Raw genomic sequence first — 115343 nt, forward strand, 5'->3', positions numbered from 1 at the left:
ACTTTCAGACGGTTTACATTCACCAGAACAGCGATATTCCATGAAAGCGGACTTGCTAATATGGGAACATAAGGCTGCTGTACTTTGAGGCGTGCTAAGGAAACACTTGCATCAGGGAACAGGCCAATATCCTGCTTAGGAGCATCGCCTTCATCAGTTAAACTATAGTTGCCGGAAGCACTAAAAATTGTAACCGGCGCGCTTTGAGAAATGGCTTCCGGAAGGTGATGCTCACCTTCTGTTGCGTAGCCTGGCACCGAGACAGCCCATATCAGCATCACCCAAAACAAAGGTAATCCAACGTAATGCTTTAACGTGTCTGGTACTGTCATCAACTGCAAAATAACTCCGTTTATGGCAAAATGGCAAATACTTTTCCTGAGAAAGTACAGTATCCAGCATTCAGAATATTAGCACGTTATGTATAAATAACCTGCTCCAGAGCTACTAAAGGCGCATTAAGCCCAATTAAGCAATACTTATATCGCTGAAAAAAACACTCCCATTTTTTCACCTGTTTTTTTGCAGGGATTAACACTCAATATGAGTTATACTTCTGCAGTCAAAAACACTGATTAAACGGAACAGCAACACAACCACTATAACTATTTAAAGAATTAGTAAAACCCATTGAACCTCTAAGCAATTCCTATAGTTAGACTTGTACACTTAACAGCACCTAAATAACTAAGAATCAATTTGTTTACATTACCGACCCAGTCGGCGCTTAGGTTATTATGCAATATACTTTGGAAACAAACCCACAAACAGAACAACAATTTAAGGGCAGGGGGCTGCCCAATGTGAATGAGCGCTATTTACAGCTGGAACTGGTGCCAGCTTTAAAGCTGAACTATAATGCTGTAACAAAGCTGTTTGAAGCAATATGGCAGCGCCCCGTAAGTAATCAGGAATACCGCCAGCTGGTACGCTATACCGGGCTATGTATTGCCATTTTACGCGCTGAGTATATTCTGTTTGATTTCACAAAATTAGGAGTACCGTCGGCGGAGGTTCAGAAGAGTACGACCGAATTTTTAAAGCAGGCATTGCAGAACATCACATTCAAACGCAGTGCGCAGGTGCTGGCAACTAATAACTCGCAGTTGCATGTGCATAATTATATAACACAGGACAACACAGAGCTTTTGCCAGATGTACAGGTTTTCGGGAGTTATACCGAAGCGAAGACCTGGCTTACAGAAACTATAGCTGCAGATTGCACAAGTAACGACATTCAGATACCGCTCCACAGCAGCCTGAAAGCGCTTCGTAAAATTGCGGCAGCAACTCCCGAATTAGCGGTTGCGGTAAAAACGCCGGAGCCTGCAAAGGAGATCAGATGCAGCACAGATTTCATGGAAGTTACAGTTAACCCGCAGCAAAGCCTGATCTGCCTCCGCTGGACCCGAAAAGTGCAAAGCAGGGAGCTTCGTTATGGGGTTTTGAAAGCCTGCCGCGCCCTGATAGAGCATGAGGCAAAATTAGGGCTCGTAAACAACCAGCGAATGGGTATACTCACGCTACAGGACCAGACATGGCTGGCTCAAAAGTTTGCAGAGCTTTTATCGCGCAGCAAATTGCAATACCTGGCAGTAGTTAGCTCACCGGATGTGATGCAGCAGCTTGCCAGCGAGACTGTAAATGAGCGTATCCGACGGTCTTATGATTCCCATGTGTCAGAATACTTCCTGTCAGAAACTGAAGCACTTGACTGGTTGACTATTTCATCTTCCCAAAACTAAAAACGATGACCGTACAACCGACCAGCAACTTGCTTAAGCTACAGCTTATACCTGTTTTCGAGAGCAGCTACATCCGGATTGAACTGGAAGCCGCCTTAAAGTTTATTCGCGTACTCTGGCTTCGCCACCCGAGCAGCGACGAGTTCAGGGAAGGCTTTAGCAAAGCTGCCGACCTGACTATTGCGCATCATTGCCATTACTGGTTAAGTGATTCGCGTGCCATCCATTACCTGCAACTTGCCGACCAGAACTGGCTGATACGACTGGTAACGCAGCTTCTGCCGCAGGTTAAACTCCGCAGATTTGCCCGGCTTAATACACTGGAAAGCCTGGCCATGATGGATGTTCCGCGCACATTGAATGAGCTCGAAAAATTACCTGACTGGCAACAACATACTTTAACGAAGGTCTTTACAGAAGAAGACGATGCCCTGGCGTGGCTTTTTAATGCATACAATTAACAGCCTGCCACAGCTAACTATAACTATAAAGCCACCTCATATCTGAGGTGGCTTTATAGTTTTGAAGAAGGCCTGATTAGTTTGCAACTGCTTTCCGAACAGGTATGGTGGTAGTTTTTAAGTCCAGTACTCTATCCACAAGTGGCGTAAAAATGCCAACCAGCGCAAAGGCCAGCAGCAGGTACAGGTACCAGGCATAAGGCAATACCTCTGTAAATGCTACAGCACCTCCGGTATAACTCAACATAATGAGCATCTGTGCTCCATAAGGAAGCAGCCCCTGCACAAAGCAGGCAGAAATATCGATCAGGGCAGCAGTTTTGCGGTTATCGATCTGGTATTTCTGGCTGATTTCCCTGGCAACCGGCCCCGCTACAACTATAGAAACCGTGTTGTTGGCAATTGCGCTGTTAATGCCTGCTACCAGCGCCCCTACACCAACCTGCGAAGATTTATAGCCCCGGATGAGCGAATTAGCCTTATTAAGCAAAAACTGAATACCGCCGGCACGCTTCACCATTTCGGCAAGTCCGCCGGTCAGCATCGAGAGCAGGAAGATCTCGGTCATGCCGGTAAAGCCTTCGTAAATATTTTTGCTGAAAAGCAGCAGATCCAGCGTTCCATCCATCATGCCTACGGCACCTGATGCCAGTATACCCAGCACCAGTACGACAAAAACATTTATGCCATACATCGCCAGTCCCAGCACCAGCAGGTAAGGTGCTATTTTCAGGAAATTGATGTCCTGTGTTGCGGGCAGTACATCCTGTGTTGGCGTGTTTTGCCATCCGGCTAATAAAAGCAGGCCAATCGTAACTATAGCTGCTGGACCGGCAATAAAGATGTTTACCCGGAACTTGTCTTTCATGCTGCACTCCTGTGTTTGGGTAGCGGCAATGGTTGTATCTGATATAAAGGAAAGGTTATCGCCGAACATGGCACCTCCCAGCAGCGCCCCCAGCAATATAGGAAGCGATGAGCCACTTTGGTCGGCCAGCCCTACCACAATTGGCCCCAGCGCCACAATACAGCCCACCGAGGTACCTGTTGCAGTGGAAAGAAAAGAAGCCAGCAGGAAGACACCAACCGCCAGGTATTGCACTGGTATGTAAGCCAAACCTAAATTTACCGTAGCATCTACACCGCCAATGGCTTTGGCAACCATCGCAAAAGCGCCGGCCAGCAGATAGATCACACACATGGTTACGATCTGCGAGTCGCCACAACCCCGGATAAAGGCATCTACTTTGGCGTTAACGCTTCCTTTTAATAGTACAAATGCGGCCACAATACCGCACATTACCGCAACCGGCGATGGCAGAGCATAAAAATCGTTCAGCAGTATGCCTGCACCCAGAAATGTGAATACAAATACAAAGAAAGGCACCAGCGCTAAACCGCCGGTATTTTTAATCTGATCCATAAAATAATAAAAGTGAAAACCGGGCTAAGCCCAATGAAGTGTGTTACACCAGCTGGGTGTAAGGGTTAAAACTGAATAAAGCCGGGAGTTAGCAACAACAGCAACAACACATACAGGCAACGGGCATTGCCTTAAAACTATAAAACAGGTGTAAAACCGGGGAAGTGTGTTGTAAGCTCATGTGTACTAATTTATAGGTCCCAAAAAATGGGCAGGTGTTAGCACCGTATCAACTATAGTTGCGGGTTGCTAGAAGTTCTCAGAGCCTGCTCTCTCCCTTCTTCTTTATAAATTCTGATAAAGATGCTGCAAAGGTAAGGCCACAACAACTATAACTGCAAGCTTTTGTACAAAAAAGCCGTATAAACCATCCTAAAACGATAGTTGATGGAGCAGATTCCGAACCTCTACATTGGCACGTCGGGCTGGAGTTACCGCTGGCCCGAAGTGTTGTACCCACCCGAACTGAAGTCTGCGGACCGGCTGGCTTTTTATGCCAATGAGTTTAACGCGACCGAGATAAACAATAGTTTTTACCACTTTACCATGCCCAAAACGATAGAAAAGTGGCTGAGCACAACTCCTTCCTATTTTAAGTTTGCGCCAAAACTGCACCAGGAAATTACCCATAACCGCAAGTTTGAGGACATTGAAGCGCCCCTGGATAAATTTATGGCCAGCTATAGTTTGATGGGTGAGCGCCTGGGGCCGGTATTGGTACAGATAGCCGGCAGCTTCAGGTTTAACAGGCCCGTGGCTGAAGATTTTTATAGAACACTTCGCGCAAAGTACCCCAAGCAGACTTTTGCGCTGGAAGCCCGCCACACTTCCTGGTTTACCGACGAGTCGCTGGACCTGCTGCGCGATTACGAGATCACAACCGTGATGGCCAGTGCCGGCAAGCGTTTTCCGGGCATAGAGGTTACCACTACCAACACCGCCTACCTGCGCCTGCACGGCGACGAGAGAATGTATAGTTCTGCCTACTCCGATGAGAAACTGGAGCGTTACGCTTACATGGTGAAAGACTGGCTGGAAGATGACATGGAAGTATGGGTGTTCTTTAACAACACCATTCTGGGCAATGCTGTGCTGGATGCCCGCAAACTGAAAGACCTGATCCGAAACCTGTAGTTATTTTATAGTTGCGCGGGAGTAACCTTACGCCTTACGTACTATCTAAAGAATGTAAAACTTTAGTTCAGCAGCAACTATAGTTTACTCTGGTTACCAATTTGGAATTCAGCATTATGCATACACCTAAAGGAAAAATAGTAGCCATTGGCGGCAACGAGAACAAAGGGGACCAAACAGCCCCTGAAGCGTTGGAATCCACTGTTCAGGGAGCCTTCAACAACGGCATTCTAAAGCGTATCCATGATGAGCTGCATGGCATTGGCACCCGCATAGAGGTTGTTACCACCGCCACGCAATTCCCTGAAAAAGCTGGTCAGGTTTATACAGAAGCTTTTATGCGACTAGGCTGCGACAATGTAGGGGTCCTTCCAATCCAAAGCTCCTGTGATACCGGCCGGCTTGATTATCTGGACCGGCTCAGTGCTGCAGATGCAGTCATGTTTTCGGGGGGAGACCAGCAAAGAATCATGCAGGTATTTGAGCAAACAGAGGAGTTGCAGATCCTGAAAAAAAGGTACCTGCACGAAGACAAGTTCCTGATCTCAGGCACGAGCGCCGGCGCGATGGCACTGTCCGGCATTATGATCAATGGCTCCCTGGAAGGACATCCTCTGGTGAAAGGCACGGTCTCGCTCACGAGTGGCCTGGGCCTGCTGGAGCACATTATCATCGACACCCATTTTGTGAACCGCCGCCGTATTCCACGACTCATCGAGGCAATTGCAGCCAACCCGACTCATATCGGCATCGGGCTTGGCGAGGATACAGGCGTACTGATCACACACAACAACTACATCGAAACCATAGGTTCGGGGCTTGTCATCGTGATAGATGGCCGCAAAATACTACAGAACAACTATAACACTGTACAGGAAGGGGAATTACTCTGTGTAGAGAACCTGGTACTGCATGTTTTGCCCAAAGGCAGGGCTTACCACATCACAAACGGCGAATTCCTGAACCTGCCGCTGACCTAAGCATGCTGCCCTTTACGCATCGCAGGTATAAACTATAGTTTACAGCTTTCCAGGTTAGATACAGCCTGTTCTTTATTTTATAGTGCTATTGCTCAAACAGCTGATTTTTCTAAAAATTCGCTTATCTTGAACAGCATTATCCAACCTTATTTATGTCTGCTAAAACTGAATTCGCAATGCCTCAGGAGTTAGAGAAGCGTAATGATTCCCGTGCCATTTACATAATTGGTGCGCTGTTCTTTATTTTCGGCTCCGTTACATGGCTCAACTCGGTACTTATCCCCTACCTTAAAATTGCCTGTGAACTCACCATTTTTGAGTCGTACTTTGTAACCTTCGCGTTCTACATCTCCTATTTCGTGATGGCCATTCCATCGGCTTGGGTGCTGAAGGCGATCGGTTTTAAGAAAGGCATGGCTGCCGGGCTTGCCGTCATGGCACTTGGTGCCCTGGTGTTTATACCGGCTGCCACAGAGCGTACCTATAGTTACTTTTTGCTGGGCCTGTTTGTGCAGGGCACCGGACTGGCCTTACTACAAACGGCCTCAAACCCATACATCACCATTCTTGGCCCTGCCGAAAGTGCTGCCAAGCGTATCAGCGTAATGGGCATCTGCAACAAGGTTGGCGGTATTATTGCTCCAATTGTGCTCGGTTTCTTCATTTTCTCGGATGCAAGCGAGCTGGACGCGCTGGTAGCACAACTAAACTCCATGAGCGTCGAGCAGAAAGCTGCTGAATTGAATGCTCTGGCTCACCGCGTGATAAACCCATACATTTTTATGGCCGTGGCCCTGGGTATATTGGCAGTACTGGTACTTTGGTCCAGCTTGCCGGAAATAGATACCGACCATGAAGATGAAACCGTGGCGCTGGCTAATACCGGTAAAACAAGTGTGCTGCAATTCCCGCACCTGCTGCTGGGCGTACTGGCACTGTTCCTGTATGTAGGCGTAGAAGTTATTGCTGTGGACACAATCATCAGCTATGGTATGGAGAATGGCTTTTCGCTGACAGATGCCAAGTTCTTTTCTTCGTTTACTCTGGGCGCTATGCTGGTAGGCTATGTAATCGGTATCATCACGATCCCTAAATACCTGAAGCAGGATGTTGCGCTCAAGATCTCGGCTATACTTGGCGTGCTGTTTTCGTTGGGTGCTATCTTAACAAGCGGCTATACTTCGGTATTATTTATTGCACTTCTTGGCCTGGCAAACTCCCTGATGTGGCCTGCCATCTGGCCGCTGGCTATAGTTGGGTTGGGCCGTTTTACAAAAATCGGTTCGTCGTTGCTGATTATGGGTATTGCCGGTGGCGCCATTCTGCCGCTGGTATATGGTAAGTTTGCCGAATCAACCGACACCCAACATGCCTACTGGATGATGGTGCCATGTTACCTGTTTATCTGGTATTATGCCACCAAAGGCCATAAGGTCGGACGAAAGATATAAATTGTTAACTATAGAAAAGCCCCGGCAGAAAGTTTTGCCGGGGCTTTTTGTTAGCGCCAAAACTATAGTTAGCCCTTAAACTATAAACTATGAACATCAACATCCCTGGCCTCCGTAACTCCGGACCCAATCACTGGCAAAGCCTTTGGGAAGCAGCCTATCCTGAAAAGTTTTACCGCATCAACCAAAGCAACTGGGAACAACCCGACTGCGAGCAATGGACTGCCCGCCTAGAGCAGGAACTACAAAAGTTTGACCTGCATGAGGTGATGCTGATCGGGCATAGTGTGGGCTGTGCCACCATCGTTAACTGGTATCATCGGTTTGGTAAAACTATTAAAGGATCTTTGCTGGTAGCCCCAAGCGATGTAGACAACCAGGATTACCCCAAATATATTACCGGTTTCAGTCCGTTGCCGCTGCAAAAGCTGCCTTTCCCAACTATAGTTGTTGCCAGCACCAACGACCATGTGGTAAACTATAGCCGCGCTAAATATTTTGCTGATTGCTGGGGAAGTGATTTGGTCACGCTAAAAAACGCTGGTCACATTGAACCGAAGTCCGGGTACGGGCTCTGGGACCAGGGACTGGAACTGATAGCACAACTGCGCAAACAAACTATAGTTCTGTAACTATAGTAGCTGCAATTGCTCGCCTTTAAAGTGCTTTATGGGCTTAAACGAATTAGTGATGGTATAGATGGGGGTTTCCTGGTAGCGCGATGCAATTACGATCTCTGTACCGTTGGCATTCAGGTCGAAGAGTTGCTTGAGCATTCCCGGGTTGTTGTTGTCTTTGGATAGGTGCGAAAGCAGCACATGGCTCATGTATGCCGGCTTGTGCTCGGTAAACAGGTTAAGCGCCTGCTCGTTTGAGAGGTGCCCGTGTTTGCTGCGGATACGTTGCTTCAGGTAATACGGGTAGCGGCCGCTGTCCAGCAGGCCATCGTCGTAGTTCGCTTCCAGAAAAGCGGCATGGCACTGGCCAAAGTGTTTGATCACATGCTCACACGGCTCCCCAATATCTGTAAATACACCAATGTTTATGCCTTCGTAGCTCACCATAAAACTATGCGGGTCCGAGGCATCGTGCCACTTCGGGAAGGCTGTTATAGTCAGGTTACCTACCTGCACCGGCTCGTAAGCGGTAAATGAGATCGCTGTAATCGGTTCATGGCTCAGGCGGCCATAGTGCTGTGTATCCGGGGTAATGTAAACCGGAATGCTATACTTCTTCGCAATCATGGCTACACCCCGGATATGGTCAGAGTGCTCATGCGAAATAAAAATAGCCTTTACCTTGCGCATCGAAAGGCCCAGGCGCATCATGCGTTTCTCGGTTTCGCGGCACGAAATACCGGCATCCACCAGCACAGCTTCGCGCTCGTTACCGATGTAATAACAGTTGCCGTTACTCCCCGAATTTAAAGATGTGATCTGCAGTTGCATGTGGCTGCAAAGAAACGCTAAATTATACTTCTGACCAAAACAGGTATAATAGTAACCATGCTCACCCCGGCATAATTCCATCTGCAACTATAGTTACGGCCTAATAGTTGGCAATCAGTTACTTTAATTTATAGTTTGGCTTTTGTTACGCCGCATTACGCTGGGTGGTGATCGTTACAGCTTAGCTTTTAATGTTGGGAAAGTATACCCGGAAGGTGGCTCCTTTGCCAACCTCACTGTCCAGTTCTATATGGCCGCCGGCGTTTTCTACGATCCGCTTCACAATGTACAAACCAACACCCGAACCCTCCACGTGGTCGTGCAGGCGCTTAAACATCGAGAAGATTTTAATCTTATCGGCGGGGTTAAGCCCAAGCCCGTTATCGGCAACGGTTAACACTACAAAGTCAGGTTCTACCTTTGTACTTACCCGGATGTGCAGTTCCCTTTCAGAGGAGCTGTATTTTAAAGCATTGCTGATCAGGTTGTACACAATGCTGCGCATATTTTTTGCTGAAAACTCAATCTCGGCTTCCGGCGAGAGCGAGGTTTCTATTTCAGCATTTTTCTCAGCAATAAGCGGTTCAAAGTCCAGCAGGGTGTCGCTTATGATCTCGTTCAGGTTAACATCTCCTACATCCGTGCTATCTTCACGCTGTATTTTGGCAACTTCTGTAAGGTCTGAGATGGCTTTTTTAAATCTGTCAACAGAGTTCTGGATCAGCCTGAGTACTTTTTGAATGTCAGTAGAAGCAGCTGTTTCATCCGGCAGATATTCTTCAAGGGCGCGCACCAGGCCTTCGATATTGGAAATAGGCGCCTTCAGGTCATGCGAGGCAGAGTAAACAAAATTATCGAGGTCTGCGTTAGTGGCCAGCAGTTCCCGGTTCATCGTTTCCAGTTTACGGCGCGATTGCACCTGCTCGTTTACGCCAATAGCCACCGCAATAATACCGGTCACGTTGCCTTCCTCATCGCGCATGGGCTGGTACACAAAATTGATAAAAACCTCCTCCAGTGTGCCGTTACGGTCGAGCATAACAGCCAGCTCATTAGCTACAAATGGTACACCGGTATTGAACACGCCATCCAGCAGTTCCCTTATCCCCTGGCCTTCCACCTCAGGCAGCGCTTCCAGCACCGGCCTGCCAATCACGTCTTCATATCGCTTTCCCCATATCTCACAAATGCCAGGGTTTGCCAGATCTACAATATAGTTAGGGCCACGCAGAATAGTGATTCCCACTGGCGCCTGCTGAAATATTTCGTTCAGGTAGGCCTGCCGTCTTTCAGTCTCGTGGCGGGCATTTACACTTGCAAAAGAAATGGCGATCTGCCGCATCAGCAGCACATGAAAATCCTTGTAGCTGGTATCGTAGCTGAGCTTCGGGCTGATGCCCGCCATGATCATGCCTACTACCTGGCTCGTTCCGGTAAGGGTAACGGGCAGCAGCGCGACTTTGAGCTCTTCCTGTTCTTCTGTCAGAATAGCTTTATCAGACACCAGTAAACTATAGTTTACAACTACAGGTTGCCGCGTGTCTAATACTTCCCTGAAAAGGCCCGACTCTTCCGGTACGTCAAGGTTTATGATTTTCTGCAACTGTTCCCCGCTCTGCATAATGCCCGACTGGCCCAGCAAGCGTACTTCGTTATTAGGGACATCCATCAGGTAAATGGCACAAACCGGTACATCGCTGGTATTTTCGCTCATGATGGAGCAGGCCTGCTCGCCGCCTTCCTCCAGGGTATGCACCATGGTGAGGGTCTCGGTAACATCTTTCAGGGTTTTGAGACGGCGCTGGTTTTTTACAGTAGCTGATACTTCTTTGCATGAGCATAAAATACCGGCTATATTTCCGTCATCATCAAAAGCAGGGCTATAGGAAAAGGTCCAGTAGGTTTCTTCTATAAAGCCTTTGCGGTCGAGGTAAATAGGCAGGTCTTCTGCATAAAAGTTTTCCCCGGTCAAATAAATATTTTCCGCTATCACACCCACCTGATGCCAGATCTCGCTCCACATGTCGCGTGCGCTGCTGCCCAAGGCTCTGGGGTGTTTGTTGCCCAATGCCGGCAGGTAGGCATCGTTATGAAACATATAAAACGAATCCGTCCACCACAGAAACATTGGGAAAGCTGAATTGAGTATAGTCCGGATGTATATTCTCAGGCTGTGCGACCACTGATCAGGATTGCCAAGGGGATGGTCGTTCCAGTCATAGTCCCGCATGTGGCTGCCCATTTCGCCACCGCCATTAAATATTTCCTGGTTAAAGCTGGTAGTAGTGGGTTTCTCTGATGATGGCATTTAAACGGCATTAAGTACAAGAGCTATAGCACGCGCGGCGCATAACTCCCATTAGCAAAAGTAGTACGCTATAAGGCTTTTAAAGTTAGCACATTATAACTCTCGCAGAGCTAACATCTAAATTATCAAATATTTAAAATTATATATATTAAAAACTATAACCATTAAGCCTCTTATGCTACCTGTTGCCCGGCGTCCTGCTTATAGTTTGCTCCAATGCGTGGCAGGCCCAGCGTTTCGCTGGTCCAGCCGCGCACGCGCTGCAGCAGCTCCGCATCTTTGGACAGAGACTGCCCGTAGGATGGGATCATTTTCTTCAGCTTCTGCTGCCACTCCTCGGAGGCCACCTGTGCCGGGAAGCAGCGTTGTATGAGCTTCAGCATAATCGAAACAGCGGTAGAAGCCCCCGGCGATGCTCCCAGCAACGCAGCCAGCGAGCCATCTGCAGCACTCACCATTTCGGTACCAAATTCCAGCACGCCGCCACCTTTAGGTCCTTTTTTTATTACCTGCACACGCTGCCCGGCAATTTCAAGTTTCCAGTCGTCGGGGCTGGCGTTCGGGTAGTATTCTCGCAAGGCATGCAACCTGTCTTCCGGCGACTGCCGCACCTGGTTAATAAGGTACTCTGTGAGCGAGATATTCCTGATGCCTGCAGAGATCATGGGGCGCAGGTTGTCTGGCCGGATAGAACGTGCCAGGTCCAGGTAAGAGCCTTTTTTCAGGAATTTGGTAGAGAAGCCGGCATAAGGCCCAAAGAGCAGTTCTTTTTTGCCATTTATAAAGCGGCTGTCGAGGTGCGGCACCGACATGGGCGGCGAACCAACCGAGGCTTTACCGTATACTTTGGCTTTGTGCTTTTCAATGATTTCCGGATTGGTGCATCTGAGCCATTGCCCGCTTACCGGGAAACCGCCAAAACCTTCGGCCTCCGGTATATCCGATTTCAGCAGCAGTGGCAGAGAGCCGCCTCCTGCCCCGATAAACACGAACTTAGAAAACACCTTGCGCTTATCACCTGTTCTGAGATCCTTTACAGTCAGGCGCCAGTAGCCGGTGCTGGTTCTGCGTATTTTGCGAACCTCGTGCCCGAAATACTGTTTTATGCCGTTTGTTTCCAGGCGATGCAGCATGCGACGCGTCAGGGCGCCAAAGTTTACGTCCGTCCCGATCTCCATGCGGGTAGCAGCTACTTTATCTGTGTTAGTACGCCCTTCCATTACCAGCGGCATCCATTCTTTTAATTGCAGTGGGTTCTCGCTGTATTGCATGCCTTTAAACAGGTTGCATTGGGTCAGCGCCTCATATCTTCTCCTGAGGAACTGCACATTGGCATCGCCCCACACAAAGCTGATATGCGGAATGCTGTTAATGAAGAAATCAGGGAGTTTGACCTGGTTTTTCTCGATCAGGTAAGACCAGAACTGTTTGGACACCTCAAACGACTCTGCAATTTTTACGGCTTTGGAAATATCTATCGTTCCGTCGGGGCGCTCGGGCGTATAGTTCAGCTCGCAGAAGGCAGAATGGCCCGTGCCGGCGTTGTTCCAGGCATCAGAGCTTTCGGCGGCAGCCACATCCAGGCGTTCGTAAAGTTCCATTTTCAGGTCGGGTTGCAGCTCGTGCAGTAGCATCCCCAGTGTCGCACTCATAACTCCTGCCCCTATCAGGATTACATCGGGGTTATCGTCGGTATTTATATTATTCAAATCCATAGTTTATCCGGGTTGGTTAAAGCTACCTTTTTATAGCAGCGTGTACACTGCATACGGATATACCAACATTTTAATTACATTTAAGAACGCTTACCTTTCAGGCTTTCTATAATTATAGTTGGAACAGGCGACGTAGCGGGAATACTGCAAACTGCTATAGTTTGCACTTTTGCAGCAGGCTTTAGATCAATTGCAGTGTGAGCAAAATGGCGCTTTTGTTATGCCCTAAACCTGTTTTTAAGGAACTATATCGGTTAAATTTGGATTATGTAGTTCGTAAACTTACTCTTAATCAAACAGGTACGTGCAGGTTACAGGTGTGATGCAGATGCAAAACAACTATAGCTTTACAATAAACAGGCCTGTTTAGGGGTTAGGCTTAAGTAATGTTTAACACTAAATCAGCTGCGAATTAATTGCGCAGTATTGCACTTTATTTTATGTTTACTCCGGTATAGCATCCGGATCTAAATCAATCTTACCATGAAATCGACCTTTTTATCTCTTGTTTTCGTGATGATGCTCACGGCTGTGCAGGCGCAAACTGCCGCACCACAGCAAACAGCGCCATCCAAAAACACCCTGGCCAACCAGTACAACGCCCTGAAAAACAAGGCAAACTCTTATAATGAAAGCGGCCAGCAGTACAAGGTAGTTAATGTCAGAACGCTCGACTCTTTTTATAAAAGCGTGAACGACAGCCTGCAGGTAATAAGCAAAAAACTGGCTGATGCCCGCCGTGGTGCCGATCAGGAACTGATAGATGCCCGTGCAAACGTAGCAGCACAGGAAAAGCAGCTGAAAGCCCTTACCGAAGAAACTGCCCGCAAAGAGCAGGAAGTTCAGAAAAGCCAGCACCTGATCAACAACATCTCGTTTTTCGGGATAGACATGCAGAAGCAGTTTTATGTAATCCTGAACTCGGTGATTATAGTTGCCCTGCTGATTGTATTGGCCGTTGTAATGATGCAATACAAGAGCAGCAAGCGCACAGCCGTAGAAAAAGTGAAAGCTTTTGACGAGATAGATAGCGAATTTAACGAATATAAAAAGGCTGCCCGCGAGCGCGAACTGAAACTGAAGCGCGAAATGCAGACCGAAATGAACCGCGCCGAAGAACTGAAACTTGAAGTGGCAGCACTGCAGCGCAAACAGCATGCTTAAGCCATAGCACAACTATAAAGAGAGCCGCCGGAGCAAATTCCGGCGGCTTTTTTGTTTCCGGCAACTATAGCTCACTTAATCCATCCACCAACTATAAACTATAGGTAATCATCCAAAACCTGCCTTAACCTATAGTTGCGCTACTTTATTTCTAAGATTTAAACCCTTTCACTGCTGCTTTAGTACAACTATAGAAACTTTTTCAAGCTTTTATATGTATATACATTAAATGTTTGTACATTTGTGTAACGAAATTAATTAACTCACTTAATAAAAAACTAAAACAATAAACTATGGCTACTACAAAATGGATTATTGACCCGGCCCACAGCGAAATTCAGTTTAAAGTGAAACACCTGATGATCACGACTGTAACGGGTTATTTTAAGTCGTTTAACTTGGAAGTGGAAACAGAAGACGAAGACTTTACAAAAGCATCGCGCATCGAGTTTACCGCTGATATTGATTCTATCAACACAAACAACGACCAGCGCGATACGCACCTGAAGTCTGATGATTTCTTTAATGCCGAGCAGTTTAAGCAGCTGCGCTTTATAGGCAAGTCTTTTGAAGGTTCCGGCGACAACTATAAACTGCACGGCGATCTTACAATAAGAGACATAACCAAGCCCGTTACGCTTGATGTGGAGTATGGCGGCATTGTAGTAGACCCTTATGGCCAGACCAAAGCCGGCTTTACGGTAGATGGTAAAGTAAATCGCAAAGAATTTAACCTTACCTGGGATGCTGTAACTGAAGCTGGTCAGGTTGTAGTTAGCAACGAAATTAAACTGCATTGCGAGATTCAGCTCGTGAAGCAGGCCTAAAACTTTTTTCCTGTTTACTTAAATGAGCCGCTACGGGTGTTACCTGTAGCGGTTTGTTTTTTTATATCCAGACCAAGATAAAAGCTACCCAGAGATTCACCTGACTTGCTGTAACCAACTTCTTTTGTAGCGTACCTAACTATAAGACAGCTATAGTTGTGCCGATTAAGTATAAAACTATAGTTTAGCAGGACAACTATAGCAACATGGCAATCCCTCTCTCCGACCACTACTACACGCAACGGGCCCTGTACCAGCTCCGCGACTGGCAAAACCAGATGCAACGCGAGCCTACCTTCTTCAACAGCCTAGCCCGCAAAGCGCAGCACAAAATAAACAGTTACATCCCCGACAAAATACACAATGCCATTACCACAGCAATAAAGCAAATGACGCGTGGCACCCTGTTCGGGGCCGGCCTGATTACCAAAGCCCCGGCAGATGCCCAGAACCTGCAGCTACAGGAAAACCTGGTGCAGGCACGCATTGAGTTTTACAAGCGCGCAGCTGCTGCCGAGGGAGGTATAACTGGAGCCGGCGGCATACTGCTGGGTCTGGCCGATTTTCCGTTGCTGTTCGGGATTAAAATGAAGCTGCTTTTCGAGATCGCTGCCCTGTATGGCTTCGATGCTTCGGATTACAAAGAGCGCGTGTACCTGCTGCACATCTTTCAGTTGGCTTTTAGCAGCCACGAGCACCGCCGCGATGTGTACCTGCAAATGGTTGACTGGGAAACCCAAAAACTACACCTCCCCGACGACATAAACCAGTTTAACTGGCGCAGCTTTCAGCAGGAATACCGCGACTACATTGACCTGGCAAAAATGGCACAGCTTGTACCCATCATCGGCGCGCCTGTCGGGGCCATCGTAAACTATAGGCTGCTAACCAAACTGGGCCAAACCGCCATGAACGCCTACCGCATGCGCTGGAAAGAGCTGGACAAACTATAGTTTGTGCTATTAAATAATTGCTTTATCTTGTTAAGTAAACTATGGCTATGAGCTTTCGCAACTATAGCTATAGTGCAGATAAGTGTATGTTGTCGTATATCCAGTAGTTAGCGGCAACCATTTTTTACAGTACTTAATTTACTCGAATAGAAAAACAAGAATTAGCATTTAACTCCATCATGATATTTTTACAAGTAGTATCAAATACCGCACCCTCAGTAAGTAATTGGACAATTTTGGCTGCACTTGCTGCAGTTTTATCTGCCATATCAGCATTTAGAAGTAGTCGTTTTGCAAAAAGAGCATTAGCCATCTCAGGACAAACCTATCAGGACAGACAAGCAAATTTTACATTGTATTTAATAGACAGTTATAGATAGTCCTCAAAGGACGATAAAAGGAGAAAATTTTTATTATTTCATATTACAATCTTAAATAAGTCGGACAGTAAAAGTTCTTTCAAAGCTGACCTTGAAGTTGAATACATAAGAACAGACCATTCTGTAGCCAGGGCAATTATGGCTCATGATGAATGTTTGCAAAACTTAATCTCTAACAAATCACTCACTATTTTCGCGAACGATATTAGAATTGATGAAAAGGGTATGCAATCTAAATGGTTAATCTTTGAGCAACCGACGACAGTATTTAAAGAGTTTCGCATAGAAAAATATTCAATAAAGATTACAGATACTTATGGAAACACTCAAGCCGTTGATTCTTTTATCCTTAAAGAGCTTGTAAATGTTTAATAAAATAAAACGGGTTGATTATCCAATTTTTCAAGTGGTTGCTGACGGAGGAATGTCAGTCCCATTAATTGGGGAAGGACGATTTATTCCGTCTGTTATGATTGACATTGAAGATAATGTTGAAGTTGCAGAATTACTCAAGTTGCATAATCATACTCCACCAGGCGATACTGAACTACAATGGTCACTTCCTTACACAATGTTTGGTAAGCCAAAATCGGTTTTACTAAATATTATTTTTCTAAAACCGATGAAAATGGTGTTTGGTATTGAGTTCTTAATGCCTAATAGACATGTCGTCGTTGATGGTATTATCCACTCACGAGCCTTTACTTTACAGGTAGGAAAAAGGGGTGACAAAGTATCAACTATATTCAGGGATGAATCCAAGCAGAAAACTCATGGCTGTGTTCTAATTGAAGTTCCAAATATGGATTTTGATGCTAATTGGAATAAAATACTTTTTGACCTGTTAAAACATAAGTATAAAAAAAATGGAGTTCCAAAAGGTAAAACATCAGCACTTGCAAAAGAACAAATCAAAAAAATGAGAGAGATATGGAATATACGTAATCCATTAGATTAATTGAAAATTATAATTCCTTCGAGAGTAATATGGCAGCCGCTAACACTGTATATACAAAACCCTTGCTGCGCTACGGGCTTTGCATATACTAACCGTTGGCGGTAAACTTAAGTAAGAATTCAAGGACATAACATGCAAATATTTGTTGAAACGGAACGGCTTCTATTAAGAGAGTTACTACCTTCTGATGATAGAGGCATGTTTGAACTTGACTCTGCTTTTGAAGTGCACAGATATCTGGGAAACAAGCCTATCAAGCGAATTGAAGAATCAAGAAATGCAATTGAGTTTATAAGACAACAGTACCTAGAAAACGGGATAGGGCGTTGGGCTGTTATTGAAAAAGAAACAAATTGTTTCGTAGGTTGGGCAGGACTGAAGTATGTAAAGGAAACTACCAATTGCCATACTAACTTCTATGATTTAGGCTATAGATTTATTAAAAGGTTCTGGGGAAACGGTTATGCAACAGAAGCCGCTGAAGCTTCAATAGACTTCGGCTTTGAGCAACTGAAGTTAAAGGACATTTACGCTATGGTAGATGTGAATAATGGCGCTTCAAGAAGGGTTTTAGAGAAAGTGGGATTAACATTCATCGAGACGTTCGACTTGAATGGTAACGCCCACAATTGGTTCAGAATTTCAAGAGCATAAAAATAAGTAGAAAGCCTGCCGCTAACCTTGCACAGGCTCCATACTCGGCTTCGCCTCGCTCACAGCCTGTACTAACCGTTGTACGTAAAGTTAGTAACAAGCCTAGAAAACGCTAAAAATGGTAACAAGACATAGTTCATTTCCGCTTTGCCTCATGGCATTCCTTGTTTTTGCTTCTGTTGGATTGGCACAGAACAGAGACACATTAGTTGGAGCAGAGTATGTGAATAAATCGCTTTACAAGGACCGGCAGGTGCTTGAAGATGTTTACGGGAAACCCAACCCGGGCCTGCAAAAATCGCTTATGCAGGTAAAGGGCAATCTCTACCGGCACACCAACGATACCATTCCATCGCTACACAGCGGCCTTGTATTGATCACGAAGGCAGGAGCTATTGTGATTGACCCCGCTTTAACACCCGCCGCCATTTGGCTGAATGATGAAATTAAAAAGCGTTTCAAAGTAAAGGTAAAATATGTCATTCTGACCCATGCGCACTACGACCATGCAGGAGGTTCTCAGATTTTTCAGCAGGACGGGGCAAAGGTCATCATCCAAAAAAACGGGTTAGAACCCATTATTGGCGAAAAACTTCCCATAGCGGTGCCCGATATTGTGTATGAAAAACAACTGACCATAAAGCTCGGTGGCGAAACGGTGGTCCTTCATCACATTGCACCCAGCCATTCCAACAGCATGTCGGTCGTGTCGTTCCCTGCTTACAAAGCCCTTCAGTTGACCGATGTCGGGCAATCCAACACCATGCCCTATAATGATTTTCTGGACTTTTATTATGATGGCTGGATAGAAACACTCGACTGGGTTTTAAAACAGGATGTGGATTATATCGACATCGGCCACTATACACCCGCTACATTGGAGACAATTAAAAACGAAAGAGACTACATGGTTGACCTTCACCAGCAGGTATTAAATCTGGTACGCCAGGGCCAAGGCTGGGATCAGCTATACCGGAATGTAAAGTTCTCAGATAAGGTAAAAAGCTGGTACGGCTTCGCTACCATGAGTAAACTGAACATTTTGGGTATGCACAGATGGGTAACCAATCACAGGCGAGGCGTTTGGTGATCCTTATATTTTCGTTTGCTAAGGAGCCTTACCGATCAACTCGAACGCACAACAATGCATTGGCAATATGACGGGGCGGCAGATATACAGCCAGCCGCTCAATGAATACGGCCACATCGCCAATGCTTCAACGCTATCCTATTCCAATTTGAAAATCCACAATTCTCAATAACTGCTTCCTAAAGCCATTAAAACATGGAAAACGAAATAATAAACTTTATCACTGGTTATATCTCCCTTACTGCAGAGGAAGTAAATATTATCAAGGAACAGAACCTGATAAAGTCTTATAAAAAGGGAACAGTTTTGTTATCGGAAGGCGAATTTGCCACAGAATGTTACTTCGTATTAAAAGGCTGCATCAGAAGTTATTACCTCATTGACGGGGAAGAAAAAACAACCGAATTCTATACCGAAAATCAATCGATCAGGCCGGTAAGTTACATCACAAACCAACCCTCTGAATATTATTTAGCCTGCCTGGAAGATTGTGTCGTGGCGATTGGATCAACGGAAAGGAATAAAAGACTGATCGAAAAACTGCCAAGGCTCGAATCAATGATCATGCAAATGAACGGTGATTTACTCGTACAGAACCAGGTTTCCTTCGACAACTTTAAACACCTGAGTCCTGAAATGCGCTACCTGAAGCTCCTGGAAACAAGAGCCGATTTATTTGACAGGGTGCCTTTATACCATTTAGCCACTTACCTGGGCATTACTGCCGTCTCGTTAAGCAGAATGCGAAAGAGAATTTCAAAAAGTAGTACAGACTAAGCCACTTTTCTACCGTTATTATCTTAAGTTAATTTATTCGGAAAAAGCGACCTGTAATATTGCCTTAAAATTAACGCAAGTACATAAGGCATGAAATCATCAGGCACAAAAAAAGACGCAGTTATTACCGGGGTCTTCTTCATAGTAGCAACTGTGGCTGCTATAGTTGGACTCAGGTTATATGATCCCGTTTTAAACAACGCCAACTACCTGACTCTTGGCGTTAGCTTTTCAAATCAAATCATTACAGGAGCCATCTCTGAATTAATACTTGCTTGTACGGCAGCAGGAACAGGCGTAATGCTTTACCCCTACCTGAGAAAGTATAATGAAAGCCTTGGATTGGGTTATCTGAGTTTCAGACTGCTCGAAGTGGTATTTATTCTGGTGGGTATAGTTAGCGTGCTTGCCCTATTATCGCTTAGCCAAATGTATACCAGCACCCCTGCACCTGACACTGCCACCTATGCAGCTATGGGCGGAGTTTTAAAAGCTATTCATGGCTGGACTTTTATGCTTGGTCCAAACTTTATGCTCGGCATTAACACGTTCATATACAGTTATGTATTCTTTAAAACGGACCTTGTGCCTCGCAAGCTGGCAGCTATTGGAATGGTCAGTGCAATTTGTATATTTATAGCAGCCATTTTAGAGTTGTTTGGAGTTATTCCTCAGATATCCGCCTGGGGCGTGTTATTGGCAATGCCGGTCTTCGCTTTCGAAATGGTATTAGCTTTCTGGCTTATCCGGGTGGGGTTCAATCCTGAAAGCTTACCCAAAAAAGAACAGAAGGTACTATAGCGACCTGAGCGATTAAAAAGGACAAAAATATTACGGCTCGCGGTAGACTTTAATGGAAAATACTTTACTATAAGTAGGTTAAGTAAGCAGCTCAAACGCCCAACTCAAATTAAGCTTCAGGCATGCTTTGCTCAATTCCTGTATGAAGCATTTCAGCAAAACAACAGATGAAACAAAATCTATTTGAAGGGCTGTTTCTTGATTCCTTCGATACTTTTAAGGTCTTTCATAATCTAACTGCGCAGGAAACAGGACGTAATTTGCCTGCTGTTCCTAAAACCATCTGGCAGATCTTGAATCACCTCATTGTTTGGCAGGAGTTTCAGCTTAATCTGTTACAAAGCCCTGAATGTGAAGTTGAGTTAAACGAGCAAATGACATGGAACGCAGAGGAGTTTTGTGAAAGCCAGGATAGGCTGAACAAAACTATAGCAAAGTTCTATCACCAGCTTGATTGCATGAAGGAGGAAATTTCAAAGTTCGACCTGACAGACCCCAACTTACAGTGCAAACTCAAGGTAGTTCAGGACGCGTCTGTTCACTTATCCTTCCATATTGGTGAAATAGTTCTGATGAGGCGCATGACAGGTCATTATCCATTACTGCATCAAATGAAGGCCTTCCTGAATTAGGCGACAAACACGCAGCCCCTGCTGTATGTGATAAACTATAGGCTGCAAAACAAGCTGCCCTGAACCGTTATGAACGTCTGCCGCACGAGCTGGAAAGAGCTGGACGAACTATAGTTTGTGCTATTGAATAATTGCTTTATCTTGTTAGGTAAACTATAGCAATGGGGTTTAGAAACTACAGCTAAAGTGCAGATAAGCGTATGTTGTGGTTTATACAATAGTTGGCGTGCATTGTATTCATGAATAAACAAAAAGAGATAGAAGAACTGTTTTCAATGTTTCACGACTTCGAGATAAAGAGTGAGCAAAGACAGGGAAGCTTTGACCTTGGAGTTTGTGATTCCTTGGGGGCAGGTATGGACTCCTGCCGTAGTGGAATACCAAATAAAAGTTGAGCTGTCGGGGTGTAGGAGTTTACTGTGTGAATACTATCTGTTCAAGGACGATAAAGCCAACAAATTGAAGCCTGTTGCACTTCGAGAAACAGAGAAAAGAATAACAAGCGCCCCTCTGACAATGGAGAAACTGGGGCTTGAAGTTCAAAGCTATACCTTTACCCAACCAGATGTTTATGTGCTTCATTGCAACAGTTCAAGAGAAATTGCTGGTGGAGAATTGACTTTGACAGCAACGGATTACCGCATCTTCAATAATAACGGAGAAGTTCTGTCACTTGACCAACTGAGGCAATGGGCTACTGAGTGGTGGGACAGGATTCAGGAAATGTGGGACGAGCAGAAAAAGTAAAACAACGAAACGCCAACAAAGCACATGTGTAAAGCTGCGGCTACGCCTTGCTCACCTCATGTACGAGCCGTTGTAATTCATTTAAAGTATGAAAGAAGAGTTTGAAGAGTACCTTGCAAAAGTATATCCATCTTCTAAAGTTGGTTCTCCGTTTTCATTGGGTGGTGACATCCACATTAGGTTTGAATTAGGCGGAGAGCTTGAAAATGGAACCAAAGTAAGGGTTGAACAGGCAATTGGTAGAGCAGAGAAAATATTTCAAAGCACCTTTCCAGATTCTGAAAAGCAGGTATACCTTATCTTCTATGACTATGCAGGTGTTTCTCCCTTTACTAAGGATAAAGGCTACATATATACTCTGATTGAAAAAGAACAACTTCAGGAATTTTACAATGAACCTGCCCGAATCAATGTAGGTGACTTAACACAAGAAGAATGGGTAGCAGGTAGAATAGTTGTTGGAAAGGTTAAGCTAACTGACATAAGTATAAAAGACATACTTCAAGGCATTGCTAATCTGGAAATGGGTTTTGAGCCTGTCATACCGCAGCAAGTCTATTTTTTTGATGTGCATTCCAGCAAAGGGTTCTACATGTATGACGACAGGGGGTGCTTTGTATTTAGTAACGATTCAGAAAAAATCAGGAGTATCTATGAAGAGCTAAATGAATGGATTGTGGATTACCACAGACCTGAAATAGACGCTTTCTTCAAATAAGAAAAAACGTATTAACACCAGCTATAGTGCATTTAAAAGCACCATAGCCCAACCGTTGTGAAATATAAAAATTATGAAAAAAAGTCTACTTGCAACGCTTCTGATTACAGTGACAGTAGGAGCCTCCTACAGCCAATCGAAGAGAAACAAGAGCCACTTTTCCTTGATAATTGGTAGCTGCTTTAAATCTGATACTGTAGACATAAACATAAATGGGCATGAGCTTGTAAGAGACGTAGTCATTGATTCAAACTTTTCTACTGGTGTAACACAGTTAGCCATTTACCAAGATGAAGATGGTCTTTGGGTACTAAATGAAAATGAGAAAATAAACCTTGGCAGCCTGGACGTGAATAAAACCCTTGCTCTTAACATTAAAATAAATGGAGTGGCAACGTCTAAAAGTATAGATTTAAGAAAGGGATGGATTCTAATGCTCGACAACTGCTATACTGAATCTAAATCAGGTAAACCAGAAAGATCTGTAACTATACAGCAACATAAGAAAACAGTAGTGCTTGAATAAATTAACCAAACAGAGATATTGAAAATCAAAACCCATCATATCAACAATTCAAAAGTTGCCGAAGTGATTTCGGAGGCCACCGAGCTAAATAACACTGAAGATGGGCTAAATCTGTTAGGTGATTTATATTATCAGGACTTCGATAAAATTATCATTCACGAAAAGAACATCACACCAGATTTCTTTGATTTGAAAAACGGGATGGCTGGAGAGATACTACAAAAGTTTTCTAACTATCGTGTCCGGTTGGCTATTGTGGGCGATTTTAAGAAGTATACCGGCAAAAGTATGACAGACTTTATGTACGAAAGCAACAAAGGCAAACAGGTCAATTTTGTGAATTCTGTTACAGAAGGGCTGGATAAACTCTGCTATTAATTGTATTATAGTGGTCCTGTTAGGTTAAATAAGATCTATGCCTGAAACCTCTACCCAACACACTGAATTCAGACTGGCCAAGGGCTGGGCTATTGCTACCTACATTATTTCGCCGGCCCTTATTGCCTTGTTTTTGTGGCTGCTTATAGAGCCCTTCGTTTCAGGAGATGGTACTTACGCCGAGAACAGTAAATACCACTGGTGGCTAGCTATAGCTTATGTAGCCGGCATCCTGCTCTTTGTCTATGCCCTCGCCGATTGCCGAAAAAGTAAAGCGGTCTTGACGGATGAAAAGTTGTTCACACAATCGCTGTTCTCATATCGCGAACTATACCTGGATGAGATAAAAGGCTTCAGGAGAATCGAGAACTATATCCTTGTAGAGCCACTTGATGCAACAAAAAAGAAACTACAGATCAGCACCTACTATGGCCGTGTAAACGACCTGGTTTACTGGCTCTCAGATTATTATCCGGACCTGGATGTGCAGGAACTGGAGGATGAATACCAGACAATTCTGGAGGATGAGAACCTTGGCCGCGATGTTGATGAGCGTGAAGAGAAACTGGCACGTGCCCGGAAATCAGCCAAATACCTGAACTGGGCTGGTGGTTTAGCTATTGCGTGGGCCTGGTTTTACCCGGAGCCATACCAGTTTGCCATGCTGGCCTGCATTACAATTCCTATAGTTGGAATGCTGGCTTCCAGAATGTCGGACGGTTTAATCCGGTTTAACGATAACAATAACAGCGCTTACCCCAATGTGGTGTGGGCCACCCTTATGCCAACGCTTGGCCTGATGATAAGAGCAATGGTAGATTTTGATATCTATGACTATACCAACGTCTGGATTGCGTCTGGGGTGATTGCACTTGCAGGTCTGGCCGTTTTAATGCTCGGAAACCCGGTTTTCAGATACAAAACACTAACAGACTACCTGACCATTTTACTGCTGGCTATAGTTATGTTTGTGTATGGTTTTGGCAGTTCCGTTTTCATGAACTGCTACTACGACACCTCAGAACCGGAAACCTATAGTACCACCATAACAGATAAGCGTAAGAGCACCGGCAAAACCACAACCTATTATCTTGAGTTGGCCCCGCAACAGGGTTACTATAAAATAGAAGAAGTATCTGTCAGCAAAGAAATGTATCAGGAGTTTGAGAGCGGCGACCAGGTAACAGTGTATGTGCACGAAGGTTGGCTGGATATTCCTTGGTATTATGTGTCTGAATAGTTTAGCAGCCAAACCATAAAACTCCTGCGCATTGTAGGCTATAGTTTGCTTAAAGTCTGGCAACAGCTATAGTTTAAGATTTCGTTAATCAACTCAAAAATCTGGTCTTATAATTCTATTTTGTAGGGCGATGTAGTATCTTTGTAGCACAAACACAAGCAGATAACCCTTCATGTAATAACTAATTTCTTTCGGTCTTAAAAGTTGGTGCCCCTTACCAGGCGTGCCATTAGTTTTCACTTTTAAAGAAAGAAGTTATGCTTATCCTGCAAAACGTTTCCTATTTACATCCTGATAAAGATTTATTGTTCGATAACATAAATCTTACCTTAAACCGATACCAGAAAGCCGCCCTGATCGGCCACAATGGTGTTGGCAAATCTACGCTGTTACAGTTGGCTGCAGGGGTGCTCTCCCCTTCCGGTGGCCTTATCAAAACCGATTCGCCGCCTTATTATATTCCGCAACTATACGGGCAGTATAACCAGCTGACTATAGCGCAGGCACTTCGCATAGATGCCAGGCTACAGGCGCTGCAGGCAATACTGGACGGCAATGTTACCGAAGAAAACCTGACCACTCTGAACGACGACTGGGCCATAGAAGAGCGTTGCCGGGAAGCACTGCAATACTGGCAACTGAGCGACCTGGACCTGAACCAGAAAATAGAATGCCTGAGCGGTGGTCAGAAAACAAAGGTATTTCTGGCTGCCATTGCCATACACAAACCGGAACTGGTATTGCTCGACGAGCCCAGCAACCACCTGGATGTAGCCGGCCGCGAACTGCTGTATAATTTTATTAGTGCAAGCAACAGCACCATATTGGTAGTCAGCCACGACAGAAAGTTGCTGAACCTGCCCGATACCGTTTTTGAACTGAGAAGCAGCGGCATAACCGTATATGGGGGCAACTATAGTTTTTACCAGGAGCAGAAACAGCTACAGGACAACGCCCTTGTCGATGATGTAAAGAGCAAAGAAAAGGCATTACGTAAAGCCAGGGAAGTAGAGCGTGCCTCGCTGGAAAGGCAGCAGAAATTGGATGCCCGCGGCAAAAAGAAGCAGGAAAAGGCTGGCATGCCCACTATTATGCTGAATACGCTGAAAAACAATGCCGAGAAAAGCACCTCCCGGTTAAAGGGCATCCATGCCGAAAAAGTAGGAACTATAGCACAGGAACTGCACGAACTGCGCAAAGAGCTTCCCGACCTGGGTAAAATGAGGCTCGGATTCGAAGCGTCGGACCTGCACAAAGGGAAAGTGCTGGTAACAGCTACCAACGTACACTATAGTTACAGTGGCCGGCAACTATGGCAGCAACCGCTCAGTTTCCAGATTACAAGCGGTGAGCGTATTGCCCTGAAAGGCCTCAACGGTTCTGGCAAAACCACCCTGATAAAACTTATAACCGGAGCTCTTGAACCCGCCACGGGCACGTTACAACGGGCCGATAGCAAAGCTATTTACATAGACCAGGATTATTCGCTGATAGATAACCGGCTGAGTATTTACGAACAGGCGCAAAACTTTAACATAACCGCCCTGCAGGAACATGAAGTAAAGATCCGCCTGAACAGGTTTCTATTTACAAAAGAAGATTGGGAAAAGCCCTGCTGTACGCTGAGCGGTGGCGAAAAAATGCGCCTGATGCTCTGCTGCCTCACCATTGCCAGCCACGCACCCGATCTGATGATCCTCGACGAGCCAACTAACAACCTCGACATCCAGAACATGGAAATACTGACCTCCGCCATCAATAACTATAGCGGAACCTTGTTAGTAGTGTCTCATGACCAGTATTTTTTAGAACAAATTAATATACAACGTACAATAGAACTATAGTTCTTGTTATACAACATGCCCGCAAGCAAACTACAAAACCTGGTACACAGCTACTTACAAGCTAGTTATAGTTTATAGCCGAAAGATATCAAAAATTTGGTTCTGTAAATTATGAACTAAAGAAACTATAGTATACCTTTGCACTGTTATCAATCTGAAACTGATAATTACTATGAAATTGAGCGATAAACAACTGGAGCTGATAGAACAGATTGGAATCTACCATGAGAACAATGGTTTCCAGCCTGCCGTTGCGCGTGTGATGGGGTTGCTGCTGGTATCGGATAAACCCGAACTTACATTTGAAGAAATTACCGAGTCCCTGAACATAAGCAAAAGCGCCACAAGCAATGCGCTCAACATGCTGCTAAACACAGGCCACATTGAATATACTACCTTCCCGGGCGACAGAAAACGCTACTTCAGAATAAGAACTTCGAATTGGCGTGACATGATCATGAAAAGAATGGACGATCTGGGTGTGCTTAATGCATTGCTTAAGCGTGTGCTGGAAGTAAGAAAACGTGAAAATTCAGAATATGATCAGAAGCTGTTAAGTTTCACTAGCTTCCTGGATTATATGAAAGTACAATTCCCTATCCTGATTGAGCAGTGGGAGAAAGAAAATCAGAAACAGAAGGCATAATTTTTTTGTCTTTCCAGTTCATAAATTTCAGAACCAACTACAAATACCAAAACTAAAAGAACTATAAACGTGAATATCAAACACTTATTAGTAGGATTAGCGCTCTTCAGCATGACACCTACCTTCGCACAGAGCCAAACGGGCGCGAAGGAGCTGAACCTGCAACAGGCTGTAAACTATGCCCTGGAGAATAACGAGTCCATTAAAAAGGCATCATACGACGAGCTCGGCTCCAAATACCAGATAAACGAAGTTCGCAGCACCGGTCTGCCACAGGTAGAAGTAAAAGGCTCGGCTGTGAGAACGATTGAGAAATCAATGATTGCGTTGCCTGCCGATTTTAACCCGGAAGGTACCGGCCCGCTTATCAAACCAATGGGTACTGACAACACCGTGCAGGCCGGTTTATCGGTTACGCAGCTGTTGTTCAGCAAATCGTACTTTGTGGGGCTTAAGGCCGCTAAAAGTGCTGAAGACCTGTACCGTATCCGCAAGGAAATGGCCACCGAAGATGTGATCTACAACGTGGGTAGCGCTTATTACCAGGTGTTGCAGACAAAAGAGCAGTTCAACAGCATTAATGCCAACCTGGACATGCTTACCAAACTGGAGCAGATCCTGACGCTGCAATACAAGAACGACCTGGTGAAGAAGGTAGATGTGAACCGCATCAAGGTAAACAAGATCAACCTCGAAAACCAGAAAGAAAACCTGCAGGCCGCTTATGTGCAGCAGCTGAATGTGCTGAAGTTTTTTATGGGCATGCCGCTGGAAGAGCAGATCGCATTAACTGGCTCAGCGGATGATGTGTTGCTGGATGAGCAGCCAACTATGGCCGGTTTAAACGAAGCACCAACAGAGCGTGCTCAGTTTAAGATCCTGAACAAGCAGAAAGAGCTGAAGGCACTGGAAATCGAGAACATCAGAGCGGGTTACTACCCTACGCTGGCGGCTTTCGGTAACTATAACTACCAGTCGCAATACGATGGCAGCATGATCGGCAACAGCGAAGCCATGTGGTTCCCTAACTCACAGGTAGGTCTGCAGCTGAACATCCCGATCTTCGATGGTTTGCGCAAGAAGAGCCAGGTGCAACAGCGCGAAATAGAGCTAAAGAAAATGGACCTGGACATACAGCAATACAACAAGAACACACAGGTTGAGCTTAGCAACGCCCTGAGCCAGTTAGGCAACAGCCAGAACAACATAGCTGCCCAGGAACGCAACGTGAAGCTGGCCCAGGAAGTGTACGATACCACCAACCAACTATATAAGGAAGCCCTGGCACCACTAAGCGACCTGCTGAATGCAGAAACCGCTCTGCGCGAAGCCCAGACAAACCTGAACAACGAAAGACTTAAATACCAGATAGCCCAGTTAAGCTACCTGAAAGCTAAAGGAAACCTCGAATCACTATCTAAATAAGACATACACCAAATACTAAAATGAAGAAGGTAATTTATATCGTACTTGTGCTGGTTGTTTTGGCCGCTGTTGGTTTTAAACTGATGAGCAACAAAGAACAGATGGCCGCAAACGCAGCAGTTGCAAACATTAAAAGCGAAGCCATTCCGGTTGCAGTAACACAAGTAGAAACAGCCAAGCTTGATAAATCTTTTACCGCTCAAGGTAACTTTGCTCCTATCCAGAGCCTGACCCTTTTATCAGAAACCAGTGGTCAGATAAAGAGCGTGCTGAAACGCAAAGGCGACAAAGTAAGAGCAGGCGACCTGCTGGTGCAGGTTGAGAGTAACACCATGGCTGCTGACCTGGCTACTGCCCAGACAAACGCCGAGAAAGCAAAGCGTGACCTGGAGCGCTTCGAGAACCTGGCTGCCGGTGATGCCATCACACAGCGTCAGCTGGAAGATGCCCGCCTGGCTGCAAAATCTACACAGGCGCAGTTGGTTGCTGCACGTCAGCGCTTAACTAAAACCAGAATCACAGCTCCTATCAGCGGAGAAATAAACGAGATATATGTTGAAGTTGGCTCGTTCCTGAACCAGGGCACGAAACTATACGACATCGTGAATGTGGACAAGCTGAAACTGAAAGTAAAGGCTTCTGAAAGCGAAGTGCTCCTGATCAACAAAGGTGACAAAGTAACTGTGAAAGCTGATGCCGGTGCCGGACAGGAATACGAAGGTGTGGTAACAGCCATTGCTGCCCAGGCCGACCCTACTCTGAAATTTGATGTGGAAGTGGAAGTTAAAAACGCAGCAAACAACAACCTGAGAGCCGGTATGTACGGCACTGCTTACTTTGAAGTAGCTGACCAGCGCGATGCCATGCTATTACCACGCGAGGCTATAGTTGGTAGTATCCAGAACCCAAGTGTATTTGTGGTGAAGGATGGTGTTGCCAGCAGCCGCAAGGTAAAAGTTGGTGTGGTTACACAAGATAAAGTAGAGATACTGGATGGTGTTCAGCCAGGCGAGCAAGTAGTGCGCAGCGGCCAGATCAACCTGCGTGAAGGCATTAAAGTAACGTTGCTGAAATAAGCAAACTATAGCGCAAGCGTCTTCGCTCGTGCTAAACTATAGCCTGGTCCTTTGGCCCGGAGAAATAGTAAAAGCAAAAACTTCTTTCTTTAGATTATCTAGAAATGAACATAACCAAAATATCAATACAGCGATCGACCCTGGTGGTGGTGGTGTTTACCGTCCTCACGCTTCTTGGGGTTGCCAGCTACCAATCGCTGAACTACGAGCTACTGCCGAAGTTCAACCCACCGGTACTCACCATTATGACCATGTACCCGGGTGCTTCGCCAAATGAGGTGGAGAACTCTGTTACCAAAGAGATTGAGGAAGCCCTTTCGGCGCTAGAGAACGTGAAGACCATGAGAAGTACCTCCCTGGAGAGCTTCTCGATGATCGTGATCGAACTGAACCAGGGTACCAACGTGGACCTTGCCCTGCAGGATGCCCAGCGTAAGATCAACACCATTCTGGCTAACCTGCCGGATGATGCAGATGCGCCAACCCTGAACAAATTCGACCTCGACGACCTGCCTATCATTAAGATGGGTGCTACGGCCAACATGTCGCCGACAGAGTTCTATGACCTGATCGACAAGAAGATCAAGCCGGAGCTGTCACGCATACCAGGTATGGCTGCCATCAAAATTCTGGGTGGCCAGGAACGTGAGATCAAAGTAAACATCGACGCTAACAAACTGGAGGCTTACAACCTCTCCATTCTACAGATCCAGCAAAAAATTCGCAACTCCAACCTCGACTTCCCTACTGGTAAGATCAAGCAGGAAAGCGGACAGACACAGATTCGTCTGGCTGGTAAATTCCAGTCTCTGGACCAGCTGCGCAACCTGATTGTGCGCGAAGATGCTAACGGTATTGTGCGCCTGGCTGACGTAGCCGAAGTACAGGATACACAGAAAGACATTGAAGTACTGACCCGCGTAAACGGAAGCCCTTCAGTGGGTATCACTATCCAGAAGCAATCGGATGCCAACGCGGTGGAAGTAAGCCGTCTGACAAAAGAAGCCCTGGCTCAGTTGGAGCAGGACTACGCCAATGTTGGTCTGCACTTCAACATCGCCAACGACTCTTCTGACTTTACATTGGAAGCGGCCGACTCGGTGATCCATGACCTGATGATCGCGGTAATCCTGGTGGCGGTAGTGATGTTATTGTTCCTGCACTCGTTCCGAAATGCGGTGATCGTAATGATCTCTATCCCGGCATCCCTGGTGGCCACCTTTATCTTCATGTACCTGTTCGGTTATTCGCTTAACCTGATGTCGCTGCTGGCACTTTCGCTTGTAGTAGGTATTCTGGTGGACGACGCCATTGTGGTAATTGAAAACATTCACCGTCACATGGAGATGGGTAAAAAGCCGGCACAGGCAGCCTACGATGGTATCCGCGAGATCATGGCGACAGTTACGTCTATCACATTAGTAATTTCGGTAGTGTTTATCCCGATTGCACTTTCCAGCGGTCTGGTTTCAGATATCCTCCGTCAGTTTGCCGTAGTAGTAGCCGTGTCAACTATGATCTCCTTGTTCGTAGCCTTTACACTTATCCCACTACTGGCCAGCCGCTTCTCAAGACTGGAGCACTTATCAGACAAGAACATATTCGGACGCTTTATCCTGGCCTTCGAGCGTTTACTTGATCGCATCATCGATGGCTTTACCGCAGCGCTGAAGTGGGCTTTCAATCACAAGTTCATCACACTGGGGATAACTATACTGATGCTGTTTGCTTCGTTTGCACTAGTGCCAATGGGTTTTATTGGATCAGACTTTATACCTGCCGGCGACCGTGGTGAGGTAAGCTTACAGCTGGAACTTCCAAAGAATGCTACTGTGGAGCAAACCAACTTTGCAACACGCCAGGTAGAGCAATACCTGGAGTCATTCCCGGAGGTAAAGAAAGTGTTTACTACCGTGGGTACTACTTCTTCGGCACAACAGGGTCAGAATACGGCCTACAAAGCTGATGTGTCTGTAACGCTGGTAGATGTGAAAGAGCGTAGCTTCAGCACCGACCAGTTCAGCCGCCAGGCCAAAGCCGACATTGAAGGCAAATTGCCTAACGTGGAAGTAACACCGGTTCCGGTAGGTCTTGTTGGTAACTCACAGGCTCCGATCCAGATCATTATCTCCGGTTCGAACTTGGATAGCGTGATGGCCTTCTCTCAGAAAGTAATGGCCATTACGGAAAGTGTGGATGGTACTGCTGACGTGGAAATGTCTGTGGAAGGTGGTAACCCGGAAATTGAAGTGGTAGTGGACCGCGATAAAATGGCAAACGTAGGCCTGTCGCTGGAGAACGTAGGTGCAAGCATGCAGTTGGCCTTCAGTGGTAACTCCGATGTTACTTTCCGCTCAGGCACCGAAGACTACGACATCAACATTCGCCTGGATGAGTTTGACCGCCGTAGCGTGACTGACATCGCCAACCTGTCATTTGTGAATAACCAGGGACAGCTGGTGCGTTTGGGTCAGTTTGCTGACATCCGCCAGTCTACGGGTCCGTCGCAGCTGGAGCGTTACAACCGTGTAACATCTGTAAACGTGAACTCGCAGGTAATCGGTAGACCAACCGGTACAGTGGGTGCTGACATTCAGGCGAAGATGGCGGAAGTAAAAATGCCTGCTGGCGTAAGCTTAGAGTATGGTGGTAACCTGAAAAACCAGAGCGAAGGTTTCGGTACGCTGGGTATCGCCTTGCTAGCCTCTATCATCTTCGTTTACCTGATCATGGTGGCCCTGTACGACTCTTATGTGTATCCGCTGGTGGTACTGTTCTCTATCCCGCTTGCGATCATCGGTGCCTTGCTTGCCCTGGCACTGGCAGCGCAGTCGCTGAGTATCTTCTCTATCCTGGGTATCATTATGATGATCGGTCTGGTTGCGAAGAATGCGATTATGGTAGTGGACTTTACGAACAAGCTGAAAGACGAAGGCGTGGAAGTGAAAGAAGCCTTGACAGAAGCAGTAAGAATCCGTTTCCGTCCGATCCTGATGACGACACTTGCGATGGTGATTGGTATGTTGCCGATCGCGTTGGCCGGTGGTTCGGTAGCAGCTACCAAAAACGGTCTGGCATGGGCTTTGATCGGTGGTCTGAGCTCTTCAATGTTCCTTACTCTGATCGTGGTTCCGATTATCTACTACGGCTTCGACCGTATACTTGCCAAGTTTGGCCTGGATAAGAAGACTAAAATTGAGCTGGAAGAGAAAACACTGGAAGAACTGGAGCACGAAACCAAGATGCTTGAAGAAAAGAAAATGGCGCACGAGTTTGCGCACTAATAAAAGTGAATTACCTGTTTTTTTAATATATAATGCTTAGTGGAGAGATTGCAGGGCTACTGGCTCTGCAATCTTTAAAACCACAAAAAATGCTAAAAGCAATTTTACCAGACTTACTTTATTTGCCATGAACAATGCTAATTGCAACACCCAGGCAGTACAAAACGAAGTGGTGAACATCATCACATCCGTTACCAATATCGATTCCAACCGTTTGTTGCAGGTCCGCGACCTCTCCAGTCTCGGGTTGGATATTATTGATGTGGTAGACATTATTCTGGAAGTGGAGAAAACGTATCACCTCACTATTCCGGATGAAGTACCAGTTTACACAGTAGATGACTTTGTGAACTATGTGTGCACCCACACCATGAAACAGGCCGGGTAAGGTCTGATCCTGAAAGGAAAAAAGAGAGCCGCAATTTATAGTTGCGGCTCTCTTTTTTTTGCATATATGTTAAACTATAGTTGTAATGCTTCATCGGATGGTGATGGAGAGAAGTATACTGGCTTACATCTTTTATTATCCTGCATTAATTTATGAGCTAACTCTTTCGCCTGCTGTCTTATCTCGCGGAGAGCTGTCGACTCGTATAATGTTGCTTTACGGGGCGGGCCTAAGGTATAAAAGCCTTCTACCGGCACTCCGGATGCGCTTATCAGCGTGGCATCCGGTGCAGTGACCAGGCCTAGCCTCAGGTCGTCTGGTTTTATCATTCCCTCAGTCAGCATGTGCTGTATCAGGGGCTGCTCTACTTTTGTGAAGTCGCCTTGTGGTCCGGTGCAGTTTATCACGCGGGTTACTTTTATAGTTTGAACTATAGTTTGTTTCCGCCTTTTTATAGTTACACTAGCCGTTCCTCCTTTCTCAACCATGTCAACTATAGTTCCGGCAATCAGCTCCAAACGGCCCTGCTCCTGTAGCGCTGTAATTAAAGTGGCAGAACTGGCTGGCATACGGTGGCGGTGGGTTTCCCAGAAAGGGCGCACGTGCCGCAGAAAACGTTTCTTTTCTGACAGCGGAAAAGCCTGCCAGATAGCTGGCAGATGCACGCGCATCGCATCCAGTACGCTACGCCAACTATAGCCCTGTTCTTCAGCCTTCACAATCTCTTGTCTTATAGTGTGGAACAGCTCCAATACCGTTAAGGAAGTGCCGGGATCTGGAAGTTTCAAACCATGGTATAGCTTCGTATGTACATCAAAAGGCTGTGGCAGTAATCCGTGGCGAGACACAACGTAAATTTTACCTTTATGACCTTCTGCGTACAGGCTGCCCACAAGGTCAATCATGGTCAGGCTGGAACCGATCAGAAGCAGAGGCGCATCAGGCTGCAGATTTGCCAGTCCTTTTGCACTCCACGGTGAGGCTACGTAGCTACTGCTCTTATAAAATGCCTGATTTGGGATAGGTAAGTTACCGGGTGCAAAATTACCTGTTGCCAGCACTGCTTTATGTACAACTATGGGTTCGTGCTCCTTAAACTGTATGTGAAAAGCCTTGTCCTTTTTGGTTACAGCCATCGCCTCATCAAAAATCCATTTCAGTTTTACAGTTTTTGGCGCAAGCATTTCGGCTTCCTGTAACCGGCTTTTCAGGTAATCTCCGAAAATAAACCGGGGAATAAAGTCGTTCTGGGTTACAGGCAGGTTCAGATGCTTTTTATAACGGTGTTGCTGGGCTGTGAGCCATTCATAAAAATCGAGGGGCTGTTCAGGAAATAGGCTCATGGCTGATGCGGGCACATTTAATGGCTGAAAAGGCAACTGACTGGAGTATGCAACGCCACGGTTCATCCTGTACCTGTCCTGCTCGATCAGGTAAATGGTTTCGCAACCATAAGCGCTGCGTAGTAAATTAATTGCTGTTAATGTGCCGCTGAGGCCTCCTCCAATAATTGCAATTGCCATAGGTGCTTAATCTTAGGTAAAAAGAAACTTATACAAGTCAGACAAGCGAAACCTAAGCTGGAAGCCTGTACCTTTCAAGTAGCGTATTTATGCACGATGCCGGGGTGTTTCAAAAACATCTGATTTTACGGGAATATATTTTTCATGGTTCGTGTGCAGGTTCACTCTTTTTAACTTAAAAGCTGAAAATATTTATCTCAGAATACCTGTTTTATACTGTAATCTATAGTTTCAAAAATTCCCTCCTGAACCTCTTGTTTTGACCTGAACCTCTTGTTTTGATCTGCCTCTGCCCTTTTACCAACCGCGGCACAACTACAAATTGGACTCCTAATTATACTTTTTAAATACAGGCTAACTATAAATCATACTTATTTTTACTGAAAACAGCATAACAGCTCAACAGCCCCCTATCCTTGTTTGGATAATTCCGTAAAGGCAAAGCAGAACCCAAAAACAGACAAACCTATCGCATCTGCTAAACATATCGGAAAAGTTATAGCCAAAGTCATCCTTGGCCTGCTACTGTTCATTATTGCGCTGGTTATTATTATAATTATTGCCCTGCAATTCCCGAGGGTGCAGACTTTTGCCGCCAAAAAGGGAGCCAACTACCTGGAAGGTATGCTGGGCACGAATGTAGACATCGGAGGCTTTACAACAGACTGGCGAAATTCGCTGGTATTAAAAGAAGTTTACATCGAGGACCAGAAACGCGACACCCTCTGGTACAGTGGTAGACTGGGTGTGGACATGAACATTCTGGGCTTGCTTCGCGGCAATATCAGCATCAGCAAAATAGACCTGGACGATGCCCGCCTCAACCTGCACATTCTCCCCGACAGCAGCTCGAATTTCGACTTCCTGATGGAGGCATTTGCTACCGATACCACGGCCACTACCACCCCCGCTGATACCACTGCCATGGCTATTGACCTGGACGTGATCAACCTGAACAATGTGCGTGTAAGTTTTAAGGACGAGGCCGGAGGCAACCTGATAGAAACGCATGTGGGGCAGTTTACTACTACAATGGATGAGCTGAACCTGGAAGAGCAGCAATACCTGGTAAATAATGTTGCGCTTAAAAACACCTGGATCAACTATATACAAACCAAACTGCCACCGCCGTCGAAGCCTGAGCCCATTGCTTTCAATTTTGGCCTGGATAAAGTAGACCTGGAAAACATACGCCTGCGCTACGAAAACCGTGTGGCCGAACAACACATTGAAGTGGATTTAGGCAAAGCCCAGCTTAACGCTGATAACATAGACCTGCCCAATGCACGCGTTGATCTGAATAACCTGGACCTGCATAACACAACTATAGTTTACGCTCAGGAAAAATATAAACCATCCGACTCGCTGGCCGTGAACCCGGTAGAAACAGTCAGGAACCTGGATGAATCGGTAGAAAAGACGCAGGGGCAACCTGTTAACTGGGTGGTTACCTTAGGCAAAACCGATATCTCAGGCCTGAACATCAAATTCGATAATTTTAACACGCCTGCCCTGGCTCGCGGCATGGATTACGACCACCTTTATTTTACGGATGTGGTGCTCCAGGCCAGCGATCTGAGCTATAGTTTGAACCGTACCCAGGTAGCGCTCAAACAACTACAGCTGAAAGAGAAAAGCGGCTTCCGAGTGAATAACTTCCAGGCCGATATCCTGTTTGATTCCGTGGAAACCCGACTCGCCAACCTGGACCTGAAAACCGGCAACAGCCACATACAACGCGACCTGACCATACGCTATAGTTCCCTGGATGCGCTGGCAGAAAAACCCGGCAATACGCAACTGGACCTGAACATAGTGGATACCCGCATTGCCATGCAGGATGTGCTCTATTTCATGCCTGAACTTCGTCAGAATCCATCGTTCCGGAATGTGATAAACTCTACCCTGCAACTTAACGGCAGCGTGGAAGGAACTGTAGACAACATGATACTGAGGCGCTTCCGCGCATCCGGCTTAAACGGAACTATAGTTAACGTGAGCGGCAACATCCGCAACGCAACCAACCCCGACAAGCTGTTCCTGGACCTGGACGTGAACGAACTGCAGACTACCCGGGCTACCATACTTGCTTTTGCGCCTGCAGGCACAATCCCACCAAATATCCGGATTCCCGAGCGCATCAGAGTAGAAGGGACGATAGAAGGCACTTTAACCAACCTGGATGCCCAGACAACTATAAACAGCTCCATCGGTAACCTGACCGCTGATGTGGATATGGGCGAGAACGAACGCTTTAGCGCAACTATAAAAACAGCAGGTTTTGCCCTGGATGAGTTGTTTACCGACAGCCTGGGCCTGGGAACTATAGCCGGTACTGTTACCGCCAAAGGCCAGGGCCTAACCCCGGAAAAAATGGTGGCAGACGTGCAGGCAAACCTGAGCACGATCGAGTACAACAACTATAGTTACCGCAACATTATAGTTGATGCCGGCATCAATAAAAACGTTTACGACGTTAGCGCCCGCGCCGCAGACCCAAACCTGAACCTGGCCCTGGATGGTACCTTCAACCTCCGCGACACAAAAAATGCCAACTATAACTTTGACCTGAAACTGAACGAGGCCAACCTGCAGGCACTGAACCTATACACTGAACCACTGAGCATAACCGGGCAACTGAAGGGCAACTTTACCGGCGCGGATGCCAGTACCCTGAACGGCACACTAACAGGCGAGCAGCTACTTGTGCAACATGCAAACCGCAATTACCCCATCGATTCGCTGCAGCTTAACCTGAAGCAACAGACCGGCAATACCGAGATACAACTACAGTCCGATGTAGTAGCGGCAGACCTGCAGTTTGGCAACACCCTGGAAACGCTGCCAACTGCCCTGATGAAGCATTTCTCAAACTATTTCGACCTGCAGCCCGATCCGCCATTCCCGGCTAACCTGAACCTGGAAGATTTTGCCTTTGAGATAAACCTGAAGAAACCTGATGTGGTCACGTCTTTTGTGCCCGGCCTTACACAACTACGCCCAACCGGACCCATAACCGGCACTTATAACGGAGAAACGCAAGTTTTTGAAATGGACGGTGCTTTCAGCAGAATCCGGTATACAGACTATACCCTGAACGGACTAACCATGCAGGTACGCGGCGACCGGGAAAAGATGAACTATAGCCTTGATCTCTCGCAGCTTCTTTCGCCGTCGTTGAGGGCTAACAATGTAGCTTTAACTGGGGCTGCCCGCGACAACGACCTGCTCGTGCGTCTGGCAATAGCGGAAGACAGTGCTGCTGCTAAATTTATAGTTGGTGGTGTGCTCAACAGCCTGGGCAAAGGCTACCGCTTTGCTTTCGATCCGGAGCAACTGGTTATAAACGGCGACACCTGGACGGTACCGGAAGATAACTACCTGCAGTTCGGCACTAATTTTATTTACGCCAACAACATAAACCTGCAGCACAACGGCATGGGGCTCAGCCTCAACAGCCAGGGTGAGGTGGGACCCGATGCTCCGCTTATTGCCACGTTCTCAAACTTCCAGATAGATTACATTACCCGCTCTTTCCAGCAATCCGACAGCCTGATGTCCGGAACTATAAACGGCACCGCTACTGTACGTAATGTAATGTCGGGCGTGCCCGGAGTTGTAGCAGATGTAACCGTAACCGACTTTGCTTATGAAGGGGTGCCTGTGGGTGATATTGCCCTGGTGGCCGGCACAGCAGCCAACAACAGTTATACAATAGATGCCCGCCTGACAGATGAAGGAAACCAGTTGCTGGTAGATGGATTTGTAGAGATGCAGCCCAATGCCACGCTGCTCAACCTAACCGCCAACATCACGAACCTGAACCTGGCATCTTTCCAGGGCTTTATGGAGGGTGTAATGGATGACCTGGGCGGCAACGCTACCGGCAACCTGCGCATTACCGGCACAGTAGCAGACCCCAATATTCTAGGTGAACTCAACTTTAACCAGGCACAGTTTACCCTCACACAGCTTGGCTCGCTGTACAGGCTGCAGAACGAGCGCCTGGTGTTTAACGAGCGCGGCATCAACCTGCCCGGCGTAACGCTCACCGACTCGCTGGGCAATACCCTGGAAGTGAACGGTAACATCCTGACACAAAACTATACCGATTACCGCTTCGACCTGACGGCCAGCACCGACAAGTTTCTGGCGCTGAATTCTACTGTGCAGGACAATGAGCTGTTTTATGGCCGTGTGCTGATAGATGCTGATGCCACTGTAACCGGAGATATTTCAACACCAGTCATTAAAACCACGGCCCGCATTCTGGATGGTTCTGACTTTACCCTTGTGATACCCGCCGAACAGGCCGGTGCCGCCGAACGGGAAGGCATAGTAGAGTTCGTAAACCTGAACGATTCCGCCACAGCTATAGTCCGGACTATAAAGGCAGATAGTGTGGAGCTAACCGGCTTCAGAGGGGCCGATGTAAGCGCTCAGTTGTACATTACAGATGCCAGCACCATTACCATTGTACTGGACCCGATAACCGGCGACAACCTGGTGGTGAAAGGCAAAGCCGATCCAATGTTTATTGGCATGACACCTTCCGGGCAGATCAACATGTCGGGGCGCTACGAGCTGACAGAGGGCAAATACAGCATGGACTTTTACGACCTGGTGTCTAGGGAGCTGGAGATAGAAAAAGGCAGTTACATTTCGTGGACCGGCGATGTGCTGCAGGCCAACATGCAGGTAACTGCCATCTATAACATCGAAACGGCTCCGATGGAACTGGTCGCTTCGCAGATAGGCGGTACTGCAGACCCGATACTCCGGAACGAACTACCCTTTCAGGTTTTTGTGAACGTGGAAGGTGAAATGCTGCGCCCTGATATCTCATTCGATATACAGGTGCCTTCCAGTGCGCAGGGCCGTATGCCGCGCGAAGTTTCCAACAGCCTTGCCAACCTGCGCACCGACGAAGCCGAAATGAACAAGCAGGTGTTTTCGTTGCTCGTGCTCAACCGGTTTCTGGCTCCTGATCCGTTTACCAGTTCCGGCGGTGGTTTTGCATCAACAGCCCGTAACAGCCTGAGCCAGGTAATGACCGACCAGCTGAACAACCTGACACAGCGCTACGCCGGTGGGCTTGGCCTGGAGCTGGGCATCGACTCTTATGAAGATTATTCGTCAGGGGCTGCGCAGGGCCGTACCGATCTGAACGTAGCGCTTCGCCAGCAGTTCCTGGATGACCGCCTGACCGTGCGCGTAGGTACCGACATCGGGATTGAAGGCGGGCAGCGGGCGCAGAGCAGCATGAGTGGTTTTGGTGGTGACATTTCAGTAGAATATTCGCTTACACCGGACGGCAGGTTGCGCGTGCAGGCATTTCAGCGCAACCAGTTCGAAGATTACCTGGAAGGAGACGTACGTGCCACAGGCGCAGGCATGATTTATATGCGCGAGTACAACAACTTCTCAGACCTGTTCCGCAACCTGGAAGAGCGCCACCGCCGTGAGCGGGAACGCCAGCTGGAACAAGCCGCAAAACTAGAAGAAGACATTACCAAATAAACGATCTATGCTAGCAGTTATCCCTGCCTTACTTTATACACGCCCTTGCAAAGCCATGCTACTGGCTACACTGCTACTGCTCTGTGGTTGCACCGGCACCAGCCGTATTCCTGAAAAAGATGCCCTTTTCACAGGCTTTAGTGTAAAAGTAGACGACACCAACGATAGCAGCAACCGCAAAAAGATAATCGAAACAGAGCTATCAGGCACCGTGCGGCCCAAGCCTAATTTCTCCTTTTTGGGCATGCGGCCTAAACTGGCCATCTACAACACGTTTTATACTGAAAAAGAGAAAGGGCTGAAAAACTGGATACAGGACAAACTAGGCGAGCCGCCTGTACTTCTGTCTACTGTTGATACTGCCAGTGTAAGTGAAGTAATGCGCGGCAGACTGCACAACCGCGGGTATTTCAACAACGATGTACGCAGTAAAATAAACCTCAAAAAGAAAACCGCAACTATAGACTGGTTCGCCACTGTAAGTGAACCATACCGCATCCGGCAAATCGTTTATACTTCAACCGACTCACTGCCGGTGCAGCAGGATATTGAGCTTACAAAAGCAGAATCGGTACTGAAGACCGGCGACCCTTATGACCTGGAAAAGATGACTGCTGAGCGGGTGCGGATAGATGCCTACCTTAAAAACAAAGGGTATTACTACTTCAGCCCCGATGTCCTCATTTTCAGCGTAGATACCACAGTAGGCAACCGGCAGGCTGATGTACTCATGCGCCTGAAAAACAACGTTCCGGATTACACGCTACGCCCTTACAAACTGGACGACATCTACATTTTTGCCAACTATGCGCTCGGCGACAGCTTATCGGTTAGCGATACCATCAGCTTCCGTAACTATAAGTACATCCCGAACGAGAACTATGTGCGGGCACGCCACCTGTTGCGGGGCGTTTTTCTGGAGCAGGACAGCCTGTACTCGCGCCAGGACCACCTGTTAACTATAAACCGACTTGCCGGCCTCTCAGCCTACAAGTTTGTGAACATAGACTATAAACCCGACACCACCAAAGTGGGCAGTCTAGATACTTTTATTTACCTCACGCCGTCCTTTAAAAAATCGCTGCAGATGGAGGGCAGGTATGTGAGCAAGTCCAACAACTTTGCCGGTCCCGGTCTTACGCTGTCCTTCAAAAACCGGAATGCACTGAAAGGCTCCGAACTACTGAGCGTAGATTTTACAGGCAATTTCGAGAGTCAGGTTGGCGGCAGGGGCAGCCAATCGAGTGCAGAATCCAATCAGAACAAGAACATCAACCTGAGCTCTTATGAACTGGGCGTGCAGAGTACGCTTACGTTTCCGCGCATCATTTCGCCGTTCAGGCTACGCAACCTGCGCACCGAGTTTGTTCCCCAGACCCGCATGACGCTGGGCTTTAACTTCCTGAACCGTGTGCAGTATTTTACGATGAACTCCTTTAATGCATCGTATGCCTATAACTGGCGACCCAAAAAGGAATTTACCCACGACCTGACACTCATTAACCTGCAGTATGTAAGGTTAGGTAAGACGACCGAAGCGTTTGACAGCTTGCTGAGAGATAATTCACTCCTGCGCCGCAGCTTCGAGAACCAGTTTATTATAGGTTCTATTTACCAGCTTACCTTCTCGAACCAGATGGAAAAAAACCGTACCCACCAGTTTTTCAATAACATTAACCTGGATGGCTCCGGTAACTTTATAAATGCGCTGCAGAGCCTTACCGGCACAGAAAAACCAACCGAGGAAAACCCAAGAACCTTTGCCGGCCGGTCATACTCCCAATACCTGCGCGTGGAGAATGATTTCAGGTATTATTTTAACTTCGGGAGGGAAAGCCAGATTGCTACGCGCCTGCTGGCTGGTGTGGGCTACGCCTACGGAAACTCCACAGTAATGCCTTACATAAAACAGTTCTCCATTGGCGGCCCTAATAGTATCCGGGCTTTCCGGGCACGTAGTATTGGTCCCGGCACCTACGATGTTCCGGACTCTCTTGCCTTTTCATACTTCGATCAGACCGGCGACATAAAACTGGAAGCCAACGTAGAATACCGCTTCCCGATTGCCGGGTTCTTTAAAGGGGCTCTTTTTGTGGATGCCGGTAACATCTGGCTGCTGAAAGATGCGCTGAAGGAAGATGGCACTCCGGACAGGCCGGGCGGTAAATTCGAGTCAGGTAAGTTCCTGAACCAGTTGGCAATAGGTACCGGTTTCGGGTTGCGCGTAGATGTGGAATTCTTTGTGCTTCGTTTCGATGTCGGCATTCCTGTCAGGGTACCAACCGAGGGGGGCAGTGCGTTATCTGACTTTAAGTTTGGCTTCAAGGGCGACAACAGCATGACCCTGAATATTGCCATCGGCTATCCGTTCTGATACTAACCGGCTATAGTTTGCAAAATTAAGCTGCGCAATTGCAGCCAGAAGTCTTATATTTGTTTAGCCTGATATTAATTGCATCAGGCAGAGCAAGTAAGAACAGCAGCTATGCAGCAGAAACTTATAGTTACAGATCAGATAAAAATTACTGCCCCGGCCGAAAAAGTATGGGAAGTACTGACCAACCCCTTTTATATGCGCCAGTGGGAAGAGATGCCCGAGAACTTCGGAGATGCGCATCTACAACCTGGCAGCATAATTGAGTGGGAAGGATTTTCGAGACTGACTGTGACTGATTTTGAACCTGGCAAAAAGCTGGTGCTGGACGTATACCTGCCTACAGTAGAACTGGCCCCGGCTGCTTACGATGTATCTTATCTTTTTGAACTGGATGAAAAGGATGGCAGCACGCAGTTAAACCTGACGATAGGCGATTTTGCTCCCCTACCTAACGCGCAAGGTTATTATGATATGTCGGTTACCTTTGCCGCTAACGTTACCCAAAAGATAAAATCACTTGCTGAAGCTATAGTTTAACATACTCATTAGATCACATATTATTTCAAAAACACCCTACATGCGCAACTTAAAACTAACCCTGCTGCTGAGCGGCCTGCTGGCTACCTCTCCTGGTTTTTCGCAAACTATAAAAGTGGAGAAACCGGTAACCAAAGCCATGCAAAAAGTAGAGGCAACTGCCATAAAAGCCCACATCGATTACCTGGCCGATGACAAGTTGCTCGGTCGTAAGCCTGGCACTCCCGGCTACCAGATGGCCGTGGATTATGTAGTAGATCAGTTTAAGAAAACCGGAGTAGAACCTGCCGGCGAAAATAACACTTACCTGCAAACTGTGCGCCTGCGCCAGGCTACCACTGCACCGGGTGCAACCATAACCCTTACCAGCAGTACAGGCCAGGCCACAACACTGGTAACCGACACCGAAGCTACCATTTACCCAAACCCGGTACAACCACAGGTTAATATGGAAGCACCGTTGGTATTTGCCGGTTACGGAATCTCTGCGCCAGACATGAACTATGACGATTATGCTGATATAGATGCAAAAGGCAAAGTGGTTGTGGTTTTCCGTGGGGCACCGGAGCATTTCCCGAACACGGTTACCAACTATAGCATGGACATGCTGACCATTCTGCAGAATGCAGCAAAGCACGGCGCCGTTGGTGTAATTGTAGCAGCTCCGCGCGTGCCTAACCTGCAACGCGGCGTTAACAGCGTAATGACACCAGACGGAAAAGTAGGCGCATCCCGCTCCTATGCATCCGACGACATTAAACTACTGGCATATATTAACTACCAGACGCTGCAAAAGCTATTTTCAGAAGCAGGCCTGGATCCGGCTAAAGCGCAGGCCAGTTTACGTTCAGGCAAGCCAGCATCGGCAGCGCTTAAGTCAACTATAAAAGCAAACTATAGTTCTTTGTACCACGATTATGAAAGCCAGAATGTGGTTGGTAAAATAACCGGCTCAGACTCGAAACTGAAAAATGAATACGTAGTGCACAGCGCGCACCTGGACCATATTGGCGTAGGCACTCCAATCAACGGCGATTCAATTTACAACGGTGCACACGACAACGCATCTGGTGTAGCCAGCCTCCTGGAGATTGCTAAAATCTACAACAACCTGAAACAAAAGCCGAAGCGCTCCATCCTGATCGTGATGGTGACTGCCGAAGAACTTGGCCTTCTGGGTTCAGCATACTTTGCAAACCACCCGACTGTGCCGGCAAACAGCATGGTAGCCAATGTTAACACCGATATGCCAGCCATTATCGCTCCTTTGCTGTCGGTAGTGCCGCTTGGTGCACAGCATTCTTCGCTGTATAAGCAGGTAGAGCAGGCCAGCAAACATTTAGGATTAACGGTAGAAGAAGACCCGGAACCTGAACAGAACCGCTTTATCCGCAGCGACCAGTATAGCTTTGTAGTTCGTGGTGTGCCAGCGCTGCATATTAAATACGGCAACAAAACCGCAGACGGTAAAAATAACCTGGATGAGACCGTGAAGAAGTGGCGTGAAGTTTACTACCACAAACCACAGGACAACCCGGATGGTGTTTTCGATTACGATGCCGGTAAAAAATACGCACAGCTTAACTTCCTGATCGGTTACCTGGTAGCACAACAACCTGAAAGACCAACCTGGAACGAAAACGATTTCTTCGGTACCCGCGCAGTGCAGTAGAACAGAGAATTTAAAGTAAATCAACAGCCGGTTCAGTCATGTTCCGGCTGTTTTTTTGACCAGTGATTAAAGGGGTTTTTACCTCACCCCAGCTCTCTCCTAAAAACAGGAGAGGGCGCCTTTCTGCTATTGCTATAGTTTGAGCTATAGTTCTATAGTTGCGAGATAACCCACCCCTACCCCTCCCGAGAGGGGAATTTCTGTTCTTGCTATAGTTGAAGCTATTGTTTTATAGTTAGTGCTGGTTATCCTCCTCCCCCCTTCGAAGGGGGACTTTTCTGCTATAGCTATAGTTTAAGCTATCGTGCTATAGTTACAAACTACGAACAGGCAGGCGCAGCCTGGCCCACGGAACTATGACCACGAAAGGCCAAGCAACTATAGCTGTTCATTAAACTATAGTTTAGCTATCGAAGTGATTTCAGTCTTTGGGTTGAGCGCCTTGTAGATTTCTGGTGCCGATAGGCATTGCGAGGGACGAGCAAAAGGAATGTACACCGCGCGATGCCCAAAGACGGAGCCCCGCGGCCGTGAGCGCACCAAAGTAACTATAAAACTATAGGTAAGTAGAGCTCCCAGGATCGGTAGTAACTATAGCACGAACTGCTTGTGTCAAGTGGCAACTATAGTTAACTATAGCATTAGACGCTCACAGGAGCTGCGCAGACTGTGAGGTCTTCTCCAACTATAGAACATATAAGATGTCTCGCAGCTATGCTGGCTCTTTTCAACTCGCGTCTCAAGAATGCTCGACATGACAAAAGAGAAACTATAGCTGAGAGGCAATACTATACCCTCACCCTCTAACCACCGTACAACCCAAACTATAACCAACGAAAAAAAGGCATGGAGGCAGATGAGAAGTATTTATGGTGGCAAAGCGGAGTAATTTATCAGATCTACCCACGATCGTTCCAGGATAGTAACGGAGATGGTGTAGGTGACCTGACCGGCATCCGGCAGCGGCTGGATTACTTGCAATGGCTCGGCGTTGATGCCGTTTGGATATCTCCGATCTACCCTTCGCCAATGGCTGATTTTGGTTACGACATCTCAGACTACACCGGCATATACCCCCTTTTTGGATCCATGGCTGACTTTGATGCCCTGCTTCAGGAAGTACACGAACGTGGCATGAAAATGATCCTGGACCTGGTGCCTAACCATACCTCCGACCTGCACCCGTGGTTCCTGGAGTCCCGCTCATCTAAAGACAATCCCAAACGCGACTGGTACATCTGGCAGGACCCAACACCTGATGGCAGTGCGCCCAATAACTGGCTAAGCGTTTTTGGCGGAAGTGGCTGGGAGTGGGATGAAAAAACCGGCCAGTACTATTACCATGCCTTCCTGAAGGAGCAGCCCGACCTGAACTGGCGCAACCCCGAAGTGCAGCAGGCTATGCTGGATGCGATGCGCTTCTGGCTGGACAAAGGAGTTGACGGTTTCCGGGTAGATGTGATGTGGCACATGATTAAAGATGATCAGCTGCGCGATAACCCGCCAAATCCGGAATATAAACAAAGTATGGCAACGTATGAGAAGCTTATCCCCGCCTTCTCTACCGACCAACCCGAAGTGCATGATGTGGTGGTTAAAATGCGGCAGCTGGTTGATGAATATGATGAGCGCGTGATCATTGGGGAGATCTACCTGCCTATTCACCGGCTGGTCACCTACTATGGCACTGATAACAACGGGGCGCACCTTCCATTTAATTTTATGCTGATCAATATGCCCTGGGATGCCCGCCAGATAGCTGCTGCGGTAGATGAGTATGAAGGTGCTTTGCCCGACGGTGGCTGGCCCAACTGGGTGCTAGGCAACCACGATAAACCTCGCATTGCCAGCCGGATCGGGAAGTCTCAGGCACGTGTGGCAGCTATGCTGCTGCTTACACTTCGCGGTACTCCTACCCTTTACTATGGCGATGAGATCGGGATGACAGATGTTGCTATTCCACCTGACGAGATACAGGACCCGCAAGGACTTAACATGCCTGGTCTGAACCTGAGCCGCGACCCCGCACGCACACCCATGCAGTGGAACGACTCAGAAAACGCAGGTTTTACAGATGGCAAACCATGGCTCAGGTTACCCCACACCTATAGCCGCGTAAACGTAGAAAAAGAAAAGCAGGACCCTTTCTCGATGCTTACCCTGCACCGCCGCCTGCTAGAGTTGCGCAAACAGGAACCAGCCCTGAGCACGGGCAGCTATGTACCTATGTCGGCAGATGGCAATGTATTGGCATACCGGCGGGAACATGAGGACACGAAACTCCTGATTGTGCTGAACCTGGGCCATACCACCTGCTATTACGAACCAGAAAAACTGCATCTGGAGGGTGAAGTTATCCTGGCTACTATACCAGAGCGGGAAGGCATGCAGGTAGATACTATACTAAGCCTACAGGGCGATGAAGGGCTTGTGATCAGGCTCAGGAATTAACCAGGTCACACCTGCTCCGGCTGGTAGAACCGTGTGGTTGGATAAGCAAAACGTATGTCATCCGAAGCCAGAAAAGCATCCAGCACATCTTCCCACACACGGTGTTCGCTTTCGCGGCGACGGCCAACGCTGCACAAGTAGCGTATCGTGAGGCGTATGCCGGTTTCTACTACTTTTGTATACAATCTGGGCTTCAGGCTGTCGTAAAAAATGAGGTGACGTTGCGAGAGCCGGCGTAACTGTTCTTCAGCTTCTGTGCTTAACCGTTCACCATGCTTTTCAGCCGCCGAAGTCAGTATCGTTTTGGCTTTCTTCCAGTTGCTTTCAAAAGTTATGTTCACACTTACCTCGTGCCACAAAAACGGGAAGCCATAGTTATAGTTTACCTGCGGCGAAATAAACAATTTCCCATTGGGTATATGCACCACCCGCCCTGTTGCCTGGTCTGCATCTACCCAGCCATGCACTTCATTTATAGTAAACTGGAAAAGGCGCATGTCAATCACGTCACCTATCCTGCCATCTATTTCAATGCGGTCTCCAACCCGGAAGGGGCGCTTCCAGATAAGGAACAGCCAACCGGCAATATTGAGTACGGGTTCACGCAAAGCCAACACCAGACCGGCTGAAAGCAGACCCAGAAAAGTTGCGATCGGCTGAAAACCTTTGAACCAGATGTTGGCCAGCAGCAGAAAGCCCAGTATGGTTACAACATAGTTCAGCGTTTTACGCCACCAGTATTGTTTACGCAGGTCCATTTGCTGGCGCAGCACTACCTGCAAAACCACCCGCCGCGCCAGCCATAAGAGCAGAACCACCAATACCGACAGCAATACATTTCCCAGTATCGCTGCATTTATTCCTGTAGCATCTTCTATCCAACCTGTAAGCTCGCGCATCTTAAAATTTTTCCTAAAACATACGTGCACCCTCCTCCTTTGGATAGCATGATGTATCTATGCTAATACTGTTAAAGCAGAACTGCAAACATAAGCCAGCATGCAACTTTTAAAATTTATAACTTTAACGATACATCCATAGCAACATCACCGCTCGTCCTCCAACTGCATCAGAATTTCAACAACTATAAATTATACAAATCATGCTTTAATATAAAAATCCTGAAACATAGTGGTTTGCCAACATATTACAACTTATACTTGCGGTCTTTAAGCAGAAGCAACCGGGCTTTTCAACTCCAATTTAGCCAAATATGAGTAGTGTGTTAACACCGGAATTTTATAGTTCTATCATTCAGCATACAAATGATATGATCTGTATTCTAACTCCGGAGGGATTGTACAAATATGCCAACAATGCGGTAGCCAAACAAATGGGCTACACCTATCATGACCTGGTAGATAAAAGCGCACTGCACCACGTCCACCCCGATGACCTGCCTGATATTTTAGGCGTGCTACAGGATATAAACCACGCCGAACAGATAAAAGTAAAACCCTTCCGGTTCCTGCACCAGAATGGCAGCTGGCGCTGGCTGAGTTTAACTTTAACTAACATGCTCGCTAATCCGGCTATATGCGGATTAGTAACAAACTGTCGCGACATTACAGAAGAGGTGGAAGCAAACACACTGCTCAGTAAAAAAGAAGCATACTATAGCGCACTGTTCTTTAACCACCCCGACCTGGTGTTTACCTTAAACGATCAGGGTATTATAGAATCGAGCAACGCCAGGGTGGCCAATATTTTAGGCTACACTACTGGCGAAACCTGGGGACAGCACTTTGCGAAATATGTTGCTCCCACGCACCTGGAAGAGGCGCTGCAGGCATTCCGGAAAGTAATCGGGAACGGCGCCCATACTTTTGAAACCAGGATTGTTGACAAGAACAAACAACTGCTGGACCTGAGCGTGACACTTGTACCCGTTTGGCTGAACGGCCGGATTACAGCCGTGCATTGCGTAGCCAAAGATATAACGCAGGTTAAGCAGGCAGAGAAGTTGCTGCGCGAACAGGCAGTGCAATTGAACAATATCCTGGGCAGTATTACAGATTCGTTCTTTGCTCTTAACAAGCATTGGCAGATTACATACGCCAACCCGACTTTTGCAAAATTTCTGAAGTTGCCCGCAGAAAAACTGCTGAGAAGAAACATCTGGCAGGAAAGCCCGGACCTGATCAGTACGCATTTTTACCGCAAGTGCATGGAAGTAATGGCTACAGGCCGACCAACTGAGTACGAAGAATATATCGGGGTGCTTGGCACTATAACCAACTATAAAATTTACCCTTTTGAGGAGGGTATAGCCGTTTGTTTTACAGATATAACAGCAAAAAGAGCGGCAGAAGAAGAGCTGAGAAAACTATCGCTTGTTGCCAGCAAAACAACTAACGGCGTCATGATTACCTGTAAGAATGGTTTGATTGAGTGGGCAAATAACTCTTTCCTGTGCCTGACAGGTTATACGCTGGCGGAGATAGAACAAAAAGACCCGCTGAAGCTGCTTCAGGGGCCGGATACAAGCCAGGAAGCTTTGCAAAACCTGCGCCGCCTGCTTGGCCTGGGAATACCTTTCTCGGAGGAACTGCTCACGTATAAAAAGAACGGCGAAAAGGTTTGGATTGCTGCAGACATTACGCCCATTCTGGATGATGAAGGCAAAATAGAAAAGCTTATCATCCTTTACACCGACATTTCAGAAAGGAAGTTTGCTGAGACAAAGCTGTTGCAGCTGAACGAAAACCTGGTGCAGCAAAACAGTGACCTGAGGCAGTTTACTTACATTGTATCGCATAACCTGCGTGCCCCGGTGGCCAACATTGTGGGGCTAACCCGACTGCTGGCGAAGCTGGATGCATCATCAGCAGCATTTTCCAAAGCAGTCCAGAATCTGGACATATCCGTCCAGCGATTGGATAATGTGATACATGACCTGAGTAAAATCCTGTCGATAAAGACACCGGAAAACAGCGATGCCACAGAACCAGTAAACCTGCGCACCCTTTGTACCGAAATAACACAAAGCCTGCACGAAACAACTATAGCCATTAAAGCAACTATAGACCTGGAGATAGATAAAAACCTGATTATTTACACCAAGAGAGCCTATTTGTATAGTATTTTACACAACCTGATCACCAACTCCATTAAGTACCGCTCTGATGAGCGCTCGTTGCTCCTGCAGCTCAAGATCAGTAAAGCCCATAACGGCAGCCTGCTTATAAAGGTAACCGACAACGGACTTGGCATGGATATGGATGTGGTAAGACCGAACATCTTTAAACTATACAACCGCTTTCATGTGCATACAGAAGGACGCGGGCTAGGGCTTTACCTGGTTAAGTCGCAGGTAGAGGCATTGGGCGGGTCTATAGAGGTTGAGAGTGAAAAAGGCTTAGGTACCAGGTTTTACATACAGTTCAAAGCACCACGTTACCAATGATCAAAAAAGCTTACTTAGTAGATGATGATGATATTAGCATTTTCATAACATCGGTGCTGCTCGAGACAGAAGGGCTTGCCGATGAAGTGGAATGTTATCTGTATGCTGAGGAAGCGCTGCAGAATTTGCTGACAGGCCCGGAAGAGCATTGGCCACAGGTCATCTTCCTGGATCTGAACATGCCGGTACTTACAGGCTGGAACTTCCTGGATGCCATGACAGCACAACAGGATCGCTTTCTGCATAAATGCAAGGTATTTATTCTTACTTCGTCTGTCGATGCCCAGGAAAAGGAACAGGCCAGAAACTATGCACTTGTAAATGGTTTTCTGCACAAACCTATAGACGAAGCAACCATTGCACAACTAAGAAAGGTTGTTTAACCTGCCTGTGCAAGCGGTGGTAAGATGCTGCCCTTATGGTCCTGCTCAAAACGTATCTCCGGGATTGCTTCTACATGCTGCACCAACACACGCTTTCTCCCTTTAAGTTGCACTATGGCAACAGTTGCCCGTAAAATCTGTCCGGCTGCAGTCAGTTTATTGTACACCCCACTGCAGTTTCCCTCAAAGAACAGGAAAAAGTGTTCCTCATCTATCGCCTCTGAGCCCAAAAAAGTTAACTCACAGCCTGGTATAACTTCTGTACCATCGAGCTCCTGCACAAAATAAGTAATAGGTCGGCTAGTACTGCGGCCGCCATTACGCGCAAACAAAGACAAAGATTGATTTGCCAAAAAAGCTTCAGGAGAAAAATCTGGAGGTAGTGTACCTATTAAGGCATCATAATATGCCTGTAGTTCTTTTTCTGGATTCATTCAGTAGAGGGTTTTGCAGCACACCTGTGCCACCATACAAACCCAGCTGAGCACCGATATAGTTCATCTATCCAACATTCAATAGCATAAAAAAGCGGAAACATACTATAGTTTTATAAAATTTATTATAGTTTAGGTGCTTCGATTTGAAGCTACCGCTTATTGTTATTCCTGCGTTTAAATCTGCTTATGCGTGGGTAAGTACTGTAAAAGGGCCGTATAGCTGATGTAATAATTTTAGGTTTAGTACAACTATAAAAAAGTTAGAGCCACTTATATAAGTGGCTCTAAAATATGCAAACCTTATTGAAGATATCTGTAAGGCTGCAACACAAAATGATATTGTATTAACCAGCCGTTTATTTCTGAGATGGTTTATTATTTAAGTTCTTTCAGAAGTTTTCTGGACTTAACCCGTAGCGAAAACCAGCCATAGTTGTTGCGTAAGTGCTCAAACGCATATCCTTCAACCACGCCATGTACACCTGTCTGTTTTAAAGCCTGTGCAAGGTCTTCGTCCTTCACCTGGAAGTTGTCCTGTACCATGCCGTATTTAATAAAAGAGCAGGTTAAGCCGGCATCTTCATTTTTCAGCAACATGGTCTGGCTTGTTTCCAGTCCTTTTTTTAATCTTTCTAATTCTTCCACAGTTTTGTTCATTTACTTCTCTGCTATTACAAGCTACCACCTTATAAAGTTCATTATTTTTATAAAATTAATTATAATTATATCATTAGCTTAACCGTTGTGTTTCAAATTGGTAGACAGCAAAAAGCAAAGGACAAATAGCATGTTACAGGGAGTAAATCTATTAGATAGCGCCTTATCAGTACCCGTTCTGCTTTAACATTTGCACTCCGGTTTCGTTATTAGAACATGCAGAAATCAGGAAATACCGTTACAATACACAACGCCACCGACGCAGATCTACGACAGTTGCTTTATAAAAATGATTATGTGATTGTTAAGTTCACAGACAAAGAGTGCAAAGTTTGCCAAGAGCTTGCACCATCGTTCGAGGAAATGTCTAAGGAAGCGGAATACAAAGATGTGTTATTCCTGCGAATGGACGCCACTGAAAATCCGGTATCCAGGAAGGAAGTAAAGTTGAACGGCACTCCTTTTATAGCTACTTATAAGAAAGCTGTGCTCCTGGACTGTGGCCTTGTCAGCAAGAGAGACGAGATCAGCACCATGCTGGATAACCTGCTGCAGTAATGCTCATAAACTATAGTTCGTCCTCTATCAGGATACCCATTTTACCCATCTGGTAATCGCGCATGGCCTGCATGGCCTCTATCTGGGTGTTCATTACAAAAGGCCCGTACATGGTTACCTCTTCGTTTATTGGTTCGCCGGCCAGTAATAATATGCGTGTGTCCTGCTTTGCGGTTATTGTACAGCCTTCGCCACCCGTATTTAATTCAACAGCATGTTTTCCGTCAATCAGCCCGAAACCCTGTAGCGAGATCTGCCCATCCAGCAGGTAAAAAACGGTGTTATAGTTAGCCGGGACAGGAACCTGGCAGGTAGCACCTGCCTGTAAGGTTAGTCGCAGAATCAGCGTAGGTATCAAGCTGTTTACCGGACCTTTAACACCATCGTATTCTCCGGTTATTACCTGCACTTCGTAGCCATCGCCTTTAACAACAGGGGTATCGGTAGCATGGAGCGCCTGGTAACGGGGCTGAATCATTTTATGTCTGCGCGGCAGGTTTACCCATATCTGGATGATTTCCTGCACTCCTCCCCGCTCCTGTATGTCGTGGGGCGGGCGCTCGCTGTGTGTGATGCCCATACCGGCATCCATCCATTGGGTACCACCCTCATAAACCACACTTTTGTTGCCCCGCGAATCGCGATAATGCACGCCACCTTTGTAGATAAACGTAACCGGCGAAAAACCACGATGCGGATGCGGCCCGATACCTTCTCTGCGCGGATCAGCATCCGGAGAGATCGTAGTGACATGGTGGTGCAGCATCAGGAAAGGGTCGATCTGATCTACCTTCTCCGTCGGGAAGGGCTGGCGCACAGGCGCTCCGTTCAATTCCACTTCTTCGGCATAGAGCAGGCGGGCAACAGTTCTGTTTTTCATGGCTGGCAAATTATGCTGTATTTAATCTGCAAAACTATACGGTTAAACTATAGTTTGTAAAAAAGCCGGCACCTTTGCCGGCTTTTTAGTTTACTGCGTTATTTCATAATCCCGTCGGTCGTTGGGGTCATAGTTGCGGTAACCGCCGCGATCGTTCTGGTTGGTGTTATAGTTTTTGTCCTGGTTATATGGATTGTATTCCCGGCTGCCATAGCTGCCCTGGTTTCCGGTCGACTCGCTATAGTTATCGGGGCTGTACCTGCCAACACTTCTTGCCATACCCGATTCCCTGCCTCTGTCGCTGTGCCGGTCATAACTGTTTCTTCTGCTATAGTTTGATTCTGCATTACCAGAGCCACGTTGTGAACTGCCATAGCCGCCTCCGTAACCAGACATGGAGGTATAGTCGTCTACATTTCCGCGATCTCCGCTCATGGCACCATATTCAGACGAGCCTCCAAAATCGCCGTGCGCACTATAGTTTGATCCTCCGAACCTGGAGCCACTGTATCCCCTATCCTGGTTTCCGTAATTGCTTAAGTTCCTGAGCCGGTCCCGGTCGCGCTGCATGCGGCGTGCAATATCGTCGCTGGTCTGCTGGTAACTATCGCTATTGAAACTTGGCACCCCATACCCTTGCCGGATGTTGCTCATGTCGGTGGTGCTGTTCTGCATGTTTTTATAGTAGTCGCGCTCCATGGTGTAGTCATGGTTGCGGTACTCATCGTTGCGGTCGCGGTCTGTCCGGAAACGGTTCTCATAGTCACGTCCGAAATCGCCGTCGCGGCTGGATCGGTCCCAGTCTCTGTGCCTTCCGGTTCCGTAGTAGAAATCATCTCTGTCTGTTCGTTTCATAGTTTTATAGCTTTAAAGTACATACCTGTTTTTCAAAAATGCCCCGGCGCTGCACTATAGTTGTGCAGCCGGGGCATTCTGCTTTATTAATCATTATAGCTGTTGCGGTAGCGTCGGTAATCATCGCGGTTGCCATAGGCACTGCGTTCGCGGTCACGGTCACGCTCGTTATAGTTTGTGGAGCCATAGCCAGGCGGGTTGCCACGGTAAGAGCGATCGTAACCGGTGTTGCGGTCGTATTGGTTGCGACTGCTATAGTTGCGATACCCCATGTCATCATCCCTATCATAGCCCCGACCGCCGGTGTTATAGTGGTGTTGTCTGCCGTAATCCTCTTCCCGGCTACCGGTATAGCTGCCATAGTTGCGGCTGTTATAGTCTATATAATCTTCTGATCCACCTCTGCGGTAGCGGCTGTCGTCGCGGTAGCGGTCGTAGTCTTGGTTACGCCGGCTGCCATAATCGGAGTGGCCGTAAGCTGAGCCGCCTCCGTAGGTGCTGCCACCTTCGCCATAACGGGTTCCACCGCTCATGTCTCCTCTGGCATGTGCCCCAAACATACGGCCACGGTCATATCCCCGGAAGTCATCATGAGCATCGCGGTAGTAGTCGTTGCCGCGCATGCTGCGTCCCGCTCCCATCTCGCGTCCTCCATCCCGGCCTGCTGATCTGTTCTGGTCATAATCGCGGGTGTAACCGCCATCCGAACTGGTTCCGTAAAATCCGCCATACGACATATCCCGCTCACTTCTTCTATAGTTTCTAGCCATTGTTCTAAGGTTTTTATAAAGTACCCCTTTATAAACGGATGCGCCCTGCAGCGGTTATACTTCTTGGTTAAACCTGAGCTAGCTTCACAGAAGCTGCCCCTTAAGAATTGGCAACCGAACGGCTGGGGTAGCAGATGCATAGCCTGGATGCGTATATGTGCTTCAATAATGAACAACAGGAATATGCCGCCTTTAACGCGTAACGTCTGCAGACTATATAGCAGGAACAAATCCAGGCCTGAAAGCCGTTATAAAATGATGGCTGCATATGTTGTAACTTTGTAAACAATAGCCCCGCAACAGGGTTAATTAAAACAAAAATGTTTATGGAAGCTGGGCAGATGGCCTTACATTTACAGTAAAAGCAAAAAGCTTACATCCGAATAAATTTATTACCTAATGATAACGACTGATATATGCATAGTTGGCGCAGGTCCGGTGGGTCTGTTTGCGGTATTTGAAGCAGGTTTGCTGAAAATGCGCTGCCACGTGATTGATGCACTGCCTATAGTTGGAGGACAGCTGGCAGAAATTTACCCTAAAAAACCGATCTACGACATACCTGGTTTCCCGAGTATACTTGCCGGCGACCTAGTAGACAACCTGATGAAACAGATCGAGCCGTTTCACCCTACCTTTACGCTTGGCGAGCGTGTAGAGCACTTGCATAAGCAAGAGGATGGCTCATTTGTAGTAGAGACCTCGGAGGGTACTGAAGTAGCCTGCAAAGTGGTGGTAATTGCCGGCGGACTTGGTTCTTTTGAGCCTCGTAAACCTGCCATCGATAACCTGGAAACTTTTGAAGGCAAAGGCGTGAACTATATGGTTCGCGACCCTGAAACCTTCCGTAACAAACGTGTGGTAATTGCCGGTGGCGGAGACTCTGCTCTGGACTGGACCATTTTCCTGGCTGGTGTTGCAGAAGACTTAACACTGGTACACCGTGGCACCACATTCCGCGGCGCTCCTGAATCGGCACAAAAAGTGGTAAGCATGGCTGAAGAAGGCCACATTAAGCTGTTGCTAAAATCGAACGTAACCAACGTGCACGGCAACGGCAAACTGAATGCGGTAACCGTACTGGTTGATAACGATACGCCACACGAGATAGAAACTGATTACTTTATTCCGCTGTTCGGGCTGGTGCCTAAGCTGGGCCCTATCGAAAACTGGGGACTTGAACTGGATAAGAGTGCCATCGCGGTAAATACGTTTGATTACTCTACCAACGTGCCAGGCGTGTATGCTATCGGCGATATTAACACCTATCCGGGCAAGCTGAAGCTTATTCTTTGTGGTTTCCATGAGGCGGCACTGATGGCACAGAGCGCATACAACATCATTTACCCGGATAAGAAGTTCGTTTTGAAATATACCACCGTTAACGGCATACAGGAACTATAACTCATGGAAGACGCGATAAAAATAACCGTTGAAACCCCGGATGGCGAACGTGTAGTGCTGGAGGCTCCTACTGATATGGGGCTGTCGGTGATGGAAGTAATGAAGGCGAATGAGCTGAATGTACCTGCCATTTGCGGCGGCATGGCCATTTGTGCTACCTGCCACGTAGAAGTGCTGGCAAGCGGCGATTTACCTGAAATGAACGACGATGAGGCCTTTATGATCGAATCGTTGCCGCATGCCACTGAAATGAGCCGCCTGTCGTGCCAGTTGCGCATTACACCTGAGCTTGATGGCCTGGTAGTACGCCTGATGCCGGAAGCATAAGCTCGTAAAGGATAGATAAAAGGGCGCTCTATAGTTCAGAGCGCCCTTTTATTGTACGATACTATAGCTTTTGCATTAAATTGAAGCTGCTATCTAATTTGTCATCAGAAATCAGTGTGGGTACGGCCTGTAATCTCTCTTTTTATTGGAGTAAGTCTGAAGCATCGCCGCTCTGAAATTTAAATTATGCCATCCCTTTTTTACCGGCCCATAGCCAAAGCAGGATCAGGACAACCTCGCCGGCTGCATCCAGCAGGTAAATATCGCGGATCACATCATTCAGCGCATAGAAAACATCAATGCCAGCCAACCCTGCTGCTCCGCCAATGCCCAGCCATTTTATTTCTGCCGTTACCCGTCTACGTACTCCGGCCGCCAGCAATATAGCACCAATTACAGTTATGAGTACGGCCACTGTATAAAGTAACCAGTAATCCTGCTTAGGCCCCGTTACCCAAACAAAACTCTTAAGATGCAAAAAGGGCCATATACCGGTAACTAACCAGTAAAGGCCCTGCGCTATAGACACAACATATACTTTCATCTGAGTTAATCAGGCATGCAGCTGTTCAAAAGTCGGGAATACATACGTTTCCTTGCTCGACAGCAGATGCACTTCAAGCCCGCAGACGGTAAAAGGCTGCTGGTTAGTTATTTCATAAATATTGCTCCTGGTAATGTTCATGCCATTAACTATAGTTACCAGCCCGGTGCCGATCACTTCTGCTTTCTTGCCTTCGGTTACAAGTATAGCAGTGTCTTCTTCAAGCCCTACGCCAATACATCCCGGGTTTGTGGCAATGCATTGCGCCATACGCACAATACGACCACGCTGTATAAAGTGTGTATCTATAGCTACATTTTTCAGAAATTCCAGCCCTGTGGTTATTCGAACGTCGCCTTTCAGCATGCCTTTGTTCATTTCCCCTTCATAGATCATGGGAGTAGATAAAGCAGCGGCACCGGCACTTGTACCGGCTACAATTATATTTTCTTTGGTATAGCGCTCTTTCAGTTTTTCCAGCAGTGGCGTACCTCCCAGGATGGCAGTCAGTTTCAGCTGGTCTCCGCCTGTTATCATTACACCTGCGGCCTTACTTATCACTTCAACGTTCTCGGGTTTCATAGCATCAGACCGATCCCTGATATCCAGCACATGCAGGTTTGTAACACCAAGGTGGGTAAAAACCTTCACATAGTCGTTAGCAGTTTTCTCCGGCTCTGATGCTGCCGTCGGAATGATAACTATAAGCGGGTTACTGCCTTTCAGGTTATCAACAAAGCATTTCAGGATTTCCTCTTTTATAAAATCCTGGCTATGGCTTTGCAGCTCTGATTTTTCCTCACCTTTATCTTCCCTTCCGCCAATCGCTAAAAGTTTGCCTTTAGGATGAGGCATCCGCGATTCAATCGGAAACTGTTTTTTTACTTCTTCCTTTTCCTTTTTTGCCATGCCTTTTGTATTTTATTGTTAGCGGATTATTAACCTTATCAATCAGGGTTTCTTGTAACTTACAATTCTGGCTATCACGGAGTCTGCATTTGCCGGACTGTTCCGGAAAATAATCCAGCCTTCCCGCTCCGACTCTTTCGGCGAAAACGGGATCGTCAGTTCTGAAACTTCTGGTTCCTGCCCCTGGCTGTACAGTGTAAACTCAACTATAACTTCTTCGGCCGTAGTGCCACCCTTATTATATACCGTTACTTTATAGCGGTTTGGTGCCAACTCCGAAGGGGCTGGTACTCCCTTAGCGTAAACCTCAGGATCTTTGTAACTATAGTTTGCCGTCTGATATACCAGGTATCCGAATATAACCAGCAGCACTATCAGGCTTATGCCAAATACCAGCCATTCCAGCCAGTTTTTCTTATCAACTTTATGATCTTCTTGTCGCTTGTCAGTACCCATCTCTCCTGATTATTTAATGAGTAACCTGCCTGCCGAAGCTCCCAGCGACGACAACACCCCCAAAACTATAGTTTGAGCGAAACCGGTCCAGAAACCAACACCCTCAAAACGACCAAAAAACCACAATGCCAGTGCCGATGCTGCCAGCGCCACAAGGTAACTTACGCTGGTATCCAGTGTAAACCAGAACCAGAAACTTTTTGTGTGCTTGCTACTGGTGCCTTTAAAATCGCTGAAGTACACTACAACTATACTAAGCAGCAGCGATGCAACTGCCATAGCCAGTATGTGCGCAGGGGTGGCTTGCACGGCCAACATTATTACTTCTTCAGTTGGGGCAACATTACCTCCTATAATAATAGCCCCGCAGAATGCCAGCACAACCATACCTACATGTCCCGGCTGTTTTTCTTCTTCCAGGCGTTCGTCTTCCTGCTCCTCTTCCTCAACCTTATCGCCGAGCTGCGCTGTACCTATAGACACCCCGATAGAGATGGCCATAGCCTCGATGATTACCTTGCCCATCAGCTCATCTATACTGGTTACGCCGGGTTGAATGCGGTTCAGCATCCACAGCACCGTAAAAGACATCACAAAGCCGATGCCCATCTCTTCTACCGAGTCGATCAGGACACTTTTCCAGGATACTCCTGGTCGCATGCCGGCATAACGGTTATAGCCAAGCAATAGCAGGTAAGTAGCCAGCATCAGCAACAGGAGTTGTAGCGGCGTGGCATGAAAACCAGCCCACCACACTTCCATGGTATATAGTATCGGGAAGCTAAACAGCAGCCCCCCCGTAATACCCCGGGCATATTCTTTAAGTGATAGTGAGAGTGGATGCCCACCCGTATGCTCAGCTCTGTTCAATTTTTATCAGCTATAGTTAGATGATGCATTATACGGCGTTGCATTATGAAAGTACAGCTCCTTTACTGCCCAGCACTTTCTGCTGAATAAACCATCAGAGGAGCTTACGAAAATGCTTATCCGTTCAAAATCAAATTGCACTATCCTAACCATATTTTCTGCTTCAAATCCCTCAGTTTTTGCACTACTTTGCCACTCAATACGCACCTAATTATGTAGCAACTTCAAAACCTGACAGAAATAAGTATTTCCCATTCAAAATACCGTCTTATACCCTCTGTATCGGCAGGAGTACGTAGCCAGAGGTCTTTATAGCTTAGTAGAGTCGTTTACCTTGATCATTATGAATAAGAAAAGATGTCGCAGAGCTATTGATTAGGAGCGCTATTCGGGTACCACCAATAGGTATTGCATTAATCAGGCAAGTTGAATTTATAGAACATTGGACGGAAGGTTACTTGTCTAGAATCCGCAAGGCAGGATATGGTTGTAGTTTTGCCAAAGCGCTGATTGTAAGCTAAGAGAGATACCCTGCTTGGCTGCACCAATTAATAAAATACAAATCAGCTATAGTTAAAGCCTACTTCATGGCATGAATATTGCAACATAGGGATTATCTAATATAACCTCTTAAACCTTAAAACAAACATGAAGAAATTATTTACTATTGCGGTGTTTGCGCTGCTTGGCACTGGTGCATTTGCACAAACATCAAAGGGTACTATAGCGGTTTCAGCTAGGGTTTCTTTAAATAACTCATTAAATAAAACCAGCTATTCAGATGAGAACTATAAATCTGATGTTTCCGGATTTAGTTTTAGCGGCAGTTTTGGTTATTTCATTAAAGATAATGTAATGGTCAGCCCCTTTATAGGATATGAATATTATAACTCACTGAGTACAAACGACAATTCAAATTCATCTTATAGCAGGGCGCATCATAGAAATAAGAGATACAGTGCTGGCGCCTCACTATCTAAGTATTATATGCTGTCAGAAAGAATAGCTGTTACTGGTTCTGGCGCAATATCTCTTTACAAAGGAACAGACGAGTCGACTTACGATTCAAATTCAATTGAGGATTATAAGGACAAAAGCAAGGGATTTGCGATTAGCGTCAGCCCAGGGATCGCCTTCTTTCCAACCGATAGGATCGAATTGTCCACCTCATTTGGCCGGCTCAGTTATAATAGATCTTTAAGCGAGCGCACCAGGGCAAATCAGATCACTGAAACCACTTCTTCCAAGCTAGGCTTTAATTTAAGCAGCAATACAATTACCCTTGGCGTTGGCTACCATTTTAATCACTAAAGCTCCATTAGTAATTAGTAATCAAATAGTATTATCCACTATCCACGGTCTCTATCTGCGCTTTTAACAAAGATCTAATCCTTTGTTAAAAGCCTTTATACTGAGCAAACTCAACCATAAGTTATGCACGAGTTGCTAATAGCTAAAATCTCAAACAAGCTTGTCAACCTTTTTCAATATAATCTTACAATATACCCTTTAAACAAACATGAAGAATTTAATTATCATAGCAGCATTAATGCTGCTCGGCAGCAGTGCATTTGCACAAACATCTAAAGGAACCATTGTGCTTTCCGGAGATGTATCTCTGAGCATATCAGAGCAGGAACAAAAGACTCCTATAACTTCCAGAAAAGTTCAAAGTAGTACTATTGGATACAGTTTTAGCCCAAGTGTTGCTTATTTTATTAAGGATAACCTTAAGATTGGTGCATACATAGGATATTATCGCTCAAAAACAGATAACGATATATATGAGGTCGGTGTCAGTGAAATTTATACCAATTCAGTACATGACAATTACAACTTTGGCGCTTACATTTCAAAGTACATAATGTTATCAGATAAATTCGGCTTATATGCGACCGGATCAGCCGGACTATTTGATTCAGAGACAAATGAAAATAGCACTGCTAGTCCAGACTATCATTATATTTCAAAAACAGATGGTTTCAGCATCAGTGCTGTACCGGGAATTGTATATTTCCCCACTGAGAAAATAGGCATCAGCGCAAGTTTAGGCCGGCTTAGTTATACATCACAGAAATCTATGCAGAAGTACTATGAAACAAACTCAACCCATAATAGAAATTCTTCTTTAGATCTGGATTTAAGCAGCAGCACCTTACTTTTTGGCTTTAGCTACCATTTCAACCGGTAACCAAACTATAGTTTACAAACAAAAAAGCCTGTGCAACTATAAGCTGCACAGGCTTTTTTTTAACAATCAACAATCTTACCATCCACTCGCCAGCACATCAGCAATATGCATTGTCCGGATTGGTTTGTTTTGTCTGTCTATATAGGCCTGTAGGTGCATCAGGCAGCTGCTGTCTGTAGAAACTATAAAATCGGCGCCTGTAGCCAAGGCATTGTCTACTTTCTGTTCGGCCATAGCTGTCGAGATTGCTTCGAACTTAACGGCAAAGGTACCGCCGAAGCCGCAGCACGTTTCGTTGTCTTCCATCTCTACTAGTTCAAAGCCGTCCACGTTCTGCAATAAGGCTCTTGGCCCGGCTTTGATACCACACTCTCGCAGAGCACTGCAGGAATCGTGATAAGTCGCTCTGCCCGGCAAAGATGCACCTTGGATAGCAGTTACTCCCAGCACGTCGGTCAGGAATTCTGTAAACTCGTACACCTTTTTCTGCATGGCCCGGTACTTCACCAGCTTCGACGATTTCACGAAAATATCCTGGTACGCATTACGCACCATGCCCACACACGAAGCCGAAGGCGCCACGATATACTGTGACGTTTCATTTGAAAAATCATCGAGAAACTTGTCGGCTACTTCGCGGGCTTCGCTGAAAAAACCAGCATTAAAGGCCGGCTGTCCGCAGCAGGTCTGGTTAGGGTTATAGTGTACTTCGCAGCCCAGGCTCTCCAGTACTTTCACCATGTTCATGCCTGTTTCCGGGAACATCTGATCCACGAAGCAGGGAATAAAAATATCTACTATAGTTTTTCTTGCCATAATCAGGAAAACACAGCACCAGACTGTGCAATGGCCGCATCAAGGGCGGCGTTGTTGAGGTTTAAATTTACACCAATACCGGTGAAATATGCTACTAAATTTTCGGTGGCCATATTACCTACCAGTTCGTCTTTTGCCATCGGACAACCGCCAAACCCACGAATTGCACCATCGAAACGGCGGCAACCCGAACTATAGGCTGCAGCAACTTTCTCCTGCCAGGTGTTAGGATTTGTATGCAGATGCGCACCAAACTCGATGTGCTTAAATGCTGGTATAAGCGAACTGAACAAATAGCTAATGTTATCCGGGTTGGATACCCCAATGGTATCGGAAAGCGAAACGATCTTTACCTGTAATTTATCCAGCTCATTTACAAAGTGCAGCACAGTGTCGGTGTCCCAGGGGTCGTTGTACGGATTCCCGAAGCCCATGGAGATGTAAGTTACCAGCGTTTTATTGTGTTTGTGGCAGATCTCCTGAATCTGAGCCAGTTGCCCCATAGCCTCAGCTATAGATTTATTGGTATTGCGCTGCTGAAATGTTTCAGAAACAGATAACGGAAAGCCCAGGTAATCGATCTGGTTGTGCTGAGCTGCATCTTCGGCGCCGCGCACATTGGCAATAATGGCGAGCAGTTTAGAGGTAGTATTTTCCAGGTCCAGGTTAGCTAGAACCTCAGCCGTATCACTCATCTGCGGAATGGCCTTCGGCGATACAAAGCTTCCGAAATCGATCGTATCAAAGCCAACTCTCAGGAGCTGGTTAATGTAATCGATCTTTAGACTAGTTGGGATGAACTGCTTCAAACCCTGCATCGCATCGCGTGGGCACTCAATTATCTTCATAGTATAGGGTGCTATGGTTTGCTGTCTTGCTACAGGCCATTTTCTTCACCAAAGATACAAATCTTTGTGTTTCTACCTTCCTGTTTTATACTACTGCTGTTATACTTTGTATTTGCTTCAGAAATCTGCTTAAATTAAGTCGTGCTATAGGGTATTCCCATACGCGGATTTGCATTAACTATAGTTCAGGCACTTAGCAGCTCCTTCGCCAGAACGAACTATAGCTTTTGGGTTCATTAACAGTTAGCAGCTCATGTATTTTACGTTATGCTATCATATGGAAAGTTATAGTTTAGGAAATTTGAGTAACGTGTGCAAACCAGCTATAGTATACCTTCTACCCTTGCTTTGCAGACATTTGCCAAGCCTATTACATCACCCTATTGCCGTACGCCTTTTTAACGTATACTCATTTATAGAGCACTACATCAGGCGACCTTCAACTATACTATCAAACGCTACATAATCCGGTTAACATTATGCCTTTTGCTCCACAAACAGATACCAGACAACCGGTACAGCAAGAAACGCTCCGACGGATAGAGCAGTTACACCGGTTACAGTGCGCTTTTTTTGCGGGTGGTCATACCCTGCCCCTGCAGTTCAGAAAGGCACAGTTGCACAAGTTACAGCAAGTACTTAAGCAGCACGAGCAGGAGTTATTTGATGCATTGTATGCCGATTTCCGAAAGCCTGCCCTGGAAGCTTACGGTACCGAGATCGGTTTTATAGAACTGGAGCTGAAACTGGCATTAAAGAAAGTAGATGACTGGGCAAAACCGCGCCGCGTTCCGGAAACTCTGATCAATTTTCCGGCCCGTAGTTATGTTTATCCGCAGCCTTATGGAGTCGCACTGATTATCTCTCCCTGGAATTACCCGCTCAACCTGTTATTCATTCCGCTCATCGGGGCTATAGCAGCCGGCAATTGTGCCATACTAAAACCTTCTGAGATCGCGCCAAATACTGCCGCCGTTGTTAACCGCATTATTTCCCAGAATTTTGATGAACGTTACCTGGCTGTGGTAGAAGGCGGCGTGGAAGCCACTACCCACCTGCTGGCCCAACGCTTTGATTATATATTTTTTACAGGCAGCACACAGGTAGGGCGTATCGTAATGAAAGCCGCTGCCGAACACCTGACACCCGTTACACTGGAGTTGGGTGGAAAAAGCCCTGCCATCGTAACCCAGGATGCTGACCTGGAGCTGGCCGCACGCCGCATTTGCTGGGGCAAATTCTTAAATGCTGGTCAGACCTGTGTAGCGCCTGATTATGTGCTGGTGCAGGAAGATGTCAAAGAAGACTTTATAGAGCAAATGGCACATTGCATCACCGATTTTTATGGTTCCCACCCTGCCGAAAGCCCCGATTTTGCCCGCATCATAAATGACAACCATTTCGCACGACTGAGCAAAATGCTAACACCGGAAAACATCCGGATTGGTGGTAAGACCGATACTGATACACGTTACATTGACCCAACCATACTGGATAATATCACTTGGGAGCACCCATCCATGCAGGAAGAAATATTCGGGCCGATACTCCCGGTCCTCTCGTTTACTGACCTGGATGAGGCTATTATGATGGTAAACCGCCATGAAAAACCTTTGGCCCTATACTTCTTTTCTGCTAACCGCGAAGACCAGAAACGGATATTGAAAGAGGTTACTTTTGGAGGTGGCTGTATTAACGACACCATCTCGCACCTGGCAAACCCAAACCTGCCCTTTGGTGGGGTTGGTAACAGCGGCTTGGGAAGTTACCACGGCATTGCCAGCTTCGATGTGTTTTCTCATCAGAAAAGCGTATTGCACCGCGGCACCTGGCTCGACCTGCCTTTCCGCTATCCGCCTTATGGCGATAAACTAAAGCTGTTACGCAAATTTCTCCGGTGGCTATAGTTCGAAACGCAAATTCATTTTATCCAAAAATGACTGTAAATAAATTACAGGAAGCTGCGTATACATTACTATAGTTATATCACCCTGAAATACATTATGGAGAATCTTACACAATATTTAGACAAATCGCTGATACCTTTGGAGGATAAGGTAAAAGAGTACCTAGGAGTGGAACGCGACATACGGATACTGGATGTGGAACTGCTGTCGCTTCAAAGCATGAAGTCGGATTTTGACCCGGAGCAGCATGACCTGGAGCAGGAAATGAGGCAAGGCACCAAAAACACTGATCTGAACGACAAAGAGCAGAAGATGGCTGAACTGCTGGATAAATATGGCAAGCTGCGAAACGAGCTGATACAAATGCTGCCCGAGAAGAACAAGTTTATAGAGATAAACCTAGGCTACGGCCCGAGCATGGTTGGCTACTTTACCATTGATCACGAAACCCGCCAGCCACTGCCAGAACCGGTACTGCGTGTGGTACACTAACATAAACTATAGCTGCTCAGTTTGGAGCACCAAAAAGCCCGCAGACTCGAAAGTCTCTGCGGGCTTTTTGGTTAGTTAAGTATGATGTTAAACGATTTCTGCTAAAACAAACCCACCCCTTCCCCTCCGAGGAGGGGAATTTACTCCATATGCTGGCGCAGATTTATAATCCGTGACCTATCAATAACGTTGGATATGTAATCCAACTGGGCCAGTAGCCCAAGTTATAGTTTGACACGAGCGAGGACGCTCGCTCCATAATAAATACATTAATGAGACTATAATCCCCTCCTCGGAGGGGTTAGGGTGGGTTTACACTTCTTACTTTTGAAATATAGCTTCATCAATGAAACTGCTCTTCTTCCGTAGAGCCAGCCAAGGCAACAGTTGAGGTAGCACCAGCTGTAACAGTATTCTGAACCGCATCGAAATAACCTGTACCTACAAAAGCCTGGTGCTTCACAGCTTTAAAGCCATCTTTTACCAGCGAGAACTCACGTTGCTGTAGTTCTGAATAACCGGCCATGCCGCGTGCTTTGTAAGCTTTGGCTAGCTCAAACATGCTGGTGTTAAGCGCATGGAAACCTGCCAGTGTAATAAACTGGAATTTGTAGCCCATGGCAGCCAGCTCTTCCCGGAACGTTTCCATCTCTTCTACGCTTAGTTTGGCAGCCCAGTTAAAGGATGGCGAGCAGTTATAAGCCAGCAACTTACCCGGAAATTCAACATGAATGGCTTCTGCAAACTGGCGTGCCTGCTCCAGGTCCGGGTGCGAGGTCTCCATCCAGATCAGGTCGGCGTAAGGTGCGTAAGCCATACCGCGTGCAATGCCCTGCTCTATGCCGCAGCGCACATGGTAGAACCCTTCGCTGGTGCGTGGCTGGTCCAGTATAAATTCGTGGTCGCGTGGATCGATATCGCTGGTGATCAGGTTGGCGGCATCAGCATCAGTGCGGGCCACCACTATAGTTGGCACGCCCATTACATCGGTAGCCAGGCGTGCTGCAACCAGTTTGTTGATAGCTTCCTGTGTAGGCACTAAAACCTTTCCGCCCAAATGCCCGCACTTTTTGGCAGACGACAACTGGTCTTCGAAATGCACACCTGCAGCGCCGGCTTCAATCATCATTTTCATTAGCTCAAAGGCATTCAGGTTACCACCAAAACCTGCTTCTGCGTCGGCAACTATAGGCACCATAAAATCGGTCTCACCATCTTCGTTCACGCTCTGTATCTGGTCGGCACGGAGCAGCGCATTGTTGATCTTCTTCACCACATTCGGCACGGAATCGGCTGGGTACAAGCTTTGGTCGGGGTACATGTGTCCAGCTAAGTTGGCATCGGCAGCTACTTGCCAGCCACTCAGGTAAATCGCGTTCAGACCGGCCTGTACTTCCTGCACCGCCTGGTTACCGGTAAGCGCGCCTAAACCGGCTACGTATTGCTCGGAGTGCAGCAGTTTCCATAGTTTATTGGCGCCGTTTTTGGCCAGCGTATATTCTATCTGCACCGAGCCTTGTAGTTTCACCACTTCTTCGGCGCTATACGGTCTGCGGATACCTGCCCAGCGCGGGTTCTCGATCCAATCTGTTTCTATGTTGCGGATTCTGTCTTTCTTAGTTGTCATGGCGGATTTTATAATGAGTAATGAGTAATGAATAATGATGAATGACTAGTGAGTAATGATTAGTGGCTAATGATAAATGCGTAATGCTATAGTTTGAGGTGAGCTATAGTTTATTATTCATTACTCATTCTCAATTAGTCATTAGTCAATGTATTTGTAAGCGGGTAGTGTCAGGAATTCTACAAAGCAGGGGGCCAGCACCAGTTCTGCGAACAGCTGCGATGCCTTCTCGAAATGGCAGTTCTTAAACTTCACCATCCCGATCTCTACTTTGATGTTCTCGGTTTCCTCTCTGATGAGTTGCAGCACGCGCGCTTCGGTAATCTTCTGTCCGTCGTTGGTCTTGGTGTGCTCGTGGTGTAGCCATTGCCAAACCTGTGCCCGGGATATTTCGGCGGTAGCAGCATCTTCCATCAGGTTATGAATAGCCGCCGCACCTGTGCCGCATAGCCAGCTGCCGATGTACATAATGCCCACGTTTATGTTCAGCCGCAAGCCTTTCTCTGTGATCTTGCCACCGGGTATGTCGAAATTGATCAGGTCCTGGGCGGTAACTTTTACATCTTCGCGCAGCACGTGTTTCTGGTGTGGTTCCGTTCCTATCACCTTGTCAAAGGCTTGGCGGGCGATTGTTACCAAGTCGGGGTGCGCTACCCAGGTTCCGTCAGAACCGTTGTCTGCTTCAAAGGCTTTGTCGGCAGCTACTTTGGCAAAGGCGGCTTCGTTTATAGTTGGGTCGTGGCGGTTCGGGATAAAAGCAGCCATACCTCCCATGGCATGTGCCCCGCGCTTATGGCAGGTTTGCACCAGCAGGTTGGTATACGCCCGCATAAACGGCACCTGCATGGTTACATCCGTCCGGTCAGGAAAAAGCACATTGGGGTGTTTTCTGAACTTTTTGATGGCACTGAAAATGTAATCCCAGCGGCCGGCATTCAGTCCTACAATGTGGTCGCGCAGCTCGTACAGGATCTCGTCCATCTCGAAGGCGGCTGTTATAGTTTCGATCAGAACAGTGCATTTTATAGTTCCGACAGGCAAACCAAGAGCTTCCTGAGCCGCTACAAACACATCATTCCAAAGTTTGGCTTCCAGGTGGTTTTCCAGTTTCGGCAGATAGAAATATGGGCCGCTGCCGCGCTCCAGCAGTTCTTTTGCGTTATGGAAGAAGTATAAGCCAAAATCGAACAGCGCACCTGAAATTGGCGTGTTACCGATCATCAAATGCTTTTCAGGTAGGTGCCAGCCACGCGGACGCACCATCAGCACGGCAACCTTCTCGTTCAGGCGATACACTTTGCCATTCTGCACCGTAAAGTCAATGTCTCTTCGGATAGCATCGCGCAGGTTACGCTGGCCTTCCAGCAGGTTTTCCCATGTCGGCGACGTGGCATCTTCAAAATCAGCCATAAACACATCGGCACCCGAGTTCAGCGCATTGATCACCATTTTGCGGTCTACAGGTCCGGTAATTTCCACGCGGCGCAATTGCAGGTCGGCAGGTATAGTTTCTACTTTCCAGTTGCCGGTTCTTATAGTTTCAGTCTCATTCAAGAAGTCAGGAAGCTCTCCGGCATCAATCTTCTTTTGTCGGTCGATGCGGGCCTGTAGCAACTCTTCCCGGCGGTGGTTAAATTTCAGATGCAGCATCTCCAGAAACCCCAGTGCTTCCGGCGTAAGCAGGTCTTGATAAGCTTCTGTAGCTTTAACTTTTATTTGGATAGCGCTTTCTACTAACATAAAATAACTGATTGGTGGTGAAACGATTGCAACAACTATAGAGCACTATACGCGAAGTTTTTCATTTTGGCGAATTTTCGCTAAAAATATTTTTACGCTTTTTTAGGAGTTAAACTATAAATCCACGTACTTCATTTTCAGACGAACCATTTCACCCTACTCATGAAGCTACAGGAAGACATCATCCGCCTTATCCTTGGGCTAAAAATCAAACAGCTGCGCGCCGAAAAAGGCATCTCGCTCACCGACCTTGCCGTGACAACCGACATTTCGGTTTCTTATTTAAATGAGATCGAGAAAGGTAAAAAACACCCAAAGCCAAGTAAGATAGCCGTGATTGCCGATGCACTGGGCGTGACCTATGATTCGCTGGTATCGCTACAACTTTCTAAAAGGCTGCAACCGGTAGGCGAACTGCTGCACTCCAATATTTTGTCGGAGTTACCGCTGGAGCATTTCGGGCTGGACATGAGCCGTTTGATCGACATTTTTGCTACAGCCCCGGCCAAACTGAGTGCCTTTGTTAAGACGTTGCTGGAGATCTCGCGCTCGTTCGATCTGCGTGTAGAGCAGTTTTACTTTTCGGCCTTGCGCTCGTACCAAGAACTGCACGATAACTACTTTGAAGACATTGAGCTGGAAGCCGAGAACTTCCTGAACACACACAACCTGGACCCTGAGCTGACGCCAACGTTGCAGCAACTCAGCAGTTTACTGGAAGAACTTTACAACATCAGAACCGAGCTAACCACCTTTGAAGAAACACCAGAGTTAAAGCCGCTTCGCTCTGTTTTTGTACCCGGCGAAGAACCACGCTTACTCCTGAATGTAACGCTAACGGAACAACAGCAGGCTTTTGCGCTGGCGCGGGAGTTGGGCTTTCAGTACCTCAACATACAGGAGCGGCCCTATACGGCTACCTGGGTAAAAGTGCGTTCGTTTGATGAAGTACTGAACAACTTCAGAGCATCGTACTTTGCCGGAGCACTGCTCTTAAACCGAGACCGCCTGGTGCAGGATCTGCAAAAATTCTTTGCCCTGCCAACCTGGCAACCGCAATACCTGCTGCAACTTATGCAAACTTATCAGGCATCGCCCGAGACTTTTTTGCACCGAATTACTTCGCTGCTGCCCCGGTTCTTCAACATCAAACAACTGTTTTTCCTGCGCTTTAACCACGAGCCAGCTACCGACCATTTTGCTCTTACCAAGGAGCTGCACCTGGCCGGCCTGCACAACCCGCACGCATCGCTGCTGAACGAGCATTATTGTCGCCGCTGGATATCACTGACTTTGTTTGATGCTGTGGAAAATCTGCCAATAGATGTATCTGCCAACAAACCGGTGGTGGGAATCCAAAAGTCATCGTACATCAACTCCGAGAACGAGTACCTGGTCATTGCACTGGCACAACCGAACGAGCGGGTAAACGGCACGGTAAGTATAGGTTTGCTGCTGAACGAGAACCTTCGCCGAAAGATCAAATTCCTGCAGGACCCTGTTATTTTAAGCCGTTACGTGAATGAAACCTGCGAGCGCTGCCCTGCCCTGGATTGCCTGGAGCGCGCTGCCCCGCCCCTTATATTGCAGAAACAGCAATGGCAACAGCAGGTAAATGAAACCCTGGAGAAACTACAGTAGCCTGAACTATAGTTTATTACTACAGTTTCGAAAAACCCACCCCAGCCCCTCACAGGAGGGGAATTCCTAATCACCTAAAAGATTCCCCTCTTGGGAGGGGTTAGCGGTGGGTTAATCCATTCAATCCTTTTTATTAATCACAACTATAGTTTATAGTTAGCTAAACTATAAATTTCCGGGGAGCGGATTCTGAAACTCTTGAAATAGATTTGTAATTTGCCTGTTGGCTCAGGATTTTTCGGTTTAGGCAGATGTCGCAGTTATTTTTCAGGCAAACAAGTGTGTACGAGGAGTTCCAGACTCCGCTTTCGCTCTTTGAGCTGCACCAGCAGATCAGGGAAGAGCTGGAAGTGGCGTTTCCGGAAAGCTACTGGGTAGTTGCTGAAATTGCACAAATAACGCCCGACCGCCGCAAAGGCCACTGCTATTTAACCCTGGTTGATAAAGGCGATGATGCCCGTAATGTAGTGGCGCAGGCCCGTGCAACTATCTGGAGTGCCCGTTTTGCCATGCTCGGCCGCTTTTTCGAAGATAAGACCGGGCAGCCCCTGAAAGCTGGTTTAAAGATCCTGTTCCAGGCAAGCGTGCGGTTCCATGAACTATACGGTCTGAGTCTGGACATCCACAATATCGACCCGAACTATACCATCGGCGATTTGGCCCGCCAGCGCCAGGAAACGATAAAACGACTGGAAGCCGAAGGGTTGCTGACAGCCAACAAAGAACTGGAATTACCGGAAGTTCCGCAGCGCCTGGCTATCATTTCATCGGCCACAGCCGCTGGTTACCAGGATTTTATACATCAGCTAAAGAACAACGCGTACGGCTATAGTTTCCATACCACGCTGTTTCCAGCTACGGTGCAGGGCAACGATGCGCCGGCATCGGTAAACAAAGCCATGGCGCTGATTGCCAACTATAGCGAACGGTTTGATGCAATAGTAATGATACGTGGCGGTGGTTCGCAGACAGACCTGAGCTGTTTTGATGATTATACTATTGCAGCCGCCATTGGTAATTCGCCGTTGCCTGTACTGACCGGTATCGGCCACGAGCGCGACGAAAGTATAGCTGACCTGGTGGCCCATACCCGCTTAAAAACACCAACTGCCGTAGCTACTTTTCTGATTGACCGCTTCAGAAGTGCAGAAGAGTATACCGAAGGTTTGTATGATAGCATTAGACTCTTTACATCGCAGCAACTACGGCTTACGGAAGATCGATTAGAGCGACTGCAACTTAGTATCTCGAATACTACCAAAGATTTTTTGCAGGAAGGACGTGAACTTTTGGAGACTCTATCGCGTGGTTTGCTGGTAAAGCCTAAGAATTATCTGAACCTGCAGCAGCACACCGTAGGTAATTTGGAGCGTGATATAAAATCCAACACCAAAGACCTGCTACACACCCGCGAGCGACACCTGAGCGAATTATCGGTTTGTGTGGAAGGCAGGGCGCAACGCTACCTGCACATGAAAGAGCATGAACTAAATACGCTTAGCCACTGTGTAGAGACGGAAGTAAAAGAGAGTATCAAGCAGAAACAGATCAGCTTTACCAAGCAGAGCGATAAACTCGAATTTACTACGGCAAGCAAACTACAAACCGAGCAACACCGCCTAAAACTGATCGAAGCCAGCATCAAGGCCAACGACCCGGAACGCCTGCTTCTGCGCGGTTATACACTGACGTTAGTGAACGGTAAGATTATAAAAAGCATTAACCAGGTGCAGCCCGACGATGTGGTAGAAACCCGCATGAAAGACGGTATCATCCATAGTATAGTTGTAAACAAAGACACCAATGATACCCTATAAAGATATCAAAACCATGACCTACCGTGAAGCCACGCAGGAACTGGAAGAAATTTTAAGAGCCATCGAAAACGACTCGGTTGATGTGGACGAACTCACACAGAAAGTACAACGCTCATCGCAGCTCATTAAGCTGTGCAAAGAAAAACTACGCGCCGCCGAACAAGCTATCGATCAGGTATTTAACGAAGAAAACTGCGAAGAGCCAGCTAAGCCAAAGAAGTCTGAAGGTAAAGCTAGTGGTAGTGGGACGTTGTTTTAGGTCTGAATCAGGATTTAAAAGATTAAAGGATTTTCAGGATTTCGGGTTTGCTGAGAATTCTTTTATCTTTCTATAGTTGCTGTGGTCCAACCACCCCTTTATCCCCTCAGAGCTACGCTCGCTACTTTCGAAATCGCTTCTCGGTAGTCCAAGGCAGGGGATTTTCAGCTCCTGCTGTAGTTGCGAGGCTATAGTTTTATAGTAGCTGTTCGAACCCACCCCTGCCCCTCCCAAGAGGGGAATTCTGCTATTACTATATTCTATATTATAGTTCTATAGTTGTTGGTCATCCCCCTACCCCCTTCAAAGGGGGACTTTCTGCCATTGCTATAGTTGATCCTATAGTTTTATAGTTACAGGCAACGAGCAGGCAGGCATAGCCTGCCCCACGAAATTACAACCACTGAAAAGCGATGTAACTAATACTGTTTAAATAACTATAGCACCTACTATCGAGTAATTTCAGTCTTTGGGTTAAGCGCCTTATAGATTTCTGGTGGCGTAGCCATTGCGACGTTAGGAGCAAAAGAAAGGTACACCGCGCGATGCCCGAAGACGGGGCCCCGCGGCCGTGAGCGCACCAAAGCAACTATGGCAACTGTAGGCCAGTAAAGCTCCCAAGATAAAAGGGTGCTATGAAACGAACTGCTTGTGTCCAATAGTAACTATAGCCAGCTATAGGACATATAAGATCCTTCGACTAACGCTCAGGATGACAAAAGAGAACTATAGCTACTGCCAAACAGAAAGTCCGATCTCGAAATCTCATTTTAAACCAGAAAGCCGTTGGTCCTACAACCAACGGCTTTCTTTTATCCTGTCATTTTAGCATTCGAAGGCTCCCGCAACTCCTGTTTTATTAATTTCGATAACATTTCTCGAACTTCGGCAGGGTTATCTAAATGATATTTTGCGATAGAATACGAGTTTCCAATCTTAATCGTATAGGCATTTCGGGGCATTACTTTAAAGATTTCCTCATCTCCCCAATCATCACCTACAGCCAGCACAAATTCATGCGGATATAAATTTAGCCAGTGAGTGGTTGCTTTGCCTTTGCTTATTTCCTGTGCTTTAATCTCGACGGCCATTTGCCCGTCCAATACCTGTAGGTTGCTGTTTGAGGCCAGGAAATTCAGGTGATTTACTAGCTCGCGGGCACGCAATTCGCCGAGGCCGGTTTCAACGCGGCGGTAGTGCCATACCAGTGAGTATTCTTTCTCTTCGATAAAAGAGCCCGGGGTGCGGTCTACATATAGTTCCATAATCAGACGGATATCGCTTTTCCAGTCATCCATCAGACTCATCATCGTCTTCCAGCCCGATCCGCGCTGTTTCAGCCATACGCCGTGTTCTGCCACGATATCCAGGTTCAGGTGACCCAGCCAGTCTTCCATGTTCCCTTTCTCGCGACTACTAATCATGACAACCCTGTTTTTAGCGTTGTTACACAGGCTCTCAAGCAGTTCTAATAAATCCTCGTCAGGGCGGGCCAATAATGGCTGGTTTCTATAATTGGTCAGCACGCCATCGTACTCCAGGAATATAAGCCTCGAACTGGCCAGTTCGTACGAATCACTCATCTCCTGGAAGGTCGCTTCATCCAAATAGCTGGTTTCCATCGACATCTGCTTGATCTTGACGTAAGATAAGCGGTCCATGAACAAGCCAACCCAGTGGTGAATGTTGTAGCGTTTCAGGGTTTCCTGCATGTTGCGCATATGCTGGTGCTGTTCCGCTTCCGTCATGGTCAGGGCTTCGTACAGCGCCGCTACCATCTGGTTAATGTCATTTGGATTTATCAGCAGGGCATCCGATAATTCTTTAGACGCCCCCGCCATCTCGCTGAGGATAAGTACGCCTTTCTGGTCGAGTTTACTAGCCACATACTCTTTGCAGACCAGGTTCATGCCATCGCGCATAGGGGTTACCAGCGCCACATTAGCCATCCGGTAAAAAGCAGACAGGGTCTCGATCGGGTAAGAGCGGTAGAAATACTGGATCGGGTTCCAGTTTATATGGCTGTACTTGCCGTTAATGCGGCCAACCAACTCATCCACCTCTTCTTTCAGTTCCTTGTACTTTTCCACTGCATCGCGGCTCGGAACTACCAGCATCACCAGTGTTACTTTATCATGAAACTCCGGGTATTGCTCCAGAAACATCTCAAAAGCCAGCAAGCGCTGTGGTATGCCTTTAGAGTAATCCAACCTGTCGATGGAGATGATAATATGTTCAGTGCCTATGTTTTTGCGGTATTCCTGCTCTAGTTTCAGTACTTCTTCTGAGGCTGCTACAGTGGCATACTTTTCATAGTCTATACCCATCGGGAATGAATCGACCAGAATAGATCTGGAGCCGGTATTTATCCAGCCATGCATACCACCATACCCCAGAATACGGTTTACTGAACTGAGGAAGTGGCGCATGTCGTCATAGGTATGGAAGCCTACCAGATCGGAACCGAGCATACCTTCCAGCAGTTCACGACGCCAGGGTAGTAACCGGAAAATTTCGTAGCTCGGGAACGGGATATGCTGAAAGAAGCCGATAGTACTATCCGGCAGTTTTTTGCGCAGCATAGACGGCAACAGCAGCAACTGGTAGTCGTGCACCCAGATGGTATCGTTAGGGTTTGCGTGTTTCAGAATCTCGTCGCAGTACTTCTGGTTAACTTCTACATAAGTCTCCCATAAATCCTGTTCGTAAATGGTGTACTGGCTGAAATAATGAAAGGAAGGCCATAGTGTTTCGTTGCTGAATCCCTCGTAAAACTCCTTGATCTCAGTTTCTGACAAGAACACGGGGTACATATTGTCATGCCGAAGGTCTTCTATAATCCGCTCCTGTTTATCTTTATCATCAATAACCAATCCAGGCCATCCTATCCAGAGATTATCCTTTTTTTTGTAAATAGATCCTAGTCCTGTAGCTAATCCTCCTTCACTTGGGGTATACTTCAGTTTACCATCCTTCTCCTGTAGTTTAACCGGTAGGCGGTTGGATACTATAATAAGTTTTGCCATTAGTATGTTGTGTTATAGACTGGCAGTAATAATGTGGGGCTTCTCAGCCAAATTATCTGTGATACAATAGTTTATTGAGACGGGCATATAAGTACATGTCAGCTCTTTTATTCTTACGTACTAGTCCCTGTTATCGTTTACAGAATATTAGCCTTTTACTATAATTAGGTAATAGCAGTCGATGGTGTCCGTATTAATACGTAATAACCATTTTTGCGAGTCATAAAAGCAGTTATGAGGGTTAAACCAAACAGAAATACGGCAATGGAAACTATAGCCAGCCTTAACCTTCAGGCTTTTAAGTATAAGCATATAGGCAGGCAATAAGCTATAGTTTGCGCATCATTACGTATGGATTGCAACTATAGCGTAAAACACTCCGCAGAGCAGGTGGTTGTCTTAATAGAGATATTTCCTTTAACTTGACAGAAAGTACAAAAACACTTTAATACATGAACTTATCCCAGAGTCTGGACCCAACTATAGTTAACTGGGTAATTATTCCCTTGCTTATTTTCCTGGCACGTATCATGGACGTTACCCTTGGCACCCTGCGCATAGTCTTTATCTCAAAGGGCGATAAAATGATAGCGCCGGCGCTGGGTTTCCTGGAAGTGCTGATCTGGCTGGTAGCTATTACGCAGGTAATGCAAAACCTGAACAATGTGGCCTCTTACCTGGCTTGGGCCGGCGGTTTTGCAACCGGTAACTTTCTAGGGCTGCGCATCGAGCAGAAACTGGCGTTGGGGCAAATGGTAGTGCGGGTTATTACTGTAGATTCGGCCCACAACCTGATAGAGCGACTGAAAGGCCATGGTTATAGATTGACCTGTGTAGATGCCCGCGGCACCCGCGGTAAAGTAAACCTGCTGTTCATGATCGTGAAGCGCAAAAAGCTGAACCACGTACTCGACATCATCCGGGAATACAATCCGCAGGCTTTTTACTCTATCGAGGACGTACGTTCTGTATCTGATTATGGAGTTCCGCAGGAAGAATCTAAAAGAGGGCTGAGTTTACGCCGGATCTTCCCGCTGAGGAAAGGGAAATGACTTATAGTTTAGGAGTTAGAGAGTTTGGGAGTTGAGGAATTAATAACTCTCTAACTCCCAAACTCTCTAACTCTTAAACTGGTTTAGCTTTTTAACTTAAAGTATACCACTGCCAATGGCGGTAACTTCAGGGTCAGGGAGTAATCGCGGCCGTGCGATGGTTCTGCTGCTGCCTGCAGTGATTCCTGGTTCTGCACGTTGCTGCCGCCAAACTGCTCATCGTCGGAATTGAAAAGCTGTACCCATTCGCCCTTGTGTGGCACACCTAACCTATAGTTTTCATGTACTACGGGTGTAAAGTTGCAAACTATAAGCACATCGTTTTTGGGGTCGTTGCCTTTCCTTAAAAAGCTTATTACGCTGTTGTGCGCATCCTGGAAATCTATCCACTCAAAGCCGCTGCTGTCGAAATTGTGCTCATAGAGGGCTGGTTCCTGCTGGTATAGTTTGTTTAGTTGCTGCAACAGCCGCTGCACTCCGCTGTGATAATGGTATTGTAGCAGGTGCCATTCCAGGCTGCTGTCATGGTTCCATTCGGAGCTTTGGGCCAGTTCCCCGCCCATAAACATAAGTTTTGTGCCCGGGTGTGCATACATGTAACTATAGAGCATGCGCAGGTTGGCAAACTGCTGCCATTCATCGCCCGGCATTTTCCGGATGAGTGAGCCTTTGCCATGTACCACTTCATCGTGCGAGAGCGGCAGCATAAAGCGCTCCGAAAAGGCATAAATAATACTAAACGTAATCTCGCCCTGGTGGTGCTTGCGGTAGATCGGATCTAATGAAAAATAATGTAGTGTATCATGCATCCAGCCCATCATCCACTTCATATCGAAGCCTAGTCCTCCATCGTTTACCTTGCCTGTAACGGCCGGCCATGCCGTAGATTCTTCAGCTATAGTTTGCACATCTGGATACTTTTCATGCACCGCCTGGTTAAAGTCTTTAATGAGTGAGATGGCTTCCAGGTTTTCGCGGCCGCCGTGCTCGTTTGGTATCCACTCCCCTTCCTTGCGGCTATAGTCTAAGTACAGCATCGAGGCGACCGCATCTACCCGCAGGCCATCTACATGGTACTTATCGAGCCAGAAAAGCGCGTTGCTGATCAGGAAAGAGCGAACTTCATTGCGGCCATAGTTAAAGATGTAGCTGTTCCAGTCGGGGTGGTAGCCTTTGCGTGGGTCGGCGTGCTCGTACAAATGTGTGCCATCAAAGTAAGCCAGACCGTGCTCGTCAGACGGAAAGTGTGACGGTACCCAGTCCAGGATCACGCCAATGCCATGTTGGTGTAGTACATCTATCAGGTGCATGAGTTCCTGCGGCGAACCATACACACTGGCCGCAGCAAAGTAACCGGTAATCTGGTAACCCCAACTGCCCATAAACGGGTGGTGCATTACAGGCATAAACTCCACATGCGTAAAGCCCATTTCCTTTACATATTGCGGCAGTTCTTCGGCCAGTTCGTGGTAGGTCAGCGGTCGGTTGTTGTCTTCGGGTCTGCGGCGCCACGATCCTAAATGCACTTCATATACACTCATGGGCTGTGCCTGCCCAGCTATAGTTTTGCGGCGTTCCATCCACTCGTGGTCCTGCCACTCATATTTCAGGTCGCTGATGCGCGAGGCTGTTTGTGGTGGCTTTTCACGGGCAAAAGCAAATGGATCGCTCTTCTCTACGTGGTACAGATGGTAATTCGATTTGATGTGATACTTGTATAGTTCGCCGCCAGTCAGATCCGGAATAAAACCTTCCCAGATGCCGGAGCCATCTTCGCGCACTTTTAAGGAATGGCTGTCGCGGTTCCAGTGGTTAAAGTCACCGATAACGGTAACCAGTTCTGCATTGGGAGCCCACACAGCAAAGTAAGTCCCTTTTTGCCCGGCATGCTCCATGCAATGCGCGCCCATCTTATCATAAAGCGTAAAATGGCGGCCTTCTTTAAACAGGTAAACATCAAAATCCGAGAACCTACTTAAATCGTGGTAAACAGCGCGTTTCTCCTGTGGAACTATAGTTTGTGCCTGTGCTATAGTTGCGGTGCCTGTTGCTTTTTTAGTAGCTCTTACTTTTTGCGCAGGTGTAAGATCAGTTGTCTCAACAGGCACTGCCTTGGTACGCGTTCTCTTTGGTTTTTCAGCAGGTTTAGCTTCAGTATCAGGAACTATAGTTACTGGTGAACCCATTTCCGCAGCCAGATCCGCCTTTTTAGGCCGGCCACGTTTTGCAGCTGGTTTTTCGCTACCTGCATCAGTTAATGGTGTAGTTACGTTTGTTTTCGGTGCCTTCTCAAGTTTTCTCTTAGCCATTCTGATACTTTTTCATGATGTACTTAATGCCCCGGATCGGGATCAGCACCCAGTCCGGACGGTTATTCAGTTCATATCCGAGTTCATAGATCGCTTTCTCCAGCAGGAAGGTCTCCATCAAAATCTCGAAGTCTTCTTCCTTATCAGGCACTATGCCGGTTCCCATAGTTTTATCGAGGTAACAGTGCATAAAGAAGTTGCTGGCATAATGATACCATTGCTCTGCCCATTCTTCCAGGTAGCCATCTTCTTTGCCAGCCGAATCCTGCTGAAACAGGGCGTTGTAAGCTGCATAATGGAAAGAGCGGATCATGCCGGCCACATCGCGCAGCGGCGAACGCTTTAACCTGCGCTCACTGAACGAGCGAGCCGGTTCTCCTTCAAAATCTATGATGATAAAATCCTTGCCCGTGAACAGTACCTGCCCGAGGTGATAGTCGCCGTGCGTACGTATTTTCAGGGTATCTATTTTGCGGGAGAAGATGCGTTTTAAGCGCTCAAGTATCTGGGCACGCATGTTCAGTACCTCTTCGGCTTCGGCACGCACATTATCCGGTAGTTTTGATAAGTGCTTGCGCAGACTATCGAAGTTGCTGCGAACCAGCGAGGTGAGCGAAGAATAAAGCGAACGCTGGTAATGCAGCGAGAAATCTTCCGGTGCAAAGTCTTTCGAGTCGCGGATAGAGGCCAGTGCCAGGTGCATTTCTGCTGTGCGTAATCCCAGCAGCTCTATCCTGTTCACCGATGCCCCACCCAATTGCATTTGCACAGGCTCCGGCGTATCCGAAAAAGCAACAGGCCGCGACAAGGTACCTATAGTTGGAGCAGTCTTTACACGCTCGCTCTGCGTCTCGATGCGCTCAAAGAAGCGTTTCAGCGAGTCCTCCATATTCTCCCAGGCATCGCCCTGGTTTGGCACCAGTTCCTGCAGCATGGCCAGCACCATCGGCGAACCCGTGTCAGATTGTTGCTCGATCATCCCCATAAAGCGCGGCACCTGCGGAAAGCCTACTCTATCTGTAAGCGCCTGCACCACTTCCACATCCGGGTTCAAAGCCCGATCTATTTTGCGATAGATCTTCAGGAAAAACTGCCCGTCGTAAACTATAGAGGTGTTGCTTTGCTCGGCGCTCAGTATTTTGGATGGCAGATTACCGTTGTTCTCACGCAGCACATTGCTTACGCGCTGGTGACTATGGCCAACAAGCTCGCCCTGTCCTGCCCGTAGGCGGCGACGCCTGGCTATCAGATGCAGCAGCATTTGCCGGAACTCTTCCCCATACAAGGCATCGTATAAAATACCTTCCTGCCCGTTCAGGGTAACACGCGCAATTACACTCGCCGGATGATGACTGATCAGGTCCTGCTCCTGCTCACGAGGCATAAAGGCAACCGGCAACTGGTAGAGTTCCGGCAGACCTTCGTTATAGTTTACTTCTATCAGCAACCACGATACACCCTGATTATTCAGCTGCAAAGGCATATCATCGATGATCTGCATGCGCTGTATGGTGCGCGCTTTGCCCCCAAACCAGCGCCTGTTCAAGATGTATGCAGGCAGAACTTTTGCTTCCAGCTGGCGAACCATGTTTTGTGGCAGGCGCTGGTGCAATGGTGCTATTTCCATTACAGCGCGCTGCATGTCCAGTACCTTTTGTGCCGATACATCCTGTGGCTGCAACTCAAACCAGTAATAGCCGTGCCCGCCAATCGTAAACAGGTAGGCATCGTCTTTTATAGTTGGGAATTTATTCTTGCTGAATACTTCGCGTGGTGTATAGCCTTTAAACTCCTGCATGTCCAGTTCCACCGCCTCCGGGAAGCGCGACAGGTTGGCAATTACCAGGATGTTCTCGTCTTCATAAGAGCGGATAAAGGCCAGTACTTTAGAGTTTGAGGGATTCAGGAATTTAATGCTTCCACGGCCAAATGCCTTGTAGCGCTTGCGCATATTAATGATGCGGCGCATCCACCAGAGCAGTGAGCTGCTGTTCTGCTCCTGTGTGTCAACGTTTACGGATTCATACTTATACTCCGGATCGATGATGACAGGCAGGTATAGTTTCTGTGGGTTGGCTTCAGAGAATCCAGCATTACGGTCGTCGCTCCATTGCATCGGGGTGCGCACACCGTCGCGGTCGCCGAGGTAGAAGTTATCACCCATGCCAATCTCATCGCCATAATATACCACCGGCGTTCCCTTCATCGAGAAGAGCAGCACATTCATGAGTTCGATCTTATTGCGGTCGTTGCCCAGCAGCGGCGCCAAACGGTGACGAATACCCAGGTTGATTTTGGCCAGCGGATCGCGGGTATATACTTTGTACATGTAGTCGCGCTCTTCGTCGGTTACCATTTCCAGGGTCAGCTCGTCGTGATTGCGCAGGAACATGGCCCACTGACAGGTTTCAGGTATTTCGGGTGTCTGGTCAAAAATGTCGATGATCGGGTAACGGTCTTCCATCTTCACCGACATGAACAGGCGCGGCATGATCGGGAAGTGGTAGTTCATGTGGCACTCATCGCCGTTACCAAAGTAAGATGCGGAGTCTTCCGGCCACATATTTGCCTCAGCCAACAGCAATTTTCCGGTGTACTTCTGGTCTACGTGGGCACGCAGCTTTTTCAGGAAGTCGTGCGTTTCCGGTAAGTTCTCACCGTTGGTCCCCTCCCGCTCAAACAGGTAAGGCACCGCATCCAAACGGAATCCATCCACACCTAAGTCCAGCCAGTAATCCAGCATCTTGAACACCTCTTTCTGCACGGCAGGGTTGTCGTAGTTCAGGTCGGGCTGGTGATGGAAGAAACGGTGCCAGTAGTATTGTTTGGCTACCGGGTCCCAGGTCCAGTTGCTTGGCTCATAGTCTGTAAAAATTATGCGGACATCCTTGTACTTGGTCGGGTCGTCGCTCCACACGTAAAAGTCGCGGTGGTTAGAGCCTGGCTTGGCATGGCGCGCACGCTGGAACCACGGGTGCTGGTCCGAAGTATGGTTGATGACAAGCTCGGTAATAACTTTCAGGCCGCGGCGATGCGCTTCTTTTACAAAGAGCTTAAAGTCGCGCATGTCGCCATAGTTCGGGTTGATACTATAGTAGTCGGCAATATCATAGCCATCATCGCGCAGCGGAGACGGATAAAAAGGCAGCAGCCAGATGGCTGTAACCCCCAGGCTTTCCAGGTAGTCCAGCTTCTGCATCAGTCCTTTAAAATCGCCTATGCCATCGCCGTTGCCATCTTTAAAGGCTTTGATGTGCAGCTCGTAAATAATGGCGTCCTTGTACCAGTGAATGTTGTCGTCTAACAGATCTTTGTCCGCGGCCATAGTGTAGTTTTATCTTTTTATTCGTGGGTGGTATGTTCAGTCGGGAGCCAGGTATCGTCTAAATTATTGTGGCCCATTCCGGTATTAGCTTCCTCTATACGGAAAACGTGCACCGGCATCTCATGTGGCCGGAGTTCTACGTAATTCCATTCATTTTGCCAGGTATACTTGTGCTCGGTTAGCAGGTCGTGCACCATGTATTGCTCGCCCTGTGGCAGTTGCAGCTCGTGTATCGGCACCTTTACCCAACCCGATTGTGTGTTGTAGGGGTCCATGTTGGCTACCACGATGATCTTGTTTCGTTTGGCGCTATCCCATTTGGCAAAGCACAGGAGCTGTGGGTTGTCGGTATCACCGAAAGCAATGTTCCAGGTGGTTTGCAGGGCCGGGTTTACCTTGCGTATTTTGTTGATGAGCGTGATAACTTCTGAAACCTTGGTCTTCTTGCCCCAGTCCCAGTGCTTTACTTCATACTTTTCGGAGTCAATGTATTCTTCCTTGCCCGGATATGGTGTGCCCATCGAGAACTCGTACACCGGGCCATACAAGCCATAGTTGGATGAAAGTGTTGCCGCCAGCACAACGCGCATAATGTGGGCTGGCTCGCCGCCATGCTGCAGCACTTCCGGCAAAATATCAGGGGTATTCGGCCAGAAGTTCGGCCTATAGTATTCGCGCATCTCGGTTTTAGTAAGCTCAGTCAGGTACTCGCGAATTTCCTGCGGTGAGTTGCGCCAGGTAAAGTAAGTATAGGATTGCGTGAAGCCGATCTTACCCAACCGTTCCATTACGCGTGGACGTGTAAAGGCTTCGGCCAGGAAAATAACCTGCGGATGCTTTACCCGAACTTCCCGGATCATCCACTCCCAAAAACCAAAGGTCTTGGTATGTGGATTATCTACCCGGAAAATATAAACGCCCTGGTCTATCCAATGGAGAACTATGCTTTTAAGCTCCTGCCACAGGTTTTGCCAGTCTTCGGTTTCAAAGTTTACAGGCAGCACATCCTGGTATTTCTTAGGTGGGTTCTCGGCGTATTGTACAGTGCCATCAGGGCGCCACTTAAACCATTGCGGATGCTCTTTTACATAGGGGTGGTCCGGTGAACATTGGATCGCAAAATCCAGCGCTACTTCAATGCCATGGTTGCGGGCTTCATGCACAAAATGCCGGAAGTCATCCAATGTACCTAGTTCAGGAAGTATCGATTTATGGCCACCTTCTTCCGCGCCTATAGCCCATGGCGAACCCGGTTCACCCGGCTCCGATGTGGTCGCATTGTTTTTTCCTTTCCGGAAGGCACGGCCGATCGGGTGGATAGGTGGCAGGTAAATGGTATCAAAACCCATTTCGGCAATACGCGGCAGCAACCGGATACAATCCTGAAACGTGCCGTGACGGTTGGCCTCCTGGGCTGCCGAACGTGGAAAGAATTCATACCATGTACTGAACAGCGCTTTCTGGCGTTCCACATCTACCCGCAGAATTTTAGAGTAGTTGGTTACATTCTTCCGTTCGCAACAGGCATTCATCTGGTCGGTTACATCGTGGCTGGTCGCCAGCTCTACCCCATCTGCTGCCGAAATATTGCTTCGCAGCTGTTGGGCCCATTTGTGCAAACGTTTTTGCTGACCAGCTTTGGCGGTAGCAGCAGCTTCTTCCATCAGTTGCGCCCCTATCTGCAGCTCTACGGTTATGTCCTGGTTGGCTTCAAATTTCTTGCGCAGTCCCTTCTGCCAGGTATAAAAATGGTCTATCCAGCCTTGCAAGGTATACTCGTACATGCCCATTGCATCTGGCACAAAAGCGGCCTGCCAGTGGTCGTTACCCAGGAACTTCATGGGCACCTCATTCCATTTTTTGCTTCGGCTGTGACGGTATAGCAGTACTGCTTTTACCTCGTCGTGCCCGTCGCCAAAAATATCCGCTGTTACAGTCAGCTCTTCGCCTACCACCCGCTTTACCGGGTACTGGCCGCAATTAAGTTCAGGTTTTACGTTCTCTATAATGACTCTGTGGGTTCCGTCCAGTCCTTCCATGAATTACAATAAGGTTTGCCTCAGAGTAGGTACTATTGTAATGAGATTAGGTTACCACAATTACCCGTTAAGGTAGACTACAGGCCGTTAGAACGCAGATTTAAATTTTGTGAAGGGAATCAGTGAAAGCAGCGCAGCTAACTATAAGCCTAATAGTTATTTTTAGATAAAGCTGAATTTAAAAGCCATCTGCAATGTTCGCTCGCCAACTATAGTTACCGCAAAAATTAGCACATCAAACTATAGCAACTAACTATAAAGTAAAAAGCCGCCTGATTTTCATCAAACGGCTTTCCTGTTACTTAAACCAATCGGGTATTGTTGTTTGGATGTGGGCCCGTAGTTGGTTAAGAATGCTGTACAGACCAAAGTAAGTTCTGTTGATGAACAAGCCATGCCGGGAGCCTCGCGCCTGCCGTGAATTGCGAAACATTTTATCTTTCGATACCCGGTCGCCCAACGCGTATAGTTGTGTAAAGTAGGCATCGTCGGCAAAATCGAACTCGGTCGTATGGAAAGGCTTGCCCAGCAGAGAGATCATCTCTTTAAACACGGTTTTGAAATATACCTGCTCTGCTGCTGTGTCCTGATCGCTGATAAATTCCTGTTCCCGGAAAAGGCGGTCCAGTTCCGCATCGTTCAGCAGCACATCTTTCTTGAGCAGTGAGAAATAACCATGGTAAAAATATTCCGGAATCACTTTCACACAACCAAAATCGATCACAGCCAGCTTCACACCATCCTGAATAATGAAATTGCCCGGGTGCGGATCTGCGTGTACTTTTTTGAGGTTATGGACCTGGTGGTGGTAAAACTCCCACAAAGCCTGCCCTATCTTGTTACGAGCTTCCTGCGACGGATTGGTCTTGAGCCATTCTTTCAGGTGAACGCCCTCGAGCCAGTCCATGGTAATTATTTTTTCGCTGCTTAATGCCGGGTAATACTTCGGAAAGTTCAGGTTGGGAATGTGGCTGCAGGCCTGCGAGATCTCTTCGGAGCGTTTAACTTCCAGTTTATAGTCTGTCTCCTCCAGCAGCTTTCCTTCCACTTCTTCCATGTAATGGTCCAGTTCTCTGGCATTCATATTAAGCAGACGGTAAGCAAACGGCCGCACCATGCGCAGATCCGAGCTTACACTGTCGGCCACGCCCGGGTACTGTACCTTTACGGCAAACACCTTCCCGTCTTTGGTAGCCTTATGCACCTGCCCAATGGAGGCCGCATTTACAGCCGAAGTGGTAAAGGTATCGAACAACATTTCCGGAGTTGCCCCAAACGACTTCTGAAAATTGCGAACTACCAAGGGATACGACAACGGCGGCGCGCTGTATTGGGCCATCATAAACTTATCCTGATAAGCACCCGGCAGCACATTCTTGTCCATCGACATCATTTGGGCTACTTTCAAGGCGCTGCCTTTCAGCTCGCTCAGCGACGCATAAATATCTTCGGCGTTGCTGGCATGCAGTTCATCTTTGCTCAGCGAGGGGTTTACCATCTTTTTGGCGTAATGCTTAATATAATTGCCCCCAACCTTGGCACCGGTGCCTATAAACTTAGATGCTCGCTGCACTTTGGAAGTCGGGATATGGTTTTGTTCCTGCGGTTTATCAGGCATATATGTTACTTGGATTGGTAAAGAAACTTGGCAAAATCAACTAAGGAATCAACAGCTGTTCTACCCGCCAGGTCAAAGGCCAGGTTCACCGATTTTTCGATGGCGGCATCTGTCTTTTCGAAAGAAGTGGACGTGTCTTTCAGCCAGAACTGTAGTATAAACAGCGTTTCAGCCCACAGGGCATCAGCGTATTTATCTGAAATGTACTTTCTTTCGACGATCTGGTCTGTTGCGATGCCTTGCTGTATAATTTCGTTGGCAAACGCCTGGAATCTTATTTTAAAGCTTCTTAATTCTGCTGGCATGGCTTTTCTAAAACCTTCCGGCTGCAGGTACAAGGCCAGCAGGTAACTTCTGTACTTCTTCATTTCCTCGATCCAGGTAAAGTAGAAGGCCAGTAGTTTTTCGCGGGCCGAATAAGACGCATGCACTGGTTGCGCTTCCATATGGGCAATGGTACGCTCGAAGATCTGCTCCCATACACCACCTTTCACACCCAGAAACGAAGTATAGTAGCTATAAAATTCCTCCTCACGGATGCCGATGCCCTGGGCAAATTTATACACCGACACGGGCTCTCTGCCTGTTTCCAGCACATGCTGCACAAAAGCTTCAGTAATCAGGGTGCGTGTATCGTGTGTTATCGGTTGGTTACTTTCTATATTTTCCATAAGAGTATTGTTTTCCAGTTCTAAAACCAGCTAAAGTGTAAGATGTTCAAAGATTTATAAAGCAATTCTGTAACATAATCCCGCATCATAATAGGTCCCTTTTCCCATCGCAACAACAAGGTATTTTCAAAAAAAGCGGGCATTATAGTTGGTTCGCGCTTGCTGGTTTTCTTTCCCTTTAAAAAGCGAAGCATTACCTATAGCTGTAAGTATAAACCCTTAAATCCGGACCGACTGCTAGGAGCAGGCACAACCTAAACCGTTCAGCGGCAGTTAATCCTGCTTAGTATACTTAAGCTGATGTATGGGAATAACTAGAGAGATAGGCGCACATTATGTACCCGAAACGGGCACGACATTTACGGTTTGGGCACCTGAAGCAGAGCAGGTAGACGTAGTAGTCCATGGAGAGAAGAAGCAAACTATAGCCATGCAACGGGAAGCTTTCGGCTATTGGGTAGGCTTGTTTGAAGATGCCAAACCCGGCACACGCTATAGTTTTAAACTCAACAACGAGAAAGAATTACCCGACCCGGCCTCCATGTCGCAACCCGATGGCGTGCATGATTCTTCGGAAGTGATAGACCCAAACTATAGCTGGACCGACCAGAACTGGAAAAACCTGCCGCTGGAAGAATACATTGTATACGAGCTGCACGTGGGCACTTTTTCAGAAGAAGGCACTTTTGAAGGGATCATCAATAAACTACCGGAACTGAAAGATTTAGGCATAACCGCTATTGAGATCATGCCGATTGCGCAATTCCCGGGCAGCCGGAACTGGGGCTACGATGGCGTTTACCCTTTTGCTGCGCAGGATAGTTATGGCGGCGTTGAGGGACTTAAAAAATTAGTGGATGCCTGCCACAAAGCTGATATTGCGGTGGTACTGGATGTAGTCTATAACCATTTGGGTCCGGAAGGAAATTACCTGAATGAGTTCGGGTCTTACTTTACCGAGAAATACAACACGCCCTGGGGAGCTGCCCTGAACTTCGATGATGCCTATTCCGACCACGTACGTAATTTCTTTTTCCAGAATGCGCTGATGTGGTTGCGCGATTTCCATGTAGATGCCCTGCGCCTGGATGCCGTGCATGCGATACTGGATACCGGAGCCAAACATTTTCTGCAGGAACTTCAGGAGCATGTAGATCATCTGGCAGAACAACAAAACCATACTTATTATCTGATTGCCGAAAGTGACCTGAACGACGTGCGCCTGATCAACCCGATAGAGCAAGGCGGCTATGGCCTGGCAGCGCAGTGGATGGACGATTACCATCATGCCATCCACACCATGGTAACCGGCGAGACGGAAGGCTACTATGCAGATTTCGGGAAGCGGGAGCACCTGGTAAAAGCACTGAAACACTCCTTTATTTACAACGGCTCTTACTCCGAGCACCGCAAACGAACTATAGGCACAGATGCCACGGATAACCCGGCCAAACAGTTTATAGTTTGCTCTCAGAACCACGACCAGGTAGGTAACCGCATGTTAGGCGAGCGCCTGACGCAACTGGTTTCGTTTGAGATGCTGAAACCGATTGCCGCACTGGTTCTGCTTTCGCCTTACACGCCGATGCTGTTTATGGGCGAAGAATACGGCGAAGAAAATCCGTTCCTGTTTTTTGTGAGCCATACCGACAAGGACCTGGTGGAAGCTGTGCGCAAAGGCCGCAAGGATGAGTTTAAGGCGTTTGCCTGGCAGGGAGAAGCGCCGGACCCGCAATCCGAAGAGACCTTTAACAACTCCAAACTACAGTACAACTATACCCACAGCGAGAAACATAACCAGCTGCGCGAGTTTTATAAAACAGTCATCCAACTCCGGAAATCTATAGTTAGTAAGCTTAGCAAAGAGCACCTGCAGGCATCGCTGAACGAACATGAAAACGTGCTTGATTTTACCCATACTTCGGCAGGAATCCGCTGCATTATCAACTTCAGCAAGGAGGAGCAAACTATAGAACTTGGTGTAAAAGGCTGGCAAACTATACTTGATTCTGCTGATGAAAAATGGGGCGGACCGGGCAGCAACTATAGTTCTGAAAATACCATTCTGCAACCTGAGTCCGTAGTAGTACTTCAGGCAAGCAGATAGATATGGAGCGATACATTTGCATACACGGGCACTTTTACCAGCCGCCGCGCGAAAATCCCTGGCTCAACGAAGTAGAGCTGCAGGAATCGGCGCGACCGTACCACGACTGGAACGAGCGTATTACCGACGAATGCTACGCGCGCAACTCCGCCTCCCGCATCCTGGACAACGACGGAACTATAGTTGACATCCTGAACAACTACGCCTGGATGAGCTTTAACTTCGGGCCTACGCTGCTGGAGTGGATGGAGAAGAAAGCACCTGAAACCTACCAGGCTATACTGGCTGCGGATAAGGAAAGTCAGGAGCGGTTTTCGGGACACGGCTCGGCGCTGGCGCAGGTGTATAACCACATGATCATGCCGCTGGCCAACGAGCGCGACAAACACACGCAAGTGTTGTGGGGAATTTATGATTTTAAAAAGCGCTTCGGCCGCAACCCGGAAGGCATGTGGCTCGGTGAAACAGCTGCCGATACACCTACGCTGGAAGTGTTGGCCGAGCATGGTATTAAGTTTACGATTTTGTCGCCGTACCAGGCCAAGAGCTACCGCAAAATAGGGGAACATGATTGGCACGATGCCACCAATGCGCAGATAAATCCGAACCGGCCGTACCTGGTCAACCTGCCATCTGGCAAAACTATAGTTGTGTTCTTTTACCATGCACCCGTATCTCAAGGCGTGGCGTTTGAGGGCTTGCTGCACAACGGCGAAAAGTTTAAGAACCGGTTACTGGGCGCGCTGGATTACAATAACGATGAACAGCAGCTACTACACATTGCCACCGACGGCGAAACCTATGGTCACCACCACCGCTTCGGCGAAATGGCGCTTTCCTATACGTTGCATCATCTGTATCAGGAGCAACAGGCAAGGCTTACTATTTATGGCGAGTACCTGGAGAAATTCCCGCCACAGTACGAAGCGCAGATCATCGAGAAAACATCCTGGAGTTGCGTTCATGGGGTGGAACGCTGGCAGAGCGACTGCGGCTGCAATACCGGTGGTCACCCAACCTGGAACCAGAAATGGCGCAAACCATTACGGCAAGCTTTCGATTGGCTGCGCGACGAACTGGAATCACTTTATAATTCTCAGATGCAGCAACTCGGTGCCGATCCGTGGCAGAGCAGGAACAACTATATCCAGGTTATCTCCGACCGGTCAGAAGCAAATGTACAGGCATTTATTCGTGCGCATACTTCCCGGGAGTTAACTATAGAAGAGCAGCGCACTTTTCTACAATTGCTGGAAATGCAGTACCACGCCATGCTGATGTATACCAGTTGCGGTTGGTTTTTTGATGAAGTGACCGGTATCGAAACCATGCAGGATATTTTGTATGCTGCCCGTGCTCTGCAACTGGCCGAAAGCATTAGCGGACAAGACTATGAAACCACTTTTCTGCAGATTTTGGAGCAGGCAGAAAGCAACGAAGATGACTATAAAAATGCCGCAGAAGCTTACCCGGCCATCGCCAAAACCACCATGCTTGACCTGTTACGCGTGGGCGCCCATTATGCGGTATCATCCCTGTTCTCAGACTATGCCAAAGAGAGCAAACTATACTGCTATAATGTAACATCCGAGCAACACGAGGCAGTAGAAGCCGGCCGACAGAAACTGGCGGTTGGCCGTGCCCGCATCCGTTCGAACATCACCTGGGACGAAGCAACTATAACCTACGGCGTGCTGCACATCGGTGATCATCAGTTGCTGGGCGGCGTGCGTGATTTCCGGGGCGATAATGCTTTTCAGGAGATGTACACCGAAATGGAAGATGCTTTCAGCAAAGGAATGATCAGTGAAGTGATCATGCTGCTGGACAAACATTTTGAATCGCACAACTACTCTTTCTGGCACCTCTTTCGCGACGACCAGAACCGGATCCTGAACAAGGTATTGGGCTACACCATGCACGCCATTGAAGGCGATTTTGAGCAGGTATACTATAACAACTACCCTTTAATGGCAGCCATGCATACGCTGAATGTAACGCTACCGCGCCCATTAAAGGTGATTGTGGAGTACATGCTGAATAAAAAGATGCTGGATGAAGTGAACGCCGAAACTCCGGACCTGGAAGAAATGAAGCGCCTGAACGATCAGGCCAAACGCATGCAGCTCACCTTCGATCGGGAACAGCTCACCTTTGCTATTTCGCAGCGAATGGAGCGTTTTATGCAACAATTGGAGCAGCAACCAGATAGCCTGCAGTTCATTAACCAGCTGAACGAACTACTTCCTGCACTGCACAATACTACCCTGCAACCCGACCTGTGGCAGGCGCAAAACATCGCCTTCCGGATAAAACAGCAACACTACGCCAACCACCCTACCGACTCCGAATGGAGCCAACTTTTTACCAAGCTATATGACAACTTAAATCTGAAAGTATAAATGACCTATATACCACTGGCTACATACCGGCTGCAGCTTTCGCCGAACCTGAAATTAAAGGAAGTAAAGGCACTGATCCCTTACCTGCACGACCTGGGCATCAGCACTATTTATGCGGCACCACTTTTTACCGCCGCGCCCGGCAGCGAGCATGGCTATGATGTAGTTAATCCACACCAGATAAACCCGGAAATAGGAACGCTGGAAGAACTGGAAGAGGTTGCCGAAGAACTGCGCAAGTACAACATGGGCTGGTTGCAGGACATCGTGCCCAACCACATGGCCTACCACCCTACCAACGTGTGGCTGATGGATGTGCTGGAAAAAGGGCAGAAATCCAACTTCTATAGTTTCTTCGACATCAATTTCACCCACCCCGAGTTTGAAGGCAAGGTGATGGTGCCGTTCCTGGGCGAGCCGCTGGAGAAAGTGCTGGAGCAAGGTCAGCTAAAACTTACCTTTGATGAGACCGGCTTCCATATCGCTTATTTTGACAATGTGTACCCGGCAAGTATAAACTCCTACCCTTACCTGCTGCAGAAACTGGCTGATGAATCCGGTGATCAAACTATAAAAGAGCACCTGCAGCACTTAGAGCAAACTATAGCTTCGGATAAGATAGACATTGCGCGCTGGCAACAGGCAAAGCAGGCGTTACATTCAACTATAAACAAAAGTGCTGCGCTGGAGAAACTGCTGGAAACTGTAAACTCAGATCAGAAGCAATTACAGGAACTGCTTGACCTGCAGTTCTTTAAACTATGTTTCTGGCAGGAGTCGCAGCAGAAGATGAATTACCGCCGCTTTTTTACAGTAAATGACCTGATCTGCCTGAGCATCGAGAAGCCAGAAGTTTTTGAAAAATACCACCAGTTCATCAAACAGCTTTGTCACCAGGGTTTAGTACAGGGCCTGCGCGTAGACCACGTAGACGGCCTTTTTGACCCGGATAAGTATTTGGTGCAACTCCGTGAAATGGCCGGCGATGAGAAGTATATTGTGGTAGAGAAAATTCTGGAAGGCGAAGAAGTGATACCCGATTACTGGCCTATACAAGGCAACTCGGGCTACGATTTTTTAGCGTGGGCGAGCAACGTAATGACTGACCCTTCGGGAAAAGAAAAGCTGACCGAATTATACCAGCGTGTAGTACCCACCGCCACCACCGATTACGAAAAACTGGTATTCGATAAAAAGCTGTTTATACTGGAGAAACGCATGCAGGGCGAACTACAGAACCTGCTGCGCCTGCTGCAACACCTGCAGATCGTGCCTGAAGAAGCGGAAGAAACCTGGTACCATGCCCTGGCCGTGTGGCTGGCATCCTTCCCGGTTTACCGCGTGTATGGCAACAGCTTTCCGCTGCCCGATGTAGCCCATGAAGTGATTGAGAAAGCGTATGCAACTGCACTGGAGAAGGCTCCTGAACGCCAGGAACAACTCGACGCCATTCGTAAAATATACCAGCCTAACTTAAGTGAACCAGAAGACCTGCTGCGGGATAAACTATACTTTGTAATGCGGAGCCAGCAGTTCACGGGACCGCTGGCTGCCAAAGGGGTGGAAGATACTACCTTTTACAACTATAATCGTTTGCTCTCGCTCAACGAAGTGGGCAACAGCCCGGAGATTTTCAACCTGCCACCCGAACGTTTCCATGAGCACATGCAACGCAGGCAGCAGCATTTCCCGCATTCTATAAACGGTACGGCCACCCACGACACCAAGCGCGGCGAAGATGCCCGGATGCGCATCAGCGTGATCAGTGAGCTGCCGGAAGAATGGGAACAGAACGTGCAGCAATGGATGGATTTTGCCGTGGTTGTAGCTCCGGGTATGGTACCGCGCCGCAACGACCTGTACTTTATTTTCCAGGCGCTGCTGGGCGTGATGCCGATGGATGAAACCATTGATGACACCCTGATTGAGCGGGTGCAGGAGTACATTACCAAAGCCCTGCGCGAAACCAAAGCTCGCACCAACTGGACCAACCCAAACGAGGAATACGAAGAAGCTACCAAAGAACTGGCCAGTAAACTGCTCAAGAGTAAGCGCTTTCTGGATATGTTCCTGCCATTCTGCCGTAAACTGTCGCACTATGGCTGGCTCTATAGTTTAAACCAGTTGCTGCTAAAACTTACCTGCCCCGGTGTACCCGACATTTACCAGGGCTGCGAGTTCTGGGACCTGAGCCTGGTAGACCCGGATAACCGCAGGAAAGTAGACTATAGTCTGCGCCAGGATTCGCTGGACAAACTACAGGCTGCTGCTACAGGTGACCAAACAGAACTGCACCAGCAACTGCTGCAGCAACCTGAAAACGGACAGGTGAAACTATACCTGCTGTTCAGAACGCTGGCTGTGCGCAACAACTTCCGGGAAGTGTTTGAACAAGGCGAATATATTCCCTTGGAAGCTACTGGGAAGTATAAGAACCACGTGTTAACCTACGCAAGAAAGTATAAAAATCAATGGGCTATAGTTGTTGTGCCGCTCCTACTTACAAAATTGACTGATGAAAAAGGCTTACCATCAGGTGATCCGGTTTGGGGGGATACCGAACTCGTACTACCAAATGGTGCGCCACAGCAATGGCAGGACGAACTGGGGAATAAAAAGCTCACGGGCAGACTAAAATTAGCCACTCTTACCGAAACATTCCCTGTTGTACTCTTAACCGGAACAAACGCATGATCATACCACATCGCAGCTGCGGCATTTTACTGCATATCACTTCGCTTCCATCTAAATATGGTATCGGCGATCTGGGGCCGGAAGCCTATAAATATGCTGACCAACTCGAAGCAGCCGGACAACGCTACTGGCAGATACTTCCGCTAAACCCAACCGAAACAGGCATGGGCAACTCACCTTACAGCAGTCACTCTGCTTTCGCCGGTAATCCCTTGCTTCTGAGTCCGGAAATGCTGGTAGAAGATGGCTTGCTGGAGAAAAAAGATCTGAAACACGACTATAGTTTTCCGGATGACAAGGTCGATTACGAAGCGGCTACACTGTTCAAAAAAGAGATTTGGCTGAAGGCTTATCTGAACTATGAATCCCAAAAACCAAAAGCGCTAAAGAAGGAGTTTGATGCTTTCCTGGAAGAGCACAGAGACTGGATAATCGACTATAGTTACTTCGTGGTTTTTAAAGAGCACTATAGTGAAAAAAGCTGGGTAGAATGGGACAAAGATATCCGCACAAGAAAGGAAAGTGCGATGCTGAAACTTGCCGAAGAACAGGCCCTGAAAATAGAGCAGCAACAGTTTCTGCAGTTCCTGTTTTACCGCCAGTGGAACAACCTGAAAGCTTACTGCGAGCAGAAAGACATCCATTTCATCGGCGACATGCCTTTTTATGTGAGCCACGATAGCGCCGATGTGTGGGCCAATCCGCAATACTTTAAGCTGGATAAAGACGAACGACCAAGTGCCGTGTCGGGTGTGCCGCCCGACTTTTTCAGTGAGACCGGACAACTATGGGGAACGCCAGTGTACCATTGGAAAAACTTGGCCAAACACAACTACGACTGGTGGCTCCGGCGCATCAATCATAACCTGCAACTTTTCAGTCTGCTGCGCCTCGACCACTTCCGGGCTTTCTCTGCCTACTGGGAAGTACCGTCCGGTGAAGAAACAGCCATCAACGGGAAATGGGTAAAATCACCGGGGCATGAGTTGCTCACGCTTATAAAACAGCACCACCCCGAAATGCCCATCATCGCCGAAGACTTAGGTGAAATAGACCAACCAGTGCGTGACCTGATCAAGGCTTTTGACCTGCCGGGTATGCTGGTTTTACTGTTTGCATTTGAAAGTAATGAATATGCCTTTGAGAGTTCGTTTCTGCCGCATAACCACACCCAAAACAGCGTGGTGTACACTGGCACCCATGACAACGCCACAGTAAAAGCCTGGTTTAAAGATGCCAAAGCAGCAGACCGAAAAATGTTCAGTAATTATGTACATCAGGAGGTGACACAGGATAATGTCCACGAAGTTATGTTGCAATTAGCCTATAGTTCTGTCTCCCAGCTGGCTATTGTTCCGGTGCAAGATGTGTTGGGGCTTGGTCACGAAGGGATCATGAATAAGCCGTCTACCTCCAATGGCAACTGGCAATGGCGGCTGCAAAAGAACCAGTTCAATGCAAAGCTAGTGAAGTGGTTGAGGCAGCAGGCCGATACGTATGGCAGGGTTGTGGATCAGCGATTAAAGGGATTATCCTGATTTATGGGGTTGGAGTTATGGTTCTATAGTTACGGTTAATCCAACCACCCCTGCCCCTCCTTGTCTAAGGAGGGGAGCTTTTTATTGCTCCTGCCTCTGTCATCCTGAAAGGATCTTGGAAGAAGAGACAATAAGACTTTGCTATAGATAGAGCTATATTTTTATAGTTAGCGTTCCAACCCACCCCTACCCCTCCTAGAAGGGAAATTGCTGCTACTGCCAAACAAAAGCTATACATCTATAGTTACAGACCACGAATAGGCAGGCTGCGCCTGCCACAAGGAACTACTACCACGAAAAGCGATGCAACTATAACTCCTCAAATTATAGAAACTATAGCTATCGATTGATTTCAGTCTTTGGGTTGAGCGCCTTGTAGATTTCTGGTGCCGCTAGGCATTGCGAGGAACGAGCAAAGGAAATGTACACCGCGCGATGCCCAAAGACGGGGCCTCGCGGCCGTGAGCGCACCAAAGCTAGATTGAAACGATAGGTAAGTAAAGCTCCCAGGATAAGAAGTAACTATGAAATGAACTGCTTGTGGCAAGTGGCAACTATAGCTGATTATAGAACAATAGGTTCAACAATAGTTCGCGATAGATTTCTCGCTACACTCGAAATGACAGTAGTTAACTATAGACCATATAAGATCTCCCGGCTATCGATCGGGATGATAGGAAAGGTATAATAAGGTTTTATTGTCTTCGAATTGAAAAGTTCGATCAATAATCTACAGTTACATAGTTTGTTATGTCAAAGGAAAAGGTTATTTTAGAAGGACCTGTGAGTAAAATCTAAGGCACATCCTTCACCCTAACCCTGAAACTATGGCTTACGCAACCACCGACCTCGCCTTAGGCACAAAAGCACCCGACTTTGCCCTGCTCGATACGGTAACCGGTAAACTGTTCTCGCTGCGCGATGTGGCAGGCGGCAAGGCTACTGTAGTTATGTTTATCTGCAATCATTGTCCTTATGTGCTGCATGTTCTGGACAAGGTAGTGGATGTAGCCAGAGACTACCAGCAGCGAGGTGTAGGTTTTGTGGCGATTAGCGCGAATGACGTAGCCACACAACCACAGGACGGGCCTGAACAGATGAAAGCGCTCGCAACAGAACATGCTTTCCCGTTCCCGTACCTCTACGACCAGACCCAACAGGTGGCCCGTACCTACCAGGCAGTTTGCACGCCGGAGTTCTTTGTATTCGATGCCAACTTAAAACTTGCTTATCATGGGCAATTTGATGACGCACGGCCTAAGTCTGACACACCGGTTACCGGACAGGACCTGACACAGGCACTGGATGCGCTGATACAAGGAAAGCAACCATCCGGAGAGCAACAACCCGCCGTAGGCTGCGGCATTAAATGGAAGTATCCGTACTAGCGGGCATCTTCTCTGAGCTTTCCTGAACTAACTCTGCCATGGCTGTCGCGTGATCCAGGTAATCAGATGTGTAGGAATTATCGGCTGCGTGTATATACAAGGCTGTGTTGCCTTTCACTGTGTTGATGATCTCCTGGTGTTCTTCCATGGGCAAAGCCGGACAGCCCAGGCTGCGTCCTAGTCTGCCTGTCTGTTCTATAATGCTGGGGTTGGCGTATTCGGCTCCATGGATCACAATGCAACGGTCCAGGGCATTGGTATTGAAGCCCTCATCCACTCCATCGAGCCGCAACGACAAACCATGTTTGCCCCGGTAAATATCCTGGGTTACATAAAACCCGATGCTGCTCATAAACGATTTGTTGTCGTTAGAGAAATTCTCGGCAAACTCTACTCCCGAATTCCGCCCATGCGCCACATAGGTATGATGCAATACCTCTTTATTCTCTATGTCAATCACCCACAACCTTTTTTTAGATGATGATTTTGTAAAATCAACCATTGTAAGCACAGGCTTGTCGGATAAGTAGCCCTCATGTTTCAGGTTATAGTAGCCGGTAAGGGCCTTACGAAAAACCTCGTATTTCAGTCCTTTGCTTGAGAGCTGCATTTCGTTGTACAGGCTGAAAGCTACCTGGTCGAACTGCATCAACTTAAAACTTGATACACTGCTTGGCAGCTGTATTTGCTTTAGCTGTGCCAGCGCTTAAAGTCGATGCAACGGGGGTGAGTATAAACGGAGCAAACAAAGGAAGTAATCGCCTGGCTACTCTTCGTTTTCTGGTCTGTAATCTTATTCTCTTTGTCATCGGTCGTACATTTTACCAACATCACATCTCTTTTTTACGCCTTGTGCGCCACTACAGTTTATCAAGAGCATACAGTACAGGTTAAAACATTCGCTCTGGATGGCATTTTTTCTGCTGAAAAATGGTTCTGCCTATTATGATGGATATGCCTTTCCCGAAAACGAATACCACACTATACTTCATCTTTTTCACGGTTCTTGTTCTGATCATGACTGGCTGTAGCAAAAGCACTACGTTGCAGACTGTTTTCCAGAAACAGACACCCTATGAAGCTTACGCCGCCTCACTCAGAAATGCCAAACTGCTGAACACCGCTCTGGGCAGTAAATGGTTAGGCGCCAGCGAAGAAGCGATGTTGCAGGCACAACAAATAGTGTTGCCATATAAGGAGACAGGCTTCTTTGCTGCCGAAAGCCCGCGTGCTGCTGCTTACCAGCTGGAGGCAAAACAGGGCGAGAAACTAGTGATTAACCTACAGGCAAATACCAATGAGCCGACTACGCTGTTCGTTGATCTTTTTAGTCTGACTCCAGATGGCACACTCAAACATTTAGCCTTTGCCGACACGGCCACCAACAAGTTGGTATTTGAGGTCGAAGAAGACCAGACTTACCTACTGCGGCTACAACCTGAATTGCTACGCAACGTGCAATACACGCTAGCTATAACGGTGCAGCCAACGCTGGCTTTCCCGGTGCCAGGCCGTAGTAGCCGGAACATTTCCAGTGTCTGGGGCGACCCACGGGATGCAGGTAGCCGCCGCCACGAAGGTGTAGATATTTTCGCCCCGCGTGGCACACCTGTCATTGCTTCGTCGGCTGGTTATATTTCGCAGGTAAACACAACACTGCGCGGCGGCAAAGTAGTATGGCTCACAGATCCGGGCCGCAGGCACAGTCTATATTACGCCCACCTGGATGAGCAACTGGTAACAACCGGGCAGCGTGTGGAAGTGGGTGACACGATAGGTTTGGTGGGCAATACCGGTAATGCCGGTACCACGGCACCGCATCTGCATTTTGGAGTTTACCGGTATGGGCGCGGTGCTGCTAACCCCTACCATTACCTGCATCAGCCGCCAACCAAATTACCAAATGTTACTGCTAACCTGGCTCATTTAGGCGAATGGGTTCGGATTGCTACAAAGCAGGCGAACATCAAGCAATTGCCGACATCTAAAAGTGTGTTGAAAAGCAGCCTGCCGCGGCATACGCCCTTACAGGTTCTGAGTGCTACTGCCAGTTGGTATCGTGTCGCCTTGCCCGATGGTACTCAGGGTTATATTGCCAGCAGCATTACCCAGCAGGTAACCAAACCAATAAAGCAAAAAACGCTAGCAAAACCAGAGCAGTTACTCACTGAAGCCCGACCGAACGCCATTGCAAAAGAAAGTTTAACCGCTGGCACCGTAATAGCCGTACTAGCCAACTATAACAACTATAGTCTGGTGCGCAATAAAAAGGGCGATATGGGTTGGCTTTACCAGCCAGAGAGTTAATTCCTACAGTTTGCTTTTCACCAAATGCTGTTTTGTGCCTATATTTGAAGGCAAAGTGCCGCATGTTTTATTTCTAAACAACCTACTTATTTGAAGTTAGCCGCCATCGATATCGGGTCAAATGCTGTCAGATGCCAGATTTCCAGTGCCCTTACCCAAGATACCAGTGTTATTTTCAAGCGGATAGAATACATCCGGTATGCCATCCGTTTCGGCGAGGATGTTTTCAACTCAGGCTATATCAGCGACCTGAAGGTTCAGAAATTTGTGAAGCTGCTGCATGCTTTTCAGCTGCTGCTGGATGTGCACGACGTGGATCATTTTATGATCTGCGCGACATCAGCCATGCGGAACTCACAGAACGCTCCCGAAATTCTGAAATTGGTTCAGGATACGCTCGGCATTAACATTCAGGTAATAGACGGTGAGGCAGAGGCAGAACTGATCAACAAAGTGATTGTGAACTTCCTGGATGAACGCAACTACCTGCACATAGACGTTGGTGGTGGCAGTACCGAGTTCAACATTTATGTAAACCGCGAGAAAGTGGCATCGCAGTCGTTTGAACAGGGTTCTATCCGCCATATGCACGGCCGCGACTCTGAAGAACTCTGGAATAAAATGCGCCTCTGGATAGAGGAAAATGCCCGTAAATATCACCTTTCCCGCGCGATCGGTACAGGAGGTAACATCAATAAAATTTACGACCTGGCAGGTAAAACACCCGGCAAACCAATTTTCCGGAAGCAGATAGAGGAAGTGTTTGCCTTGGTATCAAGCATGACCATGGAGGAACGCCTGACCAAACTACTCCTGAACCCAGACCGTGCAGACGTAATTCTTCCTGCCGCAGAAATCTATCTTTCTGCAATGAAGTGGGCAAAATTAGAGAGTATGATGGTACCGAATGTGGGCTTGAAAGATGGCATGATTCATTCGCTTTATGAGCAGTTTCATACTGAGCGATTTGTTATTGGCGGGATAAGTTAAGTTTGGTTTAATGTCCTATAGTTCTTTTACTTGTCATTTCAAACACTCTTGAGACGCGAGTCGAAAAGAGCCAGCGTAGCTGAGAGAAATCTATCGCAGACTATCGTTTTATAGTTAACTATAGTTGCAACTGGAAACAAGCAGTTTCTTCCAAACTACCTCATATCCTGGGAGCTTTACTGGCCTATAGTGCTATAGATACTTTGGTGCGCTCACGGCCGCGGGGCCCCGTCTTCGGGCATCGCGCGGTGTACCTTTCTTTTGCTCGTCCCTCGCAATGCCTGGCGGCACCAGAAATCTACAAGGCGCTCAACCCAAAGACTGAAATCACTTCGATAGCACAACTATAGTTTGGTGATAAGCTGTCATTGCATCGCCTTTTCGTGGTCATAGTTTCGTGGGGCAGGCTGCGCCTGCCTGCTCGTGGTCTGTAACTATAGCATGATTGTATAAACTATAGCTGGCGGCAATTCCCCTCTTGGGAGGGGTAGGGGTGGGTTAATTAGCAACTATAGAACTATAAGGCAAACTATAGCAAAGGCAGAGATTGTCCCCCTTTGAAGGGGGTAGGGGGATGATTAACCGGAACTATAGAACGATAGTTGCCAACTATAGCAAAAGCCTTAATCCTGAAAATCCATTCATCCTGCAAATCCTGATTCAGACAAAAGCCTGTCCCTACCGGGCAACTTGAGTTACAAACTCAACCCCATCGTTGGACACGGCTTACAAACCCACGCCAGCGAAATATATCACTGCAGCAACTATAAAACTATAGCCACCCACCATAGCAAAAGCCCAATCCCATAAATCCATTAAATCCCCATTAATCCCGGTTCAGACAACTATATTACCATCTACGTTTACCGCCTCCTAGTAAGCCGCCTAGCAAAGAACCTAAACCACCGGAGCGCATACTTCCATACCCACGGCGCCCGCTAAGGCCGCCAAGTATGGAGATTATGGAACCTAAGCCCCCGCCATAGTTGCGACCGCCGTACATCCCCCCGCCCATCATACCTCCGCCTAGTAAGCCTCCTAACAGACCGCCACCCATCATGCCGCCTATGCCTCCCATTTTGCCACCGCGTCGGCGCATCATGCCTGATATAACCATAGGTGCCAGAATGCCCAGTATGCCGGTAACCATGGCCGGAGAAATCCCTGCATTTTTAAACATATCGCCGAATCCACTTTTGTTCAAAAACGACTGAGAGGTTGGGTCTTCTCCCTGCTTTTTTGCTTCATCGGCTTTATCTACAAAATTATCCAGAATGCTGTATTGCTGCTGGTCGATGCCCAGGTACTCCGACACTTCTTTTATGCGTTGCTGCTCGTCTGGAGTGTACTGTCCATCGGCCTTAGCGAAACTGATGATATCGGTTACAAAAGAATATTTCAGCTGACTTCGCTTGAGCACATCCAGGCATTTTTCCAGGTTGATAATGTCCGGGTTTTTGGCTACCTGGGCTACCTCCTGCTGCACGTTTTGAGGCAGTTCTGCTGCTTCGGCCATCAGCTGCAGAAACTGCAGTTCCTCCTCAGTGGTTTTGCCGTCGGCAGATGCCATAATAGCCAGTGCGCCAAAATAGGCACCTTTTTCTTCCTGCGAGTAATCTTTAAGTAGAGTGGTCTGTTCCTGTTCCATAGCTTTGTGTTGTATGTAGACTTGTACTAACGACAGCATTAGTGACGGGTTGGTGTAAACTATAGTTTTTGCCGGGGTACTGAAACAAAAATCCCCAGCTATAAACTATAGCCGGGGACTTCACCTTTAGCCAAAGGTTTTTATTAGTTCATTGGTATTTCCATCAGTAACAACTCAGCATCAGAAGAGGCCTTTATACTGATCGATTCGGTATCATAAATACCAATACCATCGCGCTTGTTTAGTTTTTCACCATCCAATTCCACTTCACCATCTATTACAAAAGCATACACGCCATTACCGGTTTTGCGTAGTTTATAGTCTTCTGCGAACCCCGATTTAAGGGTGCCCAATGTAAACCATGCATCCTGGTTTATCCAGATGCTTTCCGCATCTTTTACCGGTGACACAACTACCTGCAGCTTGTTCTGGCGGTCTTCGGGGTTAAAGGTTTTCTGCTCGTAGCGCGGTTCTATGTTATGCTCTTTCGGGAATACCCAAATCTGCAGAAAGTTAACCTTATCTGTTTCAGAGTTATTGAACTCTGAGTGTGTTAAACCACTACCCGCCGACATGATCTGCACATCGTTCGTTCTGATAACTTTCTTGTTTCCGGAACTATCCTGGTGCGCTAGTTCGCCCGATATCGGAATCGAGATGATCTCCATGTTGTCGTGCGGGTGCGCGCCAAAACCCATGCCCGGTGCCACTATATCGTCGTTCAGCACACGCAACACCCCGAAATTCATGCGCTCCGGATTATAATAGCCTGCAAAGCTGAATGTGTGGTGAGAATCAAGCCAACCGTGATAGGCATGGCCTCTCGTATTTGCTCTATGGATTATCTTCTTGCTCATATTTTTTATGATAAGTAACCTGCTCTGTTACTTTGCTGATACAAATATAACACTATTTAATGTATATACATTAAATGTACAGACATTTTTATACAAAAAATATTTTCTCTACTTTACTAACTAGCTAATAAGTTGATAAAGAAAGCGTTTAGTTTGAACATGAATTACATTTAGTCTCAATCAGGATTTTCAGGATTTAGGCTGTGGCTGTGGCTATAGCTTAAGCTATAGTTCTTTAGTTACGAATTAACCTCCCCCTCCCAAGAGGGGAATTTCGCTATAGTTGATGCTATAGTTCTATAGATACGTCCACGAGCAGGCAGGCGCAGCCTGCCCCAAGGAACTACAACCACGAAAAGGCCATGCAACTATAGCTAAGCATTAAACTATAGGTTAGCTATCGAAGTGATTTCAGTCTTTGGGTTGAGCGCCTTGTAGATTTCTGGTGGCGCAGCCATTGCGACGCAGGAGCAAAAGAAAGGTACACCGCGCGATGCCCGAAGACGGGGCCCCGCGGCCGGGAGCGCACCAAAGCCAGCTATTAAACGATAGGCATGTAGAGCTCCCAGGATCAGCAGTAACTATAGCTCAAACTGCTTGTGTCCATTAAACAACTATAGTTAGCTATAGGACATATGAGATGTCTCGGCTAACACTCAGGATGACACTGAAACAACTATAAGCTTAACTCAGGATGACAGAGGAAAACTTATAGACCTAACTTCCTCAACGCTAATAAACACAAGGCAACAGAACCGGAAACGTTAATCTTACCACTCAGCACCATCTGCTCCACATCTTTCACAGGCACAAGCAGCACTTCGATGTTTTCTGATTCATCCAGATCTTGTTCGGCAACTTTGTAGGCATTGCGGGCCAGGTAGAAATATATTTTGTTTGTGTCTTTAGTAGGGTTGTCAATTACTTCCAGCACCAGCTCCATGTCATCAGAAGTATAACCGGTTTCTTCCAGCATCTCACGACGGGCAGCTTCCATAGGGTTGGTTTCATGGTCGTCAATTACACCGCCGGGCAACTCAATAAACACATTGCTGGCTGCATGTTTATATTGTCGCACAAAAATAACCTGCCCATCTTCGGTAACCGGGAACGTTAGCACTACATCCGGGCGCACACTTACATAGTAGTCATCCAGCACTACACCATTTGGCAGTTCTACCTCATCGCGGCGCAGTTTGTACCACTTCTCGTTTACCACCATCTCCGAGCTTAGTGTTTTCCAGGGTTGTATTTTGTCTTCTGTTGTATTCATGTGTTAATAGGCATTAAAAAGCCACGTCTGCAAGTATAGCAAACGCGGCTTCTAAATCTTATAGTTACGGTTTATTTCTTCCTGTTATCACCGGTTATTCCGGCTAAAATAATTTTAATGAGTGACTGAGCGAATAATAAAGCGGGAAATTAAATAAACCTCAGGTAGATCATCCAGCACTTAAACTGTTACCACAGCTTTTAGCAGTTGTTTGTAGATATGGCTGTAATCCTGTGCCATCTGGTCTGCAGTATAGCCATGCGAGCGTTTCACAGAACGGCAGGCCATAATATTTCGGCAGAATTCATCCTCTATCAGGTTATTGATGCAGTCGCGCAGGTCATCGGCGCTGTTCGGATCCACATACTTGGCGGCATTTCCCCAGATCTCGGCCTGGCTCTCTGTTTTGCCTACCACCAGCGCACACCCCGACATGGCAGCTTCTAAGATTGTTAAGCCGAATGGCTCGTATTTGGCCGGCAAAACATAAATAGATGCTCTCGAAAGCCAATCTGATACTTCTTTGTTTGTAAGGTGACCCAGGAAGTGCACATTCTCCAGCTCCACATTTTTGCCGGTGGCAGGGTGTTTTCCTTCGCCAGCAATATACACAGGCCACTGCAGGTCAGATGCAATGTGCGCCAGCATGGATATGTTCTTGGCTTCATCCCAGACACGGCCCAGGCTGAAAACAAACGGTTCTTTGCGGCCAAACTGGAAGTTGTGCTGCCCACGGCCGTTATAGATCACGGCCTGTTGTTTAAACGGACCATACAGTTCTTCTGCCTGGTGCATCATGGCCTGCGTTGGCGCCACCACGAAATCAGCAGCCTGTAACCCTTTTGCTACCAACTCTTTATATTTATTCCATTGTTTTGGGGCGTCTTCATCTTTTACTGCTTTCCACCAGCTCATTACACAGGAATGCACCACTACCATGACCGGCTTGCCCCAGTCCAGGCTGGCGTGTACCATACTGTTCAGGTGAATCAGGTCGGGTTGCACTTCATCGCGCAGCTGCAGCAGCCACTCCCCTGCTTTTTCTACATCCTCCCAGGGGTTATCCATCCACTCAAGCTTATAGTTGCTTTCGTAAAGGGTAAGGTTATCTATAACTTCTGTTTCGCGTCGCTGTTCCTCGTTTAAGGGTTCACCCATAGTAGCCAGGGCTACTTTTGTTCCGTATGGTGCCAGTGCCCTGATCAGTTCCAGCGCATATGTCCAGACGCCACCAACCGTGTCCGCCGTCATCAGAATCTTCGAAGGGTGATGATGTGTTTCCATGTTCTTTCCTCCCGTAAATTTTATCTAATACTTTTGTTTATAAATTCTACCATGTCTTTACTGTTCTTTTGCTCCTGAATATGCTCTGGTAAGTATCGTTTTCTGCAACTCTTAAAATCTAGAAAGTGCTCTCTCAGAACCATCCGGGTAAGATGTAAGCTAGTAGAGTGCTATGCCAGTGTTGTTTATTTATTAAAAAGGTATGAGTGCCGTATTTCGGGATGCTATAGTTCCCGTGCTACGGTTTAAGCCACTGCTTTTATACCTTTGATTTAATTCCTGTGTATCGCGTCTGCGGATATCAAATTACACCCGGGTAGCGCCAGTTACAGAACCGGGTATTTAGCTGCTGTTTGCTTCAATTAAAGAATCTGTCAACAACCGTTATGCAGATAATTCTTTAACCAGGCTTAGCTAGTATTCTTTCCGGTGCACACTCTTACGCGTTCACTAAAGTTTCTGTTTGTCAATTCCTTCACTTTTTCGGGGTTCTTATCAAGTTCTATCGATTTTTATAGTTTACTCAGCCACACAGATCAGTAAACTTTGCTATTGCATCTTTAAACCCCTTACCAATACAGGACTATATTCTGAAAACTAATTTGCTGTAGCATAACCACTTTACTATATTTCGGGACAGGCAGGAAGTACCCACATCCGAAGTCGCCAAACTATAACCCCAGCCACATGAACTTCACCCAAGACCTAAACCTGCAAACAGATAAGGTGCTACTCCGTCCGTTTCAGCCATCAGACCTTGAAGCGCTGCAAACTATAGTTATCGACGAAGACATCTGGCGCTATATGGCTACTAAGGTAGCGTCAGATACGGAGCTGGGTTACTGGGTTTACAATGCAGTAAAGGACCGGGAAAAGCAGCAACGCTACACTTTTATGATTGTTGATAAGGCAACTGGCAACCTTGCAGGCAGTACTGCTTACGGCAACATATCTATAGTTGATAAACGGCTGGAAATTGGCTGGACCTGGTTGGGAAAACCCTACAGGGGAACCGGGCTGAACCGCCATTGCAAGTTCCTGCTGCTGCACTATGCTTTCGATGTGCTGGGTTATGAGCGGGTAGAGCTGAAGACCGATGTGCTGAACCTGCGCTCGCGCCAAGCTATGCGCAAGATCGGTGCTACCGAAGAAGGCGTACTTCGCAGCCACATGCAAATGCACGACGGTCGCCGCCGCGATACCATTTACTATAGCATATTACGCCATGAATGGCCTTCTATCCGTGAAACTATCTTCTTAGATCTGAGTACCGCGAAACAAGTTTAAGCTACACCGTATAGTTGAGAAACAAACTATAGTTTCTCTTGGATACGCCTGAACCTGTACGCATTTTCCTGATTCGGCACGCCCGGCCAATGGTCAGTAAAAAAGGCTTTTTCAGTGCCGCTGCCGCCCGCCAATACATTTCTGATTACGATGCCGCCCAGGTAGAAGAGTTTGTTCTTGCCCATGAGGCCATTCCGTACAAAAACATAGCAAAAGTACATTGCAGCCCTCTTATCCGGTCCCAACTCACAGCAAAGGCCATTTTCGGCCACGACATAAAGCTTATCATTGACCCTAATTTCAGGGAATTCGAACGAAGGATCTTTTCACTTCCATTCATACAACTACCTATTCGTCTTTGGCTGTTGGGTGCCCGCCTGCTCTGGTTTCTGGGGTTTAACAGCCGTGGCATCGAGACTTTTAAACAGGCCCGTCAACGCGCTAAGCTGGCTGCCAAACAACTGGCCACCGAAGCTACCCGGGAATCGGTAGCAGTGCTGGTAGCGCATGGTCTCCTTAACTACTTTATTCTGAAAGAACTGAAACGACTTGGCTGGCAACAGACCATAAAAGAAGGAAGCGGCTTTGTGAGTGTGAATGTAGTAGAGTATCCCCGCCTATAGTTGCAAATAAAATCCTATAAAAGAAAGAATAAATACATGATTTACGTATGCTGGAGTATTGGCAAAAGCTTCTGATCCGCAGAAGCTTTTCAAGCCTGAACTCAAATTTTGTAAAACCTTAAACCAGCAATTTATGAACAGAATTTTACTGCTGATCTTCTGTGTTATGCTACTGAGTAGCAGTGCCTGGGCACAGACCGTTGTGGTATCGGGCAGGGTTACATCTGGTGCTGATGGAACTCCGCTACCCGGGGTAACGGTACTCGAAAAGGGAACCACCAACGGCGTAACTACAGATAATTCCGGTGATTACCGATTAACGGTAGCACCCAATGCCGTGCTACAATTCCGCCTTGTAGGCATGGTTACCCAGGAGGTACCTTTAAACGGCCGATCAACCCTTAACGTGCAGCTACAATCAGATGAAAAGCAACTGGAAGAGGTTGTAGTTGTGGGGTATGGTACGCAATTGAAGCAGGAGCTCACAGGCAATGTGGCCCAGATTTCAGGCGAGGCCATTGCAAATATACCATCTCCCTCTCTGGAGAGTGCTTTGCAAGGCCGGGCTGCGGGTGTTTACATTAACCAGGGCAGCGGAAAACTGGGCTCAGGGGTAAACATACGCATACGCGGAGCAGCATCGGTATCTGCCAGTAACCAGCCGCTGTATGTAGTAGATGGTATTCCTATTACCTCATCAGACCTGGGTTCTACCAACTTAGAACCACTTAACCCGATTGCTGACATTAACCCTAACGACATTGAATCCATTGAAATTCTGAAAGATGCTTCGGCAGCAGCTATTTATGGTTCCAGGGCATCAAACGGCGTAGTAATCATCACGACGAAGCGTGGGAAAGCCGGCAAAACAAACGTTGCCTTCAACTATTACACAGGTTTCAGCAAGCCAACCAAGATCAGGAAGTTTTTGAACGCTGCAGAGTATATTGAGCTGTTCTCAGAAGCTGCTGTAAACGTAGGCCTTGATCCGGAAGAAGAGTTCTCCTTCTTTGGGCTCGACATCAACTCCCCGTACGACGAGAACTGGGCCGAGGAACCTTTTGAAACTGGCAGCGTGTCGCAGTATGAGCTGTCGCTGAATGGTGGTAACGAGAAGACGCGCTTTTATATTAACGGTAACTATAACACGACTGATGGCATTATAATAGGTAACGAGTTCGACAGGGCCAGCGGACGCCTGAACATTGACCATAGCATATCAGACAGGTTCAGAATGGGTACGAATATTTCGCTTATCCGTACGCTTAATAAACGTGTTTCCGACGACAACGCCTTCTCAAACCCTATCCAGCTAAACGCCATACCGCCTATACAGCCTAAGATAGACCCTGAGACCGGTGAGCTGAACCGCCGCACTTTTTACTACAACAACCTGATCGACCAGCGCGACGGCTTTAACGATGCCCTTACCTACCGTACCATCAGCGCCGGCTTTTTAGAGTTCGATCTTCTGCCAAACCTGCAATTCCGCACAGAGCATGGCATCGACTTCCTAAACCTTCAGGAAGAACTATACCTGGGCAGGCTAACAGAAGACGGCGGTCCTACGGGCTATGGCTACAACGCTCAGTTTACGTCTATCAACTATAACACAAACAACACGCTGAACTATAATACCCAGCTCAACGATATTCACAAACTAAATTTCCTGCTTGGATTCAGTTACCAGGATGCAAACTCCAGGTCATCGTCTGTAGAAGCGCGCGGTTTTCCGAGCGACAGGTTTAAGAAAATAGCCAGCGCATCACGCATCATCAGTGGCAGCTCCACCGGAACCAACTATGTGTTTGTCTCTTACTTTACACGCGCTAACTATGTACTTAACGAGCGGTACCTGTTCAGTGGCAGCGTGCGTGTCGACGGATCATCCCGATTTGGCAGCGGCAACCGTTTTGGTACCTTCCCCGCTGTTTCGGCAGGTTGGATCATGACCGGAGAAGACTTCCTGCGTGATAACCCTACCCTGAGTTTCCTGAAGCTGCGTGCCAGCTATGGTCTGACCGGTAATGCCGAAATTTCCAATTTTGCCCCACTTGGGCTTTACAGTGCTGCAGCTTACGAGGAAGAGTCTGGCCTGGTACCTACTTCTCTGCCAAACCCAGACCTGCGCTGGGAAAAAACGAAACAGTTTGATATAGGCTTAGACTATGGTTTTTTTAACGACCGCATAACAGGTGAGATAGATTATTATATTAAAAACACCGAAGACCTGCTGCTGGAATTGCCATTACCAGCCACCAACGGTTATAGTTCTATTACAAAGAACATTGGCAAACTGGAGAATAAGGGCTTTGAATTTGTGATAAACACACAGAACCTGGTGGGAGCATTTACCTGGAGCACCAACTTTAATATCGCCTTTAACCGCAACAAAGTAACCGACCTGGGTGGCAATACCATTTTTGGCAACTCCAGAGGTCTGGGGCAGATACGCGAAGGCGAACCAATGGCCGTATTCTGGGGTCCTAAATATGCTGGCGTTGACCCTGACAACGGGGATGCACTGTACTATGTGCGTGCCGGCAGCGACGAAACTACGAGCAACTATAGCCTGGCCCAGTCGCAGCGCGTAGGTAACCCAAACCCGAAGGCTCTGGGAGGCTTTACCAACAACTTTGCCTATAAAGGCTTTGACCTGAATGTGCTGATGCAGTTTGTTACCGGCAACGATGTGTTCAACATGGCAGGTTTCTTCCAGTCTGTAAACGGCGACTTCTTCGATAACCAGACAAAAGACCAGCTGAGAAGATGGCAGAAGCCCGGTGATATAACGGATGTACCACAGGCACGATTATATGAGGCTAATGGTGGCGGCAGATCATCGCGCTGGGTGCAGGATGGTTCTTTCCTGAGAATCAACAATGTAAACTTAGGCTACAAAATACCGGAGAGCATGATCAATAAAATCCGTCTTACCTCGGTTCGTGTGTATGTGCAGGCTACTAACCTGGCAACCTTCACCGACTATGATGGCTATGATCCGGAAGTGAACACTACGTACTTCGGGCGAAGCAACGTAATGCTTGGTCACGACTTTTATACGCCGCCATTGGCAAAGACCTTCACTTTTGGTGTAAATATTGGCCTCTAACCATTAAAGCAGCATTTTTATGAAACTACGCTATATAATATTCGCAACGTTATTCTGCACCTTCCTGGGCACTACATCCTGCGACGATATGCTCGATGTGGAACCGCAGCAATCGGTGGATGCACGCGATGCCATTAACACGCCCCAGGACCTGCAGGGCGCTGTAATCGGAATGTACTCTATTTTGGGAGGGCCTGAACTATACGGCACCAACCTTTTACTCCTGCCGGAATTGCAGGCCTCAGAAGAAAGCTTATCATGGCTGGGTACTTTTGCCGGCTACAGACAGGTAAGCCTCAAGAACATGACAGCAGATAATACCGAAGCCCAGCGAACCTGGGTAGCTGCTTACCAGGCCATTAACCTGGCCAACATTATTCTGAGCAAACTGGATATAATGGAAGACCAGGAAGAACGAAACCGCGTGGAAGGCGAAGCGCTGTTTGTAAGAGGCATTATGCATTTTGAGCTGGTAAGAATGTATGGCAAAGCCTGGAACGATGGTGACCCTACTCAGAACCCGGGTGTGCCAGTCCGGATAACACCTGTAACCACTGAAGCCGAAGCATCTGCGTTGCCAACCCGCAGCTCGGTTGCACAGGTTTACACCCAGGTAATAGCAGACCTTATCAAAGCACGTGACCTGTTACCGGGTCGTAATAACGAACGGGCCAACACGTATGCAGCCAGCGGATTTTTATCAAGGGTTTACCTGCAGCAGCAGAATTATGCAGGCGCCCGCGACGAGGCTAACCGTGTGATTACAGAAGGCGGATTCGGGCTTAACCCATCTGTTACCGCCATCTTCCGCAACGACAATACAGCCGAGTCTATCTTTGAGATTCAGCAGAATGACCAGAACAATGCCGGTACCGCCAACGACGGCCTTACCACTTTTTATGCTGACCTGGAGGGTATTGGCCGTGCAGATATTGCGATCAACACGGAATTTTCGGATGAGAATCCAAACCGGTATACCACCTACGACCTGTATGAAGAAGATGACGCACGCCTGAACGAGCTGTTTTATGAAGGCTATAACTGGGGGGCAATTGCAACCGGCAAGTGGACTAGCTTTGGTCAGAACATTCCGATCATCAGGCTGGCTGAAATGTACCTGACACGTGCCGAAGCCAACTTCCGGTTGGGTACAACTATAGGTGCTACTCCCCTGCAGGACATCAACACCATCCGTACCCGCGCCGGCCTTAACCCGCTGACTTCGGTTACGCTTGACCGGATTCTGCTGGAACGCAGGCTGGAACTGGCATTTGAGGGTTTTAGAATACATGACCTCAAGCGAACTGAAACTGACCTTGTTGGCAGGAAAGCTAATACCGGAGAAGTTGTGTATGTGATACCATGGAATGCGGATGAGCTGGTATACCCGATTCCGCGTCGCGAAATTGATGCAAGTAAAAAGTCGCTGGAACAAAACCCGGGTTATAGCAGCTAAGCTGCCCCGGTAAACTATAAAGGCTCCTGAGGAGGAGCCCTTATAGTTTAAACTTATCTTACCTGGCAATAAAAAATTGCTAAACGTAATCCCCTTTTATCTGATGCTGAAGAGGTTTATCAGTCTTTCTTAAAAATACAACTAAACTTTTAGTTGTAAAACTAAGTATTTAGTTATATATTCATCTCAGCAAGTTGAAACACCCTATGAAAGAACTTACCAAAGCCGAAGAAGAGATCATGCAGATCCTCTGGAAAATAGAGAAAGGATTTGTAAAAGACATTATCGAACAGATGCCCGAGCCGCGCCCTGCTTACAACACGGTATCAACTATAGTGCGCATACTGGAGAAAAAAGGCTTTGTAGGCTACACCGCTTTTGGCAAATCTCATGAGTATTACCCACTGGTGGAAGAAGACAAGTACAAAAGCTTCTTTCTGAAGAACTTTATGAGCGGCTACTTTGGAGGCTCTTTCGAAAAACTGGTTTCGTTTTTTGCCAAGGATAACAACCTGAATGTAAAAGAGCTGGATCAACTGATGCGCCATGTAAAAGAAGACCTAACCGAAGAAAACGAACAGCAAAATGGAAGCAACTTATAACTATATCCTGCAGTCGGGGCTGTGCCTGCTCCTGTTCTATGTGTTTTACATGCTGGTGCTGCGCACTTTTCCGCGTACTGGGTTCAGCCGCCTCTACCTGTTGCTGGTCCCACTGCTGGCTATAGTTATCCCGCTTATAGAGCTGCCAATAGCGGCCGTGCAGCATTACCTGCCTGCCGTCGTGCTGCCGGAATTTGTATTGCCTGAGGTTATAGTTACTGCTCACCCCCCGCAGCAAACTATAGTTCCGGAAAGTATTTTTAGGCTGAGCTTTATGCTAACTATAGTTTATGCAACGGTGGCAGCTGTGCTTTTAATCCGATTAGGCAGACAATTACTAGAGCTGCGACAGCTGGCAAAAGATGCAACCATTATCCAAGGTCACAACACAGAGGCAACTATCCTGCAAACTGAAAAACACGCAACATTCGCTTTCCTGAACTATATTTTCCTGAACCAGCAAACACACCTGAGCGAGCTGGAACAAAAGCAGGTGCTGGCCCACGAACTAGCACACGTACGTTTAGGCCATAGTTATGATGTGTTGTATTACGAAGTGCTGACCGCCCTGCTTTGGTTTAACCCGCTCGTTTGGCTGCTGAAGGCGGAGCTGCGCGATGTGCACGAATACCAGGCCGATGCCGCTGTAACTACAGAATACCAGCCAGATGTTTATACCTCTTTACTGGCTAAAGAGGCCCTATACAGAACAGGTATTCCGGTAGGGCATCATTTTTATAAGCCACAGGTATTCAAGCGGCTGCGCATGCTCCAGAAACGTAACGAGCAAACCACTCTAGTTCGCCCGCTGCTTGCTGTACCACTACTATTGTTGATGGTATTCTTCTTCTCAGCTAAAGACGTAACAGCCGATATGGTAGAACGCCTGGCAAAGCCTGTAGCAAAACAATTTACAGAACCATCTCCAGCAACCACAACTCCACAACCTGAGCCTGAAACAGCAACCGGCCCGTTGGTAGCAACCCCTGAAACTATAGCACCAGAAAGATACATACCCAAACCAGCGGAAAAGCCGGCACCTGAAAAGTCCCAGCCACCAGCTAAACAGGAACCTTATAGTTATGTAGAGCAGATGCCAAGCTTCGAAGGTGGTGAGGTAGAGATGCACAAGTTCATAGCCAGAAGTATCCGTTACCCACAAACCACAAAAGAAGCTGGTTTAGAAGGCCTGGTAGTTGCAAGTTTCGTGATAGAAACGGATGGCTCCTTATCAGATATTACGATACTAAAAGGCCTGGACGAAGCTGCCGATCAGGAAACCAGAAGGGTTATAGAATCTATGAGTGGTAAATGGCAGCCCGGCATGCAAAATGGTCAGGTAGTCCCTGTAAGATACACTATTCCGATGCGGTTTGCATTAATTAACTAACTATAGCTACATATTATCCTCATTTAATCCGGCTCAGCAGCTGGCCTGGATGAACTTTGCCTATTAAATCCTTAAACCCAACTATAAGAGCACAATCATGACAAAACAAACAACACTAAAAACCCTGCTGGCAGCTCCGCTTTTGGCCCTGACAATAGTAATGGCAATGCCGGCAGCAACTATAGCCCAAAACAAGCCACAGGAGCAGAAGCCATTTATGTATGCAGAGCAGATGCCTGTTTATAAAGGCGGCGAAAAAGAATTATTGAATTTTCTGACAAATAACATTAACTACCCGGCTGATGCCAGAGCTGCCGGACTAGAGGGGCTGGTGGTCGTGACGTTTGTAGTAGATGAGACGGGTAAAGTAAACGATGCGAAGGTAGCTAAAAAGCTGGGCCGCGGCACCGACGAAGAAGCCCTGCGCGTCATTAACCTGACCAACGGCAACTGGACACCGGGACGCCAGGACGGAAAAGCGGTGGCAGTACAATACACAATGCCGGTCCGGTTTAGCCTGAACGAATCTGAAAGAGCAGCAACAGCCAGCATCGCAAACCAGTCGCCGAAATTTAAGGGTGGCCAAGAGGCGTTTTTCAACACCATATCCAAACATCTGCAACTGCCGGCAGAGGCCAAAAAGGAAAACCTGAACGCCCGTGTGGTGGTGCGCTTTTATGTAGATAAAGACGGCGCGGTATCGAACATCCGCCTGGAGGAAACCAAGCTGAAGAAAACAGTAGGTGCCGGTGCCAATATGGATTACATGGATGCCTCTACCTTCCAGCTGCAGAACAAAGCAGTACTTGCCAAACTTACCGAGGCAGCCACCGCAGCTGTTCGTGCCACTTCCGGAAAATGGGAACCGGCACTTAAAAACGGGCTGCCTGCCGGTTCAGAATTAGCTTTGCCGCTTCATTTTACAGGTAGCAACACCACTAACCCTACAACATTGGGCACCCCGGAAATGACCAAGTACACCAAGGCGGGTTATTCATTTGAAGAAGTAGATGTGAAACCGGTATTTAAAGAAGGATCGCTGGAAAGATTTCTGGCTAAGAACCTGCGTTACCCTGCTGATATAAATTTTGAAGGCACAGTAAAAACCGGCTTTTTTATAAATGAAGATGGTAAAATCATTGGTCCGCTTATGTTTGTAGACACCGATTTCGGTAAGGAAGGGTATGCTATTCAGCAAGAGATCAAAAGGGTATTTAACTTGATGGAAGGCAAATGGGAGCCTGGCAAAGTAGATGGTAAAGCCGTATCCGTTACCAAAGTGATTATAATACAGTTTG

At 47.3% G+C, this 115343-nt stretch carries 91 protein-coding genes and 1 riboswitch (2 of these 92 only partly in view); of the genes, 59 read left to right on the forward strand and 32 right to left on the reverse strand.

Annotated elements, in window-relative coordinates; all coding sequences use genetic code 11:
* Positions 1 to 335 carry the 5' portion of a hypothetical protein gene (locus tag GXP69_RS12350; RefSeq protein WP_204282014.1) on the reverse strand. It extends 64 nt beyond the left edge of the window, so 335 of the gene's 399 nt are visible here — the first part of the coding sequence; the start codon lies at positions 333 to 335; its stop codon lies off the left edge, out of view.
* A 414-nt stretch (positions 336 to 749) separates the two neighbouring features.
* Here GXP69_RS12350 and GXP69_RS12355 point away from each other — a divergent pair, with 414 nt between their 5' ends.
* Together GXP69_RS12355 and GXP69_RS12360 are read left to right on the forward strand one after the other, a co-directional pair.
* The gene (locus GXP69_RS12355; protein ID WP_163915382.1) at positions 750 to 1745 is read left to right on the forward strand and encodes a hypothetical protein; all 996 of its coding nucleotides are present in this window, start codon (positions 750 to 752) and stop codon (positions 1743 to 1745) included.
* A 5-nt stretch (positions 1746 to 1750) separates the two neighbouring features.
* Complete coding sequence (locus GXP69_RS12360; RefSeq protein ID WP_163915383.1) at positions 1751 to 2206, forward strand: hypothetical protein; 456 nt, start codon at positions 1751 to 1753, stop codon at positions 2204 to 2206.
* A gap of 76 nt (positions 2207 to 2282) precedes the next feature.
* On the opposite strand, the gene GXP69_RS12365 is transcribed toward GXP69_RS12360, so the two are convergent.
* Entirely contained in the window at positions 2283 to 3629 is a 1347-nt protein-coding gene (locus tag GXP69_RS12365) for a Na+/H+ antiporter NhaC family protein (protein WP_163915384.1), read from the reverse strand.
* 188 nt (positions 3630 to 3817) lie between these two features.
* Positions 3818 to 3923, reverse strand: a riboswitch (SAM riboswitch).
* Positions 3924 to 4016: 93 nt separating this feature from the next.
* Here GXP69_RS12365 and GXP69_RS12370 point away from each other — a divergent pair.
* The 4 genes from GXP69_RS12370 to GXP69_RS12385 all read left to right on the forward strand — a co-directional run bounded on the left by GXP69_RS12370 (position 4017) and on the right by GXP69_RS12385 (position 7826).
* Entirely contained in the window at positions 4017 to 4763 is a 747-nt protein-coding gene (locus GXP69_RS12370; protein ID WP_163915385.1) for a DUF72 domain-containing protein, read from the forward strand.
* A gap of 116 nt (positions 4764 to 4879) precedes the next feature.
* Positions 4880 to 5743, forward strand: coding sequence for a cyanophycinase (locus tag GXP69_RS12375; protein WP_163915386.1), 864 nt, complete (start codon positions 4880 to 4882; stop codon positions 5741 to 5743).
* Positions 5744 to 5895: 152 nt separating this feature from the next.
* On the forward strand, positions 5896 to 7194 hold the full coding sequence (locus GXP69_RS12380) for a sugar MFS transporter (protein WP_163915387.1): 1299 nt from the start codon (positions 5896 to 5898) through the stop codon (positions 7192 to 7194).
* A gap of 89 nt (positions 7195 to 7283) precedes the next feature.
* Positions 7284 to 7826, forward strand: coding sequence for an RBBP9/YdeN family alpha/beta hydrolase (locus GXP69_RS12385; RefSeq protein ID WP_163915388.1), 543 nt, complete (start codon positions 7284 to 7286; stop codon positions 7824 to 7826).
* Here GXP69_RS12385 and GXP69_RS12390 read toward each other — a convergent pair whose 3' ends face one another.
* The 3 genes from GXP69_RS12390 to GXP69_RS12400 all read right to left on the reverse strand — a co-directional run bounded on the left by GXP69_RS12390 (position 7827) and on the right by GXP69_RS12400 (position 12665).
* Complete coding sequence (locus GXP69_RS12390; protein ID WP_163915599.1) at positions 7827 to 8642, reverse strand: MBL fold metallo-hydrolase; 816 nt, start codon at positions 8640 to 8642, stop codon at positions 7827 to 7829.
* Between the two features lie 181 nt (positions 8643 to 8823).
* On the reverse strand, positions 8824 to 10950 hold the full coding sequence (locus tag GXP69_RS12395) for a PAS domain-containing sensor histidine kinase (protein ID WP_235925696.1): 2127 nt from the start codon (positions 10948 to 10950) through the stop codon (positions 8824 to 8826).
* Between the two features lie 173 nt (positions 10951 to 11123).
* Complete coding sequence (locus GXP69_RS12400) at positions 11124 to 12665, reverse strand: malate:quinone oxidoreductase (protein ID WP_163915389.1); 1542 nt, start codon at positions 12663 to 12665, stop codon at positions 11124 to 11126.
* 483 nt (positions 12666 to 13148) lie between these two features.
* Here GXP69_RS12400 and GXP69_RS12405 point away from each other — a divergent pair, with 483 nt between their 5' ends.
* From GXP69_RS12405 to GXP69_RS12415, 3 genes are all read left to right on the forward strand, one after another.
* Positions 13149 to 13829 carry a hypothetical protein gene (locus GXP69_RS12405; protein WP_163915390.1) on the forward strand — a complete coding sequence of 227 codons (681 nt, stop codon included), beginning with the start codon at positions 13149 to 13151 and terminating at the stop codon, positions 13827 to 13829.
* Between the two features lie 293 nt (positions 13830 to 14122).
* A complete protein-coding gene (locus GXP69_RS12410; protein WP_163915391.1) occupies positions 14123 to 14656 on the forward strand; it encodes a YceI family protein in 534 nt (177 codons plus the stop codon).
* A gap of 206 nt (positions 14657 to 14862) precedes the next feature.
* A complete protein-coding gene (locus GXP69_RS12415) occupies positions 14863 to 15609 on the forward strand; it encodes an EcsC family protein (protein ID WP_163915392.1) in 747 nt (248 codons plus the stop codon).
* 133 nt (positions 15610 to 15742) lie between these two features.
* Here GXP69_RS12415 and GXP69_RS12420 read toward each other — a convergent pair whose 3' ends face one another.
* On the reverse strand, positions 15743 to 15922 hold the full coding sequence (locus GXP69_RS12420) for a hypothetical protein (protein WP_163915393.1): 180 nt from the start codon (positions 15920 to 15922) through the stop codon (positions 15743 to 15745).
* 205 nt (positions 15923 to 16127) lie between these two features.
* Between GXP69_RS12420 and GXP69_RS12425 the strand changes: the two genes are divergently transcribed.
* From GXP69_RS12425 to GXP69_RS12510, 18 genes are all read left to right on the forward strand, one after another.
* Entirely contained in the window at positions 16128 to 16361 is a 234-nt protein-coding gene (locus GXP69_RS12425) for a hypothetical protein (protein WP_163915394.1), read from the forward strand.
* Positions 16354 to 16947 (forward strand): hypothetical protein, encoded by a 594-nt coding sequence (locus GXP69_RS12430; RefSeq protein ID WP_163915395.1) that lies wholly within the window; start codon positions 16354 to 16356, stop codon positions 16945 to 16947. The genes GXP69_RS12425 and GXP69_RS12430 overlap by 8 nt, the downstream gene beginning before the upstream one ends.
* 132 nt (positions 16948 to 17079) lie before the next feature.
* Positions 17080 to 17601: a GNAT family N-acetyltransferase gene (locus tag GXP69_RS12435; RefSeq protein ID WP_163915396.1), complete on the forward strand. Its 522-nt coding sequence runs from the start codon at positions 17080 to 17082 to the stop codon at positions 17599 to 17601.
* 154 nt (positions 17602 to 17755) lie between these two features.
* Complete coding sequence (locus GXP69_RS12440; RefSeq protein WP_204282015.1) at positions 17756 to 18691, forward strand: MBL fold metallo-hydrolase; 936 nt, start codon at positions 17756 to 17758, stop codon at positions 18689 to 18691.
* A 195-nt stretch (positions 18692 to 18886) separates the two neighbouring features.
* Positions 18887 to 19468 carry a Crp/Fnr family transcriptional regulator gene (locus GXP69_RS12445; RefSeq protein WP_163915398.1) on the forward strand — a complete coding sequence of 194 codons (582 nt, stop codon included), beginning with the start codon at positions 18887 to 18889 and terminating at the stop codon, positions 19466 to 19468.
* A 90-nt stretch (positions 19469 to 19558) separates the two neighbouring features.
* Positions 19559 to 20269, forward strand: coding sequence for a DUF4386 domain-containing protein (locus GXP69_RS12450; protein WP_163915399.1), 711 nt, complete (start codon positions 19559 to 19561; stop codon positions 20267 to 20269).
* 167 nt (positions 20270 to 20436) lie between these two features.
* Positions 20437 to 20901, forward strand: coding sequence for a hypothetical protein (locus GXP69_RS12455; protein WP_163915400.1), 465 nt, complete (start codon positions 20437 to 20439; stop codon positions 20899 to 20901).
* A 300-nt stretch (positions 20902 to 21201) separates the two neighbouring features.
* Positions 21202 to 21648: a response regulator transcription factor gene (locus GXP69_RS12460; RefSeq protein ID WP_163915401.1), complete on the forward strand. Its 447-nt coding sequence runs from the start codon at positions 21202 to 21204 to the stop codon at positions 21646 to 21648.
* 88 nt (positions 21649 to 21736) lie between these two features.
* Positions 21737 to 22366 carry a DUF3885 domain-containing protein gene (locus tag GXP69_RS12465; protein ID WP_163915402.1) on the forward strand — a complete coding sequence of 210 codons (630 nt, stop codon included), beginning with the start codon at positions 21737 to 21739 and terminating at the stop codon, positions 22364 to 22366.
* Positions 22367 to 22439: 73 nt separating this feature from the next.
* Positions 22440 to 22892, forward strand: a complete 453-nt coding sequence (locus GXP69_RS12470) for a hypothetical protein (RefSeq protein WP_163915403.1) — start codon at positions 22440 to 22442, stop codon at positions 22890 to 22892.
* A gap of 18 nt (positions 22893 to 22910) precedes the next feature.
* On the forward strand, positions 22911 to 23270 hold the full coding sequence (locus GXP69_RS12475) for a DUF4180 domain-containing protein (RefSeq protein WP_163915404.1): 360 nt from the start codon (positions 22911 to 22913) through the stop codon (positions 23268 to 23270).
* Between the two features lie 37 nt (positions 23271 to 23307).
* Positions 23308 to 24510, forward strand: coding sequence for a hypothetical protein (locus GXP69_RS12480; protein ID WP_163915405.1), 1203 nt, complete (start codon positions 23308 to 23310; stop codon positions 24508 to 24510).
* A 257-nt stretch (positions 24511 to 24767) separates the two neighbouring features.
* The gene (gene abc-f / locus GXP69_RS12485; protein WP_163915406.1) at positions 24768 to 26354 is read left to right on the forward strand and encodes a ribosomal protection-like ABC-F family protein; all 1587 of its coding nucleotides are present in this window, start codon (positions 24768 to 24770) and stop codon (positions 26352 to 26354) included.
* Positions 26355 to 26526: 172 nt separating this feature from the next.
* Positions 26527 to 27000, forward strand: coding sequence for a GbsR/MarR family transcriptional regulator (locus tag GXP69_RS12490; RefSeq protein WP_163915407.1), 474 nt, complete (start codon positions 26527 to 26529; stop codon positions 26998 to 27000).
* A gap of 69 nt (positions 27001 to 27069) precedes the next feature.
* On the forward strand, positions 27070 to 28425 hold the full coding sequence (locus GXP69_RS12495; protein ID WP_317164592.1) for a TolC family protein: 1356 nt from the start codon (positions 27070 to 27072) through the stop codon (positions 28423 to 28425).
* Positions 28426 to 28445: 20 nt separating this feature from the next.
* The gene (locus tag GXP69_RS12500) at positions 28446 to 29501 is read left to right on the forward strand and encodes an efflux RND transporter periplasmic adaptor subunit (protein WP_163915409.1); all 1056 of its coding nucleotides are present in this window, start codon (positions 28446 to 28448) and stop codon (positions 29499 to 29501) included.
* 104 nt (positions 29502 to 29605) lie between these two features.
* A complete protein-coding gene (locus tag GXP69_RS12505; RefSeq protein WP_163915410.1) occupies positions 29606 to 32785 on the forward strand; it encodes an efflux RND transporter permease subunit in 3180 nt (1059 codons plus the stop codon).
* A 127-nt stretch (positions 32786 to 32912) separates the two neighbouring features.
* On the forward strand, positions 32913 to 33173 hold the full coding sequence (locus tag GXP69_RS12510) for an acyl carrier protein (RefSeq protein ID WP_163915411.1): 261 nt from the start codon (positions 32913 to 32915) through the stop codon (positions 33171 to 33173).
* Positions 33174 to 33247: 74 nt separating this feature from the next.
* On the opposite strand, the gene GXP69_RS12515 is transcribed toward GXP69_RS12510, so the two are convergent.
* Positions 33248 to 34696, reverse strand: coding sequence for an FAD/NAD(P)-binding protein (locus GXP69_RS12515; RefSeq protein WP_163915412.1), 1449 nt, complete (start codon positions 34694 to 34696; stop codon positions 33248 to 33250).
* A 420-nt stretch (positions 34697 to 35116) separates the two neighbouring features.
* Here GXP69_RS12515 and GXP69_RS12520 point away from each other — a divergent pair, with 420 nt between their 5' ends.
* From GXP69_RS12520 to GXP69_RS12540, 5 genes are all read left to right on the forward strand, one after another.
* Complete coding sequence (locus GXP69_RS12520; protein ID WP_163915413.1) at positions 35117 to 40216, forward strand: translocation/assembly module TamB domain-containing protein; 5100 nt, start codon at positions 35117 to 35119, stop codon at positions 40214 to 40216.
* Between the two features lie 7 nt (positions 40217 to 40223).
* On the forward strand, positions 40224 to 42590 hold the full coding sequence (gene tamL, locus GXP69_RS12525; protein WP_163915414.1) for a translocation and assembly module lipoprotein TamL: 2367 nt from the start codon (positions 40224 to 40226) through the stop codon (positions 42588 to 42590).
* Between the two features lie 111 nt (positions 42591 to 42701).
* A complete protein-coding gene (locus GXP69_RS12530; protein ID WP_163915415.1) occupies positions 42702 to 43130 on the forward strand; it encodes an SRPBCC family protein in 429 nt (142 codons plus the stop codon).
* Between the two features lie 40 nt (positions 43131 to 43170).
* Positions 43171 to 44802 carry a M28 family peptidase gene (locus GXP69_RS12535; protein ID WP_163915416.1) on the forward strand — a complete coding sequence of 544 codons (1632 nt, stop codon included), beginning with the start codon at positions 43171 to 43173 and terminating at the stop codon, positions 44800 to 44802.
* Between the two features lie 846 nt (positions 44803 to 45648).
* Positions 45649 to 47253 (forward strand): alpha-amylase family glycosyl hydrolase, encoded by a 1605-nt coding sequence (locus GXP69_RS12540; protein WP_163915417.1) that lies wholly within the window; start codon positions 45649 to 45651, stop codon positions 47251 to 47253.
* Positions 47254 to 47258: 5 nt separating this feature from the next.
* Here GXP69_RS12540 and GXP69_RS12545 read toward each other — a convergent pair whose 3' ends face one another.
* Complete coding sequence (locus GXP69_RS12545) at positions 47259 to 48152, reverse strand: mechanosensitive ion channel family protein (RefSeq protein ID WP_163915418.1); 894 nt, start codon at positions 48150 to 48152, stop codon at positions 47259 to 47261.
* Positions 48153 to 48466: 314 nt separating this feature from the next.
* On the opposite strand from GXP69_RS12545, the gene GXP69_RS12550 reads away from it, so the two are divergent.
* Both GXP69_RS12550 and GXP69_RS12555 read left to right on the forward strand, forming a co-directional pair.
* Complete coding sequence (locus tag GXP69_RS12550; RefSeq protein WP_163915419.1) at positions 48467 to 50659, forward strand: PAS domain S-box protein; 2193 nt, start codon at positions 48467 to 48469, stop codon at positions 50657 to 50659.
* On the forward strand, positions 50656 to 51042 hold the full coding sequence (locus GXP69_RS12555; RefSeq protein WP_163915420.1) for a response regulator: 387 nt from the start codon (positions 50656 to 50658) through the stop codon (positions 51040 to 51042). The genes GXP69_RS12550 and GXP69_RS12555 overlap by 4 nt, the downstream gene beginning before the upstream one ends.
* Here the strand turns inward: GXP69_RS12555 and GXP69_RS12560 are convergent.
* Positions 51039 to 51476 carry a hypothetical protein gene (locus tag GXP69_RS12560; RefSeq protein WP_163915421.1) on the reverse strand — a complete coding sequence of 146 codons (438 nt, stop codon included), beginning with the start codon at positions 51474 to 51476 and terminating at the stop codon, positions 51039 to 51041. The genes GXP69_RS12555 and GXP69_RS12560 overlap by 4 nt on opposite strands.
* A gap of 378 nt (positions 51477 to 51854) precedes the next feature.
* The gene (locus GXP69_RS12565) at positions 51855 to 52124 is read right to left on the reverse strand and encodes a hypothetical protein (protein ID WP_163915422.1); all 270 of its coding nucleotides are present in this window, start codon (positions 52122 to 52124) and stop codon (positions 51855 to 51857) included.
* Positions 52125 to 52352: 228 nt separating this feature from the next.
* Between GXP69_RS12565 and GXP69_RS12570 the strand changes: the two genes are divergently transcribed.
* Complete coding sequence (locus GXP69_RS12570) at positions 52353 to 52694, forward strand: protein disulfide isomerase family protein (protein WP_163915423.1); 342 nt, start codon at positions 52353 to 52355, stop codon at positions 52692 to 52694.
* A gap of 10 nt (positions 52695 to 52704) precedes the next feature.
* Here the strand turns inward: GXP69_RS12570 and GXP69_RS12575 are convergent, their stop codons facing one another.
* From GXP69_RS12575 to GXP69_RS12585, 3 genes are all read right to left on the reverse strand, one after another.
* On the reverse strand, positions 52705 to 53574 hold the full coding sequence (locus GXP69_RS12575; protein ID WP_163915424.1) for a pirin family protein: 870 nt from the start codon (positions 53572 to 53574) through the stop codon (positions 52705 to 52707).
* Between the two features lie 90 nt (positions 53575 to 53664).
* Complete coding sequence (locus tag GXP69_RS12580) at positions 53665 to 54429, reverse strand: hypothetical protein (protein ID WP_163915425.1); 765 nt, start codon at positions 54427 to 54429, stop codon at positions 53665 to 53667.
* A gap of 86 nt (positions 54430 to 54515) precedes the next feature.
* Positions 54516 to 55199 carry a hypothetical protein gene (locus tag GXP69_RS12585; protein ID WP_163915426.1) on the reverse strand — a complete coding sequence of 228 codons (684 nt, stop codon included), beginning with the start codon at positions 55197 to 55199 and terminating at the stop codon, positions 54516 to 54518.
* Between the two features lie 399 nt (positions 55200 to 55598).
* Here GXP69_RS12585 and GXP69_RS12590 point away from each other — a divergent pair, with 399 nt between their 5' ends.
* Together GXP69_RS12590 and GXP69_RS12595 are read left to right on the forward strand one after the other, a co-directional pair.
* Positions 55599 to 56603: an NAD(P)/FAD-dependent oxidoreductase gene (locus GXP69_RS12590; RefSeq protein ID WP_163915427.1), complete on the forward strand. Its 1005-nt coding sequence runs from the start codon at positions 55599 to 55601 to the stop codon at positions 56601 to 56603.
* A 3-nt stretch (positions 56604 to 56606) separates the two neighbouring features.
* The gene (locus GXP69_RS12595) at positions 56607 to 56930 is read left to right on the forward strand and encodes a 2Fe-2S iron-sulfur cluster-binding protein (protein WP_163915428.1); all 324 of its coding nucleotides are present in this window, start codon (positions 56607 to 56609) and stop codon (positions 56928 to 56930) included.
* Between the two features lie 184 nt (positions 56931 to 57114).
* On the opposite strand, the gene GXP69_RS12600 is transcribed toward GXP69_RS12595, so the two are convergent.
* From GXP69_RS12600 to GXP69_RS12615, 4 genes are read right to left on the reverse strand one after another with little or no spacing between them, the layout of a single operon-like run.
* Positions 57115 to 57474, reverse strand: coding sequence for a hypothetical protein (locus GXP69_RS12600; RefSeq protein ID WP_163915429.1), 360 nt, complete (start codon positions 57472 to 57474; stop codon positions 57115 to 57117).
* 9 nt (positions 57475 to 57483) lie between these two features.
* Positions 57484 to 58383 carry a cyanophycinase gene (locus tag GXP69_RS12605; protein WP_163915430.1) on the reverse strand — a complete coding sequence of 300 codons (900 nt, stop codon included), beginning with the start codon at positions 58381 to 58383 and terminating at the stop codon, positions 57484 to 57486.
* A gap of 42 nt (positions 58384 to 58425) precedes the next feature.
* Positions 58426 to 58839, reverse strand: a complete 414-nt coding sequence (locus GXP69_RS12610) for a hypothetical protein (protein ID WP_163915431.1) — start codon at positions 58837 to 58839, stop codon at positions 58426 to 58428.
* Positions 58840 to 58848: 9 nt separating this feature from the next.
* Positions 58849 to 59709, reverse strand: coding sequence for a TIGR02587 family membrane protein (locus GXP69_RS12615; RefSeq protein ID WP_163915432.1), 861 nt, complete (start codon positions 59707 to 59709; stop codon positions 58849 to 58851).
* 648 nt (positions 59710 to 60357) lie between these two features.
* Here GXP69_RS12615 and GXP69_RS12620 point away from each other — a divergent pair.
* Both GXP69_RS12620 and GXP69_RS12625 read left to right on the forward strand, forming a co-directional pair.
* A complete protein-coding gene (locus tag GXP69_RS12620; protein WP_163915433.1) occupies positions 60358 to 61020 on the forward strand; it encodes an outer membrane protein in 663 nt (220 codons plus the stop codon).
* 208 nt (positions 61021 to 61228) lie between these two features.
* On the forward strand, positions 61229 to 61900 hold the full coding sequence (locus GXP69_RS12625) for an outer membrane beta-barrel protein (RefSeq protein ID WP_163915434.1): 672 nt from the start codon (positions 61229 to 61231) through the stop codon (positions 61898 to 61900).
* A 75-nt stretch (positions 61901 to 61975) separates the two neighbouring features.
* On the opposite strand, the gene GXP69_RS12630 is transcribed toward GXP69_RS12625, so the two are convergent.
* Together GXP69_RS12630 and GXP69_RS12635 are read right to left on the reverse strand one after the other, a co-directional pair.
* Entirely contained in the window at positions 61976 to 62716 is a 741-nt protein-coding gene (locus GXP69_RS12630; protein WP_163915435.1) for a (Fe-S)-binding protein, read from the reverse strand.
* A gap of 2 nt (positions 62717 to 62718) precedes the next feature.
* Positions 62719 to 63564, reverse strand: a complete 846-nt coding sequence (locus GXP69_RS12635; protein WP_163915436.1) for a hydroxymethylglutaryl-CoA lyase — start codon at positions 63562 to 63564, stop codon at positions 62719 to 62721.
* Positions 63565 to 64043: 479 nt separating this feature from the next.
* On the opposite strand from GXP69_RS12635, the gene GXP69_RS12640 reads away from it, so the two are divergent.
* A complete protein-coding gene (locus GXP69_RS12640; protein WP_163915437.1) occupies positions 64044 to 65471 on the forward strand; it encodes an aldehyde dehydrogenase in 1428 nt (475 codons plus the stop codon).
* 96 nt (positions 65472 to 65567) lie between these two features.
* A complete protein-coding gene (locus tag GXP69_RS12645) occupies positions 65568 to 65963 on the forward strand; it encodes a hypothetical protein (RefSeq protein WP_163915438.1) in 396 nt (131 codons plus the stop codon).
* A 343-nt stretch (positions 65964 to 66306) separates the two neighbouring features.
* Here GXP69_RS12645 and aceA read toward each other — a convergent pair whose 3' ends face one another.
* Together aceA and aceB are read right to left on the reverse strand one after the other, a co-directional pair.
* Positions 66307 to 67590 (reverse strand): isocitrate lyase, encoded by a 1284-nt coding sequence (gene aceA / locus GXP69_RS12650; protein WP_163915439.1) that lies wholly within the window; start codon positions 67588 to 67590, stop codon positions 66307 to 66309.
* A 141-nt stretch (positions 67591 to 67731) separates the two neighbouring features.
* Positions 67732 to 69330: a malate synthase A gene (aceB, locus tag GXP69_RS12655; protein WP_163915440.1), complete on the reverse strand. Its 1599-nt coding sequence runs from the start codon at positions 69328 to 69330 to the stop codon at positions 67732 to 67734.
* 162 nt (positions 69331 to 69492) lie between these two features.
* Here aceB and GXP69_RS12660 point away from each other — a divergent pair, with 162 nt between their 5' ends.
* The 3 genes from GXP69_RS12660 to xseB all read left to right on the forward strand — a co-directional run bounded on the left by GXP69_RS12660 (position 69493) and on the right by xseB (position 73047).
* The gene (locus GXP69_RS12660; protein WP_163915441.1) at positions 69493 to 70971 is read left to right on the forward strand and encodes a helix-turn-helix domain-containing protein; all 1479 of its coding nucleotides are present in this window, start codon (positions 69493 to 69495) and stop codon (positions 70969 to 70971) included.
* A gap of 251 nt (positions 70972 to 71222) precedes the next feature.
* Positions 71223 to 72788: an exodeoxyribonuclease VII large subunit gene (gene xseA / locus GXP69_RS12665; protein ID WP_163915442.1), complete on the forward strand. Its 1566-nt coding sequence runs from the start codon at positions 71223 to 71225 to the stop codon at positions 72786 to 72788.
* Positions 72775 to 73047 (forward strand): exodeoxyribonuclease VII small subunit, encoded by a 273-nt coding sequence (gene xseB, locus GXP69_RS12670; RefSeq protein WP_204282017.1) that lies wholly within the window; start codon positions 72775 to 72777, stop codon positions 73045 to 73047. The genes xseA and xseB overlap by 14 nt, the downstream gene beginning before the upstream one ends.
* A gap of 812 nt (positions 73048 to 73859) precedes the next feature.
* Here the strand turns inward: xseB and GXP69_RS12675 are convergent.
* A complete protein-coding gene (locus GXP69_RS12675) occupies positions 73860 to 76073 on the reverse strand; it encodes a bifunctional alpha,alpha-trehalose-phosphate synthase (UDP-forming)/trehalose-phosphatase (protein ID WP_163915443.1) in 2214 nt (737 codons plus the stop codon).
* Positions 76074 to 76525: 452 nt separating this feature from the next.
* On the opposite strand from GXP69_RS12675, the gene GXP69_RS12680 reads away from it, so the two are divergent.
* A complete protein-coding gene (locus GXP69_RS12680) occupies positions 76526 to 77125 on the forward strand; it encodes a DUF2179 domain-containing protein (protein ID WP_163915444.1) in 600 nt (199 codons plus the stop codon).
* A gap of 83 nt (positions 77126 to 77208) precedes the next feature.
* On the opposite strand, the gene glgB is transcribed toward GXP69_RS12680, so the two are convergent.
* The 5 genes from glgB to GXP69_RS12705 form a co-directional block, all read right to left on the reverse strand.
* Positions 77209 to 79434 (reverse strand): 1,4-alpha-glucan branching protein GlgB, encoded by a 2226-nt coding sequence (gene glgB, locus GXP69_RS12685; RefSeq protein WP_163915445.1) that lies wholly within the window; start codon positions 79432 to 79434, stop codon positions 77209 to 77211.
* Positions 79427 to 82759, reverse strand: a complete 3333-nt coding sequence (gene treS / locus GXP69_RS12690; protein WP_163915446.1) for a maltose alpha-D-glucosyltransferase — start codon at positions 82757 to 82759, stop codon at positions 79427 to 79429. The genes glgB and treS overlap by 8 nt, the downstream gene beginning before the upstream one ends.
* A 17-nt stretch (positions 82760 to 82776) precedes the next feature.
* The gene (locus GXP69_RS12695; protein ID WP_163915447.1) at positions 82777 to 84798 is read right to left on the reverse strand and encodes an alpha-1,4-glucan--maltose-1-phosphate maltosyltransferase; all 2022 of its coding nucleotides are present in this window, start codon (positions 84796 to 84798) and stop codon (positions 82777 to 82779) included.
* A gap of 298 nt (positions 84799 to 85096) precedes the next feature.
* On the reverse strand, positions 85097 to 86416 hold the full coding sequence (locus GXP69_RS12700) for an ABC1 kinase family protein (RefSeq protein WP_163915448.1): 1320 nt from the start codon (positions 86414 to 86416) through the stop codon (positions 85097 to 85099).
* A 5-nt stretch (positions 86417 to 86421) separates the two neighbouring features.
* On the reverse strand, positions 86422 to 87087 hold the full coding sequence (locus GXP69_RS12705; RefSeq protein WP_163915449.1) for a TetR/AcrR family transcriptional regulator: 666 nt from the start codon (positions 87085 to 87087) through the stop codon (positions 86422 to 86424).
* Positions 87088 to 87391: 304 nt separating this feature from the next.
* Between GXP69_RS12705 and treZ the strand changes: the two genes are divergently transcribed.
* From treZ to GXP69_RS12730, 5 genes are all read left to right on the forward strand, one after another.
* Complete coding sequence (gene treZ / locus GXP69_RS12710) at positions 87392 to 89194, forward strand: malto-oligosyltrehalose trehalohydrolase (RefSeq protein WP_163915450.1); 1803 nt, start codon at positions 87392 to 87394, stop codon at positions 89192 to 89194.
* Positions 89195 to 89196: 2 nt separating this feature from the next.
* Complete coding sequence (locus GXP69_RS12715; RefSeq protein ID WP_163915451.1) at positions 89197 to 91596, forward strand: DUF3536 domain-containing protein; 2400 nt, start codon at positions 89197 to 89199, stop codon at positions 91594 to 91596.
* The gene (gene treY / locus GXP69_RS12720) at positions 91597 to 94290 is read left to right on the forward strand and encodes a malto-oligosyltrehalose synthase (RefSeq protein ID WP_163915452.1); all 2694 of its coding nucleotides are present in this window, start codon (positions 91597 to 91599) and stop codon (positions 94288 to 94290) included.
* Complete coding sequence (malQ, locus tag GXP69_RS12725; RefSeq protein ID WP_163915453.1) at positions 94287 to 95828, forward strand: 4-alpha-glucanotransferase; 1542 nt, start codon at positions 94287 to 94289, stop codon at positions 95826 to 95828. Before treY ends, malQ begins: the two co-directional genes overlap by 4 nt.
* Positions 95829 to 96655: 827 nt before the next feature.
* On the forward strand, positions 96656 to 97216 hold the full coding sequence (locus GXP69_RS12730; protein WP_163915454.1) for a thioredoxin family protein: 561 nt from the start codon (positions 96656 to 96658) through the stop codon (positions 97214 to 97216).
* Here the strand turns inward: GXP69_RS12730 and GXP69_RS12735 are convergent.
* Positions 97194 to 97865: a murein L,D-transpeptidase catalytic domain family protein gene (locus GXP69_RS12735; protein ID WP_204282018.1), complete on the reverse strand. Its 672-nt coding sequence runs from the start codon at positions 97863 to 97865 to the stop codon at positions 97194 to 97196. The genes GXP69_RS12730 and GXP69_RS12735 overlap by 23 nt on opposite strands.
* A 281-nt stretch (positions 97866 to 98146) precedes the next feature.
* Here GXP69_RS12735 and GXP69_RS12740 point away from each other — a divergent pair, with 281 nt between their 5' ends.
* The gene (locus GXP69_RS12740) at positions 98147 to 99523 is read left to right on the forward strand and encodes a M23 family metallopeptidase (protein WP_235925701.1); all 1377 of its coding nucleotides are present in this window, start codon (positions 98147 to 98149) and stop codon (positions 99521 to 99523) included.
* Positions 99524 to 99613: 90 nt separating this feature from the next.
* Positions 99614 to 100513 carry a Ppx/GppA phosphatase family protein gene (locus tag GXP69_RS12745; RefSeq protein WP_163915455.1) on the forward strand — a complete coding sequence of 300 codons (900 nt, stop codon included), beginning with the start codon at positions 99614 to 99616 and terminating at the stop codon, positions 100511 to 100513.
* A gap of 850 nt (positions 100514 to 101363) precedes the next feature.
* On the opposite strand, the gene GXP69_RS12750 is transcribed toward GXP69_RS12745, so the two are convergent.
* The 4 genes from GXP69_RS12750 to GXP69_RS12765 all read right to left on the reverse strand — a co-directional run bounded on the left by GXP69_RS12750 (position 101364) and on the right by GXP69_RS12765 (position 105575).
* Positions 101364 to 102161: a tellurite resistance TerB family protein gene (locus tag GXP69_RS12750; RefSeq protein WP_163915456.1), complete on the reverse strand. Its 798-nt coding sequence runs from the start codon at positions 102159 to 102161 to the stop codon at positions 101364 to 101366.
* A 143-nt stretch (positions 102162 to 102304) separates the two neighbouring features.
* A complete protein-coding gene (locus GXP69_RS12755; RefSeq protein WP_163915457.1) occupies positions 102305 to 103018 on the reverse strand; it encodes a pirin family protein in 714 nt (237 codons plus the stop codon).
* Between the two features lie 709 nt (positions 103019 to 103727).
* Positions 103728 to 104291: an NUDIX hydrolase gene (locus GXP69_RS12760; RefSeq protein WP_163915458.1), complete on the reverse strand. Its 564-nt coding sequence runs from the start codon at positions 104289 to 104291 to the stop codon at positions 103728 to 103730.
* A 180-nt stretch (positions 104292 to 104471) separates the two neighbouring features.
* On the reverse strand, positions 104472 to 105575 hold the full coding sequence (locus GXP69_RS12765; RefSeq protein ID WP_235925703.1) for a glycosyltransferase: 1104 nt from the start codon (positions 105573 to 105575) through the stop codon (positions 104472 to 104474).
* A gap of 687 nt (positions 105576 to 106262) precedes the next feature.
* Here GXP69_RS12765 and GXP69_RS12770 point away from each other — a divergent pair.
* The 7 genes from GXP69_RS12770 to GXP69_RS12800 form a co-directional block, all read left to right on the forward strand.
* Entirely contained in the window at positions 106263 to 106862 is a 600-nt protein-coding gene (locus tag GXP69_RS12770) for a GNAT family N-acetyltransferase (protein WP_163915459.1), read from the forward strand.
* A 38-nt stretch (positions 106863 to 106900) separates the two neighbouring features.
* Complete coding sequence (locus GXP69_RS12775; protein ID WP_235925705.1) at positions 106901 to 107485, forward strand: histidine phosphatase family protein; 585 nt, start codon at positions 106901 to 106903, stop codon at positions 107483 to 107485.
* 133 nt (positions 107486 to 107618) lie between these two features.
* Positions 107619 to 110597 (forward strand): SusC/RagA family TonB-linked outer membrane protein, encoded by a 2979-nt coding sequence (locus GXP69_RS12780; protein WP_163915460.1) that lies wholly within the window; start codon positions 107619 to 107621, stop codon positions 110595 to 110597.
* A 19-nt stretch (positions 110598 to 110616) separates the two neighbouring features.
* Positions 110617 to 112053 (forward strand): RagB/SusD family nutrient uptake outer membrane protein, encoded by a 1437-nt coding sequence (locus GXP69_RS12785; protein ID WP_163915461.1) that lies wholly within the window; start codon positions 110617 to 110619, stop codon positions 112051 to 112053.
* 206 nt (positions 112054 to 112259) lie between these two features.
* Complete coding sequence (locus tag GXP69_RS12790) at positions 112260 to 112655, forward strand: BlaI/MecI/CopY family transcriptional regulator (RefSeq protein WP_163915462.1); 396 nt, start codon at positions 112260 to 112262, stop codon at positions 112653 to 112655.
* Positions 112639 to 114045, forward strand: coding sequence for a M56 family metallopeptidase (locus GXP69_RS12795; RefSeq protein WP_163915463.1), 1407 nt, complete (start codon positions 112639 to 112641; stop codon positions 114043 to 114045). The genes GXP69_RS12790 and GXP69_RS12795 overlap by 17 nt, the downstream gene beginning before the upstream one ends.
* Before the next feature lie 97 nt (positions 114046 to 114142).
* Positions 114143 to 115343, forward strand: the 5' portion of a protein-coding gene (locus tag GXP69_RS12800; RefSeq protein WP_163915464.1) for a TonB family protein. 77 nt of this gene lie beyond the right edge of the window; only the first 1201 of its 1278 coding nucleotides appear in the window; its start codon is at positions 114143 to 114145; its stop codon lies beyond the right edge, outside the window.

This window comes from Pontibacter burrus, assembly GCF_010686685.1.
Taxonomy (GTDB): Bacteria; Bacteroidota; Bacteroidia; order Cytophagales; family Hymenobacteraceae; genus Pontibacter; species Pontibacter burrus.

What these genes read in the sequence shown, in the direction of transcription:
- GXP69_RS12675 (WP_163915443.1), bottom strand. Translation starts at nt 76,073, where the DNA reads ATGGCAAAACTTATTATAGTATCCAACCGCCTACCGGTTAAACTACAG.
- GXP69_RS12380 (WP_163915387.1), top strand. Translation starts at nt 5,896, where the DNA reads ATGTCTGCTAAAACTGAATTCGCAATGCCTCAGGAGTTAGAGAAGCGT.
- GXP69_RS12600 (WP_163915429.1), bottom strand. Translation starts at nt 57,474, where the DNA reads ATGAAAGTATATGTTGTGTCTATAGCGCAGGGCCTTTACTGGTTAGTT.
- GXP69_RS12760 (WP_163915458.1), bottom strand. Translation starts at nt 104,291, where the DNA reads ATGAATACAACAGAAGACAAAATACAACCCTGGAAAACACTAAGCTCG.
- GXP69_RS12740 (WP_235925701.1), top strand. Translation starts at nt 98,147, where the DNA reads ATGGTTCTGCCTATTATGATGGATATGCCTTTCCCGAAAACGAATACC.
- GXP69_RS12575 (WP_163915424.1), bottom strand. Translation starts at nt 53,574, where the DNA reads ATGAAAAACAGAACTGTTGCCCGCCTGCTCTATGCCGAAGAAGTGGAA.
- GXP69_RS12750 (WP_163915456.1), bottom strand. Translation starts at nt 102,161, where the DNA reads ATGGAACAGGAACAGACCACTCTACTTAAAGATTACTCGCAGGAAGAA.
- GXP69_RS12610 (WP_163915431.1), bottom strand. Translation starts at nt 58,839, where the DNA reads ATGGGTACTGACAAGCGACAAGAAGATCATAAAGTTGATAAGAAAAAC.
- GXP69_RS12625 (WP_163915434.1), top strand. Translation starts at nt 61,229, where the DNA reads ATGAAGAATTTAATTATCATAGCAGCATTAATGCTGCTCGGCAGCAGT.
- GXP69_RS12360 (WP_163915383.1), top strand. Translation starts at nt 1,751, where the DNA reads ATGACCGTACAACCGACCAGCAACTTGCTTAAGCTACAGCTTATACCT.
- GXP69_RS12535 (WP_163915416.1), top strand. Translation starts at nt 43,171, where the DNA reads ATGCGCAACTTAAAACTAACCCTGCTGCTGAGCGGCCTGCTGGCTACC.
- GXP69_RS12700 (WP_163915448.1), bottom strand. Translation starts at nt 86,416, where the DNA reads ATGCCTGATAAACCGCAGGAACAAAACCATATCCCGACTTCCAAAGTG.
- GXP69_RS12410 (WP_163915391.1), top strand. Translation starts at nt 14,123, where the DNA reads ATGGCTACTACAAAATGGATTATTGACCCGGCCCACAGCGAAATTCAG.
- GXP69_RS12695 (WP_163915447.1), bottom strand. Translation starts at nt 84,798, where the DNA reads ATGGAAGGACTGGACGGAACCCACAGAGTCATTATAGAGAACGTAAAA.
- GXP69_RS12730 (WP_163915454.1), top strand. Translation starts at nt 96,656, where the DNA reads ATGGCTTACGCAACCACCGACCTCGCCTTAGGCACAAAAGCACCCGAC.
- GXP69_RS12515 (WP_163915412.1), bottom strand. Translation starts at nt 34,696, where the DNA reads ATGGCAATTGCAATTATTGGAGGAGGCCTCAGCGGCACATTAACAGCA.
- GXP69_RS12585 (WP_163915426.1), bottom strand. Translation starts at nt 55,199, where the DNA reads ATGGCTAGAAACTATAGAAGAAGTGAGCGGGATATGTCGTATGGCGGA.
- GXP69_RS12560 (WP_163915421.1), bottom strand. Translation starts at nt 51,476, where the DNA reads ATGAATCCAGAAAAAGAACTACAGGCATATTATGATGCCTTAATAGGT.
- GXP69_RS12530 (WP_163915415.1), top strand. Translation starts at nt 42,702, where the DNA reads ATGCAGCAGAAACTTATAGTTACAGATCAGATAAAAATTACTGCCCCG.
- treS (WP_163915446.1), bottom strand. Translation starts at nt 82,759, where the DNA reads ATGGCCGCGGACAAAGATCTGTTAGACGACAACATTCACTGGTACAAG.
- GXP69_RS12420 (WP_163915393.1), bottom strand. Translation starts at nt 15,922, where the DNA reads ATGGCTAATGCTCTTTTTGCAAAACGACTACTTCTAAATGCTGATATG.
- glgB (WP_163915445.1), bottom strand. Translation starts at nt 79,434, where the DNA reads ATGGCTAAGAGAAAACTTGAGAAGGCACCGAAAACAAACGTAACTACA.
- GXP69_RS12505 (WP_163915410.1), top strand. Translation starts at nt 29,606, where the DNA reads ATGAACATAACCAAAATATCAATACAGCGATCGACCCTGGTGGTGGTG.
- GXP69_RS12450 (WP_163915399.1), top strand. Translation starts at nt 19,559, where the DNA reads ATGAAATCATCAGGCACAAAAAAAGACGCAGTTATTACCGGGGTCTTC.
- malQ (WP_163915453.1), top strand. Translation starts at nt 94,287, where the DNA reads ATGATCATACCACATCGCAGCTGCGGCATTTTACTGCATATCACTTCG.
- GXP69_RS12550 (WP_163915419.1), top strand. Translation starts at nt 48,467, where the DNA reads ATGAGTAGTGTGTTAACACCGGAATTTTATAGTTCTATCATTCAGCAT.
- GXP69_RS12595 (WP_163915428.1), top strand. Translation starts at nt 56,607, where the DNA reads ATGGAAGACGCGATAAAAATAACCGTTGAAACCCCGGATGGCGAACGT.
- abc-f (WP_163915406.1), top strand. Translation starts at nt 24,768, where the DNA reads ATGCTTATCCTGCAAAACGTTTCCTATTTACATCCTGATAAAGATTTA.
- GXP69_RS12405 (WP_163915390.1), top strand. Translation starts at nt 13,149, where the DNA reads ATGAAATCGACCTTTTTATCTCTTGTTTTCGTGATGATGCTCACGGCT.
- GXP69_RS12635 (WP_163915436.1), bottom strand. Translation starts at nt 63,564, where the DNA reads ATGAAGATAATTGAGTGCCCACGCGATGCGATGCAGGGTTTGAAGCAG.
- GXP69_RS12755 (WP_163915457.1), bottom strand. Translation starts at nt 103,018, where the DNA reads ATGAGCAAGAAGATAATCCATAGAGCAAATACGAGAGGCCATGCCTAT.
- GXP69_RS12790 (WP_163915462.1), top strand. Translation starts at nt 112,260, where the DNA reads ATGAAAGAACTTACCAAAGCCGAAGAAGAGATCATGCAGATCCTCTGG.
- GXP69_RS12590 (WP_163915427.1), top strand. Translation starts at nt 55,599, where the DNA reads ATGATAACGACTGATATATGCATAGTTGGCGCAGGTCCGGTGGGTCTG.
- GXP69_RS12395 (WP_235925696.1), bottom strand. Translation starts at nt 10,950, where the DNA reads ATGCCATCATCAGAGAAACCCACTACTACCAGCTTTAACCAGGAAATA.
- GXP69_RS12660 (WP_163915441.1), top strand. Translation starts at nt 69,493, where the DNA reads ATGAAGCTACAGGAAGACATCATCCGCCTTATCCTTGGGCTAAAAATC.
- GXP69_RS12545 (WP_163915418.1), bottom strand. Translation starts at nt 48,152, where the DNA reads ATGCGCGAGCTTACAGGTTGGATAGAAGATGCTACAGGAATAAATGCA.
- GXP69_RS12390 (WP_163915599.1), bottom strand. Translation starts at nt 8,642, where the DNA reads ATGCAACTGCAGATCACATCTTTAAATTCGGGGAGTAACGGCAACTGT.
- GXP69_RS12385 (WP_163915388.1), top strand. Translation starts at nt 7,284, where the DNA reads ATGAACATCAACATCCCTGGCCTCCGTAACTCCGGACCCAATCACTGG.
- GXP69_RS12605 (WP_163915430.1), bottom strand. Translation starts at nt 58,383, where the DNA reads ATGGCAAAAAAGGAAAAGGAAGAAGTAAAAAAACAGTTTCCGATTGAA.
- GXP69_RS12430 (WP_163915395.1), top strand. Translation starts at nt 16,354, where the DNA reads ATGTTTAATAAAATAAAACGGGTTGATTATCCAATTTTTCAAGTGGTT.
- GXP69_RS12770 (WP_163915459.1), top strand. Translation starts at nt 106,263, where the DNA reads ATGAACTTCACCCAAGACCTAAACCTGCAAACAGATAAGGTGCTACTC.
- treZ (WP_163915450.1), top strand. Translation starts at nt 87,392, where the DNA reads ATGGGAATAACTAGAGAGATAGGCGCACATTATGTACCCGAAACGGGC.
- GXP69_RS12480 (WP_163915405.1), top strand. Translation starts at nt 23,308, where the DNA reads ATGCCTGAAACCTCTACCCAACACACTGAATTCAGACTGGCCAAGGGC.
- GXP69_RS12490 (WP_163915407.1), top strand. Translation starts at nt 26,527, where the DNA reads ATGAAATTGAGCGATAAACAACTGGAGCTGATAGAACAGATTGGAATC.
- GXP69_RS12375 (WP_163915386.1), top strand. Translation starts at nt 4,880, where the DNA reads ATGCATACACCTAAAGGAAAAATAGTAGCCATTGGCGGCAACGAGAAC.
- GXP69_RS12680 (WP_163915444.1), top strand. Translation starts at nt 76,526, where the DNA reads ATGAACTTATCCCAGAGTCTGGACCCAACTATAGTTAACTGGGTAATT.
- GXP69_RS12580 (WP_163915425.1), bottom strand. Translation starts at nt 54,429, where the DNA reads ATGAAACGAACAGACAGAGATGATTTCTACTACGGAACCGGAAGGCAC.
- aceB (WP_163915440.1), bottom strand. Translation starts at nt 69,330, where the DNA reads ATGTTAGTAGAAAGCGCTATCCAAATAAAAGTTAAAGCTACAGAAGCT.
- GXP69_RS12795 (WP_163915463.1), top strand. Translation starts at nt 112,639, where the DNA reads ATGGAAGCAACTTATAACTATATCCTGCAGTCGGGGCTGTGCCTGCTC.
- GXP69_RS12620 (WP_163915433.1), top strand. Translation starts at nt 60,358, where the DNA reads ATGAAGAAATTATTTACTATTGCGGTGTTTGCGCTGCTTGGCACTGGT.
- GXP69_RS12455 (WP_163915400.1), top strand. Translation starts at nt 20,437, where the DNA reads ATGAAACAAAATCTATTTGAAGGGCTGTTTCTTGATTCCTTCGATACT.
- GXP69_RS12540 (WP_163915417.1), top strand. Translation starts at nt 45,649, where the DNA reads ATGGAGGCAGATGAGAAGTATTTATGGTGGCAAAGCGGAGTAATTTAT.
- GXP69_RS12445 (WP_163915398.1), top strand. Translation starts at nt 18,887, where the DNA reads ATGGAAAACGAAATAATAAACTTTATCACTGGTTATATCTCCCTTACT.
- GXP69_RS12785 (WP_163915461.1), top strand. Translation starts at nt 110,617, where the DNA reads ATGAAACTACGCTATATAATATTCGCAACGTTATTCTGCACCTTCCTG.
- GXP69_RS12555 (WP_163915420.1), top strand. Translation starts at nt 50,656, where the DNA reads ATGATCAAAAAAGCTTACTTAGTAGATGATGATGATATTAGCATTTTC.
- xseA (WP_163915442.1), top strand. Translation starts at nt 71,223, where the DNA reads ATGTCGCAGTTATTTTTCAGGCAAACAAGTGTGTACGAGGAGTTCCAG.
- aceA (WP_163915439.1), bottom strand. Translation starts at nt 67,590, where the DNA reads ATGACAACTAAGAAAGACAGAATCCGCAACATAGAAACAGATTGGATC.
- GXP69_RS12715 (WP_163915451.1), top strand. Translation starts at nt 89,197, where the DNA reads ATGGAGCGATACATTTGCATACACGGGCACTTTTACCAGCCGCCGCGC.
- GXP69_RS12640 (WP_163915437.1), top strand. Translation starts at nt 64,044, where the DNA reads ATGCCTTTTGCTCCACAAACAGATACCAGACAACCGGTACAGCAAGAA.
- GXP69_RS12735 (WP_204282018.1), bottom strand. Translation starts at nt 97,865, where the DNA reads ATGCAGTTCGACCAGGTAGCTTTCAGCCTGTACAACGAAATGCAGCTC.
- GXP69_RS12630 (WP_163915435.1), bottom strand. Translation starts at nt 62,716, where the DNA reads ATGGCAAGAAAAACTATAGTAGATATTTTTATTCCCTGCTTCGTGGAT.
- GXP69_RS12465 (WP_163915402.1), top strand. Translation starts at nt 21,737, where the DNA reads ATGAAAGAAGAGTTTGAAGAGTACCTTGCAAAAGTATATCCATCTTCT.
- GXP69_RS12365 (WP_163915384.1), bottom strand. Translation starts at nt 3,629, where the DNA reads ATGGATCAGATTAAAAATACCGGCGGTTTAGCGCTGGTGCCTTTCTTT.
- GXP69_RS12415 (WP_163915392.1), top strand. Translation starts at nt 14,863, where the DNA reads ATGGCAATCCCTCTCTCCGACCACTACTACACGCAACGGGCCCTGTAC.
- GXP69_RS12510 (WP_163915411.1), top strand. Translation starts at nt 32,913, where the DNA reads ATGAACAATGCTAATTGCAACACCCAGGCAGTACAAAACGAAGTGGTG.
- GXP69_RS12400 (WP_163915389.1), bottom strand. Translation starts at nt 12,665, where the DNA reads ATGGATTTGAATAATATAAATACCGACGATAACCCCGATGTAATCCTG.
- GXP69_RS12370 (WP_163915385.1), top strand. Translation starts at nt 4,017, where the DNA reads ATGGAGCAGATTCCGAACCTCTACATTGGCACGTCGGGCTGGAGTTAC.
- GXP69_RS12780 (WP_163915460.1), top strand. Translation starts at nt 107,619, where the DNA reads ATGAACAGAATTTTACTGCTGATCTTCTGTGTTATGCTACTGAGTAGC.
- GXP69_RS12645 (WP_163915438.1), top strand. Translation starts at nt 65,568, where the DNA reads ATGGAGAATCTTACACAATATTTAGACAAATCGCTGATACCTTTGGAG.
- GXP69_RS12570 (WP_163915423.1), top strand. Translation starts at nt 52,353, where the DNA reads ATGCAGAAATCAGGAAATACCGTTACAATACACAACGCCACCGACGCA.
- GXP69_RS12470 (WP_163915403.1), top strand. Translation starts at nt 22,440, where the DNA reads ATGAAAAAAAGTCTACTTGCAACGCTTCTGATTACAGTGACAGTAGGA.
- tamL (WP_163915414.1), top strand. Translation starts at nt 40,224, where the DNA reads ATGCTAGCAGTTATCCCTGCCTTACTTTATACACGCCCTTGCAAAGCC.
- GXP69_RS12440 (WP_204282015.1), top strand. Translation starts at nt 17,756, where the DNA reads ATGGCATTCCTTGTTTTTGCTTCTGTTGGATTGGCACAGAACAGAGAC.
- GXP69_RS12765 (WP_235925703.1), bottom strand. Translation starts at nt 105,575, where the DNA reads ATGGAAACACATCATCACCCTTCGAAGATTCTGATGACGGCGGACACG.
- xseB (WP_204282017.1), top strand. Translation starts at nt 72,775, where the DNA reads ATGATACCCTATAAAGATATCAAAACCATGACCTACCGTGAAGCCACG.
- GXP69_RS12705 (WP_163915449.1), bottom strand. Translation starts at nt 87,087, where the DNA reads ATGGAAAATATAGAAAGTAACCAACCGATAACACACGATACACGCACC.
- GXP69_RS12425 (WP_163915394.1), top strand. Translation starts at nt 16,128, where the DNA reads ATGGCTCATGATGAATGTTTGCAAAACTTAATCTCTAACAAATCACTC.
- treY (WP_163915452.1), top strand. Translation starts at nt 91,597, where the DNA reads ATGACCTATATACCACTGGCTACATACCGGCTGCAGCTTTCGCCGAAC.
- GXP69_RS12500 (WP_163915409.1), top strand. Translation starts at nt 28,446, where the DNA reads ATGAAGAAGGTAATTTATATCGTACTTGTGCTGGTTGTTTTGGCCGCT.
- GXP69_RS12435 (WP_163915396.1), top strand. Translation starts at nt 17,080, where the DNA reads ATGCAAATATTTGTTGAAACGGAACGGCTTCTATTAAGAGAGTTACTA.